This is a genomic window from Burkholderia sp. GbtcB21 (genome assembly GCF_019091065.1).
Lineage (GTDB): Bacteria > Pseudomonadota > Gammaproteobacteria > Burkholderiales > Burkholderiaceae > Burkholderia > Burkholderia pyrrocinia_C.
In genome coordinates this window covers 113635-227645 of record NZ_JAGXKA010000009.1, presented here as the reverse complement: position 1 = coordinate 227645, position 114011 = coordinate 113635, and the positions used below count along the sequence as shown (strand labels likewise).

Below are 114011 nucleotides of genomic sequence, written 5' to 3'. Positions count from 1 at the left end.
TGCCTCCGCGCGTCGTCGCGGCGCTCCCGGGCATCCTTCAGGCTGACAGCGGGGTAGGCACCGAGGGCCAGCAGCTTCTCCTTGGCGCCGAAACGGTACTTAAGCCGCCAGAGCTTACCCCCGCTCGGCGTGACATAGAGAAAGAGCCCGCCTCCGTCGAACAGCTTTTGCGGCTTGTCGCTGGGCTTGGCGTTCCGAATGAGTATGTCGGTAAGAGCCATTGGGGGTATCGCCCTCGGGCAGTAAGCGGATACCCCGAGAAGTACCCCAACCCACAGCCGGATTTGAGTGGATCATACCGGACATTATAGGCAATAAAAAAACCCCGCGAGCCTTACTGGCTGCGGGGTTTGCGGAGCTATCCGGATTTCTTCGTATGTATTCTTGGTGGAGCGGAGGAGGATCGAACTCCCGACCTTCGCATTGCGAACGCGACGCTCTCCCAGCTGAGCTACCGCCCCAACAGTCGACCATCATACACATGCATTTCCGCGCTTGGCAATAGGGGTTTCAGCACCCCTGAAGCGTCACTTTGACGGCGCGCCAGCCAGCACCCATTCGACCACCGAACGGACATCGGCGTCGCTCATGCGCGGGTGCGCGGGCATCGGAATCGCACCCCAGACGCCGGAACCGCCTTCCTTCACCTTCTTCTGCAGCTTCGCCACGGCCTGCGGATCGGACTTGTAGCGGGCGGCGATATCCTTGAACGACGGGCCGACCAGCTTGCGGTCGACCGCGTGGCAGCCCATGCATGCGTTGCCGCGCGCCACCTTCAGGCCGTCGCCGACGTCCGCATGCGCGGCGCCTAACGTACCGGCCACGAGCACCGCGGCCGCGGCGCCCTGCACCATCCACTGTTGCATCTGCTTCATCTGCACGATCTTCATTGCGGCGGGGCCTTCGGGTTGCCCGGGTGCACGTTCGACGAATTCGAGATCGGCGCGGGCGGCTGCAGCGGCGTGGACTGCACCGACGCGTCGGGCACCGCACCGACCGTCGCGGTGTCCGCCGGCGCGGCGGCAGCCTGCGTGCCGGATGCGCCGCTCGCGGGCGACGCGGCCTGCAGCGCCTGCGCGTCCTGCGGCTTGACGTACTGGAACACCTTCACGACCTTCTCGACGCCCGGCACCTGGCTCGCGGCTTCGGCGCCGCGATTGCCTTCGTCGACCGTCACGAGACCCATCAGGTACAGGTTGCCGCGCTCGCTGACGACCTTGTAGTAGTTCGCCGAAATGCCCTTCGTCGCGATCAGCTCGGACTTCACGCGCCCTTCGAGGTACGAGTCGTTCGCACGCGACGACAGCGACGCCGCCGGCTCGACCGACAGCTCGTTGACGATGCCGTTCACGTTGTTGATGCCGCGCACGATTTCCTCGGCACGCTGCTTCGACGCATTGTTCGGCACTTCGCCCGTCAGCAGCACGCGGCGGTTGAACACCGTCACGTTCACGTGCGACTGGTCGGGCAGCCCGTTGTTGATCTGCGAAAGCGCCTTGACCTGGATCTCGCGATCTTCCGTCTGCGCACCGAGCGTACGGCGATCGGTCGCGATCAGCGCGCCGCCGCCGGCCGCTGCACCCACGACCCCGAGCACACAACCCTGCAGCGACACGGCGAGGCCCGCCGTCAGCGCGGCGAGCAGCGTGGTTCTGACGAGCGTCTGTTTGACGCGGCTTTGATTCATCGACGGCTCTCCTTCGTTCAATCCTCACCCAGCAGCATCGCGTCGATGCCGTCGCACAGGCAGTGGATAGTCAGCAGATGGACTTCGTGGATGCGCGCCGCGCGGACGGCGGGCACACTGATCGGAATATCGGTGTCGGACAGCGCGGCCGCGACCGCGTGGCCGTTGCCGCCCGTCAGCGCGACGACAGTCATCTCGCGCTCGTGCGCTTCGTCGATGGCCGCCAGCACGCGCGGCGACGCGCCGGTCGGGTCGAGCACCAGCAGGATGTCGCCGGTCTGGCCGAGCACGCGCACCTGCTGCGCGAACAGTTGCCCGGCGGCCGCCGTGCCCGCGAGGCCGGCCTGCGACGCATCGGTGGCCAGCGCGATCGCGGGCAGGCCCGGACGCTCGCGCTCGAAGCCGCCGACGAGCGACACCGCGAGATAGTGTGCGGCGGCGGCCGACGGGCCGTCGCCGCACGCGACGATCTTGTTGCCGTTCGCCAGCGCGGCGAACATCGCGTCGACCGCGGCTGCGATCGGCAACGACAGCGCGTCGGCCGCTTCGGCATGAAGCGCGGCGCTGTCGCGAAATTGTTGCTGAATACGTTCGACTGACATCGATTCCTGGTGAACTGGGCGCGTGGCACGCATCGCGCGACATCGTGGGTGCGGCGAGTTTACCGTACTCCGGCACCCTCTCCAGCGGTCCGGCAAGAACTCTTTACATCTCGTCACAGCTCGCCGCTACGCATCGTCGGTACGAAATGCGTCGCGCAGCCATGCGAGCCGCCCGGCCTCGAACGCGACGACGTCGAAACGGCACGCGGCGCCGGCACCGTGCCGCGCCCAGAACTGGAGCGCCGCGGCGACCAGGCGCCGCCGCTTGCGCAAGCCGACGCTCGCGGCTGCGCCGCCATGCCGGATGCTGCGCCGCGCGCGCACTTCGACGAATACGAGCACGCCGTCGGGTTCGCGCATCACGAGATCGAGCTCGCCGCCGCGCATCGTCACGTTCGCCGCGATGCACACGAGGCCGCGGCGTTCGAGAAACTGCCGCGCCCGCTGTTCGAATGCCGCGCCGACCGGTTTAGATCGCGCCGCACCGGAAAAGTTGTCACCCGCGCGCGGCAAACCGCGCCCGCCATCCGGCCGCGCCGGCGCCGCGTGGCACAATGCCGTCCTTGTTCCGCTTGCGCCGCGATTGCGCGCATTGCCTGCCATGACTGCCCTCCTCGAACTCGCGCATACGCAGCACTACCCGAGCGCCGCGCTCTACGTGGTCGCCACGCCGATCGGCAACACCGCCGACATCACGCTGCGCGCGCTGCACGTGCTCGGCCTCGTCGACCGCATCGCGGCCGAAGACACCCGCAACACGGGCCAGCTGCTCGCCCGCTACGGGATCTCGAAGCCGCTCGTCGCCGTGCACGAGCACAACGAACGCGAAGCCGCGCAGCGCGTGATCGAACTGCTGCGCGCCGGCGAACGCGTGGCATACGTATCGGACGCCGGCACACCCGGCATCTCGGACCCCGGCGCGCGGCTCGTCGACGCAGTGCGCGAGGCCGGCTTCGCGGTGATCCCGCTGCCGGGCGCGAGCGCGGCCGTGACCGCGTTGAGCGTGGCCGGCGGCTGGGCCGGCGCGTTCACGTTCGCGGGCTTCCTGCCGCCGAAGGCCAGGCAGCGCGCGACCGCGTTGCAGGCGCTGGTGTCGCACCCGTACGCGCTGGTGTTCTACGAAGCACCGCACCGGATCGCCGAAACCGTCGCCGCGCTCGCCGACGCGTTCGGCCCCGCGCGCCGGCTGCTGATCGCGCGCGAACTCACCAAGCTACACGAGCAACTGTTCCAGGGCACCCTGGCCGAAGGACAGACCTGGCTCGCCGGCGATGCGAACCGGCAGCGCGGCGAATTCGTGCTGGTCGTCGAAGGTGCGCCGGCGACGAGCGGCGAAGCCGACGACACCGCGCACGACGCGCTGCTCAGGCTGCTGCTGGAAGAAGTGCCGGTGAAGAGCGCGGCCAAGCTCGCGGCCGCGCTGACGGGCGCGTCGCGCAACACGCTGTATGCGCGCGCGCTCGCGCTGAAGGAAGGCTGACGCGCGACGGCGCCGCGCGGAAACGACAAAGGGCTGCCGGAAGGCAGCCCTTTGTGCATGAGCGGACGATCCGCCGCGTTACTTCGCCGAGACCGACGCGAGCATTTCGTCGCGCGCGTCGCGCGCTTCCTGCGGCGACAACCCTTCGATCTTCACGCGGCCCGTGCCGGCGTGCACGAGGCCGATCACCTTGGCGGCCGCGTACGACAGGTCGAGCACACGGCCGCGCTTGAACGGCCCGCGATCGTTGACCTTCACGACGACCCACTTGCCGGTCGACGAATTCGTCACCTTGATGTACGACGACAGCGGCAGCGTGCGGTGCGCGGCGGTGAGCGCGTTCATGTTGAAACGCTCGCCGTTCGCGGTGCGGCGGCCGTGGAAATCCCGGCCGTACCAGGAGGCGCGCCCCGTCTGGCGGAAGTCGGACACATCCTTGCCGTCGATCGGCTCGGCGTCCGCCAGCGACGGCTTCTTCGCATCCTTGCTGTCGGCAGCCGGCATCGACGCCAGTGCGGAATCGAAATTCAGTTGCTGCTTGTCGTTGCCCGTCTTCGCGGCAGCGGCCGTCTTGTCGACCGCGTTCTTCTGGTTCGCGCTTCCGGTGGTCTGGCTGGGTGGCACCGCACAGCCCGTCAGCGCAAAAAATAATGCAATGGTCCCGAATCGACTCGGAAATCGTACGTTCATCGACGTGTCGCCTTCTGGTTCGGGCCGCTCCTTCACGACGCTGTTTCACAGCGCACATACGCGGCCCGGACGGCAAATGCGTGCACGCCCCGCTCGAATGCGAGCAGGCGGCTAGCATGGGCGCGGCTTTCGTCTATGCCGCAACCGTCCTGATTAGCTTTCACGTCTGGCGCAACCTGTCCCCAACAGCCTGACCAGACCCCACATGCCGCCATCGAACATGGCTTCACGTTCGCGCGCGTCGATACGACCAACGCACAGGAACGGCGGCACAGGCCTCATCCGGCGGCGCGGCAGCAGGGCCGCAGGCGGGCGCGCAGCACCCGGCCGGACAAGACGTGAGCACCGAATGCTCGGTGCTGGATACACCGCCGGACTCCCCGGCGGCTGATGCTTGACGGTGATTTCGACGCCTCTTTTAACGGGGCCGAAACACCAGCGAATTGCGTGAAATTCACGCGCAATGGGGCGCATTATACATAAATCAAAACGCCATCTCGAAAAGGCGCCCGGCCGGACCATTGATTCTCGCTATGGCGGTAACAATCGACATGCTCCGGGATTGCCCGTAGACGCGCGTCGCGCGGTGCGCCGCAAGGGCGGCAGGCAGCGCGCGCGACCGGTACAATCGCTCCTTTTAGCCGCCGGTATCTCCATGAAAGTCACGCTCATTCCGGTCACGCCGTTCCAGCAGAACTGCTCGCTGCTCGTCTGCGAGAAGACGGGCCGCGCCGCCGTCGTCGATCCGGGCGGCGATCTCGACCGGATCGAACAGGAAGTCGCGCGGCAGAACGTGCAGGTCGAAAAGGTGCTGCTCACGCATGGGCACATCGATCACTGCGCGGGCGCGAAGACGCTCGCGACGCACTACGGCGTGCCGATCGAGGGGCCGCAGGAAGAAGAGCGCTTCTGGATCGAGAAGCTGCCGACACAGAGCGAGCGTTTCGGTTTTCCGGCCGCCGAAGCCTTCGAGCCGGACCGCTGGCTGAACGACGGCGACACCGTGCGGTTCGGCGACGAAACGCTCGAGGTCTATCACTGCCCGGGCCACACGCCCGGCCACGTCGTGTTCTTCAGCCGCGCGCATCGCGTCGCGATCGTCGGCGACGTGCTGTTCGCGGGCTCGATCGGCCGTACCGATTTCCCGCGCGGCAATCATGAAGACCTTGTCCGTTCGATCAAGGAAAAACTGTGGCCGCTCGGCGACGACGTCACGTTCGTGCCGGGTCACGGCCCGGTGTCGACGTTCGGCGACGAGCGCCGCACGAACCCGTTCGTGTCCGACAAGGTGTTCGGATGAACCAGACCGCCATTCAGGAAATCTACGTCAGCACCGACGTCGAGGCCGACGGCCCGATTCCGGGCCCGCATTCGATGCTGAGCTTCGCATCGGCCGCCTATACCGAGGACAAGCAGCTGATCGCGACGTTCTCGGCGAACCTCGAGACGCTGCCGGGCGCACAGGCGCATCCGGTGCAGGAAGCATGGTGGAAGACGGAGCCCGAAGCGTGGGCCGCGTGCCGGCGCGACCTGCAGGCGCCCGAGGCGGCACTGGTCGCGTACGTCGACTGGGTCGAGGCGCTGCCCGGCAAGCCCGTGTTCGTCGCGATGCCGGCCGGTTTCGACTTCACGTTCATGTTCTGGTACATGATGCGCTTCGCAGGGCGCTGCCCGTTCTCGTGGTCGGCGCTCGACATCAAGACGCTCGCGTTCGCGATGACGGGCCTGCCGTACCGCAAGGCGATCAAGCCGCGCTTTCCGAAGCACTGGTTCGACGACCATCCGCATACGCACGTCGCGCTCGACGACGCGATCGAGCAAGGCGCGCTGTTCTGCAACATGCTCGCCGACCTGCGCCGGCAGCAGGCCGCGCTCGCGGGCCTCGCGGTGTCGGATACCGATCGGTCGGAAAACGCGGGGACGGGACAAAACCCCACGGATCCGCGAGCAAATTAGCGAATCTCGCTCAACAGCACCACGCCAGATTGCCTTTCCTTTCCCGGCCCTCTAACATTCAGCGTGTTGTAGCTGCCGCATGGAGGCGCAGGTGACGCTCGATTCCTTTTCGCAAAAAATCCTTCGCCTGTTGCAGCTCGACGCGCGCCGTTCCGTACAGGAAATCTCCGACCAGGTCGGGCTGTCGAGCACGCCGTGCTGGCGCCGCATCAAGGACATGGAACAGTCGGGCGTGATCCAGCGCTACACGGCGCTGCTCGATCGCGAGAAGCTCGGCCTGCACGTGTGCGCGCTCGCGCACGTGCACCTGACCCGCCACAACGAAGGCGGCGTCGAGCAGTTCGAGCGCGAGATCGCGACCTGCCCGGAAGTCACCGAGTGCTACAGCACGACCGGCGAAGCCGATTACATCCTCAAGATCGTCGCACCCGACATCAAGGCCTACGACGTGTTCCTGCACGAACGCATCTTCAAGATCCCGGCCGTGTCGCAGGTGCGCACGAGCGTCGTGCTGCGCGAGATCAAGTTCGACACGCAACTGCCGCTGTAACGCGCGGCCCCGCGCGGACGGCCCGCGCTCGCGGGCATCGCATCACGCCTGCGCGGGCATCATGCGCGTGAAGCCGATCCGGCGCGCGCCGAACTCGCGCTTGAGCGCGTCGGCGTCGAGCCGGCCGGCCAGCGCCGCATCGGTGTCGCCCGGATCGCTCGCGAGCGTCACGTCGATCTCGAGCCCCGTACTCAGGTAATGCAGGTTGATCGCCGCCGCGCGCAGCCCGCGCTGCGCGAGCGCGGCCTCGAGCCGTGCCGCGATCTCGCCGCGCGGCGGCAGCGCGAGCGCCGGACGGCGCGCCGCATCGTTCTCGGGGTCGACGTGGATCAGCGCATCGAGCACGCGCGGGTCGGTCAACACGCGTGCGCGCGCGGTCTCGGCGATGTAATGCCCTTCGGAGACGGAGATCTTCGGATCGACGAGGATATGCGCGTCGACGAGCGCGGCATCGCCCATCTTGCGCGTGCGCAGGTCGTGCACGTCGCGCACGCCGGGAGTCTCCACGAGCAGCGCACGGATTTCGGCCGTGTCGGTCGTGTCGAGCGCGCGGTCGGAAAGGTCCTGCAGCGCGTCATAGCCGAACGTCCAGCCCATGCGCGCAACCATGAAGCCGACGATAGCCGCCGCGATCGGGTCGAGCAGCCGCACGCCGGCCAGGCTGCCGACGATGCCGATCGCGACGACGAGCGACGACGCGGCGTCCGAACGCGCATGCCATGCGTTCGCGACGAGCATCGCCGAGCGCACGCGCCGCGCCTCGCGCAGCATGTAGCGAAACAGCGCTTCTTTCGACACGAGCACCGTCAGCGCGACGACCAGTGCGGAAAAATGCACGGCCGGGATGTTTTCGAGATTAACGAGGCGGTCGCCGGCGCGCCAGAGCATGCCGATTCCGACCGCAATCAGGATAGCGCCGAGAAACAGCGACGCGACCGTCTCGTAGCGGCTGTGCCCGTAATTGTGGTCGGCGTCCGGCGATGCGCCGCTATGCCGATTCGCAACCAGCACGACGAAATCCGAGATCAAATCGGAAATCGAATGCACACCGTCGGCAATCAACGCCTGCGAATGCGCAATCGTGCCGACGACGATCTGAAATGTCGCAAGCACGACATTCAGCACAATACTGACGAGCGTACTCTTGCGCGCAACTGCGTGCTTATCTGCGCTTTGCGCGTCGCCGGAAAACGTGGACATGAAATATGAGATATCGGTGTGCGATACGCAATTCTATCAAAAGCGCCCCGCGAGACTCGCCAATATCAACAAATTCCTCATTCAAATCAATCGCTTATGCGAACGTGTCGCATTTTCATTCACGCCGGATTATTACAGTTTCATGACAAACTTCCGCACACCGACGAGTGTCCGGAAACAAAAAAGCCGCGCTCCTGAACGGACACGCGGCTCTTTTGAGGCAGACGACTTAAACAGACGTTTAAATCGCAAACTGTTCGCGGTTCTTGCCGGCGATCCAGCGCGGCGGCTTGCCGCGGCCCGACCACGTCGCGCCCGTTTCCGGATCGCGGTATTTCGCGGCCACGCCTGCGCGCGGACGGCCAACCTTACCTGCCTTCGCGCGGTTGAGGCCGAGTTCGGCGAGCGAAAAGCCGTAGTCGGCAATTTTCTGCTTCACGTCATTCAGCACTTCAGCGTATTCACGCGACTTCGCTTCTTCGATTTGCTTCTCCAGCTTTTCCCGCTGGGCCAGCAGGTCCTTGTAAGAAGACATAGTTTCCCTTTCTATCTGACTAATGGCGCCGGTCTGCCGCCAGCTCACCATTCATGAAATATATGTGCCTCGGATTTTCGAAGGCAGAGATTAGCACAAAAAAGATTTGATAGAAGCGGGATTCATGAAAATCCCGAGGTCAATTGAAATTCGCACATGTCATTTTGACCGGATGCGGCCTTTTCTCAAATTTTTACGCTCCTCCACAGAGATTAGGACATTAGCGATCGTCTATTAAGGCTATCAACATACGCAATTACCCTGCATACTAAAAATCAAAGCTTTCATAGGACGAGAGGTTTGCGAAAATCGAATGGTGCGGCTTGCTGAACGGACAAACCGGTAACCCGCGGCGTCACGTCACATCCCGCGCGCATGCGATCAGCCGGTCGCGCAGCGCGCGGGCATCGGCCGGCGGCGCGTCGAATGGCGTGCGTACGCGGCGGCCGTCGCACCGCCAGTCGGCGCCGTGGCGATCGACGCCGAGCAACTCGAGCCCGTCGCGGCGCGCATCGCCGGCATCGTATGCGTCCCACAGTGCCTGTTCCTCGTCGAACCGAAGCGGCGGCAGCGCATCGAGATGCGTGCCGTCGACCCAGCCCATGCGCCCGAAGCCGCCGATATAGCGCAGCCGCTCGATATCGAGCGCCCAAAACGTGAAATCGCCGAGCGCGAGATAACGCGCGGCGTCCGGCTCGTAGCGCAGGTACCGCGCGGTGACGTGCGGATCGTCGCCGAGCGGCACGAAACGGCCGAGCAGCGTCGCGCGTTCGGCGTTCAGCACGTCGCCGTCGGGCGCGTCGACGACGAGGAAGCCCGCGCGCGGATCGGCAGCGAGATTGCGCGTGTGTTCGGCGAGGCCGCTCACGAGGATCACGGGCCGATGGCTTGCATCGGGCGCAAACGGGACGACCGTCGGATACGGGAAGCCCTGCGGATCGCGCGCATGGGTGGCGAGCGTGCCGAGCGCGCAGCGGTGCAGCAGATGCAGGGCGAAGGCGGGATCGATGTTCAAGAAGACTCCTGCGGTCGAAGGGCGGCGCTTCGGGCACGCCGCGTGCGCTTCGATGTTACCCGCGGGCGCCGCGCGCCGCGTATCGGCCGAACGGCCGATGCGGCGCCAGGCACCGGACGGACGGCGCGCTGCCGCGGCGTGACCGGATCGCCGGATCATCCACCGAACGGGCAGCGCCCGGCAGGATCGTAAGCGGTTCGATAGAATCGGACGATTCCGACGGACGCCGCGTGCGTCCTCGCATCCTTTGACGAGCCTTCCGTGTCCGAATCCGCCTCCCCCGAATCGTCGTCCCCGTTCGCCGCGCCGCCCGACGCGCATCGCGTGCTGCCGCTCCCGGCCCGCCAGCGTGCGCGCACGGCGTCGATGGCGCTGTTCTTCGTCGCCGGCATGATGTACGCGTCGTGGGGTGTGCACGTGCCGACCGTGCGCGACAAGTTCGCGCTGAGCCCCGGGCTGCTGTCGATCGCGCTGTTCGCGGTCGCCGGCGGCTCGATCGCCGCGATGCTGACCATCGCGCGCTGGATCGCGCGCGTCGGCTCGCGCACCGCGTGCCTCGCGGGCGGGCTCGTGATGTCCGCGTGCGCGGCGCTGATCCTCGTCGTGCCCGACTACTGGATGCTGCTCGGCGTGCTCGCGCTGTTCGGCTTCTCGATGGCGACGCTCGACGTCGCGATGAACGCCGAGGCCAGTGCGGTCGAGATCGCACTCGGCAAGCCGATCATGTCGTCGTTGCACGGCATGTTCAGCATCGGCGGGATGTCGGGCGCGGCGGCCGGCGGCGCGCTGCTGTCGGCCGGCATGGCGCCGGCCGTGCATCTCGCGCTTGCGGCGGCGGCAAGCGCCGCGGTGCTCGTGGCCGCGAGCCCGGCCGTGCTGCCGCATGTGCCGCACCACGAACACGCGCACGGCGGCGGCAACCGCTGGCGCTCGCCCGCGCTGTGGATGCTCGGCGGCATTGCGCTCGTCGCGCTGATCGCCGAAGGCGCGATGTACGACTGGGCGACGGTCTACATGCGCGACGTCGTCGCGGCGAGCCCCGCGCTCGCAAGCGCCGCGTACGCGGCGTTCTCGGGCGGGATGGCCATCGCGCGCTTCGCGGGCGACGCCGTGCGCGCCCGCTTCGGCGCGCCGCAGCTCGTGTTCGCGAGCGCGTCGCTCGCGTGCGCGGGGATGATCGGCGCGCTGCTGCTGCCCTATCCGGCCACCGTGCTGACCGGCTTCACGCTGATGGGCCTCGGCCTCGCGAACATGATGCCCGTGCTGTTCGCGGCCGCCGCGCGCGTGAAAGGCATCCACGCGGCCGAAGGGCTCGCGCATGTGGCCGGGCTTGCGTATTTCGGACTGCTGTTCGGCCCGGTCGTGATCGGCGCGGTCGCCCAGGCCGCGAACCTGACGATCGGCCTGTCGGTCGTCGCGCTGTGCGCGGCGCTCGTCGCGGCCGTCGCGCCGAAGGTGCTCGCGCACCTGAAGATCTGACGGCATCGCGCCCGTCGGCCAAAAAGAAAGCGCGCATGCGTTGCCGCATGCGCGCTTTCGCCCCTACTGTCGACCGCCTGTTGCGTTACATCTTCACTTCGTCGAGCAGCGACTTCTTGCCGCCCTTGTAGTTGTACAGCGAGATCACGCCGTGCTGCAGGTCGCCCTTCGAGTCGAAGGTCGTCGTGCCGATCACGCCCGTGTAGTTCGTCGCCGGCATCGCCGCGAGGATCTTCGCCGGGTCCGCCGAGTTCGCGCGCTTCATCGCGTCCGCGACGATGTACACGGCGTCATACGTGAACGGTGCGTAGATCTGGATCGGCTGGCCGAAGCGCTTCTCGTACTTCGCCTTGAACGCGCCGCCGCCCGGCATCTTCTCGAGCGAAGCACCGGCTTCCGAGCACACGACGTTGTCGGTCGCATCGCCGGCCAGGTCGGCCAGCTTTTCCGTGCACACGCCGTCGCCCGCGAGGATCTTCGCGCGCAGGCCGAGCTGCTTCGCCTGCTTCGCGAACGGGCCGCCGGTGGCGTCCATGCCGCCGTACATGATCGCGTCCGGGTTCTCACCCTTGATCTTGGTCAGAATCGCGCGGAAGTCGACCGCCTTGTCGTTCGTCGCGTCGTGCGACATCACCTTCAGGCCGAGCGCCTTCGCCTTCTTCTCGAACTCGTTCGCGAGACCCTGGCCGTATGCGGTCGAATCGTCGACCACCGCCACGCTCTTGATGCCCTTCGAGTGCGCGTAGTTCGCGAGTGCCGGGCCCTGCTGCGCATCGGTCGCCACCACGCGGTACGTGGTCTTGAAGCCTTGCTGCGTGTAGGCCGGGTTGGTCGCCGACGGCGAGATCTGCACGATGCCCGCATCGCTGTAGATCTTCGAGGCCGGGATCGACGTGCCCGAGTTCAGGTGGCCGATGACGGCGACGACCTTGTCGTCGACGAGCTTCTGCGCAACCTGCGTCGCCTGCCGCGGGTCGGCCGCGTCATCCTGCGGGTCGAGTTGCAGCGTGATTTTCTGGCCGCCGACCGTGAGACCCTTCGCGTTGATCTCCTCGACTGCGAGACGCGCACCGTTTTCGTTGTCCTTGCCCAGGTGGGCAATGCCGCCCGTCAAGGGCGCGACGTGGCCGATCTTGACGACTTGATCGGCGGCAGCGTTGCTTGCAGCTGCAACGCACAGCATCGCCGCTGCGGTGATCGGCAACAGCTTCTGCATTTTGATATTCATGTAAGTCTCCAGTTTCGGTCCCAAAAAACGCCATCGCCCGGTGCCCCGCTGCCATCCCTGTGTTTGCATTCACTGGACGATTCGCCGGTTGCATCCTTCATGCACTTGGCCTCAAGCACGTGAAAACAGCCGCTTTTAGCAACCGCCCGTCCGTACTTGCGCGCAAGTGTAGGTGATCAAATTAATTTGTGGGACTTTTTTGGGGTAGTGGTAACACTACCGATATGCGCACTTTGGAATGATGACTCGAATATCGCTACAAGCCGCGCCGAATAAGGGTTTCCGCTAGTTTCCGGCAGCTTGTCGAAAGGTGGTTTCAAGCGATTCCCGGGGCATTTCGATTCGGTATTTTGTGCCCGCGATCATTGAATGAAACGCGCGTGACAACACGCGCGTTTCGTCGCTCGATACGAACGGTTCGGGCGGTCGATGAAGCGACCCGTTCAGGCGGCCAATGCGCGCCATTCGGCGTCGAGCGCGGCGACGAGCTGCGACGTCGTCAACGCATCGCCGCGCCGCCGTGCGAGCGGCGCGCCCTGCCCGGCCCACAGCGACAGGTAGTCGCCGTCGTTCGCGCGCGCGGCGGCCTGGCGCAGCGGCTGCGTCAGCGCGTTCTGCACCGGGTACGGCGCGGCGTCGGCCACGCGCTCGCCGAGCCGCGCCATCAGCGTGTTGCGCAGCCCGCGCGCATGGCGGCCGGTGATCGCGCGCGTGACCTGCGTCGACGTATCCGCGCAAGCCAGCAGGCGTGCCTTCCAGTCCGCCGCGATCGCGCTTTCAGTGCAGGTCAGGAACGCGGTGCCGAGCTGCGCGCCCTGTGCGCCGAGCGCGAGCGCGGCCGCGATCCCGCGGCCGTCCATGATGCCGCCCGCTGCGAGCACGGGCAGGCCCGTCGCGTCGACGAGCTGCGGCACGAGCGCGAACGTGCCGATCAGCGCGTCTTCGGCAGCGCCGATGAACGTGCCGCGATGGCCGCCCGCCTCGGCGCCCTGCGCAGACAGCGCGTCGGCGCCGGCCGCCTGCCACGCGAGCCCTTCGGCCACGTGCGTCGCGGTGCCGATCACATAGGTGCCGGCGGCCTTCAGGCGCGCGACGTCGGCGGCGTCGAGCACGCCGAACGTGAAGCTCGCGACCGGCACGCGCAGCGACACGAGCGCATCGAGCTGCGCGCGGAAGTCGGGCGCGTAGCGCGCGGGCGCGGTGCCCGGCGGCAGCCCGAGCGTCGCGTTCAGCGGATCGATCGCCGCGAGTGCGCGCGCGACGGTCGCCGCATCGGGTGCGGCGTCCGGCAGCACGAACAGGTTGACCGCGAACGGGCGATGGGTCGCCGCGCGGATCGCCGCGACTTCGGTCGCGAGACGGTCGGGCTCGAACGCGCCGGCGCCGAGGCTGCCGAGCGCGCCGGCGTTCGATGCGGCGGCGACCATCGCGGCCGTGGTCGCGCCGACCATCGGCGCCTGCACGAGCGGCAGGCGCAGGCCGAAGCGTTCGGAAAAGGGGGTGGAATACGGACGGGCAGGCATGACGAATCCTTCGATGACGATGCGCGAAAGCGCTTTGTAAAAGCCGGTACATCGACTCTATCGAAGCGGCTCGTCGCCGAAAAATGAATAATCGAGATCGAAACGATCGCTGCGCGAGAAGCGGGCGCGCGCGGCAGGCGCACGCGTTGCGCGTGCCCTGCAACACCTGACGATTGGTGGCACACTAGGCCGCCCTATTCCACCCGGGGGGGGCGCTCGGCGCACCCCGTACGCCAGGAGTTCAAAACGTGACTGCCCAATGGATCGACATCCCGACCGGTAACGACAGCTTCGGCGGCTATCTCGCGCTGCCCAAGCGCGGCAAGGGCCCTGCCGTCATCATCATCCAGGAGATCTTCGGCGTGAACTCGCACATCCGCGCGGTCGCCGACCAGTACGCGGCCGACGGCTACGTCGCGCTCGCGCCGGACGTGTTCTGGCGCACGCAGCCGCGTGTCGAGCTGACCTACGAAGGCGCGGATCGCGACAAGGGCATCGAGCTGTTGAAAAAGACCGACGTCGGTCTCGCGGTCGCGGACATCGGCGCGGCGGCCGACGCGTTGCGTGCGCGCCCCGAAGTGGCCGGCAAGCTCGCCGCGATCGGCTACTGCTTCGGCGGCCAGCTCGCGTACCGCGCGGCCGCGGCCGGCAAGCTCGACGCGGCGGTTGCCTATTACGGCGGCGGCATCCAGAACGCGCTCGATCTGGCCGGCAAGGTCACGCAGCCGATCCTGTTCCACTACGCGGAAAACGACCACGGGATCCCGCTCGCGGCCGTCGATCAGGTCAAGGCCGCGTTCGCCGGCCGCGGCCACGCATCGTTCCACGTGTATCCGGGCGCCGAGCACGGCTTCAACTGCACGGACCGCGCGTCGTACAACCAGCGCGCGGCGGCGCTCGCGCACGGCCGCACGCTGACGTTCCTCGCCGAGCACCTGTAAAAACGCCCCGCCGCGGGCCCATCGCGCCGGGCCCGCGTTATTCTCCCTTCATCGCCACGAGTCACAACGGGGGTGACAGCGATGCACTCGGACTATCTCGCGCATGACGCAATCGGCCTCGCCTCGCTCGTACGCGACCGCAAGGCAAGCCCGCGCGAATTGCTCGATGCCGCGATCGGCCAGGCCGAAGCGGTCAACGGCGCGATCAACGCGATCGTGCTGCAGGACTACGAAGCCGCGCGCCAGCGCGCGGCCTCCGCGCCCGAACCCGGCGCCGACGCGCCGTTCGCGGGCGTTCCGTATCTCGTCAAGGATCTCGGTGCGGCGGTCGCCGGGCTGCCGCTGTCGATGGGTAGCCGGCACTACCGGTATTTCGTGCCCGGCGACGATTCGCCGGTGATCGCGCGCAGCCGCGCGGCCGGCCTCAACGTGTTCGGCAAGACCAACACGTCGGAGATCGGCCAGATGCCGTACACGGAACCCGAACTGTTCGGCGCGTGCCGCAACCCGTGGAATCTCGACCACACGCCCGGCGGCTCGAGCGGCGGCGCGGCGGCGGCCGTCGCGGCCGGCATCGTGCCGCTCGCGCATGCGTCCGACGGCGGCGGCTCGATCCGCATCCCGGCATCGTGCTGCGGGCTGTTCGGCCTGAAGCCGAGCCGCAACCCGATGCTCGTCGACCAGCCGTCGAACGGCGAGCTCGTCGTCCAGCATGCGGTCTCGCGCAGCGTGCGCGACAGCGCGCTGCTGCTCGACGTGACGACCGGCCAGACGCTGCCGCACGGCGCGCCCGGCACGTTCCTCGGCGAACTCGATACGCCGCCCGGCCCGCTGCGGATCGGCCTCGTCGTCGACCCGATGCTCGCGCCGGCGCTCGCCGACGACACGCGCGCGGCACTCGACGACGCAGCCGCGCTGCTCGAATCGCTCGGCCACCATGTCGAGCCGGCGACGCTGCACATCGACTACGCGCGCGCGGCCGAAACCTTTCTCACGCTGTGGGCGACGATCGCCGAGGAGATGGTGCTCGGCGCGCGCGCACTGACCGGCCGCGCGCCGCGCCGCGGCGAATTCGAAGCGGCGACGTGGGCGATGGCCGTGGTCGGCCGGCGCCTCGCGCGCACGCGCCTGCCGGACGTGCTCGAGTGGCAGCGCCAGCTCACCGTGCAGGTGGCCGGCCTCGTGTCGCGCTACGACGTGATCCTGTGCGCATCGCTCGCGGGGCCGCCGGTGAAGATCGGCGAACTGCAGCCGACGCCGTTCGAATCGGCGCAGATGAAGCTGCTCGCCGCGCTGCCGGTGAAGCCGCTGCTGAAGGAAATGCTCGCGAAGTCGTCGGAGAAGGCGTTCGCGTGGGCCGGCTGCACCGAGCTGTTCAACCTGACCGGCCAGCCGGCGATGTCGGTGCCGCTTTACTGGAACGCGCGCGGGCTGCCGATCGGCGTGCAGTTCGCCGCGCGCCATACCGACGACGCGCTGCTGCTCAGGCTCGCGCGGCAGCTCGAACAGGCACGGCCGTGGTTCGACCGCCGCCCGCCGCTGATGCAGGCGCAGCGCTGACGCAAGCATCGAAAAAAAGCCCCGCCGGCATAACAGGCGGGGCTTTTGCGCATGCAGAACGCGCGGCGGCGCTTACACCGCGAGCCGTTCGCAGATCGTCCGCGTCGCGGTCGCAGCGTTCAGCGTGTAGAAATGCAGCCCCGGCACGCCCGCGTCGATCAGGCGCCGGCACAGATCGGTGACGACGTCCGCGCCGAACGCGCGGATCGCTTCGCGATCGTCGCCGAAGCTCTCGAGCCGGCGCGCGATCCAGCGCGGCACTTCGGCGCCGCACATCTCGGAGAAGCGCATCAGCTGCGAGAAGTTCGTGATCGGCATGATGCCCGGCACGATCGGCACGTCCACGCCCAGCTTGCGCACATCGTCGACGAAGCGGAAATACGCGTCGGCGTTGAAGAAGTACTGCGTGATCGCGGAATTCGCGCCGGCTTTCACCTTGCGCGCGAAATTCTCGAGATCGGCCTTCGGCGAGCGCGATTGCGGGTGGTACTCGGGGTAGCCCGCGACCTCGATGTGGAACCAGTCGCCATGCTCGGCGCGGATGAAGCTGACGAGCTCGGACGCATAGCGCAGCTCGCCCACCGCGCCCATCCCCGACGGCAGGTCGCCGCGCAGCGCGACGATATGCCGGATGCCGTGCGAGCGGTACTGGTCGAGGATTGCGCGCAGGCTGTCGCGCGACGAGCCGATGCACGACAGGTGCGGCGCGGCCTCGAGGCCGTCCTTCTGCATGTCGAGCACGGTATCGAGCGTGCCCTGCTGCGTCGAGCCGCCGGCGCCGAACGTCACGGAGACGAATTTCGGCTTCAGCGGCAGCAGCTGCGCACGGGTTGCGCGCAGCTTTTCGACGCCGTCCGCCGTCTTCGGCGGGAAGAATTCAAACGAGAGTTCGATCGGTTTCATGATTCGAAAGGGGTCAGCCGATGTCGCGCTGGCCGAAGATCAGCGCGGACAGCAGCCAGGACACGATGCTGTACAGGATCGAACCGAAGAACGCGGACCAGAATCCCGACACCTCGAAGCCCTTCAGCAGCGACGACGCGAACCAGAAGCACAGCGCGTTCACGACGAGGATGAACACCCCGAGCGTGACGACCGTGACGGGCAGCGTCAGCAGGATCAGCACCGGGCGGATCACCGTGTTGATCAGGCCGAGCACGACCGCGACGATCAGCGCGGTGCCGAAGCTCTTGATGTGGATCGACGGCACGAGGTACGTGATGATCAGCAGCGCGAGCGCGTTGATGACCCAGGTGAGGATGACGCTCATGGAGTGCTCCGGTTCGGTTGTCGATCAGTGCGATCAGTGGCCGCCGCCGGCCGCCGCGCGCGCCCGAAGACGCAACGCAACGGCCGGCGATCCGGCGCCGTGCCGCCGCCGCACCGCGGGCCCCGCAGCGGGGCGCGCACGGCACGGCGGCGGCGGCCCATCAGTAGCGGTAGTGGTTCGGCTTGAACGGGCCGTCCTTCTGCACGCCGATGTACGAAGCCTGCTCGTCCGACAGCACGGACAGGTTCGCGCCGATGCGCGCGAGGTGCAGGCGCGCGACCTTTTCGTCGAGATGCTTCGGCAGCACGTACACCTTGTTCTCGTACTCGCCGCCGCGCACGAACAGCTCGATCTGCGCGAGCGTCTGGTTCGCGAACGAGTTCGACATCACGAACGACGGGTGGCCGGTCGCGCAGCCGAGGTTCACGAGGCGGCCTTCCGCCAGCAGGATCACGCGCTTGCCGTCCGGGAAGATGATGTGGTCGACCTGCGGCTTGATGTTTTCCCACTGGTACTGGCGGGTCGACGCGACGTCGATTTCCGAGTCGAAGTGGCCGATGTTGCAGACGATCGCGTTGTGGCGCATCGCCTTCATGTGATCGTGGTTGATCACGTGGTAGTTGCCGGTCGCCGTCACGAAGATGTCGGCCTTGTCGGCCGCGTATTCCATCGTCACGACGCGGTAGCCTTCCATCGCCGCCTGCAGCGCGCAGATCGGATCGATTTCGGTGACCCACACGGTCGCGCCCAAGCCGCGCAGCGACTGCGCGCAGCCCTTGCCCACGTCGCCGTAGCCGGCGACGACCGCGACCTTGCCCGCGATCATCACGTCGGTCGCGCGCTTGATGCCGTCGACGAGCGACTCACGGCAGCCGTACAGGTTGTCGAACTTCGACTTCGTGACCGAATCGTTCACGTTGAACGCCGGGAACGGCAGGCGGCCGTCCTTTTCCATCTGGTACAGGCGGTGCACGCCGGTCGTGGTTTCTTCGGTCACGCCCTTGATGTGCGCGAGGCGCTTCGAGTACCAGGTCGCGTCGATGTCGAGGTGCTTCGCGATCGACTTGTACAGCGCGACTTCTTCCTCGTTGGTCGGCTTCGCGATCACCGAACGGTCCTTCTCGGCCTTCGAGCCGAGGATCAGCAGCAGCGTTGCGTCGCCGCCGTCGTCCAGGATCATGTTCGCGAATTCGCCGTTCGGCCATTCGAAGATGCGGTGCGAGAACTCCCAGTATTCGTCGAGCGACTCGCCCTTGAACGCGAACACCGGCGTGCCGGCTTCGACGATCGCGGCCGCTGCGTGGTCCTGCGTCGAGAAGATGTTGCACGAGGCCCAGCGGACGTCCGCGCCGAGCGCCTTCAGCGTCTCGATCAGCACGCCGGTCTGGATCGTCATGTGCAGCGAACCGGCGATGCGCGCGCCCTTCAGCGGCTGCTGCGCCTTGTATTCGTCGCGGATCTGCACGAGGCCCGGCATTTCGGTCTCGGCGATGTTCAGTTCCTTGCGGCCCCAGCCGGCCAGCGCCATGTCGGCGACGACGTAATCCTTGGAAGCTTGCGAATCGATAATGGCGTTCATCACGCCCTCCTTTCTAAAAAAGTTCTAGATTGGTGACGTGAGCGCCGTTCAGGAAGCGGAGCCGGCGCGACGGTCGCGAAACGCGCGCCGCACGGCTGCTTGGTGAAGCCTTCCGAGCCTGGCGGACGCAGAGTGGTCCGTCGCAACGCTCCTCGGAAAACGGGAGGGATTGTAGCAAATCGGCGCGCAAAATGCGCAAGCGGCGCGAGCGATTCAAGCGCGCGGCGTCGGCGCGCGTTGCCGTCGAGAAAGGGTCAGGACTCCGCGCCGACCCACGCCTGTTCGCGCAGCCGCGCGCGCAGGCGCGCGACGGCCTGGCTGTGCAGCTGGCACACGCGCGATTCGCTCACTTCGAGCACCGCGCCGATCTCGCGCAGATTCAGACCCCGTTCGTAATACAGCGACATCAGCAGCTTCTCGCGTTCCGGCAGCCGCTCGATCGCCTCGACGAGCGCCTCGCGCAGGTGCTCGTCGAGCAGCGCCGACAGCGGATCGGCGTGATCGACGCGATAGCGGTCGAGGAACGGCTCGTCGTCGGCCGCACGGTCGAAATCCTCGTAGTAGATGAGCTGGCTGCCGTGCAGGTCCTGCAGCATCCCCTGGTATTCGTCGAGCGGCATGTTCAGGTGCAGCGCGATCTCGGTCTCGCTCGCCGAGCGGCCGAGATGCTGCTCGACCTGGTGCACCGCGTGCTCGACCTCGCGCGACGTCTTGCGCAGGCTGCGCGGCAGCCAGTCGTTGCTGCGCAGCTCGTCGAGCATCGCGCCGCGTATGCGCTGCGTCGCGTAGGTCTCGAACTGCGCGCCCTGGTCTTCCTTGTAGCGGCCGGCCGCGTCCATCAGGCCGATCATGCCGGCCTGGATCAGGTCGTCGAGGTCGACGCTCGCCGGCATCTTCGCGACGAGCTGCAGCCCGAGGCGACGCACGAGCGGCGCATATTGCGCGAGCACGTCAGCCTGGGACATCTTTCCTTGAGCGTTGTACATCATGGCTCTCTCCTTCCGGTAGCGCTCACGCGGCGTGTGCCGCGCCCGCTTCATACGACGGCTTGCCGCCCGCGTGAACGGCGCGGTCCGCACCCGAACGCGGGCGCATCGGCCAGTACAGCAGGTCGGCGGCAATCTGCCGGTAGTCGCGCGCGGCCGCCGCCGACGGGAACGCGTCGACCACCGCATGCGTCAGCTCGCGCGCATGCTCGACGAGCGGATCGGCGCTCACGCAGCCCGCGTCGGCAATCGACACCGTCAGGTAGCGGCTTGCGACGCCCGCGAGGTTGTCGAAGGCCGTCTTCGCATCCGCATGGCTGCCGACGTGATTGGTCAGCACGCGGAACTGCGCGAACGCGTGCGCGAAATGCAGCCGCTTCATGCACGCGTACGCCTCGGTGATCGCCTGCGCGGCGACCCGCGTGACGACCAGCACGTCGTGCGCTTCGCGTGCGAGCGCCGAGAACGAGCCGTCGGCGCCGAGCTGCGCGTCGACGAGGACGATGTCGGCCGGGCCGTCGATGAAGTCGCTCAGTTGCGTGTCGCTGTAGCCGGCGCGCGCGAGCCGCGCGGCCGCGCACAGGCCGAAGCCGGCGGCCACCCGCGTGCGCTCGCCGTCGCGCAGCCACGCGCCCGCGAGCGTCGCGCTGGCCGAATGCACGTCGGCGCGCTCGTCGACGACGAGCACGTCCTTGCCGAGCGACGCGAGCGCCGCCGCCAGGTTCACGGTGGTGGACGTGCAGCCGACACCCGCCGGCCCGCCCGTCACCGCGACGATGCGCGACGCGCGCCCGGCCAGCAGGCGCCGCAGCCCTTCGGCCTGGTCGATGATTCGTTTATCCAAATCGCACCTCGTGCAGCTCGGCGGTGGAACGTGCGGTCAGTGCGGAGAGCAGCGTCGGCATGTCTTCGTCTTGCGGCACGAAGGGCGAGCCGTCGCGCGGCACACAGAACGCGCTCTTCAGCAGGAACTTGGTCGATGCGACATACAGGTTCTCCGGCACCTTCTGGCCGGTCGACACGTAGTGAACCGGCAGCTTGTAGCGGATCACCGTGTCGAGCACGCCGCCGAGGTGGGTCGCCTCGTCGAGCTTCGTGAGGATGCAGCCGGCGAGATCCGGATGCTCGCCCGCGCTGCGGTACGCCTGCACGACTTCGTTGAGCGTGTCGCCGTGGCTCGTCGCGTTGAGCAGCAGCAGGCGCTGCACCGGTGCGTTCGCGCCGTGCAGCATCGCGATCTGGTCGGACACCGCGCGGTCGCGCTGGCTCATGCCGATCGTGTCGATCAGCACGATGTGCTTGTTGCGCAGTTCGGACAGCGCGAGCGCGAGATCGCCCGCATCCTTCACCGCGTGCACCGGCACGCCGAGAATCTTGCCGAAGATGCGCAGTTGCTCGTGGCCGCCGATCCGGTAGCTGTCGGTGGTCAGCAGCGCGACCTTGCTCGCGCCGAAGCGCATCACGCAGCGCGCGGCCAGCTTCGCGGTGGTGGTGGTCTTGCCGACGCCCGTCGGCCCCATCAGCGCGAACACGCCGCCGCGCTCCATCAGCGCGTCCTCGCTGTCGAGCACCGGCAGGTTCGCCGCGAGCACCGACTGCGCCCATTCGGCGGCCTGTTCGAAGGTCTGCGCGTCGTCGCCGGACGGCAGGTTGTCGACGAGCATCCGCACGAGCTGCGCGGACAGGCCGGCCGCGAACAGGTGCTTCGTCAGCGCGCCGTGCACGGCGCTGCGACGCTGGCGGTCGTGCCACATCAGGCTGTCGAACTGCTCTTCCATCATCCCGCGCAGTTCGCCGAGCTCGTGCATCACCGTGTCGTTGACGATTCGCTCGACGCGCGACTTCACCGCATCGGCCACCGCGGCGGCGGTGTCGGCGGACAGGCGCGTGCGCTCGGCCGCTTTCGCGGCGTTCGCGTCGGGCTTGCGCGGGGCGGCGGCCGGCATCCGGCGTTCGGCATCGCGCACGATGTCGCGTGCCCAGTCGGGTGACGGCGCGCTCGCGGCGCCCTGCGGCGCGGGTGCGCTCGCTTGCGGCGCAGCAGGCGTCGCCTGCGTGCGCGCGATCAGCGCATCGCGCTGCTGCGTCAGGCGCTTCGCGTGCTCGACGAGCCACGGCGCGGGTTCGGAAGCGGGGGCCGGCCATCCGGCGGCCGGCGTACCGGGGGCCGGCCATCCGGCGGCCGGTGCGGCGGTCGACGGCGTTGCCGCTGCGTCCGCATCGATCGTCGAAGGTTGCGCCGCCGTCTCGTCCGCGTCGTCCGTTTCGTTCGCTTCGGCACTTGCGCCGAACACCGACGAGAACACGTCCGGCAGCCCGCCATCGCCCGCCGCATACGGATTGACGCTCGGGCGCGCGAACGCGGCGCCCGGGCGCGACACGATGCCCGGCACCGCGGCGGCCGGCACGGAATCCGGCACGCGCGGCGCGGCGATGCGCGGCCGTGCGGCGGCCGGCGGCGTCACCGCGGCCAGGTCCGAATCGGCGAGTGCGACGATTTCGACGCTGCCGTCATCGAGCGTGCGGTTCGACAGCACGACCGCGTCGGCGCCGAGCGCCTCGCGCACGAGACGAAGCGCGTCGCGGCTCGTTGCGCCGGTGAATTTGCGAATGTTCAAGCGGAACCCCCGATGACGTTAACGACTTTGATCGTGCGTGTGTCCGGCACTTCGGCATACGACAGCACTTTCAATTGCGGCAGGCTGCGGCGCAGGAAACGCGCGAGCATCGCGCGCAGCGCGTGCTGCACCAGCAGCACCGGCGGCAGCCCGAGATTCTGTTGACGCAGCATCGCTTGCTGCGTGCCGGTCAGAAGGTTGTGCGCGAGGCCGGGTTCGAGGCCCGGATTCGCGCCGGTGGCGAGCGCCTGCGACAGCACGCGCTCCAGATTCGAGTCGAGGCCCATCACCTGCATCTCGCCCGCGCCCGGATACCACTGCTGCGTGATCGCGCGGCCGAGCGAGAGCCGCACCGCGGCGGTGATCTCGAACGCGTCGCCGCGGCCCGCATGTTCGGACACGGCCTCGAGGATCGTGCGCATGTCGCGGATCGGCACGCCTTCCTCGAGCAGGTTCTGCAGCACCTTCTGCAGCGTCGTCAGCGAGATCGTCTTCGGCACGAGGTCCTCGACGAGCGACGGCGCGTCCTTGCCGGTGCGCTCGACGAGCGCCTGCACTTCCTGGCGGCCGAGCAGCTCCGCCGCGTGCTGGACGACGAGATGGTTCAGGTGCGTCGCGACAACCGTGCTCGCGTCGACCACCGTGTAGCCGTACACCTGCGCCTGTTCGCGCAGCGCGACGTCGATCCACACGGCCGGCAGCCCGAACGCGGGATCCTGCGTCAGGGCGCCCGGCAGCGCGGCCGTCACCTGGCCGGGGTTGATCGCGAGCCACTGGCCCGGGAACACTTCGCCGATGCCGATCTCGACGCCCTTCAGCGCGATCCGGTATGCGTTCGGCCGCAGTTCGAGGTTGTCGCGGATATGGATCACCGGCGGCAGGAAGCCGATTTCCTGCGCGAATTTCTTGCGGATGCTCTTGATGCGCTTGAGCAGCTCGCCGTCGCTGTTCTTGTCGACCAGCGGGATCAGCCGGTAGCCGACTTCGAGGCCGAGCGGGTCGATCAGCTGCACGTCGTCCCAGGTCGCCTCGTGGCTGTCGGACGGCAGCACGGCGGGCGGCGCGATGTCGGTCACGTCGCCGGCCGCCTTGCGGGCCGCCGCGCGCTTCATCTGCGTGCGGGCCAGCCAGATCGCGCCGCCGCCGAGCGCGAGGAACGCGAAGTGCGGCATCCCCGGGATCAGCCCCATGATCACGATGATCACGCCGGTGATCGTCAGCACGCGCGGGTTGGTGAACAGCTGCCCGGTGATCTGCGTGCCGATGTCCTCGTCGGTCGCGACGCGCGACACGATCACGCCGGCCGCGGTCGAGATCACGAGCGACGGGATCTGCGCGACGAGGCCGTCGCCGATCGTCAGCAGCGTGTAGTTGGTGCCGGCCGCCGCAAAGCTCATGTCGTGCTGGACCATCCCGACGATCAGCCCGCCGATCACGTTGATCGCCATGATGATCAGGCCGGCGATCGCGTCGCCGCGCACGAACTTCGACGCGCCGTCCATCGACCCGTAGAACTCGGCTTCCTGCGACACGGCCAGGCGGCGCTTGCGCGCCTGTTCCTCGTTGATGAGGCCGGCGTTCAGGTCGGCGTCGATCGCCATCTGCTTGCCGGGCATCGCGTCGAGCGTGAAGCGCGCGGACACTTCGGCGATCCGCCCCGCGCCCTTCGTGATCACCATGAAGTTGATGATCATCAGGATCACGAACACGACGATGCCGACCGCGAAGTTGCCGCCGACGAGGAAGTGGCCGAACGCCTCGATCACCTGGCCGGCCGCGTCGGGGCCCGTGTGGCCCTCGAGCAGCACGACGCGCGTCGACGCGACGTTCAGCGACAGGCGCAACAGCGTCGAGAACAGCAGCACGCTCGGGAACGCCGCGAAGTCGAGCGGCTTCATCGTGTACATGCTGACGAGCAGCACCATCACCGACAGCGCGATGTTGAACGTGAACAGCAGATCCAGCAGCATCGGCGGCAGCGGCAGGATCATCATCCCCAGGATCATGCAGATGAGGACGGGGCCCGCGAGCGCGCGCAGGTTGGTGCCCGCGAACGGGTTCGTGCGCTTCGCGAACAGGCCGGTCGGGGTGCTCATGCTGCCTCCCGCCGGGCCGCCCCAAGGGAGGCAGCCGCCCCCTCGGGGGGCAGCGAACGAATGTGAGCGTGGGGGCTAATCATCACGTGGCTCCTTGCGTGCCGAGCGTGTCTTCGGCTTCCTCGCGTTCATCGTCGGCGGGCACCGACGTGCCCTTGTCGAGTTCGGCCGGCACGTCGAGATCGACCGGCACCGCGGGGAACGCGCCGCCTTCCGAACGGAAGCGCTTGAGCTGGTAGACCCACGCGAGCACTTCGGCGACGGCCGAGTACAGCGAGCCGGGAATCTCGCGTTCGATTTCGACGTTGTGATACAGCGCACGCGCGAGCGGCGGCGCCTCGAGCAGCGGCACGTTGTGCTCGGCCGCGAGTTCGCGGATGCGCGCGGCGACGAGGTTCACGCCCTTCGCGACGACCTTCGGTGCGCGCATCTCGCCGTCCGTGTATTGCAGCGCGACGGCGAAGTGCGTCGGGTTCGTGACGACCACGTCGGCCTTCGGCACGGCCGCCATCATCCGGCGGCGCGCGATCGCGCGCTGCTGCTGGCGGATCCGCCCCTTCACGTGCGGATCGCCTTCGTTCTCGCGATGCTCGCGCTTCACTTCTTCCTTCGTCATGCGCAACTTCTTGTTGTACTGCCAGATTTGGTAAGGCACATCGAGCGCGGCGACCACCAGCATCCCGGCGACCGTCGTGCCGCAGCACACGGCGACGAGATGCAGCGCGTCGGGCAGCGCCGCGCCGAGCGGCTGCGTCGCGAGGCCGAGCAGTTCGTCCTTGCTGCGCCAGATCGCGATGCCGCCGATCCCGCCGACGACCAGCGTCTTCGCGAGCGACATGCCGAGCTGGATCGGCCCCTGGATCGAGAAGATCCGGCCGAGGCCCGAGATCGGGTTCAGGCGGTCGAACTTCAGTTCGAAGGTTTTCTGCGAGATCAGCCAGCCGCCGAGCGCCATCGGCGCGAGCAGCGCCGCGACGCCGGTGAGCACGAGGATCGGCAGCAGCGCGGCAAAGCCTTCGAGGCTCGCGCTGCCGGCCGCCGACAGCATCCGGTTCGTGTCGAACGCGGTCGCGCGGTCGAACGTGAACGCGCCGCGCAGCATCGCCTGCAGATGCGCACCCGACGGGCCTGCGAGCAGCCATGCACCGTAGAACCCGGCCGCGAGCAGCGCGAACGAAGCCAGTTCGCGCGAACGCGCGACCTGCCCCTCCTCGCGCGCCTTCTCGCGGCGCCTGGGAGTGGCGGCTTCGGTCTTGTCGAGATCGCTCTCGTCTGCCACGGGGCCTCCAGTCGGGTACGGCGGAATGCCGCTTTCCAGTGACACCGATTATTCATGGAGGCGTCAAACGCCGATCGGTCGAGCAAAGCCGGGAAAGGGGGGTATTTCGGGGAATCGGGCGAGCCGGTGCGAACGAGGCTGGATGGGGACGGAGCGGCGCGCGACGGGGTGCGATGCGGCGGAAAAACGCGGCGATCGGCGCAACGGTGGAGCGAGGTTTCCGGCAAGGTTCCCGGACGGGACGGTGGCGGAGTGAAACGGGGAACGGTGAAGCGGAGAAAACGGGGAAGTCAGGCCCCGACGCGACGGCGTCGCGTCGGGGCAGGCGGCGCTCAGACCGCCGGGATCGGATCCGAGCCGAAGCGGTTCGGGCCTGCGGTGCCGCGCGAGCACATCCACACGAGCAGCAGGATGGGGCCGACGACCGGAATGAGCCCGAGCAGCAGGAACCAGCCCGAGCGGCCGGTATCGTGCAGGCGGCGCACGCTGACCGCGATGCCCGGAATGATCAGCGCCAGCGAAATCAGGAAGATCGCGCCCAGCAGCAGCAGCGCGATCAGGCCCGCGTCGCGGCCGATCGCGCCGATCACCTGCGCGGCGATCGAAAGAATGCAGCTCAGCAGCGCGAAATACCAGTATTCGGCACGACGCGCACGGCCTTCGAATTTCGCGTATTGATTGAGTACGGAACGAACAGCCTCGGAAAAATTCATTTTAATTACCCTCCTGTTTTATATTTACGACCCCGGAAACAACGCGGGAATTATATGTTCGAATTTCGACAGGCTCCATCTCTTTTCGCATGCCGGCCAAGCGAAACCCCGTCGCACCGGCTCTGGAACGGCTGTCATAGCGTAATGCGGCGCCGCCGGCTTGCATGCCGCGTCATTTTAATAGCCTTGAAGACCTGACAGAAACCACACCCTCGGATAATCCGGCGTTTGATTACAACCGAATGAATCCCGACGCGATCGATAATCGATCCAGGCGTGCGGCATTCGATTTACCGGCCGATCGGCATGACGCGAGCGCGCCGGTCGCGCCACCCTTCGCCATTCCCGATCCCGCTCGCATCGCATCGTGTTCCGTCATCCGCTCGCTCCGCTGCTGTCGCTCGCCTGCGCGCTCGCCGCCGGCTGCGCGGGCACGCCCGGTACGCCCGACCTGCCACCCGGTGCGCAGGCGCCGGGCGCGCCGCATCCCGGCACGATCGTCGTGCGCTATGCGTGGAACGGGTCGACGCAAACCTGGCGCGCACCGGATGTCGCCGCGAGCTTCGCGTTCCGCTGTTTCGACGCGCATGGCCAACCGGCGGAACGCGCTCGCGCGGCCTGGTGCGTGCCGGTCGTCGAGATCGAATCGGTGTCGGTCGATGCGGGCGGGCGCGCCGTCGCGCCGGCCGCCGCCGCGCGCATCGAAAGCACCGCATACGGGCCCGGCCGCCGCTTTCTCGACCATACGACGGCGGTAAGCGCCGGCCTCCGGCCTGGGCCCTAACCGGCCGCCGCCCGCTGCAGCGCGCCGAGATCGAGCTTCTTCATCGTCATCACCTGCGCCATCACACGCTCGGCGCGCGCCGGATCGCCCGTCATCAGTTCGGACATCTGCGCGGGCACGACCTGCCACGACACGCCGAAGCGGTCGCGCAACCAGCCGCACTGCTGCGCACGCTCGTCGCCGCCTTCGGACAGCCGCGCCCAGTAGCGGTCGATCTCGTCCTGGTCGCGGCAGTTGACGACGAACGACACGGCCGGCGTGATCTGGAACACGGGGCCGCCGTTCAGCGCGACGAACGCCTGCCCGTCGAGCTCGAACGCGACCGTCATCACCGTGCCCTCGGCCTGCCCGGACGCGTGCGCGCCGGCCTTGCCGTAGCGCGCGACGTGCACGATGCGCGCGTTGTCGAACACCGACACGTAGAAACCGGCGGCCGCCTCGGCGTCGCGGTCGAACCACAGGAACGGCGTGATGCGTTGTATGCGCGGGCTCATGACGCTGCCTCCTCGATGTCGTGCCGGCACCGGTGCCGGTCTTACATCGTAGGCGCTGCGCGCACACACGGCGGCGATCCGATCCGTAGTGCGCGCGCAACCTCCGGATAAAAAAAGGGGGCGATCGCTCGCCCCCTCTTTGCTGCCTGCGGCCGTGCCGCGTCAGAACGCGACGAAAGGCGCCGCGCCGCCGCTCGAGCGCTTGTCCATCCCGAAGTAGATCGTCTTGCCGTAGAAGTGCGGCATGCCGATGTCGAGCCATCCGGACGAACCGAACGGGCCCGCGATGTCGTTGAACGCGAACGTCGACGCGTTCGAGAACAGCGTATCCGCGTTCGCGACGGGCATCGACACGGTGCCGCTCGCGCTGTTCTGGCCGGTCAGCGTCGCCGTATAGGTGGTCGTCGAGGACGGGCAGTAGAACTGCGAGTTCCTCGAACAGACCGTCTGCGCCGAATCGTTGAAGAAATACGCGTTCGAACCGGTATCGAAGAAAGCCGTCACCGTGCTGCCGAGGAACGACGCGCTGACGTCGCCCGTCGTGGTCGACGTCATGACGGTCGACGCGCCGAGCCCGTTGTTGCCCTGCGTGCCGATCCCGAAGATCAGCAGGCCCGTCGCGCTGGCCTGCCCGCTGCTCGAGACGTTCGGCATCTGCACGATCACGCCGTTGTTGTCGTTCGCGAAATGATGAACCGGGTTGGCCACCTGCTGTGCGACCGGCACGAGCGCGACCGCACAGCTCGCATTGCCGTTCGGGCACGCGTAGTAGTTGTTGCTCGACGACGTCGACGTCGCGCAGGTCGTACCGCAGTCGACCGGCGCCGGCCCGATGCCGAGGATCCCGTTCGCGCCGAGCGCGCTCGCCGAGTTGGCCGACGCGCCGCCGTTCGTGCACGACGTCGGCACGCTCGTCGTGCCGAGGTCGCCGATGATCTGCACGGGCAGCGAGTTCGCCTGTTCGGTGCCGATCGACAGGTCGACCGTGCGCACCGAGCCCCACGTGTAGCTCGACACGAACTTGCCGCACTCGGCGACCGGCGCGCCGCCGCTCGTCACCTGCGGCAGGTTGCCGAGCACGCCCGACACCGCGCTGCCGACGAGCCGCAGCCCGTAGGACGCGGTATCGACGAGCACGTTCTTGACCACCTGGCAGTTCGACGTGCCCGGCACGCAGACCTTCACGTTGACGGTCGGGATGTTGATCACGTTCGCGACGCCGGTGCCGACGGTGATGACGGCCGTATTCGCGGTATTGCCGTCCGACACGCTCGAGCCGTTGCCGTTACTGCCGCCGTTGTTGCCGGAGCTGCCGCCGTCGTCGCCGCCGCCGCATGCCGTCACGAGCACGGCCGTCGCGGCCGCGAGGCCCAGCACGCCGAGCCAGCGCTTGAATGTACGAGGAATTCTCAAGATCGCTCTCCCGCTGTCACTGGATGTCGTTGCCGGCGAGGCCGGCAGGCAGTGCCGCCGGCAGCCACGCCTGGCCCGAGAAGGCGCCCATGTGGCCGCCCGTCCGGATCACGAGGCCGCTCGTGTCGACGGACACGGGCGCGCGCCAGCCGTGCGCCGCATGCGCCGCCTGGACGCCGGCGGTGTACTGCGGGAAATAGCTGCCGAGCAGCGACGCGAGATCCGGCATCGTCGGCCCGCGCCATGCGAGACCGAACACGCTGCCGGCGGCCGACGTGTATTCGTGAATGACGGTGCCCGACCCGAGCGTGATCTCGCGGACGGTATAGGCGGCCGTGCTCGTCTGCACGCCATCGGCCGAACGCATCGCGCGCTGCATCGCACGCACGGTTGCAGCCCGATCGTCCGCCGGCGGCGACATCGGCGCGCCGCCCAGTTCCGCGTGTGCGTGGACGGTCCACAGCACACCCATTGCAGCCGTCGCGTGTGCGACGGCCCAGCCCAAGCGTTTCAGCTTCACGTTCCCCCCCAAGGGACTGGCTTCGTTGCCGGCGGCACAGCCATCGTACCCGCGCCGCCGGTCAACATATGAAATCGTACGAATGACGCTCCATTACTGCTGACGCGTAGTATGCCTGCTGAGTGTGTCGAAGTGTCAATTCGACGCAGCCCGAACAGGGTGCGCGCGTGCACGGCGAGCGTGGGAAAACGTGGCGGGAACGGCATGACGCGCGCATCGGACGGCCCCGCGAAACGGAGCGCGCCGATGCACTGCAGCAAGCTCAGAAGCCCAGGCTCGCGAGCAGGTCGTCGACCTGTCCCTGGTCCTGGACCACGTCGGACTTGCCTTCCGGCGCGATCTGCGGGCCGTTCAGCAGCGACTCCGGGCTGCCGGTCGAGCTCATCTGCTCGGCCGCGAGCGCGGCCGCGGTGGCCGCGAACTGCTCGCGCCGCTCGGGCGCGATGTTCTCGACGAGCACGGTGAGGAGCTGCTGCTCGATCAGGTAGACCATGTCCATGATCTTCTTGATCACCTGCCCGGTCAGGTCCTGGAAATCCTGCGCGAGCATGATCTCGAGCAGCTGCGCGCTGGTCGCCGACGTCGACTCGGGCAGCGTGCGCAGGAACGTGCGCGTATCGTCCATCAGCTCGCGCACTTCCGCGTGCTCGATCGGCGCCGCGTACCACTGCGCCCAACGCGCGTCAAGCGCCTCAGCCTCGTTCTGGATGCGCTCCTGCATGGGCTTCGCGACCTCGATCGCGTTCAGCACGCGCACCGCGGCCTGCTCGGTCATCGTCGCGACGTAGCGCAGCCGGTCGCGCGCATCGGGCACGGCTTCCGCCGCGCGCTCGACATGCTTGTCGAGCCCGAGCTCGCGCATCGAATCGCGCAGCGCCCGCGTGACCTGGCCGATGCGCGCGAGAATGCGGTCGCTCGCGAAATCGGCGCCTTCGGGGTGGCTGTCGGCACTGAACCCCGCGCCGGCGAGCGCCGCATGGATCGGCTCGTTCACGTCAGCTCCCGGTCTTCGCCATCTTGTCGATGATCTTGTTCAGCTTCTCGTCGAGCGTCGCGGCCGTGAACGGTTTCACGACGTAGCCGCTCGCGCCCGCCTGCGCGGCCGCGATGATGTTCTCCTTCTTCGACTCGGCCGTGACCATCAGCACCGGCAGGTGCGTGAGCGTCGCGTCCGCGCGGATTTCCTTCAGCATCGCGAGGCCGTCGAGGTTCGGCATGTTCCAGTCCGAGATCACGAATTCGAAGCCGCCGCCGCGCAGCCGCGCGAGACCGGCCGCGCCGTCCTCCGCCTCGTCGACGTTCGTGTAGCCCAGTTCCTTGAGCAGGTTGCGGACGATCCGGCGCATCGTCGGGAAATCGTCCACCACCAGGATTTTCATGCTCTTGTCCATCGTCGTTCCTTTCCAGATTCGTTTCCGTCAGGACGCGTATCGTGGCACGCGCCCCGTGACATTCCATTCACACGCGCTGCACGCGGTCGCCCATCGTCGCCAGTCGCGCCATCACGCGGCGGCTCATGTCGGCGAGCGGCACAACCTCGTCCGCACCGCCGAGCGCGATCGCCTCGCGCGGCATCCCGAACACGATACAGCTCGCTTCATCCTGCGCGAACGTGTAAGCGCCCGCGCGTTTCATTTCCAGCAGGCCGGCCGCGCCGTCGCGGCCCATCCCGGTGAGGATCACGCCGATCGCGTTCTTGCCCGCATGCGTCGCCGCCGAGCGGAACAGCACGTCGACCGACGGGCGGTGACGGTTCACCGGCGGCTCGTCCGACAGCTGCGCGATGTAGTTCGCGCCGCTTCTCGCGAGCAGCAGGTGCGCATGGCCCGGCGCGATGTACGCGTGGCCCGGCAGCACGCGCTCGCCGTGCTCGGCTTCCTTCACCGCGATCCGGCACAGGCCGTTCAGCCGCTGCGCGAACGATTTCGTGAAGCCGGGCGGCATGTGCTGCGCGATCAGCACCGCCGGCGCATCCGGCGGCAGCGGCGTCAGCACTTCGCGGATCGCCTCGGTGCCGCCCGTCGACGCGCCGATGATGATCAGCTTCTCGGTACTGACGAGCGGGTTGTTGATCATCGGCGCGGCCGCCTGGCTGTCCGCCGTGCGCGCGGCGGCCTGCGGCTGCGGCGCCTGGCGCACGCGTGCGCGCGACGCCGCGCGGATCTTGTCGGCGAGCTTTTCCGCGTAGTCGAGCATCCCGTCGCGAATCCCGACGCGCGGCTTGGTGACGAAATCCACCGCGCCGAGCTCGAGCGCGCGCAGCGTGATCTCCGAGCCGCGCTCGGTCAGCGACGACACCATCACGACCGGCATCGGCCGCAGGCGCATCAGCTTCTCGAGGAAGTCGAGCCCGTCCATGCGCGGCATTTCGACGTCGAGCGTGAGCACGTCGGGGTTGTGCTGCTTGATGAGCTCGCGCGCGACGATCGGATCGGGTGCGGTCGCACACACCGCCATGTCGGGCTGGCTGTTGATGATCTCCGTCATCAGGCTGCGGATCAGCGCCGAATCGTCGACGCACAATACTTTGATCTTCTGCACTGCGGTCATGCCTCCTGCTTTTTCGATAGGTTCCCCGCGTACGCGCTTCCGGCGCCCGGGCTCCCGGCATATGGGTTCGCCGCCCGCACGCCGCCGGCACTGCCCGCGCCGGTACCGCCCGGGCTCGCGCTGCGCGCGCCGAACAGTTCGATGCGCGGGCGCGCCGGCTGCGGCGCGGCCGGCCGCTTCGCCGCGAACAGCTCGACGTGCGCGCGCGGCCGTGCGGCGCGCTCGGCCTCGCGCGCGAGCGCGGCTTCGCGCTCGGTGACGCCAGGCACCTGCAGCCGCAGCTTCTTCACCATCGCGCGCCCCGTGTGCGGCATGAACGCGACCTTGCGCGGGTGCACGCCCTGCAGGTCTTCCGCCGTGATGCGGATGCGCTCGAGCGCGAGGTAGCGGCGCACGAAATCCGCGTTGCGATCGCCGATGTTGATGGTCGTCATCCCGGCCAGCACGGCCGCGCCGCCGAATACCTTCGCCTCGATGCGCTCGCGGCGCCCGCCGGCCTTGATCAGCTCGTTGATCAGCACTTCCATCGCATACGCGCCGTAGCGCATCGATTCCGACGCGGCCGCGCCCGGATCGGTGCCGTCGTCGGGCAGCATGAAGTGGTTCATCCCGCCGATGCCCGCGTACGGGTCGTGCAGGCACGCGGCGACGCACGAGCCGAGCACGGTCATCAGCACCATGTCCTCGGACGTCGTGTAGAACTCGTTCGGCAACAGCTTCACGCCGGGACGGCCGAAGTGGTTGTCGAAATAGCGATTGGTCGCGATCGGCAGTGCGCTCATCCGCGATCTCCATAGGCGGGCGCGGCGTCCGCGGCCCGTGCGGGCACGCGCGACGGCATGGCGGCCGCCGCGGGCGCCTGCGCGCCACGCGGCCGCGCACCCTGCGCGGCGTCGCGCGTCAGTTCGTACACCGTCTGCCCGCGCAGGCGGAACGCCTGCGTGACGTACGTGAAGTTTTCCGAATGGCCGGCGAACAGCAGCCCGCCCGGCTTCACGAGCGGCTCGAAGCGCGACAGCACCTGCCCCTGCGTCGGCTTGTCGAAATAGATCATCACGTTGCGGCAGAAGATCGCGTCGAACGGCTTCGCGATCCCGTAGTCCGAATCGGTCAGGTTCAGCTGCTCGAAGCGGATCATCGCGCGCAGCTCGGGACGCACCTTCACGCGGCCGGCCTGCGCGCCCGTGCCCTTCAGGAAAAAGCGCTTCAGCCGCTCGGGCGACAGGTGCTTGACCTGGTCGTACGTATAGATGCCGGCTTCCGCCTTCGCGAGCACCTGCGTGTCGAGATCGGTCGCGAGGATCGACGCGCCGCGCGCCGCCGATTCGCCGAGCGCCTCGATCAGCGTGATCGCGATCGAGTACGGCTCCTCGCCGGTCGACGCCGCCGAGCACCATACCGACACGGGCGCCGGCCGCCCCTTCACGAACTCCGACAGGATCGGGAAGTGATGCGACTCGCGGAAGAACGCGGTCAGGTTGGTCGTCAGCGCGTTGGTGAACGCTTCCCACTCGAGCGGATCGTCTTCCTGCTCGAGCAGGTCGAGGTAGTCGCGGAACGTGTCGAGGCCGCGCGCGCGCAGCCGCCGCGCGAGACGGCTGTACGCCATGTCGCGCTTGTGCTCGGACAGCGAGATCCCCGCGCGTTGGTGGATCAGCGCGCGGATGCGGGCAAAATCCGCGCCGGTGAACGCGAAGTCGCGCCCCGGCTCGCCCGCGCGAGGCGAGGCATCCGGTGCATCGGGTCGAAACGGCGCGCGCGCGTTCGGCATGGCTTAGAAGGTCTCCCAGTCGTCGTCGGACGTGCCGGCCGCGGCCAGCGCCGGCTTCTCGCCGTTCAGCGCGGGGCGCACGAGCGCGGGCTTCGCGGCCGGCTTGTCCGCCGGGGCGGCGGCCGACTTCGCGAGACGCGGCCCGTAGCCGCCTGCAGCGGCGCCGCGGGACGCGGGTGCTTCCTTCTGCGTGCGCGCATCGGAGTCCGCCGCGCGCTTCGCTTGGCTTGCGCCCGCCGCCGACGTGGCCGCATGCGATGCCGGCGCGGCGCGCCGTGCCGGTTGTGCCGCAGCCTGCGGCGCCGGCAGCGCGGCGACCGGCGCCGCGTCGCGACGCGGCTCCGACGGCAGTGCCGGCACGCTCGCCGAACCATGCGCGCCCGGCCGCGCGACGCCGCGCGCCGGCGCGAGCACGATGCCGCCCGTCACGCGCCAGCCCGACACGATCGCCTTCATCTGGCGCGTCTGCTCCTCGAGCGACGCGGCCGCGGCCGCTGCCTGCTCGACGAGCGCCGCGTTCTGCTGCGTGACCGAATCCATCTGGCTGACTGCACGGTTGACCTGCTCGATGCCGGTCGACTGCTCTTCCGACGCGGCGCTGATCTCGCCCATGATGTCGGTCACGCGGCGCACGGCCTGCACGATCTCGTCCATCGTCGAGCCCGCGCGCGCGACGAGCGCCGACCCGCTGTCGACCTTCTCGGCCGAATCGCCGATCAGCTGCTTGATTTCCTTCGCGGCGCTCGCGCTGCGCTGCGCAAGCGAGCGCACCTCGCCCGCGACCACCGCGAAGCCGCGGCCCTGCTCGCCCGCACGCGCGGCTTCGACCGCCGCGTTCAGCGCGAGGATGTTGGTCTGGAACGCGATGCCTTCGATCGTGCCGATGATGTCGACGACCTTGCCCGAACTCGTCGCGATGTCCTGCATCGTCGACACGACCTGGCCGACCACCTCGCCGCCCTGCGTCGCGATGTCCGACGCGTTCACCGCGAGCTGGCTCGCCTGCCGCGCGTTCTCCGCGTTCTGCCGCACGGTGCCCGTCAGCTGCTCCATGCTCGATGCGGTTTCCTGCAGCGACGCGGCCTGCTCCTCGGTGCGCTGCGACAGGTCGATGTTGCCGGTCGCGATCTCGCGCGCGCCGACGTCGATCGATTCGGTGCCGCGATGCACGGACTGCACCATCGTCGTGACGGCGTCCTGCATCCGCTTGATGCCGCCGAACAGGCGGCCCATCTCGTTCGTGCTGGACACGTTCACCGGCTGCGTGAGATCGCCGCCGGCGATCCGCTCGAAGTGCGCGATCGCGTCCTCGAGCGGCTTCACGATCAGCCCGCGCATCGCGAAGCGGATCGCGATCACGACCACGAACGCGATCGCGATGCCGGCCGCGATCAGCGCGACCATCAGCGATATCTGCGACTGCGTCGCGGCCTGGCGCTCTTCCGCGCGCTTCTGCAGCGACGCGATCACGGCCGCCGCCGTCTGGTCGAACGCGACGAACAGCGGGCTGATCTTCGCGTCGGCAATCGCGTGGTACGCCGCCATGTCGCCCGCGCGCGCCGCGGCAAATTCGGGCTCGACGCCTTCCTTCACGATCGTCGTGTAGCGGGCGGTGAGCTCGTCGAGGAGCGCCTGCTCGACACCGAGCTTCGGCAGCGACTGGAACGCCTGCCAGTTCTGGTTCGACTTCGCATACAGCTCCTGCGCCCGGTCGAGCACCTTCGCCGCCTCGGCCGCATTGCCGGCTTCGGTCAGCGTACGGAAGCGGTCGAGCGCAACGCGTGAGCGCAGCAGGTGCGCGGCCGTGTCGTCCAGCGTGTGGATCGCCGGCAGGTCGACGTGCGCGATCTCATCGAGCGAACGACTCGCGTGATTGAGCGCGTAGAGGCCGAGCCCGCCGACCGCGGCGGCCAGGCACACGAGGATGAGTCCGACCGCCGTGAGCGTCGTGCGGATCGACCAGTTATGCAACATTGCAGATTCTCCCGAAATTCCTGCGCGCGCGGCGCGCTTACCCGCCGAGTGTCTCGATCAGCGCCATTTCACGGCTCGACATCAGCTTCTCGATGTCCATCAGGATCAGCATCCGGCCGTCGACCGTGCCGAGGCCCGTCAGGTACTCGGTCGTCAGCGTCGCGCCGAATTCCGGTGCCGGCATGATCTGGTCGGTCTGCAGCGTCAGCACGTCCGACACGCCGTCGACCACCATCCCGACCACGCGGTGCGCGACGTTCAGGATGATCACGACGGTCTGGTGGTCGTACTCGACGCGGCCGAGATGGAACTTGATCCGCATGTCGACGATCGGCACGATGATGCCGCGCAGGTTGATCACGCCCTTGATGAAGTCCGGCGCGTTCGCGATGCGCGTGACGCTGTCGTAGCCGCGGATTTCCTGCACCTTCAGGATGTCGATCCCGTATTCCTCGTCGCCGAGCGTGAACACGAGGAATTCCTGGCCCGTCGCGTCGCCTTGCGCCGCGTCGCGGCGGCCGGTTGTCGCATTGGCCGCGTTCGCCGCGGCCGGATGAATCATTTGGACTTCAGCAGACACGTTTGCCCCCAATCGGTTGAATGGCGAGAGTCAGAACATCGCGAGCTCGGCGCCGGCTCGGGCGCCGTGCGTCGCACGGGTTTCTCGGTTCAGCGCCGCGACGTCGACGATCAGCGCGACGCTGCCGTCGCCGAGGATGGTCGCCGCCGAGATGCCGTGCACCTTGCGATAATTGGTTTCGAGGTTCTTCACGACCACCTGCTGCTGGCCGACCAGTTCGTCGATCAGCATTGCGAAGCGGCGCCCCTCGGTTTGCATGATCGTGACGATCCCCTGCGTCGGGTCGGTGCGCGCGTCCTCGACCGAGAACACCTCGTGCAGTGCGACCAGCGGCAGGTATTCGCCGCGCACGCGCACCACGCGCTCGCCGTTGCCGACCGTGTAGATGTCGTCGATCGACGGCTGCAGCGACTCCATCACGAAGTTCAGCGGCAGGATGAAGATCTCGCTGCCGACCTTCACCGACATCCCGTCGAGGATCGCGAGCGTCAGCGGCAGCACGATCCGCGTGGTCGTACCGCGGCCGGCCTGCGACGTGATCTCGACGTGGCCGCCCATCGACTGGATGTTGCGCTTCACGACGTCCATCCCGACGCCGCGGCCCGACACGTCGGTCACCGTCTCGGCGGTCGAGAAGCCCGGCGCGAAGATCAACTGCCAGACTTCGTCGTCGCTGATGTTGTCGGACACCGGCATGCCCTGCTTCGCGGCCTTCGCGAGGATCCGTTCGCGGTTCAGGCCCGCGCCGTCGTCGCTGACCTCGATCACGATGTTGCCGCCGTGATGCGCGGCCGACAGCACGAGCTGGCCGACCGCGTCCTTGCCGGCGGCGACGCGCTTGTCGACGGTTTCGATCCCGTGGTCGAGGCTGTTGCGCACGAGGTGCGTGAGCGGGTCGATGATCCGTTCGATCAGGCTCTTGTCGAGCTCGGTCGCCTGGCCGAACGTGACGAGCTCGACCTGCTTGCCGAGCTTGCCGGCGAGGTCGCGCACGAGCCGCGGGAAGCGGCTGAACACGTAGTCCATCGGCATCATGCGGATCGACATCACGGCTTCCTGCAGGTCGCGCGCGTTGCGCTCGAGCTGCGCCATCCCGTTGAACAGACGGTCATGCAGCGCCGGATCGAACGCGCTCGCGGTCTCCGCGAGCATCGCCTGCGTGATCACGAGCTCGCCGACGAGGTTGATCAGCTGGTCGACCTTCTCGACGCCGACGCGGATCGAGCTGCCTTCGGCGCCCGATGCGGCCGCGGCGGCCGGGCGCGGGCGCTTGTCGTCGTGATGCGCGGCGGCCTGCGCCGCATGTTCGGCCTGCGGCCGTTGGGGTTGGTGCGGCGGTTGCGTTGCCGCGGCCGGCTCGACGGTTGCGGGAGCGGGAGCCGGCGCCGGTGCGGCCGGTTGCGGCGCGGATACCTCGACCCGCGCGGCGGGTTGCGCGGCGGCAGCCGGTTCGGCGGCCGGTGCAGCGGCGTCCTGCGCGGCAGCCGGTGCCGCCGGCGCGGCCGGCGCCGTGCCGTGCGCGATGCGGATCTGGCTTTCGTCGATCACGAAGCAGCACACCGCGACGATGTCGTCGGACGGCACGTCCGATTCGAGCCACAGCGTCAGGTCGGCGCCCGCTTCCTCGCGGCCGACGATCCGGCCGAGGTTGCCGAGTTCTTCGCTGAGCAGTTCCCGGTCCTTCGCGTCGACGCCCGCCAGCGTGATCTTCAGGTGCGGGCCGTCTTCGCCCGCGTCGGCCGCCGGATGCGCGGCCGCGACGGCCTGCTCGACCACATGATCGGGCGCGCGATCGCCGCCGCCGGCGGGCTCCGCGGTCGGTGCGGCCGGGGCAGCCGGTGCGGCAGCAGCGGCGACCGGCGCGGCAGGCGCGGCAGGCGCGGCCGTCGGCGCGCCCGCGCCGCTCTCGGCCTTCAGCCGTTCGAGCTTCGCGCAGATCGTCGCGGCGGCTGCCGCGTCCGGTTCGGCGCTCGCGCGGTAGTCGACGAGCTGGTCGGACAACACGTCCTTGGTCTCGAGGAACGCGTCGATCATCTCCTTGGTCAGCGTCAGCTCATGGTTGCGCGCGCGGTCGAGCAGCGATTCGAGGATGTGCGTCGTATCGGTCAGCGCGGAAAAGCCGAACGTCGCCGCGCCGCCCTTGATCGAATGCGCGGCGCGGAAGATCGCGGCCAGGTCTTCGGGGTCGGGCGAGTCGACGTCGAGGTTCAGCAGAAGCTGCTCCATCTGCGCGAGCAACTCGTCCGCTTCGTCGAAAAAGGTCTGGTAGAACTGCGTGATATCGAGAGTCATGCCCGGTCACCGGTTGGATTCGTCGCGTTCATTTCAGGAGGCAGCCGGCTCGGATAGCGTCGCGACCAGGTCGACCAGCACGACCGGATCGATCGGCTTCTCGATCCAGCCGGTCGCGCCCGCGTCGCGCGCGGCGTCCTTGAAGGCATCGCTGCCTTCGGTCGTCAGCACGAGGATCGGCGTGTTCGCATACGCGGTCAGCTTGCGCAGCGCGGCGATCACCTCGAGCCCGTTCTTGCGCGGCATGTTCTGGTCGGTCAGCACCAGGTCGTACGGCGCTGTCGCGGCCATGTCGAAGCCGGCTTCGCCGTCCGGCGCCACCGTCACGTCGTAGCCGGCCTGCGCAAGCGTTGCCTGCAGCAGCGCACGCATGGTCGCGGAGTCGTCGATGGCGAGAATGGTTCGGATCATGTCTGTCTCGGAATCTCGGGAACGTCAGGGTTTCGGCGCCGCGGCGGCGGCGCTCGCGACCGCCGGACGCGCGGCCGGCACCGGGCCGGCGAGCTGCTGCGCGAGCAGCTTCGAGCCCGCCGCGTCGGCCGACAGCGTCGTGGTCGTCGCGTCGTCGCGCATCAGCGCTTCTTCGGATTTGCGGTTCAGCACGATCACGCTGATCCGGCGGTTTTCCGGATCGAGCGGGTCGGCCTTGTTCAGGTTCTGCGTCGACGCGAGGCCGAGCACGCGCAGCACTTTCGCCTCGTCCATGCCGCCGGAAATCAACTCGCGGCGCGACGCGTTCGCACGGTCGGCCGACAGTTCCCAGTTGCTGTAGCCGCCCTCGCCGCCCGCGTACGGCACGGCGTCGGTGTGGCCCTGGACGATGATCCGGTTCGGCACGTCGTTCAGCGTCTTGCCGATTTCGCGCAGGATGTCGCGCATGTACGGCTCGACGTGGTCGCTCGACATCGCGAACATCGGCCGCTTCTGCGTATCGACGATCTCGATGCGCAGCCCCATCAGCGTCGAGTCGATGCGGATCTGCTGCTTGAACTGGCGCAGCGTCGGGTTGGCCTCGATCGCGGCCATCAGCTTGATCTGCAGGTCGTGCAGGCGCGCCTGCTCGAGCCGCTCGATCGCGCCCTGCGCCTGCGCTTGCGCATGCTCGTCGACCGGCTTCGCGACGCGCTCGGCGAGCGACGTCGTGCCGTCGGTGCGGCGCAGCGTGCCGGCGTCGGTGCTCGACAGGTCGCGGCCGCCGCCGTTGATGATGCTGGAGTCCTGCGAGTTGCGGTCGCCGCTGCCGAACAGCGCGGCCTTCAGCGGCGTATTGAAGTATTCGGCGATCCCCTTCAGCTGCACCGGCGTGACCGAGCTCAGCAGCCACATCAGCAGGAAGAACGCCATCATCGCGGTCATGAAGTCCGCGTACGCGAGCTTCCATGCGCCGCCGTGGTGGCCCTTCTTCGCCGGGGCCACCCGCTTGACGACGATTGCGCGATCCTTGCTCTTGCTCATTGGTCGCTCCGCGTCACTTCGCCTTCACGCGGCGCACGTGCTCTTCGAGCTCGGAAAACGACGGCCGCTCGGTCGAGAACAGCACCTTGCGGCCGAACTCGACCGCGATCGCCGGCGCATAGCCGTTCAGCGTCGCGAGGATCGTCACCTTGATGCACTGGAACATCTTGGTCGACTCGGCGACGCGCTGCTCCGCGAGGCTCGCGAGCGGCCCGATCAGCCCGTACGACAGCAGGATGCCGAGGAACGTGCCGACCAGCGCCTGCGCGATCATCGCGCCGAGCACCGCGGGCGGCTTGTCCGCGGACGCCATCGTGTGCACGACGCCCATCACGGCCGCGACGATGCCGAACGCCGGCATCGCGTCGCCGACGCGCATCAGCGCGTGCGCGGGGCCTTCGCCTTCCGAGTGGTGCGTCTCGATCTCCTCGTCCATCAGGCTCTCGATCTCGAACGCGTTCATGTTGCCGCCCACCATCAGGCGCAGGTAGTCGGTCAGGAATTCGACGATGTGGTGATCGGCGAGGATCTTCGGGTATTGCGTGAAGATCGGGCTCTTTTCCGGATCGTCGATGTCGGCCTCGAGCGTCAGCGTGCCTTCCTTGCGCGCCTTCGCGAGCAGCACGTACAGGAGCGCCATCAGCTCCATATAGACGTCCTTCGTGTATTTCGAGCCCTTGAAGAGCGTCGGCAGCACGCGCAGCGTGGCCATGATGGTCTTGCCACCGTTGCCGAGGATGAATGCGCCGACGCCGGCGCCCACGATCATCAGGATCTCGATGGGCTGGATCAGGGCGCCCAGATGCCCGCCTGCCAGCGCATAACCGCCGAAGACCGACAACAGCGTCACGAGTGTTCCCACGATAATCAGCACTGCCTGTCCCTCATGAAAGACCGGCGGGAAGATCGCCGTTAAACAGGTTTACGGCAGTCGGCAGGAAAACTTTCGCGGCCGCCCGGCGGCAGCCCGACGGTGTTTACCAGCAGTCGGCAGACGGTTCGCGCGGCCCGCGGCAGCCGCTCGCGCCCCGCCCGGCCCTGCCCGGCGCTCAGGCCGCGGCGGCGGCCAGTTCGGCGCGCGCGGCGGCGGCCTTGCGGGTCTTGCCCGCGCGCGACGGCGGCTGGCACAGGCCGCAGACGAAACCTTGATGCGGATCATGCGCATGCGCGACGAAGTGGCCGCCGCAGCGCGTGCACGGGGTCATCTGCAGCATCCCCGAATCGAAGAAGCGCACGAGCGTCCACGCGCGCGTGAGGCTCAGCGCGGCCTCGTCGCCGGACAGGTTCACGTGCTCCTGATAGAGCCGGTACGCTTTCACGATCGACTGGATCGGCTCGCAGCGGCCGTGGTCCTGCATGAACCGGTAGATGTTGTAGAACAGCGACGAGTGGATGTTCGGCTGCCACGTCATGAACCAGTCGGTCGAGAACGGCAGCATCCCCTTCGGCGGCGACACGCCCTTCAGTTCCTTGTACAGCTTGATCAGACGGTCCCGCGACAGGCTCGTCTCCGCCTCCAGCAACTGCAGCCTGGCGCCCAGTTCGATCAGTTCGATGGCGAGGGTGATTTCCTTCACCTCGATCACGACGCTTTTGCTTGCCATGGTGATAACTGTCCGCTTGACGTGGTTCGGATGGATGGCCAATACGCTGCCGGCCGGCGCGGCACGCCGGGACAAACGCAAGGCGGGATGGATCAGCGGACGCCTTCGACCTGCTGCCCGGCCATCAGGATGGCCGAGTGGGCATGCGCGACGACATCGCTGCGGCCCTTGTCGGCGAGCGACGACAGCAGCGCGTGATCGTCGAAGCGGAAGCGGCACAGCATCTGGTTCGACGCGGCGAGCTTCACGGTCTGTGCGAGCGTGAGGTTCGCGAGCACGTCGGCAAGTTCCTGGGAAATTCCCATGCGGAACATGCCCATCGCCTTGTCTTCCCGCAACAGGCGTTGCGCGAGGAGGAGGTACGACAGGTTGACCTCTTTGATCTCACTGAGCATTTCGCTGGTAGCGCTCATGATTCCCCCGTTAAAGAGCTTTGCTTTGGCCATTCGTGTTATGACAACGTTTGCTCGATCAGGGCGCACCCGGCGCTCAGTCGGCTCGTTTATATTCTTACAGGGCGAATTTTGGCCAAACGGCATTTATGTCGGTATCAGCGAAGTGGCGTATGCCGCGCAGGATTTGTCTGTAAACCGTGTAGGAATTTTTCCGACAAGGCGAATTGAAAGGAGGCAATCGGGAAAGCGGGTGACGGCGCGAATTCGGCCAAGATGGGCCCGATGGCCGCCGCGCAATGGCGGAAGGCTTGCCGGCAAGGCCGCCGACAATCGGATCGGTAAAAATTATAGTGGTTTTTCACGATGGCGCAACAATAGTTGATTCTGTCTCGATTTATGTTTTCCCGCCCTTTTTCTCGGGGTTTTTGCGTATTTCATCGTGTAACAAGCCTTAAGTGTTTGAAAAAACACTCGAACCCCTCAGGCCGATACCGATAATGGACTCCAATGGGCGGCGGCGCGAGCCGTGCCGGCCCGCCCCGCAGCTTGCCGTCCGGCGCCCCGCGCACCCCGCCCAGGGCCCGGCCACGTACCGCCAACAGCGTGCGTCGGCGAGTTCCGCAACCTTGTAGGGGATCCGCATCGGCGCCGCAGCGCCCACACGGATCGACATCGGAGAACATCCATGCGAATTGCCCAGATCGCGCCCCTTTACGAAGCCGTCCCGCCGAAACTCTACGGCGGCACCGAGCGTGTCGTGTCCTACCTCACCGAGGCGCTCGTCGAACTCGGGCACGACGTGACGCTGTTCGCCAGCGGCGACTCCGTCACGTCGGCCCGCCTCGAGGCGGCCTGGCCGCGCGCACTGCGGCTCGACCCGTCGATCCGCGATTCGATGGCGCCCCACATGCGGCTCCTTGAGCAGGTCGCCCGCGTCGCACATGAATTCGACGTGCTGCACTTCCACCTCGACTACCTGCCGTTCCCGCTGATGTCGCGCCTCGACACGCCGTACGTGACGACGCTGCACGGCCGCCTCGACCTGCCGGAGCTGCAGCCCGTGTTCGACTCGTTCCCGGACGCGCCGGTCGTGTCGATCTCGAACAACCAGCGCAAGCCGCTGCCGCAGGCCGCGTGGGCCGGCACCGTGTACCACGGGCTGCCCGACACGCTGCTCACGCCGCAGCCGGGCGTGAAGCCCGAATACCTCGCGTTCCTCGGCCGGATCTGTCCCGAAAAGCGCGTCGACACGGCGATCCGGATCGCCGCGCAAAGCGGGCTGCCGCTGAAGATCGCCGCGAAGGTCGACAAGGCCGACGCCGACTACTTCAAGGAAGTGATCGAGCCGCTGCTCGGCCAGGCACACGTCGAATTCATCGGCGAGATCAACGAAGCGCAGAAGCCCGCGTTCCTGTCCGGTGCGAAGGCGCTGCTGTTCCCGATCGACTGGCCGGAACCGTTCGGCCTGGTGATGATCGAGGCGATGGCTTGCGGTACGCCGGTCGTCGCGTTCAATCGCGGCTCGGTGCCGGAAGTGATCGAGGACGGCGTGACCGGCTTCATCGTCGAGGACGTGCAGGGCGCGGTCGGCGCCTTGCACCGGATCGACAGCCTGTCGCGCACCGCGATCCGCGAACGTTTCGACACGCGTTTCAGCTCGAAGGCCATGGCGCAGCGTTATGTCGAGACTTACGAATCGCTTTGCACGGCGACCAGGCAACCGGCATTGCGCCGGGTCGCAGGCGCCTGACGCGGAAATCCGCGCGGAAATATTCCGTAAAATCCGCGCCGAAATCGGCGCGCAAAACCGCAAAGCAAAAGAGCCGCATCGACGATGCGGCTCTTTCTTTTTGGCTTTCAGTCATTCGATCAGGAATCGATCGCGGTTTTTCCCGGCGATCCAATTCGGCGGCTTGCCGCGACCGCTCCAGGTCGCACCCGACTTCGGATCACGGTATTTCGGGGGCAGCGGCGCCTTCTTCGGCGGGCGGCCGCGCCGCGCCCGCTCCGCGAAGCCCAGGTCCTGGGCCGTCAGACCGTATTCGGCAATCATTCGCTGGACGTCGGCAATCACCGCCGCCACTTCCTGGCGGCGTACGTCGTCCGCCTGGGCCTGCAGATCGGCGATCTGCGCCTTGAGTTTCGCGTATTGAGACATTTTTTCGACTCCCTTTTCGATGATGCGGCCCCGGCGAATCCGACCGGGACACAAACATCCGTTACGCCATCCGCACTGCCGCCCTACCCTTCGAAATAAATACTGTCATCTTTAACCAATTCGGCTATATCGAGAATGCGGGCTTATTCTAATAAAAGGCATTCGTCAGCCATTCAAATTTAACAATCGTTGACCCTCCCGGACCCGATTCATTTCCTATAATCCAGACCAATTCCGGGCGACGGAATAAATCCGTCGTGTCGACCGGTTGTCTTCAATCCACTTGGACGAGGTCCTTACATGAATCTTTCTCAGCGTCTCGCTGCAGAGGTATTCGGCACGTTCTGGCTGGTGCTCGGCGGGTGCGGAAGCGCCGTGCTGGCCGCCGCCTTTCCGGGCCTCGGCATCGGCTTTGCCGGCGTCGCACTTGCCTTTGGCCTGACCGTGCTGACGATGGCATTCGCAATCGGCCACATTTCGGGTTGCCACCTGAATCCGGCGGTGAGCGTCGGCCTGACGGTTGCCGGGCGTTTCCCGGCACGCGATCTCGCGCCGTACATCGTCGCGCAGGTTGTCGGCGCGACGCTCGGCGCGTTCGTGCTGTACCTGATCGCGACCGGCAAGCCGGGCTTCGACGTCGTCGGCAGCGGCTTTGCGACGAACGGCTTCGGCGAGCGCTCGCCCGGCCACTACTCGCTGGCTGCGGCGTTCATCTGCGAAGTCGTGATGACGGGCTTCTTCCTGTTCGTGATCCTCGGCGCCACCGACAAGCGCGCGCCGGCCGGCTTCGCGCCGATCGCGATCGGCCTGTGCCTGACGCTGATTCACCTGATCTCGATTCCGGTCACCAACACGTCGGTGAACCCGGCGCGCTCGACCGGCCCGGCGCTGTTCGTCGGCGGCGACGCGATCGGCCAGCTCTGGCTGTTCTGGGTGGCACCGCTGATCGGCGCGGTACTCGCCGGGATCATCTACCCGCTGGTCGCGGGGCGCGACGACGCCGTCGACCTGCTGCCGGCATCGGCTCGCACAAGCGAATAAAACACTACGGGGTCACGCGAGCAGAACAGCGAGCCTCACGCTGTCGAAGAACATCGAGGCAGGCAATTTCGACGGGCGCCCCTGGCGCCCGTTTTTCATTGCCGCGCGGGAAGCACGCTCGGGTTGTTCGCTCAGGAAGCAGCGACGTTGTCCTCGAGCGAGAACAGCGTGCGCAGGTGGCGGGCGACGCCCGCATCGAAGTTGTTGCCGATTCGCGGGATGTGCGGCAGCCGCGCGACCAGGTCGGGATTTGCGTTGTTCATCATGAACGCGTGGCCGGCGGTTTCGAGCAGGTCGATGTCGTTCATGTTGTCGCCGAACGCGATGCAGTGACCGGTATCGACGCCGAGCCGCGCGAGCACCGTGCGCAGCGCGCGGCCCTTCGACACGTTCGCGGTCATCACTTCCAGACAGTCGGGCAGCGAGTACGTGACGTACAGCGCATCGCCGAACCGCACGCGCATCTGCTCGGCGACGAGCGCCAGATCGGCCGGTTCGCCGATATACAGCACCTTCGCGATATCCGCGCCGTCGTGCGCGGGCATGTCGATCACGTCGTACCGGAAGCCCGAATCCTGGTGGAATTCGAGCAGGTGCGGTGCATCGCGGTCGATCAGCCAGCCCTGGTCGGTGAACAGGTTGACGATCACGCGGCCATGCGTGCCGACGACGTCCGGCTGCACGAGGCCGCGGACGATCGCGGGATCGATGTCCTGCGCGTGGATCGTCGTGTCGTCCGGCGCATGCACGCGCGCACCGTTCGACGTGATCAGGTACGGCCGGATGCCGAGCACGTCGCGAATGCCCGCGACGTCCGCGTAATGGCGCCCGGTGGCGATCACGAACTGCAGGCCGTCGCGCTCGAGCCGGCGGACGGTATCGATCGTGTACGGATCGAGCTGGTGGTCGCTGTTCAGCAGGGTACCGTCGAGATCGGTGGCGATGACTTTGTACATGGGACGGAAGAATGGCGCTCAGGGCTCTGCGGAACGGCCATTCTAACGTCGCGCCCGGCTGCGCGCCGGACGGTTCCCGGTCAGGCGCCGCCTTCGGCGCCGCTGCGGCGCGCCGTCAACCCGCGTCAGACACGTTCAGCCACATTCAAGCACCTTCCGCCGCCCGCAGCGCCTGCAGCGCGAGCCGCAGCGCGCCGTGCGCCGAATCGTCGAGCGGCGCGCGCAGCCGCGCGGCGTGGCGCGCCGGCACGGCCGGCGCGAGCGCATCCGCGAGCCCGCCGCACAGCGCGACCGGCAGCGCCTGCTGCGGATCGAGCGCATCGATCATCTTGCCGATCTCTTCGCCGGCCTGCGCGATCAGCGCGCCCGCGACCGGGTGCGAGCGGTGCGCGAACACGACCGGCGCGAGCCGCGCGTAGATCGTCTGGTTCGCATCGCACGACCACTGGACGAGCGCGTCGCGATCCTGCGCGCCCGTTTCCGCGAGCAGCGCGTCGGCGAACGCGTCGCGCGGCACGCGGCCGTCGAGCGCCTGTTGCGCATATGCGAGCGCACGCACGCCGAGCCACGCGCCGCTCGCCTCGTCGCCGGACGGAAAGCCGAAGCCGCCCGCGATCCGGCATACGCCGCCCGCATCGAGCGCCGCCGCGATGCTGCCGGTGCCCAGCGCGACGATGAGCCCCGGCGCGCCGCCGTGCGCGCCGACGACGGTCGTATACGCGTCGCTCTCGATTGCGAGCGCGCCGAGCGGCGCCTGCGCGCGGAACGCGGCGAGCCATGCCGCATTGTTGACGCCTGCGAGCCCGCAGCCGAGCGCGCATTGCGGCCAGTCGAACGCAAAGCCGGCCTGCGTGAACGCATCCGCGCAGGCCGCGCCGATCGACGCCCACGCACGCTCGATGCCGAGACCGAGCCCCGACGGGCCGCCGCGCCCCTGCGCGAGCTCGCGCCCGTGCCGGTCGGCCAGCACCGCGCGCGTACCCGTGCCGCCGCCGTCGATGCCGATCGCAAAAAGTAATGTCGCCATGCCTTCATCCCGCTGATTCGAACAGGCGCCAAGCTTAACCGGATCGGTACCGCGCGCCCATCTGCCGTTCGGCCGGCTATCCCGCAAAAAGGGCTTCCGCTATGCTGGCGCGATCGAACCGACACTAAAAACGAGGCAGACGATGTCGCAGCGGTGCAACTGGGTGAAGACGGAAGCGGATGCTCACTATCACGATACCGAGTGGGGCGTGCCGTCGCACGACGATCGCCACCTGTTCGAAATGTTGATCCTGGAAGGCGCGCAGGCCGGGCTGTCGTGGTCGACGATCCTGAACAAGCGCGCGGGCTATCGCGAAGCGTTCGCCGATTTCGATGTCGACGCCGTCGCGCGCTTCACGCCGAAGCACATCGAGAAACTGCTGGAGAATCCCGCCATCGTGCGCAACCGCGCGAAGGTGCAATCTGCGGTGACCAACGCGCGCGCCGTGCAGCGCATCCGCGACGAGCACGGGTCGCTCGCCGCGTTCCTGTGGTCGTTCGTCGGCAACACGCCGGTCCAGAACGCATGGGAGTCGTATCGCGACGCGCCCGCGTCGACCGAGCAGTCCGACGCGCTCAGCAACGCGCTGAAGGCGTACGGCTGCAAGTTCGTCGGTTCGACGATCTGCTATGCGCTGATGCAGGCGACCGGCATGGTCAACGATCACGAGGCCGGCTGCCCGTGCCACGCGCAATGCGCGGCGCTCGGCGGCAAGCAGCCGGCACGCCGGCGCAAGGCGGGCTGACGGCCGCCAACCCAATCACCCTGAGTGAGCCTGCATCGGCTCCGCCCCGTCCAGTCACCGCGCGGCGCGTGACGACGCCGGCACGACCGACTGCGAGAGACAGATAGATCACCGGCACGCGCGGGTCGGCGGCCTCGCCGCCACGGCATCGGGACTTTCCCGGCCTCCAAAAGCGAAACGGCGGAGCGGCCTCTTTCGAGACACACTCCGCCGTTTCGCGGCAAACCGTAAGACGCTCTTAGTGGAGCTTCTTCGGCAGCATCTGGCTGCGCAGACGCTTGTGCAGGCGCTTGACGGCTGCTGCCTTCTTGCGCTTGCGGACTGCGGTCGGCTTTTCGTAAGACTGGCGTTCGCGCAGTTCAGCGATCAGGCCATTTTTTTCGATAGCGCGACGAAAGCGGCGAATCGCCACTTCGAACGGCTCGTTTTCTTTCAGAAGAATCGTCGTCATGTCGTTCCTAAATTGCTTAAACGGTCAAAAACGTAGCGGCCAAGCGCCACGCACCGGCCATCCGAGCGTCCCCACAACAGGCGAAACGAGCGGAAATACGGCCTCGGAGGCCGGAAAAGAGAGGCGGAAAGCACCGCGAGTACGCTTCACAACCGCGTGCAGCGCCGCGTTTGACTGCCAGCAGACATGCCGAAACCGGCAAAGGCGTGACAGAAATCTCAATTCAGCCCGCCATCATATCAGGGAATCACAGACAAAACCATCCTTTTGTCGATTCCGTGTGCACAGCCTTGCAACTCCGTCGCCAGGGCCGGTCTCTGCCCCCTGTTAACCGGGCATCTGACCCACCCCGTCCGAAATGACAAAGAACGATAAAAAATCGGGACGAATCTCAACGCACCCCTCAAGTTTTGTTTTGGCACGCCGAAATCCTGCTCTGAGGCGGCCAGCAATGAACGAGTGCTTCCGCCGACGCCAAAACGGCTTTCCAGGGCTTTCGGCTTAAACAGGAGATTTTTCCATGCTCGGAATCAATAGCAACATCAACTCGCTGGTTGCTCAGCAGAACCTCAACGGCTCGCAAGGCGCACTGTCGCAAGCCATCACGCGTCTGTCGTCGGGCAAGCGCATCAACAGCGCAGCCGACGACGCAGCCGGCCTCGCGATTTCGACGCGGATGCAAACGCAGATCAACGGCCTGAACCAGGGCGTGTCGAACGCGAACGACGGTGTGTCGATGATCCAAACGGCATCGAGCGCACTGTCGTCGCTGACGAACAGCCTGCAGCGTATCCGCCAGCTGGCCGTCCAGGCGTCGACGGGCACGATGTCCACGACCGACCAGGCAGCACTGCAACAGGAAGTTGCGCAACAGATCCAGGAAGTGAACCGTATCGCGTCGCAAACGACGTACAACGGCACGAACATTCTCGACGGCTCGGCAGGCATCGTGTCGTTCCAGGTCGGCGCGAACGTCGGCCAGACGATTTCGCTGGACCTGAGCCAAAGCATGTCGGCCGCGAAGATCGGCGGCGGCCTGGTGCAGAAGGGCCAGACCGTGGGTACGGTGACGAACCTGAGCCTCGACACCGCCGGCGTGTACACGTCGTCGGGCGCGGCGATCACCGCGATCAACGTGCTGTCCGACGGTAAGGGCGGCTACACGTTCACCGACCAGAACGGCGGCGCCATCGCGCAAACCGTTGCTGCATCGGTGTTCGGCGCCAGCGCAACGGCCGGCACGGGCACGGCAGTCGGCGCACTGTCGATCCAAGCGAGCGCAACCAGCTCGAGCATGTCGGCAGCAGCACTCACCGCCATCAACAACGCAGTCGCACAAATCAACGCCGTCAACACGCCGAAGACCGTGTCGAACCTCGACATCAGTACGGTCAGCGGAGCGAACGTCGCGATGGTATCGATCGACAACGCGCTGCAGACGGTTAACAACGTGCAGGCGGCACTCGGCGCGGCACAAAACCGTTTCACGGCAATCGCCACGTCGCAGCAGGCAGAATCGACCGACCTGTCGTCGGCACAGTCGCAGATCACCGACGCGAACTTCGCGCAGGAAACCGCGAACATGTCGAAGAACCAGGTGCTGCAGCAAGCAGGCATCTCGGTGCTCGCACAGGCGAACTCGCTGCCGCAGCAGGTCCTGAAGCTCCTGCAGTAATCGCGTAGCAACCCACGGCCGGGCCCCGCGTAACGCGCGGCCCGGCCGCAGTCACTTGGCGCGCGGGGCCCCGCTCCGCCGCCAGGTCTTCTTCCCGGATTTCACGGATCACCCGCCGCACGGAGCACTACGATGTCGACGATTAATCCCGCCGTCACCGCCGCCAACAACTCGGCCAACAGCGCGCTGCAGCAAGCTGCCCAATCGATCATCAGCGGTTCGACCGGCAACTCGTCGATGGACGTCAACTCGCTCGTGACGGCACTCGTCAACGCGAAGACCGCCGGCCAGGCCGCCGCGCTCAACGCGCAACAAAGCAGCGACAACACCCAGATTTCCGCGTACGGCGCGCTGTCCGCCGCGCTGAGCGCACTGCAGGCCAGCCTCACGACGCTGTCGAACGGCTCGCTGCAGAACACCTTCACCGCGACCGCGAGCGGCACCGGCCTCACCGCGACCGCGGGCGCCGGCGCGGTGGCCGGCAGCTATTCGGTCGGCGTCACGCAGATCGCGACGTCGCAGTCGCTGTCGTCGGCCGCATTCGGCGCGTCGACCGCGCTCGGCACCGGCACGATGACGCTGTCGCTCGGCAGCCAGTCGTTCACGGTCGACGTGAACAGCACCAACAACACGCTGTCCGGCATCGCCGCCGCGATCAACTCCGCGACCGGCAACCCGGGCATCGTCGCGTCGGTCGTCAACGGCAGCGACGGCGCTCACCTCGTGCTCAGCTCGACGCCGACCGGCGCAGCGAGCACGATCGGCGTCGCGCTCAGCAACGTCGCCGGCGACAAGGGGCTGTCCAGCCTCGGCGTCACGTCGACGGCCAGCACGACGGGCGGCCAGTCGACGATCACGTCCGCGAACGGCAGCGCCGCGTGGAAGCAGAGCACGGCCGCGCAGGACGCCGCGTTCACGATCAACGGCATCGCCGGCACCAGCGCGAGCAACACCGTGACGAGCGCGATCACCGGCGTCACGCTGAACCTGACCAGCGCGGCCGTCAGCGCCACGCAGCCGCAGACGCTGACGGTCGCCACCGACACGAAATCCCAGGCCACCGCGGTCAACAACTTCGTGTCGCTCTACAACACGCTCGTCACGACGATGAACTCGCTGTCGAGCTTCACGTCCGGCGCGTCGGCGCAAGGCCCGCTGCTCGGCGACTCGACGCTGAACACGATCAAGAACTCGCTCGCGTCGATCGTCGCGAGCGGCGTGAACGGCAACGGCTCGACGGTCAACCTCGCGTCGATCGGCGTCACGCTGCAGGCCGACGGCACGCTGCAGGTCGACAGCACGGCGCTCAACGGCGCGCTGCAGAACAATCCGACGGGCGTCGCGTCGCTGTTCAACTCGACGAACGGGATCGGCGAGCAGTTGACGACGAGCATCACGAACTACACGAAGACGAACGGGCTGATCGCCGCGCGCACGACCGCGCTCAGCAACGACCTGAAGAGCGTCGCGCAGCAGCAGACGACGCTGTCGAACTATGCGGCACAGCTGACGAGCCAGTACCAGGCGCAGTTCACCGCGCTCAACACGCTGATGGCGACGATGAACACCAACTCGCAATACCTGACCCAGCTGTTCGGCGGCGCGAACAGCGGCGGCGCGCTGGCGAACAACAAGAGCTGACCGCTAGCCGGACAGGAGAGCTCAGATGGAACAGACCGAACTGATTACGCAGATCGACGCGCTCACCGACGCGATCGAACACGCGGCCGCGATGGCCGACTGGATCGAGGCCGCGCGCCTCGTCGATGCGCGCGGTTCGCTCATCGCGCTGCTCTCGGCCGACCAGCCGCCCGTCGGCATCGCCGCGGTCCGCCGCATCCAGGCCAGCAACGATCGCATCTTCTCCGACGCGCAACGCGCGCAGCAGCAACTGACCGACGAATACCAGGCGGCGATGGGCCGCGTGCAGGCCGTCGGCCAGTACCAGAGCATCGCGAACCGTTAAGACGCGCCGCGCGGCGTGCCCGGCACACGCGCGCCGCCCACCCGACAACAAGAACTACACGCTGATGTGAGGGCGTGCTCGTTCGCCTCAGCGCCCGCCTCGTGCGGGCGTTTTTTTTTGATCCCGCCCGCCCGCCGCACCGCCCCGGCCTCGGCTGACCGGCCAATCGACCAAACTGACCGGGCTTTTCCCGTCACCTCGCGGCATCGGCGCGACGGCACGCTACCGATAATGGTATCGACCGACTTTCCGCAGATTTCATCATGTTCTCGACCGAACTGCCCGCCTCCGCCGCGCTTACGCCTGAACAGCAGCTTGCGCAGGACATTGCGCTCGTCTTGGACAACGCGCTCGAGCGCCAGCGCAGCGGCGCGTTCGACGACGCCCGGGCGCTGTACGAGGCCATCCTCGACGCGGTGCCCGCGCATGGCGATGCGCATTACAACCTCGCGGTGCTGATGGTCGATACGGGCCACCCGGCCGACGCGGTGCCGCATTTCGAAGCCGCCATCGGCGCGAGCCCGGACAACGGCTACTACTGGGTCAGCTACATTCATGCGCTGCATCGCAGCGGGCAAACGGCCGCCGCGTGGATCGCGGTCGAAATCGCGCAGCAGCGCGGCGTGCACGGCCCGGCGCTCGACGGGCTGATCGCGCAACTGGCGTCGCCCGAGGTCGTGATGGCGACCGCGGCGGTCGCGCCGAGCAGCATCGACGCGGCGATCGTCCTGGAAACCGGGGCCGGCCGCACCGCGCAGAGCGACGCCGGCAAGCCGGTTCGTCGTCCCAATCAGACGCTGCTGCAAAAGCACGCGGCGCTGTTCGACAAGAACAAGCACGCGGAAGCCACCGCGCTGGCGCGGCAACTGGTCGCCGACTACCCGGAAGACGGCGCATGCTGGCGTGCGCTGTCCGCGTCGCTGCACCGGGAAGGCCGCTTCGCGGAGATGATCGAGGCCGGCCTTCGCACGGTCGAATTGCTGCCGGGCGAAGTACTCGTGCGCATCCTGCTCGCCGATACGCTGCGGATGATGAACCGTCTCGCGGAAGCCGACGAGCAGTGCAAGCGCCTGTTCGAGCTTCAGCCCGATCACGCGGAGGCCATGCGGATTCGCGGCCTCGTGCTGTTCGCGCTGCGCCGCACGGATGAAGCGGTCGCGGCTTGCCGACGCGCGATCGAGCTGGCGCCCGGCGCCGCCGCGCCATACGGCACGCTCGGCTTCGTGCTGCTCGAACTCGGCGCGACGCAGGAAGCGATCGGCTGGCTCAAGCGCTCGGTAGAAATCAACCCGACCGACAGCGTCACCCACAGCAGCATGCTGTTCTGTATCGCGCACAGCAGCGACTTCGATCCGCAGACGCTCGTCGCGGCGCACCGCAAGTTCGGCGAGCGCTATGACAACCACAAGCGCAAGCGCGCCGTCGTGTTCTCGAACAAGCGCGATCCGGCGCGCCAGTTGCAGGTCGGCTTCGTGTCGGGCGACCTGTTCAGCCACGCGGTCGCCTCGTACGCGGTGCCCGTGATCGAGCATCTCGCGGCCGATCCCGGCATCGCGATGCACTTCTATCACAATCACTTCGAGGAAGATTACACGTCCGAGCGCTTCAAGGCCCACGCGACGACCTGGCGCAACGTCGCCGGCATGAGCGACACGGCCTTCCTCGAACGCGTGCGCAACGACCGCATCGACATCGTGATCGAGCTGTCGGGCCATACCGGCCGCAACCGGCTCGTTGCGCTCGCGCAGCGCGCGGCGCCGGTTCAGGCGTCGTGGATCGGCTATCCGGCCACGACCGGCCTCGCCGCAATGGACTACTACCTGACGGACCGCTTCGTCGCGCCGCACGGCGCATTCGACGACCAGTTCGTCGAGCAGCTCGTGCGGCTGCCCGCGATCGCGCCGTTCATGCCGCCGCCGAACTGCCCGCCCGTGAACGTGCTGCCGGCCTTGCACAACGGCTATACGACGTATGCCAGCTTCAACCGCCTGAACAAGCTCAGCCCGCACGTGATCGAGGTCTGGTCGCGCGTGCTGCACGCCGACCCGACCGCGCGCATGGCGCTCGGCGCGATCGGCAACGAAGGCGACAAGCAGACGCTGATCAAATGGTTCGCCGCCTGCGGTATCGACGCCAACCGCCTGACGTTCCACCGGCGCTCGAACATCCCCGTTTACATGCAGCAGCACCACGGCGTCGACCTCTGTCTCGACGCGTTCCCGTACACCGGCTCGACGACGACGCTCAATGCGCTGTGGATGGGCGTGCCGACCGTGACGCTCCCCGGCGTGACGATGGCCGGGCGCGGTAGCGCGGGCTGGCTCCAGCACGTCGGGCTCGACGCGTACATCGCGACGGACGAGGACGACTTCGTCGCGAGGGCGTTGGCGCTCAGCCGCGACACCACCGCGCTGCAGGCGCTTCGCGCCGGCCTGCGCGCGCGCTGCGGGGAATCCGCCGCGTTCCGGCCGGCCGTCGTCGCGGCCGGGCTGTCGTCGGCGCTACGCACGATGTGGACCCGCTGGTGCGCGGGAGAGCCCGTCACCGCCTTCGACACGCCGCTGTTCGACGACGTGGCGACCGCCCCGGCCCCGGCCGACGCCTGAACGCCGCGCGTTACCGAGAGAGACAATCATGACCGCCAGCCTGCCCGCATCGTCCGTCGCGCAACTGCCGCACGAACGCATCTACGTCACGCAACCGCACCTGCCGCCGCTCGATGAATTCCTCCCGTATCTCGAGAAGATCTGGGAGAGCCGCACGCTGACGAACGGCGGCCCGTTCCACCAGCAGTTCGAGCGCGCGCTCTGCGACTATCTCGGCGTGCCGTACCTGTCGCTGTTCGCGAACGGCACCCTCGCGCTCGTCACCGCGCTGCAGGCGCTGCGCATCACCGGCGAGGTGATCACGACGCCGTACTCGTTCGTCGCGACCGCCCATTCGCTGCTGTGGAACGGCATCAAGCCGGTATTCGTCGACGTCGCGCCCGGCACGCTCAATCTCGACCCCGCCCGCATCGAGGCGGCGATCACGCCGCAGACCACCGCGATCATGCCCGTGCATTGCTACGGCAATCCGTGCGACGTCGACGCGATCCAGAAGATCGCCGACAACTACAACCTGCGCGTGATCTACGACGCGGCGCATGCGTTCGGCGTGCGGAACGCCGACGGCAGCGTGCTCGCGCACGGCGACCTGTCGGTGCTGAGCTTTCACGCGACGAAGGTGTTCAACACGTTCGAGGGCGGCGCGATCATCTGTCCCGACGCGAAGACCAAACAGCGGATCGATCACCTGAAGAACTTCGGTTTCGTCGATGAAGTCACGGTCGTCGCGCCCGGCATCAACGGCAAGATGAGTGAGATCAACGCCGCGTTCGGGATGCTGCAGTTGCAGCATATCGACGGCGCACTCGCGCGCCGCCGCGAGATCGACGCGCTGTACCGCACGCTGCTCGCCGACGTGCGCGGCATCCGCTGCGTGCCGCTCGGCGGCCAGACCGTCGCGAACCACGCGTATTTCGCGATCCTCGTCGACGAAGACTATCCGCTCGACCGCGATGCGCTGTACCAGAAGCTGCGCGACTACGACGTGTACGCGCGCCGCTATTTCCATCCGCTGATTTCGGAATTTCCGATGTACCGCGGGCTGCCGTCCGCCAGCCGCGACAACCTGCCCGTCGCCACGGAGGCCGCGCGCAAGGTGTTGTGCCTGCCGATCTACCCGGCGCTCAGCGACGACATGGTCCGCCGCATCGTCGAGCTGATCGCGTTCTGACGCGCCGCGCCTACAGGTAACGGTCGCCCGCCGCACGCGCACGGATCCGGCGCGCCGGGTTGCCGTACGCCACCGTGTACGGCTCGACGTCGTGCAGGACGACCGCCCCCGCGCCCACGACGCTGTGCTCGCCGACCGCAATCCGGTGTCGCAGCATCGCGCCGAGGCCGATCGCCGCGCCGCAGCCGATCCGGCAGTTGCCGCCCGTGACGACGCCCGGCGCGAGGCTCGAGAAATCGTCCATCACGCCGTCGTGATCGAGCGACGCATTCGTATTGACGATGCATCCCGCGCCGATCGAGCAGCTCGGGTTGATCACCGCGCCGGCCATCACGACCGTGCCCGCACCGATCGTCGACGCCTTGCCGACGCGCGCGGCCGGATGCACCGCCGACACGCACGGCAAGCCCGGCACGAGCGCCGCGAGACCGGCCGTCACGTTCTCGCGGGCATGATTGTCGCCAATGGCGACCAGCAGCCCGGCGATCCCGTGCTGGTCGACCAGCCGCGGCACATCCCGCTCGGCGCCCAGCACCGCGTAGCCGAGCGTCTCTTCGCCGGCGGCACGGAACGAATCGATCAGCCCGGCGATCCGGTATCGGCCGGCCTGTTCGACGATGTCGATCACGACCTTCGCGTGACCGGACGAGCCGACGATGACGATGTTTTCCACGAGTACCTCGATTGATCTAGTAGGCAGGGGCAACAGGGTCGCGTTTCGCGCAGTATGCCGTGTCGCCGCGTCCATGCCGCGCGCGTCGGCATGTCAGACGCCGGACGCCATTTCGTCCGCCGTCGCGCGTGCGGCTGCACAATGCGCGGCAAACGCCACCCGCAGCCGCTCGGCCAGTTGAATCCAGCTTTCCCCGCGCCCGCGCCGGAACAGCCGCACCGTCCCCGGATACCACGGCGAATCGTCGCGGTCGTGCATCCAGCGCCAGTCCACGTCCTGATTCGGCAGCAGCACCCAGCATGGCTTGCCGAGCGATGCGGCCAGATGCGCGGTCGACGTGTCGACGCACACCACGAGATCGAGTTGCGCGACGATCGCGGCCGTATCGGCGAAATCGTCGATCTCCGAGCCCAGGTGCAGCAACGGCAGACCGCCCGGCGGGTGACGCGCATCGTCCTCGCCCTGCCCCTTCTGCAGGCTGACGAAGTTGACGCCCGGCACGCTCCACAGCGGCGTCAGCAGCGCCAGCGACGGCAGCGAACGGTGCGCGTCGTTGTGATGCTTCGGGTTGCCTTTCCATACGAGGCCCACACGCGGGCCGGCCGGCAGCGCATCGAGGCGCGCGGCCCAGCGGGCGACGCGCGCCGGATCGGGGACGAACCGCACCGGCGGCGGGATCGTGTCGAGCGTCGTGCCGGCGTGCATCGGCGCGCTCAACAGGCTCGTCCAGTAATCGAATTGCGTGGCCTGCGCGGCGGCCGCCTCGTGATCGAGCGCCGCGTCGACGCCGTCGACCGTCTCCATCAGCCGATGCAGCGCCGGCTGGCACGCGAAGACCACCCGCGCCGCCCGCCGCGCGCGAAATTGCGCGAAATAGCGGCTGAACTGCAGCATGTCGCCGAGGCCGTCCTCCTGCCACACGAGCAGCGTCTTGCCGGCCAGCGGCTCGCCTTGCCACTGCGCGCACCGCAGCACCTCGCGGGTCCGACGGTGCACGAAAGTCGGCTGTTCGTAGCGCGATTCGTAGCGGCGCCAGCCTTCGTCGAATCGTCCGCGGCTGAGCAGCAGCGTCGCGAGCCCGAAGCGCGCATCGTCGTAGTCCGCGCGCAGGTCGAGCGCGCGCCGGTATGCGCTTTCGGCTTCGTCGAGCTGGCCCGCATGCGCGAACGTCGTGCCGAGGTTGTAGTGCGCCTCGGCCATCTGCGGCGCGAGCGCCAGCGCGTCGGTGAACGCGACGGCCGCTTCGTCGTGGCGGCCCCGCGCGCGCAGGACGCAGCCGAGATTGTTGTGTGCCTGCGGCAGACCGGGCCGGCAGCGGATCGCGTCGCGATAGGCCGCTTCCGCTTCGGGCAGGCGATCGAGGTTCTGCAGCGCGACGGCGAGGTTGTAATGCGCCTCCGGATGATCCGGACACAGTGCAATGGCTTGCCGGCTGGCCGCCTCCGCTTCCGGCAACCGCTGCATGTCGACGAGGATCGCGCCGAGATTCACGTGCGCGAGCACGTGGTCGGCGCGGACGGCGATCGCGAGGCGGTACGCGAGCTCCGCTTCCGCCGGCCGGACGAGCACGCGCAGCAGGTTGCCGAGATCGGTCAGCACGTCGGGCGACCTCGGCTCGATCGACAGCGCCTGCCCGAACGCCTGTTCGGCCTCTTTGAGCCGGCCGAGCGCTTCGAGCACCTTGCCGAACCGGTGATGATGCGACGCGTGCAACGGCGTGACGCAGGCGAGCTGCCGGCGCAGCAGCGCTTCGGCTTCAGGCAGGCGGCCCTGCGACACCAGCAGCGCGCCGAGGCCGTCGTAGGGGGGCTCGAACGCCGGCATCGCGTCGATCGCGCGCCGCCACCAGGCTTCCGCGTCCGCCAGACGGTTCAGGCCCAGCGCGCTGACGGCCGCGACGTGCAGCGCCGCGACGGCCGGCGACGGCCGGTCGAGCAGCGGTGCGATACGCGACAGCGCGTCGGCAAACTCACCGTTCTGGCACAGGGCCGCGGCGTGTTGAACCGGTGCGGATTCGTCGAGAGCGGGCGTCATGTCATGCGGCGCTGCGCGGCGCGCATCGTCAACAGTCGGTCAGGCGGGCGCCGGTACGACGGCCGGCTGGCCGGACTCGTGCACCGCGCGGTCCTTGGCTTCCTGGAGCGCCGCGAGCGTGTCGAGCGCACGCCCTTCGTCGGCGGTGAGGTCGACCAGAAATGCGTCGTTGTGCTGCTTGACCCACTCGAGCGGCATATCCCACCACGCCAGCTGCAGTAGTCGTTCACGCACTTTCTCCGTGAAGCGGAAGCGCACCAGGCGGGCCGGCGAACCGGCATAGATTCCATACGCCTCGGAGCGGAAATTGGGCGGAACGACGGCCCGCGCGCCGATCACGCAGCCGTTCTCGATCTGGCTGCCGCCCAGGAACAGCGCTTCGTCGCCGATCCAGACGTCGTTGTGGATCACGGTATCCGCGTATTGCGGCATCGGCGGGTGAGCGAGGCCATTACCGTAGATGCCGAACATGTTGGTGGAAATCGTGCGCATCTCGTGCTGTCCGTTCAACAGGAAACTCAGGCGCAGCCCGCCGGCCACGTACTTGCCGATCACGAGCTTCTGATGGTCCAGGTCGTACTTGGCGATCGAGCCCACGCCGATCTGCGAACACCGGCCGATATGAAACGTACCGACTTGCGGCTCTTCATCGGCCCAGTTGCGGAAAAAATTGTTCGGAATCGCAGAGAAGGCGCCGTCCCGGTAGCCCAGCACGATGAAATGCTTCGCCCACGAATGGTCGGACAGCACGCCAATACAATCGTCGGAGGTCGTAACGTTCATACACGGTCGCGGATTGGCCGGCGCGGCAGCACAATGTCGCAGCCGCCCGGTGCGAAAGGGAAACCGACGCGACACGTCGGTCGCAGTCGTGGACGACGCAGTATAGAAAGCGCGCGGCGACAACCGATCATCAAAAAGAACGGCGTTCTGGCTTCTGTTCCGTCGATCGCACGAATGCCCGGGAATTCGCGACCGGGATGGCGCAGGCGTCGAACCGGGCTTGCACCCGGCATGGTCGACGCGCTCCCCGCTCTCGCTCAGCTCGACGAACACCCGCCGCAACTGCTCGAACTGCACGAGCTGGAACTGCAGGAACTCGACGAACTGCAGCTCGACGACGAGCCGCTGTCCGACGAATCGAACGACGTGCCGCCACCCGCTTTCGCCGCGGCGGCCGACGCTCCCTGCGATGCGGCCAGCACCGTGCCCGAATACGCCGACCACGCGGTGCCGGCCAGCGCGCCTGCGCCGAACAGCGCGGCGGTCCACAGCAACGGGTCGGGATCGTCGCGTTCCGCCTGGCCCGGGCGCGCCCCGTGCGTGTCCTTCGCTCCGCCCACCGGCTGCGGATTGTAAGCAGCCAGCGGATCGTGCGCTGCCCGGCGCTCGAGCAGCGCGGCGCGCCCGGCCGCCGTTGCGCCGCCCCGCCCGAATCCAGTCAGCCGGCGCGCGACGATCCGGTACGCGATCGCGAACACCGCCATGCAGATGACGAGCAGCAGCACGGGCCGCCCTCGGCTCAACCCGACGGCAAGCTTCGCGGCGCCGGTGCCGAGCACGAGCAGCACGATCGCCCGCGCGGCCACGCGCGACGCGCGCAACTCGCCGGGCGCCCACAACCAGCCCTGCGCACGCATCCCGTCGACGACCTCCTGCGCGTACTTCGCAAGCCGCTCGCGAAACACGCCGTAGCGGACGGTGCCGGATAGTTGCTCGTTGAGCCACGCGCAGTGGTCGTCGTAGCGGCCCGCGCGTTCCAGATCCGCGATCTTCACGTAGCCGCCTTGCCGAGGGACGGTCCACAGCTCCACCGCGCCCGCATGCGCGAGCGACATCGTCACGACCTGCGCGACCCGCGCTTCGCCGCCGGTGAGATAGGCGACTTCGTCGGCGCTCAGCCCGGACGACGCGTTGTGCGTGCGCCGACCCCAGCGACGGATGCGGAATTCGATGGCCTGGAGCGCGACGATCAGCAACAACGCGAGCATGCAGGCCGGCACGTAGAACGCGAGAAACTGCGGCCCGGTGTAGTTCAGCACGTCGAAGTCCTGCGCCGATGCGCAGGTCGCGGCGACGCTCGCGGCCGCCGCCGGCCACGCGAGTTTCGGCAGACGGTTGCGCCATGTGCGGCGCGGTGCCGCGGCGGTCATGGCCTCAGCCGGCTGCGTTGCCGCCTCTGTCTCCGCCTCTGCCTCAGCCAGTCGATCGATGGGACGCGGCCAGATCGATGCAGGCGGTTCGCAGCCGAACAGCCGGCGATAGCTGTCGAGCGTGTCGCGATAGCGCTGTGCGTATACGGCGGCCTCGTCGGGTGCGCCCGTGCCGGGCATGTGGTGCAGCCGCGCGCGGAGCACGTCGGCGCAAAAGACGTCCCAGTATTCGAGCGTGTACTGCAGATGGAAATGCCACGCAGCATCGACCTCGACCGACGGCGTGACCGGATGCCCGGCCGCCTGCGCGAGAAACGCGAAGCGCTTGTATTCGTCGATCACGGCCAGCGCGTGGTCGTGCGACCAGCCTTCGGCTTCGGCAAGGCGGCGGCTGTACGGCAGCGGCGCGTGCGGATCGTCGGGGGAATACGCGTCCAGACGCGCCAGCAACGCCCGCTGCGCATCGGTCAGCGCGCAGGCAGCGACTGCGGTCGAGGTAGACGAAATGGCAGCCATCGGAGTCGGCGCGATGCGCGGACGGCCGCCGCGATCAACGCTTGGAGTTGTCGTTGCGGGCGATTCTCGCACAATGGGAAGGCGGGGGAACAGCAGGGAAATGGTGCGGGAGATGGCGATGCCGTGCGGTGACGCTACGCCTGGACGACTTCAGGAAAACGGATCGGGAAATTCGACGCCTGGAATCAGGCTATTTGGCGCGCCCGGCTGGGATCGAACCAGCAACCCCTGCCTTCGGAGGGCAGTACTCTATCCATTGAGCTACGGGCGCGTGTGACAGTGAAACGACCCCAATATACAGGCCGCCCACAATTGGCAAGACGGCAAGGATACCCGGTTTCCCATGATGCGTCCACCTTGCCTGCCGAATCGCCGCCGGGCCGCGCTGCGTGCGGGTAAACACGCGCCATCGCGCCGCTCGCCGTGATGTAAACGTTCCGTCTATAATCGTCCGTGCTTCATTGGACTGCCATTTTGCCGTTGCACCGCGCTCACAATTCCTATTCATGGAGACGAGGCAAGCATGAGCGAAGCACCCCACGAATCTCCCGTCAAAACCCCCGGGCAGTTGGTTGCCGTCATCATCGCGTCGTTCGCGATCCCGATCGTCCTGATCATCCTGTTCGCCACCTATGCGAACCATGCGTTCCGTTCCGGCGCCGGCACGGACGCGCTGTCCGACGAGCAGGTCGCCGCACGTATCAAGCCGCTCGCGCAGGTCGACGTGAAGGACGCCAACGCGCCCCGCACGTACAAGACCGGCGAGGCAGTCTACAAGGCCGTCTGCGTGACCTGCCACGGCACGGGCGCCGCCGGCGCGCCGAAGTTCGGCAACAAGGACGACTGGGCGCCGCGCATCTCGCAAGGCTTCGACACGCTGCTCAAGACGGCCCTCGCTGGCAAGGGCGCGATGCCGCCGCGCGGCGGCACGAGCCCCGACGACGTCAGCGACTATGAAATCGCCCGTGCGATCGTCTACATGGCGAACAACGACGGCGCGAACTTCCCCGAACCGGCCGCGCCGGCCGCCAACGCGGCGCAGCCCGCCAGCGGCGCGGCAGGCGCGGCAGGCGCGTCGGGCGCGGCCGACGCCGCGAGCGCGCAGATCGCCGCGGCGCAGGCCGCGATGGCCGCGATCCCGAAGGCCGGCGAACAGCCCGCGGCCGCTCCGGCCAGCGCCGATGCGGCAACCGCCGGCAAGGCGCTGTACACGTCGACCTGCCAGGCCTGCCACGCGGCCGGCGTGCTCGGCGCGCCGAAGTTCGGCAGCAAGGAAGACTGGGCGCCGCGCCTGAAGGAATCGATGGATACGGTCTACAACTACGCGCTGCACGGCAAGGGTGCGATGCCACCGAAGGGCGGATCGACCGCGTCGGACGCCGACGTGAAGGCAGCCGTCGACTACATGGTCAACGCGTCGAAGTAACGCCGGCCCACCAGTAAAAAACCCCCGCGAAGCACACGCATCGCGGGGGTTTTGATTTGCCGGATCGCCGGATCGCCGGATCGCCAGATCGCCGGGCCGCCGTGTGCCCGACGGCGCCGCCGCATCACTTCTGCAGCAACGCCTTCAGGCTCGCGAGCCGATCCTTCGGCGACATCGGCGCTTCTTCCGGCGTGGGCGGCGGCGCTTCGTCGAGGCCCATCTCGGGGATGAAGCGCGACGGCTCGCACACGACCGTCTCGCGCGCCCGCTTGCGCTTCTTGCACCAGTTCAGGTGCAGGCTGCGCTGCGCGCGCGTGATCGCGACGTACATCAGCCGGCGCTCTTCCTCGATCCGCTCGCTGTCGATCGGGCCGTCGTCCTCGCTGCCGCCGCGGTGCGGCATGATGCCCTCCTCGACGCCGACCAGGAACACGTGCGGATACTCGAGCCCCTTCGACGCATGGACGGTCGACAGCCGCACGGCATCCGGATCCTCGTCCTTGCCCTCGAGCATCGACATCAGCGCGACGGTCTGGATCAGGCCGAGCAGGTTCTTGCCCGTATCGGCGAGCCCGTCCGCGTTGTGGAAGCCTTCCGCCTCGCCGTCGACGGCTTCCGTCTCGGGCTTCGTGCCCTTGCGCTTCAGCCATTCGAGGAATTCGAGGACGTTCTGCCATTTCGACTGCGCCTGGCGCTCGTCGAACGCGTCGTACAGGTACGCCTCGTAGTGGATCGCCTCCATCATGTCGTCGAGCACGACGGTCGCGGGCTCCTTGTCCGCGCGCTCGGTCAGGCGCTGGATGAAGTCGCAGAACATCCTGAGCGGCTCGACCTGGCGCGCGGACAGCCGCGCCTCGATGCCGCCCATGTACACGGCCTCGAACAGCGACACCTTCGCCTGCCCAGCGAACGAGCCGAGCGCCTCGAGCGTCGTGTTGCCGATCCCGCGGCGCGGCGTCGTGACCGCGCGGATGAACGCGGGATCGTCATCGGCGTTCGCGATCAGCCGCAGGTACGCGCACAGGTCCTTGATCTCGGCCTTGTCGAAGAACGACTGGCCGCCGGACAGCACGTACGGGATCCGCTCGCGCCGCAGCACCTGCTCGAAGATGCGCGCCTGGAAATTGCCGCGATACAGGATCGCGTAGTCGCGGAACTGCGCGCGCCGCTCGAACTTGTGCGCGGACAGCCGGAACACGACCGATTCGGCCTCGTGCTCCTCGTCGTTGCACGGCGTGACGGTGATCGAATCGCCCATCCCGTGCTCGGACCACAGCTTCTTCTCGAACAGCTTCGGGTTGTTCGCGATCACGTTGTTCGCGGCGGTCAGGATCCGCACCGTCGACCGGTAATTCTGCTCGAGCTTGACCAGGTGCAGCTTCGGGAAATCCTTGCCGAGCTGCGCGAGGTTCTCGAGCGTCGCGCCACGCCAGCCGTAGATCGCCTGGTCGTCGTCGCCGACCGCCGTGAACGCGGCGCGCGGGCCGGCGAGCAGCTTCAGCAGCTCGTACTGGCACGCGTTGGTGTCCTGGTACTCGTCGATCAGCAGGTAGCGCAGCTTGTTCTGCCAGCGGTCGCGCACCTGCTCGTTCTTCGCGAACAGCTCGGCGGGCAGGCGGATCAGGTCGTCGAAGTCGACCGCCTGGTACGCATGCAGCGTCGCGACGTAGTTGCGGTAGACCAGCGCGGCCTGGTGCTCGTCCTCGTTGGCCGCGATCGCCATCGCCTCGTCGGGCATGATCAGGCCGTTCTTCCACAGCGAGATGATGCTCTGGATCTTGCGGATCAGCCCCTTGTCGGTGGTGCCGAGCTGCTCCTGGATCATCCCGAAGCAGTCGTCCGAATCCATGATCGAGAACTGCGGCTTCAGGCCGACGTGCTCGGCCTCCTGGCGCAGGATCTGCACGCCGAGCGAATGGAACGTGCAGACGGTGAGCTGGTTGACGGGCACCTTGCGGCCTTCCTTGCCGGGCGTGGTGAGCGTCTTGCCCTCGAGCAGCTTCCCCACGCGCTCGCGCATTTCGGCGGCCGCCTTGTTCGTGAACGTGACGGCGGCGATGTGGCGCGGCTCGAAGCCTTTCGCTTCGATCAGGTGCGCGATCTTCTGCGTGATCACGCGGGTCTTGCCGCTGCCCGCGCCGGCGAGCACGAGACAGGGACCGTCGAGGTAGCGCACCGCTTCGTTCTGGGCGGAATTGAGGCCTGCGGACATGATGGCGGATGGTGTTGCGGTTGACGGCGGAACGCCGGGAGGATGCCGTGCGCGGCAGGCTGGCGAAGCAGGCGGACACGCGGGCAGGACGCGCATGTTAACACGTCGGCGGCGCGTATTTCGGGAGCGCCGCCGGACGGGGCCGCGCGGGCCAATCGGTCGGCCGCCCCCTGTCCGTCCGGCCAATCCGGCCCTGTTCGCGCACCGATCGGCCACAATACGCACACACCGGCGGCGCCCCGTGCCGGGCTCGCCTGAACCGCTTGAAACGTCTGAAACGCCACCGGATCGACACCATGGGATACCCGTTCGCTACCGCCGCCCTCGGCCCGCTGCTGTTCGCACAGGGGCGCTACGTGCGGCGCGTCACGCCGCGGCTGCCCGAGGCGGCCGGCCCGCGCGACGGCGTGGCCGGCGACGGCCCGCCGCTGCGCGTGCTGGTGGTCGGCGATTCGGCCGCCGCGGGCGTCGGCGTCGCGACGCAGCGCGACGCGCTGTCCGGGCAACTGGCGAGCGAACTGGCGGCCACGCACCGCGTGAGCTGGAAGCTGCTCGCACGCACGGGCCTGACCACGCAGGATCTCGTCGATTGGCTCGCCGCCGAGCCGGCCGAGCCGTTCGACGTGGCCGTGACTTCGCTCGGCGTCAACGACGTGACGAGCGGCGTGCCGCCGGCGCGCTGGCAGGCGGCGCAGGCCGAACTCGTCCGGACGCTCGCCGGGCGCTTCCGGGTCGGGCACGTGATCCTGTCGGCAGTACCGCCGATGGAACGCTTTCCGGCGCTGCCGCAGCCGCTCGCGTGGTATCTCGGGCTGCGCGCGAAACGGCTCAACGCGGCGCTCGCCGGCTGGGCCGCCGCGCAGCCGCATTGCACGTTCCTGCGGGTCGCGCTGCCGCTCGAGCGCCACCTGATGGCCGCGGACGGCTTCCACCCAGGCGAAGCCGCATGCGCCGTGTGGGCCGCGCAGGTCGCGGCCGCCGTGCGGCAGCGGGCGGCCGCATGACACGGCTCAGCGCCCGCGTGACGCGCCGTTTACCGCGAAGCCGGGCAGGCAGCCACGTGCGCACGGTGCGCGGTCTCGCGCAAATGCCGGCTTCCTTTGCGCATGCGCCGCGTCTCTCCGCGCATTTCGCCCAACGCGCCAGTACGAGCGGCGGCGCCATGCCAAAATAGCCGGTCGTCTTCGCGCCGCCTCGGCGCGCCATCCTTTAATTTCCTTCGCAGCCAGGAATTGCCATGTCGTCATTGCTCAGGATTGGTTTGATGGGTTTCGGTTTCGCCGGCGCGACGTTCCACGCGCCCGTGATCGCCACGAGCGGCCGCACTGAAGTCGCCGCGATCGCGACGGGCCAGCCCGATCGCGCACGGGCCGCGTATCCGGGCGCGCGCGTCGTCCCCGACCTCGACACGCTGCTCGGCCTCGACGACATCGAGTGCGTGGTGATCGCCACGCCGAACGACACGCACTTCGCGCTCGCACGCCAGGTGCTCGAAGCCGGCCGTCACGTGGTCGTCGACAAGCCCGTCACGCTCACCGCCGACGAAGCACTTGCGCTTGCGCGGCTCGCGAACGCGCGCAGCCGGCTGTTCGCGCCGTTCCACAACCGCCGCTGGGACGGCGATTTCCTGACCGTGCGCCGTGTCGTCGAATCGGGCGAGCTCGGCCGGCTCACCTACTTCGCGTCGCACTTCGACCGCTTCCGGCCGACGCCGCGCACGCGCTGGCGCGAGGAGCCCGCACGCGGCGGCGGCCTGCTGCTCGACCTCGGCCCGCACCTGATCGACCAGGCGCTCGCGCTGTTCGGCGTACCGGAAACGGTGAGCGCGACCGTCAAGACGCGCCGCGACAACGGCACGGCGCCCGATTTCGTGCACCTGCTGCTCGGTTATCCGGACAAGGACGTCGCGCTGCATGCGAGCGCGCTGGCGGCGATCGAGCCCGCGCGCTTCACGCTGCACGGCACGCGCGGCAGCTACCAGAAGTTCGGGCTCGACACGCAGGAAGACCAGCTCAAGGCCGGCCTCACCGCGGACGACGTCGAGTTCGGCGGCGGCAACCCGCCCGGCCTGTTGCGCGTGCTCGACGGCGAAATCGAAGTCGAGCGCCCGGTGCCGACGCTCGACGGCCAGTACGCGGAGTTCTACCGCGCGCTCGCCGCGTCGATCCGCGACGGCGCGCCGTTCCCCGTCACCGCGCAGGACGCCGTCGACGTGATGACGATCATCGAGCTCGCCGCGCAGAGCGAGCACGACGGCCGCCGGCTGCCGTTCGTGCGCCGCATGGTCTGACACCGCGCGCTGGCCGGTTGCAGCCGGCCGGCACGCGTGTACCGGGGCAACCGGAACATTCGGTTACAAATGCCGCGGGAACGAAAGTCAGCGGTACACGTGTCTGACGCGTTTCTCAAAAAAGTCGATCCGACACCAATCCGTCAGGAGAATGTTGATGCAACGGTTGATTCGCGCAGCAGTGTGCTGCGTGCTGGTTTCCTCGCTCGCGGCCTGTATCGTGCAGCCGCAGCAGCCGGTCCGTCAGGCGCCCCCGCCGCGGCCGAATCCGCAGGTCGTCGCGAACGAACGGGCGCAACAGATCCAGGGCCGGATCGACAACCTGCACCGCCGCATCGATGCGCGCGTGAACGGCGGCTACTATCCGCCGCCGTACGGCGCGCAGCTTCACCACCGCCTCGACGTGATCCGCCAGGAAGCGAACGACATGGCCGCGCAGCACAGCGGCGGCCTGTCCGGCGACGAGCAGCGCGTGCTGAACCAGGAACTCGACACGGCCGCGCGCGCGATCGGCGAGTAACGCGCCGGCGCCCGCCGGAGTGGAAAAAAGCGGCGGCACCGGTTGCCGCCGCTTGTCGTGAAGCGACATTTTTTTGCCCAAATTGACAAGGCCCACCCGCTCGCGTACAGTCGCCCGCACGCGTCGGGAGAGCGTGTGACCGCGTTGCTGCAACGCCGGTCGCGCCGCCGAAGGGGCACACCCGCAAACTCTCAGGCAAAAGGACCGACCGCGTCGGGGAATCCCGTCCGCGCATTGCGCGGGCCGCACTCCCCGCACTCTGGAGAGCGGCAGTAGCCCGCTGCGCACATGCTGCGCGGGCAAGCTGCCCACCGAAGGGGCGCGCGCTCGCCGGGCTTTGCCCGCGGCGCAATCTCTCAGGTATCGAGGACAGAGGGGCATGTACCTGATCGCTCGCAGCCCGTCGGCCGCGGTGGTCGGCACATGGCCGTTCTGATCCGCGCGCAAGCGCCTTGCCTGAGGCCTCGATGACTGCACTGAATCACACCCCGCTCAACGCCGCGCACCGCGCGCTCAATGCCCGCATGGTCGACTTCGGCGGCTGGGACATGCCCGTCAACTACGGCTCGCAGATCGAAGAACACGAAGCCGTGCGCACCGACGCCGGCATGTTCGACGTGTCGCACATGTGCGTCGTCGATTTCACCGGCAGCCGCGTGCGCGCGTTCTTCGAGCACGCGATCGCGAACAACGTCGGCAAGCTGAAGACGCCCGGCAAGGCGCTCTACTCGTGCCTGCTCAATCCGCAGGGTGGCGTCGTCGACGACCTGATCGTCTATTACTTCACCGAAGATTTCTTCCGCGTCGTCGTCAACGCCGGCACCGCCGAGAAAGACATCGCGTGGTTCAACACGCTCAACGAGCAAGGCGGCTACGGCCTCACGATCGCGCCGCGCCGCGATTTCGCAATCGTCGCCGTTCAGGGCCCGAACGCCCGCGAAAAGGTCTGGACGACGGTGCCCGCCGCGCGCGCCGCGACGAGCGAGCTGAAGCCGTTCAACGCCGCGCAGGTCGCCGGCACGCCATTCGGCGATCTCACCGTCGCGCGCACCGGCTATACCGGTGAAGACGGCTTCGAAGTGATCGTCCCGGCCGTGCACGTCGTAGCGCTGTGGAACGCACTGCAGCAAAACGGCGTGCGCCCGTGCGGGCTCGGCGCGCGCGACACGCTGCGCCTCGAGGCCGGCATGAACCTGTACGGCCAGGACATGGACGACACCGTGTCGCCGCTCGACGCGGGCCTCGCGTGGACGGTCGACCTCACCGCGCCGCGCGACTTCGTCGGCCGCGCCGCGCTCGAACGCGACGGCACGCGCGCCGCGTTCGTCGGCCTGATCCTGCAGAAGGAAAACGGCAAGGCGGGCGGCGTGCTGCGCGCACACCAGAAGGTCGTCACGCCGCACGGCGAAGGCGAGATCACGAGCGGCACGTTCTCGCCGTCGATGCAGGAATCGATCGCGTTCGCGCGCGTGCCGGCGGCCGTCCAGGTCGGCGACACGGTCCAGGTGCAAATTCGCGACAAGAATCTTCCCGCGCGCGTGGTAAAACTGCCGTTCGTGCGCAACGGCAAGGTCCTCGCTGCGTAACGGCCGGGGGGCCTCCTCCCGGGAAGCCGGGAGATGGCGCCCGGCGCAAACCACATCCGGCGCGCCCCGGCGGCGCGCCAGCAGAACGAATCACACCCTTTTATCCAGGAGCATCCGATGAGCAACGTCCCGGCCGATCTGAAATACACCGACGAACACGAGTGGATCCGCACCGAAGCAGACGGCACGCTGACGGTCGGCATCACCGATCACGCGCAGAGCACGCTCGGCGACATCGTCTTCCTCGAACTGCCCGAAGTCGGCAAGTCGGTGACCGCGGGCGACGCGGTCGGCGTCGTCGAATCGGTGAAGGCTGCATCCGACATCTACTCGCCGGTGTCCGGCGAGGTCGTCGCCGTCAATACGGAAGCGACCGACGCGCCGGAAGAAGTGAACAGCGATGCGTACGGCGTGTGGCTCTTCAAGATCAAGCTCGCGGCCGGCGCATCGACCGACAAGCTGATCGACGCTGCCGCCTACACCAAGCTGATCGACTAATTTCCTTACCCGAACCGCGCGGGGCCGGTCAGCCGCCCCGTCCCGCGCGGGACCAGAGTCACGCCATGAAGCTCGAACACCCGGACCGCCTGATGAACCGCACGCCCCTCTCGCTCGCCGCGCTCGAAACGCACGACGCGTTCGCCGAACGCCATATCGGCCCCGACGCCGCCAGCCAGCAGGCCATGCTCGATACGCTCGGCTTCGCGTCGCGCGCCGCCCTGATTGACGCCGTGATCCCGGCCTCGATCCGCCGCGCCGAAACGCTGCCGCTCGGCCCGTTCGCGCAGCCGAAGAGCGAGGCCGAAGCCCTCGCCGCGCTGCGGGTTCTCGCGGACAAGAACCAGGTGTTCCGCTCGTATATCGGCCAGGGTTACCACGACACGCACACGCCGGCGGTAATCCTGCGCAACGTGCTCGAAAACCCGGCGTGGTACACGGCCTACACGCCGTACCAGCCCGAAATTTCCCAGGGCCGCCTCGAGGCGCTCCTGAACTTCCAGCAGATGGTGACCGACCTCACGGGCCTCGCGATCTCGAACGCGTCGCTGCTCGATGAAGCGACCGCCGCGGCCGAAGCGATGACGCTGCTGCAGCGCACCGGCAAGCCGGCGTCGAACGTGTTCTACGTCGCCGACGATGTGCTGCCGCAGACGCTCGAAGTGATCCGCACGCGCGCGCTGCCGATCGGCATCGAGATCAAGACGGGCCCGGCCGCCGACGCGGCACAGGCGAACGCGTTCGGCGTGCTGCTGCAATACCCGGGCGTGAACGGCGACGTGCGCGACTACCGCACACTCACCGAAGCGATCCACGCGGCCGGCGGCCACGTGGTCGTCGCGGCCGACCTGCTCGCGCTCACCGTGCTGACGCCGCCCGGCGAATGGGGCGCGGACGTCGCGATCGGCAACACGCAGCGCTTCGGTGTGCCGATGGGCTTCGGCGGCCCGCACGCCGCGTATCTCGCGGTGCGCGATGAATTCAAGCGCCAGATGCCGGGCCGCCTCGTCGGCGTGACGGTCGACGCGCAGGGCAAGCCCGCGCTGCGCCTCGCGCTGCAAACCCGCGAACAGCACATCCGCCGCGAGAAGGCGACGTCGAACGTGTGTACCGCGCAGGCGCTGCTCGCGATCATGGCCAGCATGTACGCGGTCTACCACGGCCCGCACGGGCTGAAGACGATCGCGCTGCGCGTGAACCGCATCGCGGCGCTGTTCGCCGCCGGCGTGAAGCAGCTCGGCTTCGCGACCGTCAACGACACGTTCTTCGACACGCTGACGATCGACACCGGCGCGCGCACCGCGCAGGTTCACGAATTCGCGAAGGCGAAGCGCATCAACCTGCGCCGCGTGAGCGACACGCAAGTCGGCGTGTCGGTCGACGAAACGACGACGCGCGACGACCTCGCCGATCTCCTCACCGTGTTCGCGCAGGCCGCGGGCGGCACCGCGCCGGCCGTCGACGCGCTGGACGCAGGCCTCGCCGGCGTCGCCGCGCTGCCGGCCGGCCTCGAGCGCACGAGCGCGTACCTGACGCACCACGTGTTCAACCGCCACCATTCCGAAACCGAAATGCTGCGCTACCTGCGCAGCCTGTCGGACAAGGATCTCGCGCTCGACCGCTCGATGATCCCGCTCGGCTCGTGCACGATGAAGCTGAACGCGACGTCGGAAATGCTGCCCGTCACGTGGCCCGAGTTCGGCGGCATCCACCCGTTCGCGCCGGCCGACCAGACCGTCGGCTACCGCGAGATGATCGACCAGCTCGAGCAGATGCTCGTCGCGGCCACCGGCTACGCGGCCGTGTCGCTGCAGCCGAACGCTGGCTCGCAGGGCGAGTACGCGGGCCTGCTGATCATCCACGCGTACCACGCATCGCGCGGCGAAGCCCACCGCGACGTGTGCCTGATCCCGGCGTCCGCGCACGGCACGAACCCGGCATCCGCGCACATGGCCGGCATGAAGGTCGTGGTCGTCGCCTGCGACGCGCAGGGCAACGTCGACATCGCCGACCTGAAGGCGAAGGCCGAGCAGCACTCGAAGGACCTCGCGGCGATCATGATCACGTATCCGTCGACGCACGGCGTGTTCGAGCAGAACGTCCGCGAGATCTGCGAGATCGTGCATGCGCACGGCGGCCAGGTGTACGTCGACGGCGCGAACATGAACGCGATGGTCGGCCTGACCGCGCCGGGCCAGTTCGGCGGCGACGTGTCGCACCTGAACCTGCACAAGACCTTCTGCATCCCGCACGGCGGCGGCGGCCCGGGCGTCGGCCCGGTCGCGGTCGGCGCGCACCTCGCGAAGTTCCTGCCGAACCAGCGTTCGACCGGCTATGCGCGCGACGAAAACGGCATCGGCGCGGTGTCGGCCGCCCCGTACGGCTCGGCGTCGATCCTGCCGATCTCGTGGATGTACATCGCGATGATGGGCGCGAAGAACCTGACCGCCGCGACGGAAACCGCGATCCTCAACGCGAACTACATCGCGAAGCGCCTCGCGCCGCACTACCCGGTGCTGTACTCGGGCCCGGGCGGGCTGGTTGCGCACGAATGCATTCTCGACCTGCGTCCGATCAAGGATTCGAGCGGCATCAGCGTCGACGACGTCGCGAAGCGCCTGATGGACTACGGCTTCCACGCGCCGACGATGAGCTTCCCGGTGCCGGGCACGCTGATGGTCGAGCCGACCGAATCGGAATCGCAGGAAGAACTCGACCGCTTCATCGCCGCGATGATCGCGATCCGCGAGGAAATCCGCGCGGTCGAGGAAGGCCGCGCCGACCGCGAGGACAACCCGCTGCGTCACGCGCCGCACACGGCGGCCGTCGTCACCGCGAACGAATGGCCGCACGCGTACTCGCGCGAGCAGGCTGCGTACCCGGTCGCATCGCTCGGCACGAACAAGTACTGGCCGCCGGTCGGCCGCGCGGACAATGCGTACGGCGACCGCAACCTGTTCTGCTCGTGCGTGCCGATGTCGGAATACGCATAACGCGCGCCAGGCCCCGAGCCGTCCGATGGTGATCGCACCGCACGCAACTCCGTGTTGCGTGCGGTTTTTGCGTACGCCGCCGGAACCGGTGCGCGTTCGTCCGCCAATCCGGCTAACATCACACGCGATCCAGCCAATGAAGGAGTTCCGCATGGTGCGTCCGATGTTTCCGGGCCATGGTGCACTGCAGAGTCGGCCGCGCGTGCGTGCGCGCCGGTTCGTGCCGATGCTCGTCGCGTCGCTGTCGTTTGCCGCTGTCGGCCTCGGCGCGTCCGGCAACGCGCGCGCGGCGATGAATTTCTGCGCGGCGCCGGCACTGCAGGCGAGCGAGACGACCCAGGCCGAGCCGGGCGTGCAGGCGCTGATCCGCAGCGTCGACGCGCGCATCGGCGAGCAGCCGAAGGCGATGCCGCGCGTGCACACCGAGGGCACGCTGCCGCACGAAGGCATCTACGACCAGAGCGCCGCCGCGCTGAAGGACATGGACCTGATGCGCGACGCGGCGCTCGCGTGGCGCGTGACGAACGCGCCGCGCTACCTGCAGCTCGTCGACCGCTTCCTGTCCGCGTGGGTCGCGACCTACCAGCCGAGCTTCAACCCGATCGACGAGACGCGCTTCGAAAGCCTGATCATCGCGTACGACATGACCGCGAGCGCGCTGCCGGTGAAGACCCGCAACGCGACGGCCGCGTTCATCGCGAAGCTCGGCGCCGGCTATGTCGCGCAGATCGACGCGCAGAAGCGTCCGCTCACCGGCACCTGGCGCAACAACTGGCAGAGCCACCGGATCAAGCTGATCGCGCTGTCCGCGTTCACGCTCGGCGACCGCAGGATGATGAACGCCGCGCAGCGGCTGTTCGTCGAGCATCTCGCCGACAACATCGGCCCGGACGGCAAGACGTGGGACTTCGAGGAACGCGATGCGCTGCACTACGCGGTGTACGACCTGCAGCCGCTGGTGACGGCTGCGCTCGCCGCGCGCCGCTTCAACCGCAACTGGCTGCGCGAGCGCGGCGCGAACGGCGCGACGCTCGCGGCCGCGCTCGACTGGCTCGTGCCGTACGCGCTCGGCGAGAAAACCCACGAGGAATTCGTGAATTCGCCGGTGCCGTTCGACGCGAAGCGCCGCGAGGCCGGCCTGCCGGGCTACACGGGGCAGTGGGACCCGAAAAACGCCACCGAACTCTTTCATCTGGCCGCGCGGCTGGACGGGCGCTATGCCCGCGTCGCGCAGCAGCTTTCCCCGACGCCGCCCGCATGGCTCGCCGCGTGCCTGCCATTGCAGGCGCGCTAGCACTACTCTTATAAGCAAGGCAGGTATCGAAATGGCAGTCAGCGTGTTTGACCTCTTCAAGATCGGCATCGGTCCGTCCAGTTCGCATACGGTCGGACCGATGCGCGCGGCGCTGATGTTCGTCCAGGGCCTCGAGCGCGACGGGCAGCTCGATGCGACGGCCCACGTGAAGGTCGAGCTGTACGGCTCGCTCGGCGCCACCGGCAAGGGCCACGGCACCGACCGCGGCGTGATGCTCGGCCTGCTCGGCGACGCGCCCGACACCGTCGATCCCGACACGATCGACGCGCGGCTGGAAGACGTCCGCAAGTCGAAGAAGCTCGCGCTGCTCGGCACGCATCCGGTGCCGTTCGTGCTGAAGGAGAACATCGCGTTCTACCGCCAGGCGCTGCCCGAGCATCCGAACGGGATGAAGCTGCGCGCGTCCGACGCGAACGGCGCGGTGCTGGTCGAGCGCACGTACCTGTCGGTCGGCGGCGGTTTCGTCGTGACGGCCGGTGCGCCGAACACGAAGGTGCTGAGCGCGGCCGAGCAGATGACGCACCCGTTCCGCACCGGCGCGGAGCTGCTCGCGCTGACCGAGTCGACCGGCAAGTCGATCGCGCAGTTGATGTGGGAAAACGAGCGCGCGTGGCACACCGAGGAAGAGACGCGCGACGGGCTGCTGAAGATCTGGGCCGTGATGCAGTCGTGCGTGTCGCGCGGCTGCGGGATCGGCAACCCCGATGCCGACGGCAACCTGCCCGGCCCGTTCCAGGTCAAGCGCCGCGCGCCGCAGCTGTACCGCACGCTGACGGGAAGCCCGGAGCGCGCGCTGCAGGACCCGCTGTCGATGATCGACTGGATCAACCTGTACGCGATCGCGGTCAACGAGGAAAACGCGGCCGGCGGCCGGGTCGTCACCGCGCCGACCAACGGCGCGGCCGGCATCATCCCGGCCGTGCTGCACTACTACACGCGCTTCACGCCCGGCGCGAACGAGCAGGGCGTGATCGACTTCCTGCTGACGGCCGCCGCGATCGGCATTCTCTACAAGCTCAACGCGTCGATCTCGGGCGCGGAAGTCGGCTGCCAGGGCGAAGTGGGCGTCGCCTGCTCGATGGCGGCCGGCGCGCTTGCAGCGGTGCTCGGCGGCACGCCGCAGCAGGTCGAGAACGCGGCCGAGATCGGCATGGAGCACAACCTCGGCCTCACCTGCGACCCGGTCGGCGGGATGGTGCAGATCCCGTGCATCGAGCGCAACGCGATGGCATCGGTGAAGGCCGTCAACGCGGCGCGCATGGCGCTGCGCGGCGACGGCTCGCACTACGTGTCGCTCGACTCGGTGATCAAGACGATGCGCGAGACGGGCGCCGACATGAAGACGAAGTACAAGGAAACGTCGCGCGGCGGGCTGGCGGTGAATATCGTCGAGTGCTGATGCCAGGTCCGACGGTAACGCGAGGCGGATTGACGTCCCGCATTACCGCCGGACGTAGTCATGGACACGAATCGTTCAGCCAGTTTTCCAGTCGCAACCCCGGATAGCTCGCGAAGTCCCGCTCGTTGTTGGTCACGAGGACGACATCGAGCGACACAGCGTGGGCCGCGATCAGCTTGTCGAGATGATCCTTCTTCCGTTCGCGGGTCGCGTCGCGAACAGGACCGTACGCTTGCGCAGCCGCCACATCGAACGGCGCAACGGGAATATCCTCGATCAGCGCGGCAAGATTTAGACGCTCCCGGTCAGGATTCGCGCACACCGCGACACCGTACTCGAGCTCGGCATACGTGACCGCCGACATCACGACGTCCCCCGTGTAACACTGCGCAAACCGTCTTGCGACCTGCTCCGGCTGATTCCTCATCAGATAGATGCACATGTTGGTGTCGAGCATGTAGCGCGGCATCACAGACCCTCGCGCTCAGCCTGCTCCTGATCGCCGCGTCCTTCGGACATGAAATCCGGCCCGAATTTCGCAAACTTCTCGAGCACACGGGTCAGAGGCCGCCGCATAGGCCGAATACGGATTTCGTCACCCACCCGCTCGATTTCCAGCTCAATATCGCTACGCTCATAAGCAAGGTCTGCTGGAATCCGTACGGCCTGCGAGTTGCCGTTCCGAAATACCCTGGTGGTATGCATGTCGATCTCCGATCCGGATGTACGTCGGATGTACTTTAGATCGTTTCCTATATCATGTAAATCCATGTGTGTACATGACGATCCGTTCGGCAGCGGTATGCTCAATGGGCGGTGCCTCGATCCGTAAGCGAACACTGGCACTTCCATCTTTCCCCTCCCGTCATGATGTTCCTCCGGTGCTTGATGGCTTGATTCAGCCCCGCTCCGACACTTGGTGAATAGCGTCGAGCACCGAGCCCGGCGCGATGCATCACGGCCATTGCCGCCGCGCATGCAATACGCGGAGGATCTCCACGATGTTGTCGGCCGGCCGGATGCGATACACGAGCACGTAGTTCGGCGCGACCACCAGCTCGCGTGTGCCCGCCACGCGCCCTTGCCGATACAGTTCGGCGCACGCGGGCAACGCCGCGGCCCGCTCCTCCAATCGCTCGTCCAGTTCGAGCGCGGCCAGCGGGTCGTCCCGGCCGATGTAGTCCATGATCGCGGCGCGGTCCTCGCGCGCCTTCGGGTGCCAATGCAGCGCGAGGGTCAAGCAGCATTACCCCGCTTGCCCGCGATCCGTTGACGCAGCGCGGCACGGCGCGACGCAAACTCTGCGCTGACCTCGGCATCGGGAATCGACGGGCGCGGATCGTCCAGCGCCTGCTGCACCTGCTCGCGAAACCAGCGGTCGTGGACGGCCGCTTCATGGGCCGCTTTCAGCGCGGCCGCACGATCGGGCCGGGTCGCCCGGCCGGCTGCATCCGGGTCGAAATCCGACGCGTCCACATCGAACCGGCTGATGCCTATTTCGCGCAGAAACCCGACCAGCGTTTCAAAACGGCGGAACACGCGCACGTCGCCGCGCTTGGCCGACAGGAGCCGTTCGCTTGTGCCGCAACGGGCCGAAACGGCCCAGCCGTTGCCGCAGCCGATCACGCGCGCGGCGCGCACGGCGCCGGCCTCGACGAGCTGGACGAGCGTCTTTTGATCGATCGTTTCGGTTGCCATGATGGATTCTCGATACCGTTAGTCATTCCGGGAAATTTTACTATTGAATGGCCTCCCTTTTTATTGTTACTTGGGAGGTGCGGCATCGATGATCGAGACCCGCATTCGCCTCGACATCCGTAGCCTCACTCTTCCCTGTCGAGCGATCACGCACAAGTCACCCTTTCGGCCAACCGCAGCCGGCCAACACGGGCGACGCGCCGTCCGGATCACTCCGTGTTCCGACACTTTTCACGGCCCCGCCGACAGGCGTAAGCTGTACGTCCCGCTACCCAGGGAGACGGCAGCCCATGTCGCATTCCAAGGATCTCGAGCCGCGCGCCACCACCGGTGCGCGACTGCTCGTCGATGCGTTGCTCGCCAATCACGTCGAACGCGTGTTCTGCGTGCCGGGCGAGAGTTTCCTCGCCGTACTCGATGCGCTGGCGGACGACACCGCGCGCATCCAGACGGTCGTCTGCCGCCACGAGGCGGCCGCCGCGAACATGGCCGAGGCCGTCGGCAAGCTGACCGGCCGCCCCGGCATCGCGTTCGTCACGCGCGGGCCCGGCGCGACGCATGCGTCGATCGGCGTGCACACCGCGTTCCAGGATTCGACGCCGATGATCCTGTTCGTCGGCCAGTGCGCGCGCGAGCACCTCGACCGCGAAGCCTTCCAGGAAATCGACTACCGCCGGATGTTCGGCCAGATGGCGAAATGGGTCGCGCAGATCGACGACCCGCGCCGCATCCCCGAATACCTGAGCCACGCGTTCCACGTCGCGATGTCGGGCCGTCCGGGCCCGGTCGTGCTCGCGCTGCCGGAAGACGTGCTGTCCGAAGCGTGCGCGCCGCAGCCGGTCGTGCCGGCCGCGAAACGCGTCGCCGCCGCGCCGTCGGCCGCGCAGATCGACGAGCTGCGCGAGCGGCTCGCGCGCGCGGAACGGCCGCTCGCGATCGTCGGCGGCAGCGGCTGGACGCCCGACGCGTGCGCGAACCTGCGCACCTTCGTCGAGCGCTGGCAACTGCCGGTCGCGTGCGCGTTCCGCTATCAGGACACGATCGACAACGCGCACCCGAACTATGCGGGCGACGTCGGGCTCGGGATCAATCCGGCGCTCGCGAAGCGCATCCGCGACGCCGACCTGCTGCTCGTGATCGGGCCGCGCCTCGGCGAAGCGACGACCGGCGGCTACACGCTGCTCGACATCCCGAAGACCCGCCAGACGCTGATCCACGTGCACCAGGGCGCGGACGAGCTCGGCCGCGTGTATGCGGCCGACCTGCCGATCGTGTCGGGGATGCCCGAGATCGCCGCGCCGCTCGCCGCGCTCGAACCGCCCGATCACCCCGCGTGGGCCGGCACGGCCGCCGACGCGCATCGCGCGTACCGCGAATGGCATGCGCCGCTGCCGATGCCCGGCGACGTCCAGCTCGGCGACGTGATGGTGCAGTTGCGCGAGCGCCTGCCGCACGACGCGATCCTGACCAACGGCGCCGGCAACTATGCGATCTGGCTGCATCGCCACTTCGCGTACCGGCACTTCCGCTCGCAGCTCGCGCCGACGAGCGGCGCGATGGGCTACGGCATCCCGGCCGCGCTCGCCGCGAAATCGCTGTACCCGTCGCGGGCCGTCGTCGCGCTCGCGGGCGACGGCTGCTTCATGATGGCCGGCAACGAGCTTGCCACCGCGATGCAGTACGGACTGAACATCGTCGCGATCGTCGTCAACAACGGGCATTTCGGCACGATCCGCATGCATCAGGAGCGCAACTACCCGGGCCGAGTGCACGGCACGGGGCTCACGAATCCCGATTTCGCCGCGTATGCGCGCGCGTTCGGCGCGCATGGCGAGACGGTCGAGCGCACCGCCGATTTCGCGCCCGCGCTCGAGCGCGCACTGACCTGCGGGCTGCCTGCGCTGATCGAGATCCGCATCCCGCAGGACGCCAGCACGCCGGCCGCGACGCTAGAACAGATCCGCGAGCAGGGCCGCCGCGCGCGCGGCGGATGACGGTGGAAACGCGCACCGCGCCGTCCGGCGTCGCGCTGTCGCACGACGACGCGCTCGTGCTCCCCGGCACGCTGCTCGCGCCGGACGGCACGCTCGTCGCGCCGTACGACGTCGAGCACGGCAGCACCCGCGCAGTCGGCCACGTGCCTGCCGCGCCCGCGCTCGGCCTGCTGCATGCCGCGCATCGGCCATTCCGGCTCGACTACGACGCCGCGCGGCATGTGCACGTAATCAACGGGATGGGCGTCACGCTCGGCGATTCGGTGATCGGGCTGACCGCGCTCGCCGCACTGCGCGCGGCGCACGCGGGCCTGCGTTTCACGCTGTACCGGCCGGCCCGCACGCCGCGCTATGTCGACGCGCTGTATGCGCTCGCGGCCGACGTCGTCGCGCCGTCGCGCACGCTGCCGTGCCCCATCGAAGCGCTGCCCGCGGACGCACCGTGCATCGACGTCGGCAATCACCTGTACTGGCCCGCGTTCGCGCGGCTGCCGATGATCGATTTCTTCCTCGACGCGCTCGGCGCCGACCCGGCCGCCGTGCCGGCCGCCGCGAAGCGCAACCGCTGGCTCGCGCGGCTGCCGCTGCCCGCGCTGCCGGCCGCATGGCAGCGGCCGTACGTGCTGTTCTGTCCGAATGCGAGCACCGCGGTGCGCAGCGTGCCGCCCGCGCTGCGCGCGGCGTTCGTGGAACGGCTCGCGCAACGCTACGGGCTGCCGGTGGCCGGGTTCGGCCCCGTCGCGCATCCGGCCTACACCGACGTGAGCGGCGACGCGACCGATACCGCGCGCTTCATCGCATGGATCAAGGGCGCAAGCCTGCTGTTCGCGCCCGACACGGCCGCGCTGCATCTCGCCGACGGTTTCGACGTGCCGACGCTCGCGTGTTTCACGACGATCGGGCCGGCGCTGCGCGTGCGCGACTATCCGCATTGCGTGCCGGTCGCGCTCGACGTGCCGGCCGAATTGCGCGGGCTGCATCGCAGCGAGCGGCCGGACGATCTCGCGGCGGTCGAGGCCGCGTATCGCGCGATCGACTGGGATGCGCTCGCGTGGCCGGCGCCGCGCGAAGCGGCGGCGATCACCGGATAAGAAAACAGCACGCGGCAGCCAGCCACAAGGCCAAAGGCGCCGCCGCCGTCACCCCGCCGCGACCGTCGCCGCGCGATCGCGCAGCGTCTCCGACGGCCGCTTGCCGAACAGCCTTCGGTAATCGGTCGCGAACTGGCTGAGATGCCAGAAGCCCCACGCCTCCGCGACGTCCTGCACCGAGCCGGCCGCGCGCCCGCACAGATCGCGCCGCGCGCCGTTCAGCCGCAGCGTGCGCAGATAGGTCGCGGGCGCCATCCCGAGCACGTCCTGGAAACAGTACTGCAGCGTGCGCCGGCTCACGTGCAATTGCTCGCACAGTTCGGGCACGCCGACCGGGCGCGTGCGGTGCGCGAGCACGTAGTCGCGCGCCTGCTCGACGATCCAGCGGCGCGTCGACGGCGCGCGGCCGGCGCCGTCGTCGCCCGGTTGCGCGCACGCATCGAACAGTGCGGCCAGCACCTCGGCCTGCAGATCGTCGCGCTGCGCATCGGGCAGCGGGCCGGCCACGGCCACCGCGCCGTCGAGCCGGCGGCCGAGCAGCGCGCACAGGCGCGCGAGCCGCGCATCGCCGACCTGCATCACGCGCTGCGTGAACAGCCGCTCGTCGAGCGCGCGGCGTTCGACCTCCTCCGCATAGCGGCGCAGCACGTCGCCGCGCACGACGACGCCGTAGATCGAGAACTGCGCGGGCGTCAGCAGCTCGAATTCGACGTTGCCGGGCCGGAACGCGAGCGCGCCGGGCCCGATCCGGCATGCATCGACGCGTGCCGTACCGTCGCACACGAGCGGGATGCCGAACCAGTACGCATCGCCGCGCACCTCGCATGCCTGGCGCAGCAGGTGGCTCGTCGATTCTCGAAACAGCTTCATCGTGTCGAGCGGCAGCTCGGTCAGCGTGCCGACGAAGCGGCCGGCCGCGAGCTGGTCGTAGGTCTGCCGCCAGCCGATCAGGTTGCGCGCCTGCTCGTCCGCGTCGTGCGCGACGCTGACGACCGCCTGCCCGGCCAGCGCGTCGTCGCCCTGGGCGTTGCGACGCGTGTCTTCGGCCGTCGGTTCTTCGATACTCGCCACGTGTTGATCCATCGTGTTCTCCCTCACCTGCCCGGAACCGCATCTGTCAAGCAAGTCCCGTGCCGAACCGCGCGGCCCGGCGCACAACCCGTCATTTCACGCTACCCGGCCGGCTCGCGCGATACGGGCGCACCCGAAGGCGGCGTGCCGCGCACGCCGCCGGTGCGATCCGCGCCGCGACCGCGCATATTCGCCGCCGTCGCCACCGGCTACCGAATACCGGCTACCCGGCCGGTTTCAGCCGCACGACCCGCGTGCCGCAGTTGCCGTACGCCTGCGCGACCGCCAGCTCGACGATCGCGCTGCCGGCCGGCCAGGGCGCCGCGTCCGCTTCGGGCAAATCGGCACGCAGCGTCGCGCGGCCGTTGATCCGGTAGCGGATGCCGCGCACGAAATCGACGAACAGCAATCCGACCCCGCTGCCGCCGCACGCTGTCGCGTCGATCCGGCCATCGCCGTGTGCGGGCAACGCGAACCGCAGCGTCTTCGTGTCGATCACACGGACGACGGGCAGCAGGTCGCCGTTCGCGTCGCGCAGGCTCTGCACGATGTCGCATGTCACGGCTGCGCGTCCCCCGCATGCGGTGCCGACGAACATGAACGGCTGCGATTCGACGAACTGCCGCACGCCGATGCTTACGCGCGTCGTGACGGCGTCGCTCATCCGCTCGGCTTCGTCCGCCACGCCGAAGCGGTGCTGTGCGTCGAGTTCGCCCGCGTGGAATACGGGGTGGCGCGGAAAGGATCGGGGAAGGTCTGCCATGCCGGTTTTCGTTACACGCATCGGCGCACCGGGCCGCAGCGAACCCGCGGCGGCCGGTATCGTTTCCGGCGCTGGCCGCGACGGTGCGAGGCCTGCGCCGGGTGTCGGATGTCGAAGTCGAAAATGGCGAAGTGCCGGGTGACCGGATGGCAGGCAGTCAGCACATCGCACCCGCGTGTGCGCCGCTCGACGGTCGGGCGAACATCGCCCGGCCGTCGAACGTTCTACGCAGCCCGCGCATCACGCATGTCACCACCGAACACCGGCAACCGTACCGGCCGGCGCTGCTTTGCCGACCGGCCGGCCCCGGCGCTTCGCCACTGCGTTGACGATCGGGTCAGAAGAACCCGAGCGCCTCGGCCTGGTAGCTGACCAGCAGGCACTTCGTCTGCTGATAGTTCGACAACGCCATCTTGTGCGTCTCGCGACCGATCCCCGACTGCTTGTAGCCGCCGAACGCCGCGTGCGCCGGGTACAGGTGGTAGCAGTTGGTCCACACGCGGCCGGCCTCGATCTCGCGGCCCATCCGGTACGCACGCGTGCCGTCGCGCGTCCACACGCCCGCGCCGAGCCCGTAGAACGTGTCGTTCGCGAGTTCGATCGCTTCCTGCTCGTCCTTGAACGTCATCACCGACGCGACCGGCCCGAAGATCTCTTCCTGGAACACGCGCATCTTGTTGTTGCCGAGCAGCATCGTCGGCTTCACGTAGTAGCCCGTGCCGAGTTCGGCGGCCGGCGCCGTGCGTTCGCCGCCCGTCAGGCATTGCGCGCCTTCGCCGCGGCCGATGTCGATGTACGACAGGATCTTGTCGAGCTGCTGCTGCGACGCCTGCGCGCCGATCATCGTCTGCAGGTCGAGCGGGTGGCCGGACTTGATGCGCTCGACGCGCGCGACGGCCTTCTCGATGAAGCGTTCGTAGATCGATTCCTGGATCAGGATGCGCGACGGGCACGTACACACTTCGCCCTGGTTCAGCGCGAACATCGCGAGCCCTTCGAGCGTCTTGTCGAGGAACGCATCTTCCCGATCGAGCACGTCGGCGAAGAAGATGTTCGGGCTCTTGCCGCCCAGTTCGACCGTCGACGGGATCAGGTTGTCGGCGGCGGCGCGCAGGATGTGCTTGCCGACCGGCGTCGAGCCCGTGAACGCGATCTTCGCGATCCGCTTGCTGGTCGCGAGCGCTTCGCCCGCTTCCTTGCCGAAGCCGTTCACGATGTTGATCGTGCCGGCCGGGAACAGGTCGCCGATCAGTTCCATCAGCACCAGCACCGACGCGGGCGTCTGCTCGGCCGGCTTCATCACGACGCAGCAGCCGGCCGCGAGCGCCGGTGCGAGCTTCCACGCGGCCATCAGCAGCGGGAAGTTCCACGGGATGATCTGGCCGACGACGCCGAGCGGCTCGTGGAAGTGGTACGCGACGGTGTTGTCGTCGATTTCGGAGATGCCGCCTTCCTGCGCGCGGATGCAGCCCGCGAAGTAGCGGAAGTGGTCGACCGCGAGCGGCAGGTCGGCCGCCATCGTCTCGCGCAGCGGCTTGCCGTTGTCGATCGTCTCGGCCACGGCCAGCAGCTTCAGGTTCTTTTCCATCCGGTCGGCGGCGGCGAGCAGCAGGTTCGCGCGCTCGGCCACGGACGTCTTGCCCCACTTGCGGCGCGCGGCATGCGCGGCGTCCAGCGCCAGCTCGATATCGTCGGCGCCCGAGCGCGGAATGCGGCAGAACGGCTGGCCGTTGATCGGCGACACGTTCTCGAAATACTCGCCCTTCACCGGCGCCACCCACTTGCCGCCGATGTAGTTGTCGTACTGCTGACGATACGGGTATTCGACGTCGAGGCCCAGTTGTTTCAGGTCAAACGGGTTCATACATGTCTCCTGTTCATCGTGCTTGTGTAAGTACAGCGCCGGTTGGATCGCGCTGCATCGGTTTACGCAACATGCGTGCCAAACGGACGGGAGCGGAACGGAAGCACGACGACCACGGCCGGCCCGCGTGCGCGCCGTGCCGTGTTCACGCACGCAGCACGGCGGGTGTGCCGATTCGGAACACCGCGACTGCGCAGCGGCGTGGCCGGTGTTCGGATTTTTCACAGTGGCTGTGCCGGACCGTACAGGCATGCGGGCCGCGACGCGTGGCATGTCGCTTGCGTGCGAATCGCGCATCCCGTCCACACGCAGCGGCGTTCGCGCCGGCCGACACCATGAGCGACCCGGCCCCCCTGACCGACGACGCCGTCGCGTTCATCCGCGAGCAGGCGTTCCTGATCGTCGCGACCGCCGACGCGACGGGCGACAGCGACTGCTCGTACCGCGGCCGCCAGCCGCGCGCCGACGGCGCGTTCGAACCGCTCGTCGACATCCCCGACCGCCGCACGCTCGTGCTGCCCGACTTCGCAGGCAACAATCTGTTCAACACGATCGGCAACCTGCTCGTGAATCCGGCCGTCGCGCTGCTGTTCGTCGATTTCGTACGCCAGACGACCTGGCTCGTGCAGGGCCGCGCGACGATCGACGAGGATGCGGGAAGCCGCGCGCATCTGTGGCCCGACGCGCGGCGCTATGTGGTGATCGAGGTGGAGCACGCGCGGGCGCGCGTGGATGCGGCACTGCCGCCGCTGGTGCTGGCGTGATGTGATGCGATTGGCGGATCGTCAGCGTGCGAAGGCGGTGGTGTGCACTGCACGGGCGCTCCGGCGGCCATCGCCAAAGCACCCATGCGCGACGACGCGACGCTCAACGCGCAGATGCGGTGATACAGCACTGCACGGGCGCTCCGGCCGCCATCGCCAAAGCACCCATGCGTGACGACGCGACGCTCATCGCCCGTGCGTCTCCGCACAGGCCGGTTCGATCCGGCTGCGCGCGGGCGCGTCGGCAGGCGCATGCCCGTCCGCGTCGTCGTCCGCTTCAGCCGCCGGCCGCCCGCCGAGAAACACGAACACCACCACCGCGCACAGCACCGTGACGACGGCCAGCCCGGTCAGCAACCGGTCGAACGCATGCGTATAGCTCGCGAGCAGCGCCGCATGACCGACGCCCGGCAACGCAGCAGCCGCGCCCGCGAGATCGCCGGCCGCGAGCCGCGCAGCCGCACGCAGCGTCGCATCGGGCGTGCCGGCAGCACCAGCCGCCTGCCGCAGCCCCGTCTGAGCGAGCGCGGCCAGCACCGCGCCGACGATCGCGAGCGCGATCCCCTCGCCGGCCACGCGCGTCGTGCTGAAGATCCCCGTCGCCATCCCCGCGCGCTCCTTCGGCACGACGCTCACCGACAGCCCGTCCATCAGCCCCCACGGCATCCCGGCGCCGACGCCGATCGCAAGCATCGGCGCGATCGCCGCCGGCCCCGCGCCGCCGCGCAGCGCTTCACCCAGCCACATAAGCCCGCCGGCCGCGACCACCAGCCCGAGCGCCGAGATCACGCCGGCCGACAGCCAGCGCGTGAGCGTCGCCGCGATGAACGGCACGACGAGCATCGGCGCGGAGATCGCGAGCATCAGCCAGCCGGCGTCGATCTCGCTGAAGCCGTCGATGCCGATGAAGCGCAGCGGCAGCACGACGAGCAGCACGATGTAGCAGCAGCAGGTCGACACCGGCAGCACCTGCACGCCGACGAAGCGCGCGATGCGGAACAGCGACAGGTCGAGCATCGGCCGCGCGACGCGCGTCTCGATCGTCACGAACGCGCATGCGCCGAGCGCCGCGCCGGCCAGCAGCACGATCACGAGCACGCTGGTCCAGCCGCGCGCGGGCGCCTCGATCACGCCGAACGTGAATAGCGTCAGTGCGGCGGTGAACGCGGCCGTGCCGGGCCAGTCGAGCCCCGTCGCATGCGGGTCGCGCGACTCATGCATGCGCGGCAGCCCGAATGCGAGCGACAGCACGCCGGCCACCGCGCTCGTGACGAAGATCGCGCGCCAGCCGTAGTGCCCGATCAGGCCGCCGGCCAGCACGGGCCCGAACGCGAGCCCGATGCCGAAGGTCGTGCCGAGCAGGCTGAACGCGCGCGTGCGCGCCGCGCCGTCGAACTCCTGCGCGAGCGCGGCCGTGCCGCCCGCGAGCGCCGCGGCCGCCGCGAGCCCTTGCGCGGCGCGCAGCAGGTCGACCGCGAGCATCGACGGCGCGAACGCGAGCGCAACCGACATCAACGTGAAACCGCCGACGCCGATCGCGAACAGCCGCTTGCGGCCGAACTGGTCGGCCAGCGCGCCGGCCGCCATCAGGAAACTGCCGAACGCGAGCATGAACGCGTTGGTGATCCAGTTCATCGCGACCGTGCCGCCATGCAGGTCGCGGCCGATCGCCGGCGTCGCGACCGCGCCGCCCGAAAACGACAGCGGCAGCGCGACGGCGGCCATGCAGACGGCGGCCAGCACCCACGCGCGCCGGCGCGCCGAAACCGCCGATACGGCTGAAAACGGGTGATCCATCATCGCTCCTCGAAAAGCCGGCGCGGATGCGCCGCCAGAGCGACAGAAGATAAATCCGATTCAATCCGCGAAAAACCACGCGAAGTTCCACATATAACGGACTAGAATTCTGCAATTTACTCGGCCGCGCTCGTCGGCGCATGCACTTCGATTCGATGGAAAACCTGACCGGCATCGTCGCCTTCGTCCGCACTGCCGAAGCGCTGAGCTTCGTCGCGGCAGGCCGTGCGCTCGGCATCTCGGCGTCGGCGGTCGGCAAGACGATCGCGAAACTCGAGCAGTCGCTCGGCGTGCGCCTGTTCAACCGTACGACGCGGCGCGTCACGCTCACTGAAGAGGGGCGGCACTTCTACGAACGCTGCCAGCGGATCCTCGAGGATTTCCGCGATGCGGAAGCGACCGTGACGGCATCGGCGCAGCGCCCGCGCGGCAAGCTGCGCGTGAGCCTGCCGGTGATCGGCTACCGCTTCCTGCTGCCGGTGCTGCCCGAGTTCCGGCAGCGCTATCCGGACGTCGAGCTCGATCTCGATTTCAACGACCGGATGGTCGACGTCGTCGAAGGCGGCTTCGACGCTGTGATCCGCAGCGGCCCGCTGTCGGATTCGAGCCTGATGTCGCGGCGGCTCGGCCCGTTCGCATTCGTGCTGTGCGCGACGCCTGCGTATCTCGCGCGGGCCGGCACGCCGCACACGCCGCGCGATCTCGAAGCGCACGAATGCGTGCGCTATTGCTTCCCGACTACCGGCAAGCTGCAGGACTGGGCACTCGCGGCCGACGACGGCACGCCGCTGAAGCTGCGCACCGCGATGACCTGCAACAACATGGAAGCGCTGCGCGGCACCGTGCTCGCGGGGCTCGGCATCGGCTACATGCCCGATTTCCTCGCGCGCGACGCACTCGAACACGGCGCGCTCGTCACTGTGCTCGACGACTACCGGATCGCGCCGGGACAGTTCTCGATCGTATGGCCGTCGAGCCGGCAGTTGTCGCCGAAGCTGCGCGTGTTCGTCGATTTCCTGTGCGAGCGGCTGTTCAGGTAGCCGCGGCGCACGCAGTCGCGCAGCGCGCTGTCACGCCGCCCCGATCCGCTCCGCTTCCGCCTGCGGCAGCAGCGCGTCGCTGTCGTCCTTCAGCCCGACACCGGTCAGCCCGAGCCTGCGCGCATGCGTCATCAGGTAATGCAGCTTGTGCGCGGCGGCCGCGTGCGGCAGCCCTTCGGGCCGCACGTTCGAGATGCAGTTGCGCAGCGCGTCGTGGCAGCCGACCTTCGGCGCCCACGTCAGGTACACGCCGAGGCTGTCCGGCGAGCTGAGCCCCGGCCGTTCGCCGATCAGCATCGCAACCACCTTCGCGCGCAGCAGCTCGCCGATCTCGTCGCCGAGCGCGACGCGCGCCTGCTTCGCGACCACCACCGGGCCGATCCGCCAGCCGTCCGCATCGAGCCTTGGGCGCACGGCCTGCAGCAGCGGCAGCGCCTGCTTCGCGGCCGCGAACGCCGACAGCCCATCACCGACCACGAACACGACGTCGGGCGCATCGTCCAGCGCCGCGCCGTAACCGGCCAGCAGCCCGCGGCTGTCATCGGAAAGCTTGCGGCCGAGATCGGGCCGGCGCAGATAGTGGTCGCGGTCCGGAGCGGCGCTCTGCACGCCGAGCGTCGGCAACAGGCCGGCCGCCTCGATCTCGCGCCGCAGCGCGTCCGCGTCGAGCGGCTGGTGCACGGCGTCGCGCGCCTGCGCGTGCGACAGGTTGAAGGCCAGCAGCGGCGCGGTCGGCAGGCTGTTGCCCGCGCGGCCGAGCGCGATCCGCGCGTTCGTGAACGACTTCAGCTGGCCCCACGGATTTTTTTCGACGGCATCGCTCATGCTGGCAACCCCATCCAGTCGTTCGCGCCGGCCAGGAGCGGCACGTGGGCCGACGCGGCGCGCAGCGCGCCGTGCGCATCGGCGATCTCCATCGTCTCCAGCCACTCCTCGAACTCCGGCGCGCGGCGCAGGCCGAGCACCTCGCGCACGTAGAGCTGGTCGTGAAACGACGTGCTCTGATAGTTCAGCATCACGTCGTCCGCGCCCGGAATCCCCATGATGAAGTTGATGCCGGCCGCACCGAGCAGCGTCAGCAAGGTATCCATGTCGTCCTGGTCGGCTTCCGCGTGGTTCGTGTAGCAGATGTCGCAGCCCATCGGCACGCCGAGCAGCTTGCCGCAGAAGTGATCCTCGAGCCCCGCGCGGATGATCTGCTTGCCGTCGTACAGGTATTCGGGCCCGATGAAGCCGACCACCGTGTTCACGAGGAACGGCTCGAACTTGCGCGCTACCGCATACGCGCGCACTTCGCAGGTCTGCTGGTCGACGCCGTGATGCGCGTTCGCCGACAACGCACTGCCCTGGCCCGTCTCGAAGTACATGAGATTGTTGCCGACGGTGCCGCGCTTCAGCGACAACGCGGCCTCGCGCGCCTCGCCGAGCAGCGCGAGCGAGATCCCGAAGCTCGCGTTCGCCTTCTCGGTGCCCGCGATCGACTGGAACACGAGATCGACCGGCGCGCCCTTCTCGATCGCCGCGATCGTGTTGGTCACGTGCGTGAGCACGCACGACTGCGTCGGCACGCCGTAGCGTTCGCGGAACCCGTCGATCATCGCGAGCAGCTTCACGATCGCCGCGAGGCTGTCGGTCGCCGGGTTGATGCCGATCATCGCGTCGCCGCAGCCGTACATCAGCCCGTCGAGCATCGACGCGGCGATCCCCTTCACGTCGTCGGTCGGGTGGTTCGGCTGCAGCCGCACCGACATCCGGCCGGCGAGCCCGACCGTGTTGCGAAAGCGCGTGACCACGCGGCGCTTGCGCGCGGCCGCGATCAGGTCCTGGTTGCGCATCAGCTTCGACACGGCCGCGACCATCTCGGGCGTGAGGCCCGGCGCGATCCGTTCGAGCGCCGCACCGTCGGCCGCGGGCGACAGCAGCCAGTTGCGGAAATCGCCGACGGTGAGATGCGAGATTTCCGCGAACGCGGCAGCGTCGTGATCGTCGACGATCAGGCGCGTGACCTCGTCGTCTTCGTACGGGATCACCGCTTCGTTCAGGAACGCCTTCAGCGGCACGCCCGCGAGCGCGATCTTCGCGGCGACGCGCTCCTCCTCGCTTGCCGCCGCGACGCCGGCGAGCTGGTCGCCGGAACGCAGCGGGCTCGCCTTCGCGAGCAGCGTCTTCAGGTCCGCGAAGCGGTACGTGCGCGGACCGATCGTCTCCGTATAGGACATCGTGCGAGTCTCCTTCCTTGCCAAAAGCCGACGGCGCGCCCGTTCGACGGGGCGCGCCGGATGCCGTCAGGAACGGCCGTTTACCTTCGCCATGCTCACTCCTCCAGCAGCGCGTCGCCGGGCGCGCTCGCGCGCTGCGAACGGGTCGCGAGGAAGTACGCATAGCCCACCGCGAGGAAGCCGACGAACACCAGCGCGACCAGCCCGTTGAAGTACACCATCGTAGCGAGACAGACGAGCGCCGCAAGAATCGCGAATGCCGGGAAGATCGGGTACAGCGGTGCGCGGAACGGGCGCGCCATGTTCGGCTGCGAGCGGCGCAGCTTGAACAGCGACGCCATGCTCACGATATACATCACGATCGCGCCGAACACCGACATCGTCACGATGTTCGCGGTCAGCGTCTGCCCGCCGAACTGGATCAGCTCGTCGCTGTAGATCGCCGCGATGCCGACCACGCCGCCCGCGAGAATCGCGCGATGCGGGGTCTTGAAGCGCGGATGCACCTTCCCGAGCCACTCCGGCAGGTAGCCTTCGCGGGCCAGCGCGAAGATCTGGCGCGAATAGCCGAGGATGATCCCGTGGAACGATGCGACCAGACCGAACAGCCCCAGCCACACGAGCATGTGCATCCAGCCGCTGTTCGCGCCGACGATGTACTTCATCGCCTGCGGCAACGGGTCGTTGATGTTCGCGAGCTTGGTCCAGTCGCCCGCGCCGCCGGCGAACACCATCACGCCGATCGCGAGCGCGACGAGGGTCAGGATCCCGGCCACGTAGGCGATCGGAATCGAGCGCTTCGGGTTCTTCGCTTCCTCGGCGGCCATCGCGACGCCCTCGATCGCGAGGAAGAACCAGATCGCGAACGGGATCGCCGCGAACATCCCGTGGAAGGCGCCGACGCTGAAATGATCGGCGCCCGACCAGCCGCCCTTCATGAAGTTGCTCCACGCGAAGCCCGGCGACACGACGCCCATGAACACCAGCAGCTCGAAGATCGCGAGCAGCGTGACGACGAGCTCGAACGTCGCGGCAATCTGCACGCCGACGATATTCAGCGCCATGAACACGAGATACGCGCCCATCGCCGCGTGTTTCGGTTCGAGCCCCGGAAACTGCACGTGCAGGTATGCGCCGATCGCGAGCGCGATCGCGGGCGGCGCGAATACGAACTCGACGAGCGTCGCCGCACCGGCGAGATAACCGCCGGTCGGGCCGAATGCGCGGCGCGCATACGCGAACGGGCCGCCCGCGTGCGGGATCGACGTCGTCAGCTCGGTGAAGCTGAAAATGAAGGTCGTGTACATCGCCGCGACGAACAGCGCGGTGACGACGAAACCCAGCGTACCGGCGCTCGCCCAGCCGTAGCTCCAGCCGAAGTATTCGCCGGAAATCACGAGGCCGACCGCGATGCCCCACAGTTGCCAGGTCCCGAGCGTCTGCTGCAGCGCGGGCTGGCCGGACGACTTGGCGCCGGCGGCGGGCCGGCCATTCGACTCTGCTTTCATCGGACTTTCTCCTCAAATGCGCCGGGCCTGACGGCCTGCGCGACTGAGAATCGATGCTAGAGAGTCATTAAACGACGTGTTATCGAAATTCGGCAAAGATCGCGGCTGACATTTCGCTGACGGAAACGCCAACCGCGATCGTTGCGAGCGCCATCCGGCCGCACGAAGCGGCCGGGTCTCCCACACTTACTGGCCGCCGCTGCGCTGGTTGAACCAGCGGTCGAGCAGCTTGCCGGCCGCTTCGCGGCCGCCGAGGCCGAACGACAGCGCGACAGCCACCGCGATCGCGCCGAGCACCAGGCCGAACGCGAGCTGCACGATCTCGTTCGCGATGCCCATCGCGCGCAGCCCCATCGCGAACACGAGGCCGAGGATCGCGAATTGCGCGATGCGCGCGAACAGCACGCTGTGCTCGCGATCGGCCTGCTCGATCACGCGGCGCGCGAGGCCCGCGAGCCACACGCCGATCACGAGGATCACGCCGCCCATCAGCACATGGCCGCCGAATTCGATGAACAGCGTGACGACGTCGCGCACCTGCGAGAAGCCGAGCCGGTTCGCGGCTTCGACCGACGCGAACAGCATCGCGAAGAACACGATCAGCCGCGCGACCAGCACCGACGGCTGCAGGATCCCCGAGAACACGCGCTCGACGCCGAGCACGGCCGGCAGCCCGTCGGCGCCGGCGGCTTCCAGCAGCTTCTGCGCGAGCGACGCGACGAAGCGCGCGAAGTAGAACGTGACGAGCACGATCACGATCGCCGCGACGATGTCCGGCACCGCGCCGAGGAACTGGTTCAGCATGTTGGTCGCGGGGCCCGAGATCGCGTCGATCTTCAGCGCGTCGAGCGCGGAGATCAGCGTCGGCACGAACACGAACACGTAGACGATCGTGCCGATCAGGCTCGACACGCGCACCGGCGTCGGGCTGTCGAGACGCTGCGTGAGGCGGTCGGCGCCGGCGGCGACGAGCAGGTTCGTCACGAGGCCGCGCAGCACGCGCGCGACGACCCAGCCGACGAAGCCGATCACCGCGGCGGCGAACAGGTTCGGCACGATCGCGAGCAGCTTGTCGACCATCCCCTGCACCGGCGACAGCAGGCCCGACAGCGCGAACGACGCGAGGATCGCCGGCAAGAACATCAGGATCACGAGCCAGAACAGCACGTCGCCGAGATAGCCGCTCATCGGCTGCATGCCCGCACCTTCGGACAGCTTGTCGTCGATCTTGCTGGCCCTCAACGCGCGGTTCGCGAGGCTGCGCAGCAGCGACGCGATCAGCCACGCGATCAGCGTCAGCGCCGCGCCGCCGATCAGGTTCGGCAGGTAGTTGACGATATGCGTGACGAGCAGCGAGAACGGATTGGAAACCGCGTACAGGTTGAGCACGTTGAAGATGCCCACCGCGGTGACGAGCAGCACGAGCCAGAACAGGCCGCCGGCGATGATCCGCTCGACGTACGCGCCCTGGCCGGTGCTTTCGTTGATCCGCTGATCGACCTTCAGCGCGCTGAGCAAGCGCAGCGCGCCGGCCCGCGCCACCACCGCGATCAGCCAGCCGATCACCAGGATGCCGATCGCGCCGGCGATCTTCGGCAGATATCCGCCTAGCGTGGTCTGCAGCGACGTGATGAAGCTGGAAGCATCCATTTCTTGTTCTCCCGAAAACGTGGCGTTGCGATTGAACATCGACGAACTACCTGCGTACTTCGAATGGCGCGCGTTGCCGCTTGAGCAACTTACCCGAGAAAAATGACGCCTTCACCCGATTTCACCGTCTTTAACTTTAGTCATAGATCGCAGGGGGACAAGACCCCATTTCGGCAAATAAAAAGGGGCGGATTTGTCGACCGCTACGCATTTCCGCAAGATTTATCCATTCGGGCCGTGCTACCGTGCCTTCGGTTCTTGCCCGGACACGCCGATGACAGTCGAAACGAAAACCGAAAAGCCCGCATGGGTCCGCTATGCGGCCAGCGTGGCGCGCGTCCACGAATACATCCGCGCGCACCTCGACGGCCCGCTCGACCTGAACCGGCTCGCCGAGGTCGCGTGCCTGTCGCCGTATCACTGGCAGCGCGTCTACCGCGCGCTGTACGGCGAGTCGATCGTGCTGACGGTGCGGCGGATGCGGATCGTGCGTGCGTCCGAGGATCTCGTCTGCACGGCGCGGCCGCTCGACGAGATCGCGCGGCGCGCGGGCTACGGTTCGACGCACGCGTTTTCCCGGGCGTTTCGCGACGCATACGGCGTACTGCCCGCGCAGCACCGGCGCACGGGCGTTCACCGGCCCATCTATCCGCTACAAAGAGGAGAGGAAGACATGTTCAAGCATGAAGTCGAAATCCGGCGCCTGCCGGAACTGCGCGGCTACGCGGTGGCGCACACGGGCGCGTACCTGAAGGTCGGCGACGCGTTCGCGCGAATCGGCGCGTGGGCCGGGCAACACGGGCTGATCGGCCCGGGCGCGAAGATGATCGGGATTTTCTACGACGATCCGGACACGACGCCGGAAGCGCAACTGCGCGCGAAGGCCTGTTTCATGCCAGCCGACGGTGCGCCGGACGTCGAGCCCGTGCCGCCTGTCGAACGCGCGACGGTAGCAGGCGGCGAATATGCGGTGCTGCTGCATACGGGGCCGTATGCGGACCTGAAGACGGCCTACCAGTGGCTCTACGGCGACTGGCTGCGTCACTCGGGCCGCGAAGCCGCCGACGCGCCGCCGTTCGAGCTGTACCTCAATACGCCGATGGATGCGGCGCCGGCCGACCTGCGCACCGAGATTTACCTGCCGCTGCGCTGATCGAAGGGCCGGGACGCTTGGGCGAGCCGGCGCGCTGTTCCAGGGCGACGCCAGTTCCAGAGGCCATGCCGTCGGCGACGATTCTGACGCGGGCAACCAGGCCGGCGATTGCACGTTAGCCGGCCTGTGTCCCGCAGCCCGGGCAGAAGCGCGCGTCGGCGGCCAGCGCCGCGTGGCAGCGGCTGCAAGCCCTGCCGCGTTGCGCCGTACCGCACTGCGCGCAGAAGCGCGCATCGGCCGCGTTGAGCGCGCCGCAGCCCGCGCAGGCGAGCTGGCTCAGCGGCGCGTTGCCGCCCTGGCCGCCTTGACCATCGGTCGGTGCCTGCCAGCCCCAGCCGTGACGATCGCGGCCACGCGCATCGTGGCCGCCGTGCCCGTCCCGGCGCTGCCCGCCGTGATGCCCGCCACCGCCACCGCTGTTGCCGTGCCCGCCCAGGATCCGTTTCAGAAAACTCATCGCACGCTCCTCAACGCGTGGCCTGCGCGCCGCCGAACGCCCCGGAGGACGACAGCAGCCGCAAGCCGTTGGCGACGACGATCAGGCTCGCGCCCGCATCCGCGAATACCGCCATCCACATCGTGCCGAGCCCCGCGACCGTGAGGCCGAGGAACACGATCTTCACGCCGAGCGCGAAACCGATGTTCTGCACCAGCACGCGGTGCGTCGCGCGCGACAGCCGCACGAACGCGGGAATCTTGCGCAGGTCGTCGTCCATCAGCGCGACGTCGGCCGTCTCGATCGCCGTGTCGGTGCCCATCGCGCCCATCGCGAAACCGATGTCGGCGCGCGCGAGCGCCGGCGCGTCGTTGATCCCGTCGCCGACCATCCCGACCGCGCCCGCGCCGCCGGCCGACAGTTCCTCGACCGCCGCGAGCTTGTCCTCGGGCAACTGGTTGCCGCGCGCGTCGTCGATGCCGGCCTGCTGCGCGATGGCTTGCGCGGTGTGCGGGTTGTCGCCCGTCAGCATCGCGGTGCGGATGCCGAGCGCATGCAGGTCGGCGATCGCGTCGCGGCTCGTGTCCTTGATCGTGTCGGCCACCGCGAAGATGCCGAGCACGCGCGTGTCGTCGACCAGCACCACGACGCTCTTGCCCTGCCGCTCGAGCGCATCGAGCTTCGTTTCGAGGGCCGGCGAGCAGCGCTCGAGTTCCTCGACGAGCCGGTGGTTGCCGAGCCAGTAGCGCGCGCCGTCGATCGTGCCGCGCACGCCGCGCCCGACCAGTGCTTCGAAGTCCTGCACATCGGCGAACGCCGCCGTTCCGGCGTCGCGCGCCGCGGCCGCGATCGCCTGCGACACCGGGTGATCCGAGCGCGCGGCGAGGCTCGCGCCGAGGTGCCGGATACGCTCGGCATCGACGTCGGCCGCATGCGCGTCGAAGTCGGTCTGCACCGGCTTGCCGTGCGTGATCGTGCCGGTCTTGTCGAGCGCGAGCCACGCGAGCTTGCGTCCTTCTTCCAGATAGACGCCGCCCTTCACGAGAATCCCGCGCCGCGCCGCGGCCGCGAGCCCCGACACGATCGTCACCGGCGTCGAGATCACCAGTGCGCACGGGCATGCGATCACGAGCAGCACCAGCGCGCGGTAGATCCAGTCGTGCCACGCGCCGCCCATCACGAGCGGCGGCACCACCGCGACCAGCAGCGCGACCGCGAACACGATCGGCGTATAGACGCGCGCGAACTGGTCGACGAAGCGCTGCGTCGGCGCCTTCGCGCCCTGCGCCTCCTCGACCGCGTGGATGATCCGCGCGAGCGTCGAGTTGGCGGCGACGGCCGTCACGCGGTATTCGAACGAACCCGCTTCGTTGATCGTGCCTGCGTACACGGCATCGCCGGCCGTCTTTTCGACAGGCAGGCTCTCGCCGGTGATCGGCGCCTGGTTGACCGTCGAGCGGCCGGCAACGACTTCGCCGTCCAGCCCGATCCGCTCGCCCGGCTTCACGCGCACGACCGCGCCGAGCGCGACCTGCGCGGCCTCGATGGTGCGCCACGACCCGTCGGCATCCTGCACGGTCGCGGCGTCCGGCGCGAGCTGCATCAGGCCCTGGATCGCATTGCGCGCGCGGTCGAGCGACTTCGCCTCGATCAGCTCGGCGATCGTGAACAGCACCATCACCATCGCGGCTTCCGGCCACTGGCCGATCGCCATCGCGCCCGTCACCGCGATGCTCATCAGCGCGTTGATGTTCAGGTTGCCGTTGCGAATCGCGATCCAGCCCTTCTTGTACGTAGTGAGCCCGCACGCGAGCACCGCCGCGAGCGCGAGCGCCGCCGACAGCCACACGGGCAGGCCGGCCCAGGTCGCCCCCTCGGACGCGATCGCGGCAACGCCCGCCAGCGCCAGCGGCCACCAAGGCTTCGCGGGCGCGTCGGCGACGCGCGCCGCCGGCGCGCCGGCCGCTGCCGCCTCGGGCGTCATCCCAAGCGTGCGGATCGCGCTTTCGATCGCCGGTTGGGCGCCCGGCACGTGCTCGACGGTCAGCATCCGCTGCATCAGGTTGAATTCGAGCGCCGACACCTCGCTCATCCCGCCGAGCTTCTTGCGGATCAGCGTTTCCTCGGTCGGGCAGTCCATCTGCATGATCCGGAACGCGGAGCGCACGTGGCCCGATGCGGTCGCCTGCGCGACCGGCAGCGGTGCGAGCGTCAACGCGGCGGGGGCGCAGCAGTCGCCGGCGGCGTGGTCGTGGTCGTGGTCGTGGTCGTGACCGGCATGATCGTGCGCGGCGTGGCCGTGCGAGCACGCGGCACCGTGTACATGTGCGCCGCCGTGCGCATGATCGTGATCGTGGTCGTGGCCTGCATCGTCATGACCGGCATGGTCGTGCGAGCACTCGGCACCGTGCCGATGCGCGTCGCCGCGTGCAGGGTCGTGATCATGGTCATGGCCGCGCGATGCGGCGTCGCCGTGCGCGTGCTCGCCGGCCGCCGGCGCCGCGTTGGCAACGGTCGCCGCGTGCGTGTCGCGCGCGTCGGCGCAGCACGTGTCGGCGCCGCCGGCATGGCGGTGTCGTGGGTCGTGGGTACGCTGGGCGTCGGTCATGACAACCTCCTTTATGGCTTGACGGTGTAGAGTTAACACCCTGAAGCCACTACAAGGTCAACCCTTACACGGGAGAAAGGCATGAAGATTGGCGAACTGGCCAAAGCGGCCCGCTGCACGCCCGAGACGATCCGTTTCTACGAGAAAGAGGGGCTGATGCCGGACGCGGAGCGCACCGACGCGAACTACCGCAACTACACCGACGTGCACGTGGAACGGCTGCGCTTCATCCGCAACTGCCGCGCGCTCGACATGGCGCACGACGAGATTCGCGCACTGCTGCGGCTCACCGACACGCCGGCCGACCGCTGCGATTCGATCAATTCGCTGCTCGACGACCACATCGGACACGTCGACGCGCGCCTCGCGGAACTCACGCATCTGCGCGACCAGCTCACCGAATTGCGCCGCCAGTGTGTCGGCGAGCATTCGGTCGAGGATTGCGGAATCGTGCACGGTCTCGCGACGATGGAAACCGTCGCGCCGGCCGCGAAGCGCTCGCACCTCGGCTGAAACCCTTGTGAAATAAGATAGTCTGGCTGAGAATAGTTATGTTCTTACTAGATATAGCCTAACTATTCATGTCAACGAGCCGCCCGTCCCCGCTCGCACTGGCCGTCCTCGCGACGCTCACCGAAACGCCGATGCATCCGTACGGGATGCTGCAGCAACTGAAGGCCCGCGGGTACGACGAAGTCGTCAACGTGCGGCAGCGCACGAGCCTCTATCAGACGATCGACCGGCTGCTGCGCGACGGGCTGATCGCCGTGCACGACACCGAGCGCGACGGCGCCTTTCCCGAGCGCACGCTGTATGCGCTGACCGAGGCCGGGCACACGGCGGGCCAGGCGTGGCTGCATGCACTGCTCGCGGAGCCCGCGCGCGAATATCCGGTGTTCGGTGCCGGCCTCGCGTTCCTGCCGCTGCTCGATGCCGAAGATGCACGACACCAGCTCGAACTCCGGATTACCCGGCTCGACGCCGAGCGCGAGCGTCTGGAAGCGCTGCGCAACGCCGCGCAGGCCGACCAGGTGCCGCGCCTGTTCCTGCTGCAGAACGAACACGCGCTCGTGCTGCTCAATGCGGAGCTCGACTGGGCGCGCAGCGTCGTCGAACACCTGAAGATCGGCGCGCTGCGCTGGGTGGACGGCTGACAAGTAACGAAGGCTGACTCACGCCAGCAACGGGAATCGCCTCGGTCAAAGCACCTTGCCGGGATTCAGGATGCCGCGCGGGTCCAGCGCAGCCTTCAGGCACCGCATCAGCCCGATTTCAGCGTCGCTGCGCGTGTGCGCGAGATAAGGACGTTTGAGCACCCCGATCCCGTGCTCGGCCGACACCGAGCCACCCATGTCCCGCACCACCGCGTACACGCAGTGATCGAGCGCGTCGGCGTCCGCGTCGGTCATCCCGGCCAGCGACACGCCGATATGCACGTTGCCGTCGCCGACATGGCCGAAGAACAGGCACGTGAGCGCCGGCCAGCGCGAGCGCAGCGCCGCCTCGCAGCGTTCGGCGAACGCGCCGAGCTCGCCCGTCGGCAAACTCACGTCGAAGTTGACGAGTTGCGGCAGCGCATCGATCGCGAGGCCTTCGCGCAGCGTCCACAGGTCGCGCGCCTGCCGCTCCGACGTCGCGAGCACCGCATCGTCCACGAGCCCTGCGTCGATCCCCGCCGCGAGGCCGGTTTCCAGCACGTGATGCGCATCGCCGCCCGGCGCGCTCGTCGCGCACTCGATCAGCACCGCGAAACCGCCGTCACCTGCGAATGGCGCAGTGACGCCCGGCGTGTGGCGCGCGACGTAGTCATAGAACGCCGGCCACATCGCCTCGAAGCTGACGACCTCGGGCAGCGTGCGCACGCGGTTCCACAATCCGACCACCGCGTCGTAGTCGCGCACGCGGCAGAGTGCGGTGGCCGGCGCGGCGAGCAACGGATGCAGCCGCAGCACGGCGCGCGTGACGACGCCGAGCGTCCCCTCGCTGCCGATGAACAGCTGCTTCAGGTCGTAGCCCGCGTTGTTCTTCAGCATCCGGTTCATCGACGACACGACCGTGCCGTCCGCGAGCACGGCCTCGAGCCCGAGCACCTGCTCGCGCATCATCCCGTAGCGGATCGCGCGCGTGCCGCCCGCATTGGTCGCGAGCATGCCGCCGATCTGGCACGAGCCGCGCGCACCGAGATCGACGCCGAACGTGAAGCCCGCCGCTTCCGCGGCTTCCTGCACCATCTGCAGCGGCGTCCCGGCGCGCACGGTCATCGTGCCGGCCGCCGCGTCGAGCGCTTCGATGCCTGCGAAGCGTTCCATCGACAACACGACCTCGCCGCCGAGCGCGACCGCGCCGCGTGCGAGCCCCGTCAACCCGCCTTGCGGCACGACCGGCTGGCCGAGCCGCGTGCACAGCGCGAGCGTGCGCGACACGTCGTCGACGCTGCGCGGGCGCACCAGCGCACGCGGCCGCACGCCGGCCGGCTCGTTGTACGCGGTGAAGTAGCGCGGATCGATGTCGGCCGCGCGCGTGACGAGCGCGTCGCCCAGTTCGGCGACGAGCACGGCATCGAGCGCATCGTCCGACAGCGGCGCGCCGCCCTGTGCGCCGCCCGCGGCGGCCGGGGTCGGGTTCTGCATCGCGCGCGGCCCCGCTTACTTCGTCGAGATGTCGATATCGCCGAAATACTTCAGGCCGAGCGACTTCACCGTGCCGTCCGCCTTCAGCTTGTCGATCGCCGCGTCGAGCTTCGCCTTCAGCGCGTCGTCGCCCTTGCGCAGGCCGAATGCGATGCCGCTGCCGAGGATCCGGTCGTCATGCACGGGCTGGCCGACGAACGAGAAGCCCTTGCCGTCCGGGCGCGACAGGAAGCCGCGCTGGCCGGACGGCGCGAGCACCAGCGTCGCGTCGAGGCGGCCCGCCACGAGGTCCGCATACGCCTGGTTCTGGTCCTGGTACGCGACGACCGCGACGCCGGCCGGTTCCCAGTGCGCCTTCGCGAAGGTTTCCTGGATCGACGCCTGCAGCACGCCGACGCGCTTGCCCTTCAGCGATTCGGGCGTCGGCAGCAGGCCGCTGCCGGTGCGCGCGATCAGCTGGGTCGGCACGCGATAGATGATCGTCGTGAAGTCGATCGCCTGGCGCCGCTGCTCGGTCGCGTTCATCGCCGAGTTGATCGCGTCGAACTTGCGGCCCTTCAGCGCGGGAATCAGGCCGTCGAACGACGTCTCGACCCATTTGCACGACAGCTTCGCCGTCTGGCAGACGGCATTGCCGACGTCGATGTCGAAGCCCTGCAGGTCGCCGTTCGGCGCTTTCGATTCGAACGGCGGGTATTGCGCCTCGAGGCCGAAGCGCAGCGTCTGCGTATCGGCGAGCGCCGCGCCGGAGCCGATTGCGCACGCGAGTGCGAATGCGAGTTTCAGGGTTGCCGTGTGCTTCATCGTGATCTCCTGGGTCTGGTCGATGCGACGTCCTCGTCGCCGGTTTCCTTACTTACAGCGAACGCAGCCGCCGCGCGCCTTCGACCAGCGTCGCGTCGTCCTTCGAAAAACTGAGCCGGATCACGCCGGCGTCGGTGCCGTCGGTATAGAACGCCGACAGCGGAATCGTCGCGACGCGCGCGTCGCGGATCAGGCGCAGCACGAAATCGCTGTCGCTTTCGTCCGAGAAGTGCCGGAAGCGCGCGAGCATGAAGAACGAGCCTTCGCTCGGCAGCAGCTCGAAACGCGAATCGGCCAGCTCGCGCGCGAGCAGGTCGCGCTTGGCCTGATAGAACGCCGACAGGCCGAGATAGCTGTCCGGCCGCGCGAGGATCTCCGCGAACGCGACCTGCATCGGCGTGTCGGCCGCGAACACCATGAACTGGTGCACCTTGCGGATCTCGTCCATCAGCTCGGCGGGCGCCAGGCAATGACCGACCCGCCAGCCGGTCACGTGGAACGACTTGCCGAACGACGACACGATCACGCTGCGCTCGGCCAGCTCGCGGTGGCGCGCCACGCTCTGGTGCAGCGCGCCGTCGAATACGACGTGCTCGTAGACCTCGTCGGACAGGATCACGATGCCGGTGTCGCGCGTGAGCTGCGCGAGCCGCTCGAGATCGTCGGCGGAGAACACGGTCGCGGTCGGGTTGTGCGGCGTGTTCACGATGATCATCCGCGTGCGCGGCGTGATCGCCGCGGCCACCTCGTCCCAGTTCACGCGGAAATGCTCGGGTGACAGCTTGATCGCGACCGGCGTCGCGCCCTGCAGCCGCACGATCGGCGCATAGCTGTCGAACGACGGCTCGAAATAGATCACTTCGTCGCCCGGATGCACGAGCGCGCTGATCGCCGCGTACAGCCCTTCGCTCGCGCTCGCGATCACCGTGATCTCGGTCGCCGGGTCGTAGCGCGCGCCGTACAGCGCCTCGGTCTTTTCGGCGAGCCGTTCGCGCAGCGCCATCACGCCGGCCATCGGCGAGTATTGGTTGTGCCCGTCGCGCATCGCGCGCGCGACGCCTTCGACGAGCGCCGGATCGGGCGCGAAATTCGGCGCGCCCTGCGACAGGTTCAACGCATCGTGTTGCGCGGCAAGCTGGCCGATCACCGTGAAGATCGTCGTGCCGACGTCGGGCAGTTTCGAACGGGGCGCGGTGGCGCTTCGCATGACTCCTCCTTCTGATGTCCTTCGGGCTGGCCCGCGCGACACGCGCGGCCCTGCATCTGCCGCATGATTTAGCCCCAGCCAATATCGGCGGACAATCGAAAGTTCGTCATGGCGGCCATGCATTTTTCTCATGGCTCAAGGTATGAAGCACGCAGCGGCAAGGCCAGCCTGCCGGCCTGACATGCGAATCAGGCATTACCCGTAAGGGATGCTACGCGCCCGCCGCCGCCAGATACGCGAGCAGCACGGCCCGCAGCTCGCCGCGCAGCGAGGCGAAGTCGAGCGCGGGCCCGAGCGTCAGCAATGCCTGCGAGAGGCCGCCGTAGCAGACGGTATGCGCCATCCGTGCGAGCCCGTCGAGCCGCGCGGCCGGCGGCGGATCGGCCGCGTGCGCGAGCGCGTCGCGCCATAGTGCGACATATGCGTCGTAATGCCGGCGGTATGCGGCGAGCGGCGACACCTGCCGCTCCAGCGCGAAGAACGCGCTCCACAGCGCGGTGTCGGCGCCGATCGCGTCGACCTGCAGGTCGACGAGCGCCGCAGCGAGTTCGGCCCGCGGCGCGCCGCGCAGCCGCTGCGCCACATCGCGCAGCCGGTCGGCCATCGCCAGCACATACCGGTGGATGCAGAGCGCCGCGAGGCTCTGCTTGTCGCCGAAATACTCGTAGAAGGTGCCGATGCTGACGCCCGCGACGGCCGCGATCTCGCGAATCGTCGCCTTCGCGTAGCCGCGTTCGAGCAAAAGCTGAACGAACGCCTGCTGCAGCGCGTCGGAGCTCGCCTGCGCGCGCGACTGGCGCGGCCGGCGGCGCAACGCGGGCGCGGGTTGCGCCGCCGGCTGGCCGGGCGGCGCCGGAACCTGAACATGTCGCGGCGGCATATTTGCTACTCTGGAATTCAGCAGGGAATGCGTTTACCGGGAGCCGGAACCAGCGCCGCAGCGCCACCCGTGTTGCATGACGCCGGCCGCCCGCGAAGCATGAGACCGGAGACAACTTCGATGACCGAATCGACTCACGCCATCACGAACCAGTTCGACGAACTGGTCGACTATAACCTCTTCGCGACGGACGTCGCGCTGCGCGACGCGCTCGCCCGCGCCGGCGCCGACTGGGCCATGCCGCAGCTCGATGCGTACGGCGCGCGGCTCGGCAGCGCCGACACCGCGCAACTCGCCGACGAAGCGAACCAGCACCCGCCGGAGTTGAACGCGTTCGACCGGCGCGGCCGGCGCATCGACCGCGTCGATTTCCACCCGGCGTGGCACGCGCTGCTCGGCCAGTACCGCCACGAAGGCTTCGTGTCGCTCGCGTTCCGCGATACGCGCCGCGGCCGCTGGGCCGCGACCGCGGCCGGCTTCTACCTGCACGGCCAGATCGAGGCCGGCACGCTGTGCCCGGCGACGATGACGCAGGCCGCGATTCCCGTGCTGCAGAAGGAGCCCGCGCTGTGGAACCTGCTGCGCGACAAGCTCTACAGCGACGACTACGACCCGCGCGACGTGCCGGTCGCCGACAAGCGCTCGATCTGGTTCGGCATGGGGATGACCGAGAAACAGGGCGGCTCCGACGTGCGCGCGAACACGACGCTCGCCACGCCCGTCGGCGCGGGCGGGCGCGGCGGCGAATACCTGCTGCGCGGCCACAAGTGGTTCTTCTCCGCGCCGATGTGCGATGCGCACCTCGTCGTCGCGCACACCGAAGGCGGCAGCCCGTCGTGCTTCTACGTGCCGCGCTGGCGGCCGGACGGCACGAAGAACGCGGTCGAGATCCAGCGGCTGAAGAACAAGGTCGGCAACCGCAGCAACTCGAGCAGCGAGATCGAGCTGAACGACGCGTGGGGCATCATGCTCGGCGACGAAGGCCGCGGCATCCCGACCATCATCGAAATGGCCACCTATACGCGGCTGAACTGCGTGCTCGGCAGCGCGGCGATGCTGCGCCAGGGCGTCGTGCAGGCGATCGCGTACACACGCCAGCGCCACGCGTTCGGCCGCGCGCTCGCCGAACAACCGCTGATGCGCACCGTGCTCGCCGATCTCGCGCTCGAAAGCGAAGCGGCGCTCGTACTCGCGATGCGTCTTGCCGACGCGTTCGAGCGCGACGACTCGCCGCGCGAACGCGCGTGGAAGCGCATCGTCACGCCCGCTGCGAAATTCTGGGTCTGCAAGCGCGCGGTCGAGCTGACCGGCGAGGTGATGGAAGTGTTCGGCGGCAACGGCTACGTCGACGACGGCCCGATCGCGCGGCTGTTCCGCGAGGCACCCGTCAACTCGATCTGGGAAGGCTCGGGCAACGTGATGTGCCTCGACGTGCTGCGCGCGGTGTCGCGCGAGCCCGACGCAGCCGCCGCGCTGTTCGCCGAACTCGCCGACCTCGGTGCGGGCGAACCGCGCATCCGCGCGGCGCTCGACGCGCTGCGCGCGATGCTTGCCGCGCCGGCCGACACGCTCGAGGCATCGGGCCGCGTGTTCGCGCAGCGGCTCGCGATCGTCGCGCAGGCGTGCCTGCTGCGCCGTGATGCGCCTGCGGCCGTCGCCGACGCGTTCGTCGCGACGCGGCTCGCGGCGCCCGACTGGGGCCGCATCGCGGGCGGCTTCGATCCGCACGCGATCGACGTCGCCGCGCTGCTGCAGCGCGCGTACCCGGCCTGACGCCGGTTCGTTCGCCTGAGTCCGCCTTCGATCGCCCCGCCCGGAGCCCTGATGAACCTCGTCGCCGCCCTCGACCGCGCCGCCCGCGCGACGCCCGACAAGCCGTTCCTCGTCAGCGAATCCGCGACGATCACCTATGCCGCCGCGCGCGAGCACTCGCACCGCGCAGCGGCCGTGCTGAGCGCGCTCGGCATCGCGGCCGGCGATCGCGTCGCCGCGATGTGCTTCAACACGCCGGCCTTCGTCGACCTGATGTTCGGCGTGTGGCGGCTCGGCGCGACGTTCGTGCCGGTCAACCACAAGCTGCAGGCGCCGGAAGTCGACTACGTGCTCGAACACAGCCGCAGCAAGGCGCTGCTGTTCGACGTGGCGCTCGCGCCGGTGGTCGAACGCATCGTTCATCCGGCGCGGCGGCTCGTGACCGAAGGCGAGCTCGACGGCGTGCCGTGCTTCGACACGATGTGCGCGACGATGGACGGCGTCGCGGGCATCGAACCGGCCGACGGCGATGTCGCGCAGATCCTCTACACGTCCGGCACGACCGGCCGCCCGAAAGGCTGCGTGCACAGCCACCGCACCGTGACGCTTGCGGCGATGTCGGCGGCGCTCGCGATCGGCATCGGCCGCAACGAGCGCACGCTGATGGCGATGCCGATCTGGCATTCGTCGCCGCTCAACAACTGGTTCGGCGGCACGCTGGTCGCGGGCGGCACCGTCGTGCTGCTGCGCGAATACCATCCGCTGCGGTTCCTGCAGGCCGTCGAGCGCGAGCGCGTGACGCTGTATTTCGGCGCGCCGGTGTCGTACACGCTGCCGCTCGACACGATCGACGGCTTCGCGGCGTTCGACCTGTCGAGCGTGCGCGCGTGGCTGTACGGCGGCGGCCCGATCGGCGCCGCGCAGGCCGAACGGCTCGCGCGCGCGTATCGCAGCGACGCGTTCTTCCACGTGTACGGGATGACGGAAACGGGGCCGGCCGGCACGACGCTGTATCCGGACGAGCAGATCGCGAAGGCCGGTTCGATCGGCCGCCACGGCGGCCCGGGCGTCGACCTGCGCGTCGTGCGGATGGACGGCATCGACGCGCAGCCGGGCGAGACCGGCGAGATCTGGCTGAAGGCAGACAGCATGATGCTCGGTTATCTCGACGACGCGGCCGCGACGCGCGCCGCGTTCGCACCGGGCGGCTGGTATCGCACCGGCGACGTCGCGCGAATCGATCAGGATGGCTACCTGTTCATCGTCGACCGGCTGAAGGACATGATCGTGACCGGCGGCGAGAACGTCTATTCGAAGGAAGTGGAGGACGTGCTCGGCGCGCATCCGGACATCGCCGAGGCGGCCGTCGTCGGCGTCCCGCATCCGGACTGGGGCGAGACGGTCGTTGCGCACGTCGTGATGCGTGCGGGCGCGGCGCCCGACGCGGACGCGCTGCGCGCGTTCTGCGGCGAGCGGCTCGCCGCGTACAAGATCCCGCGCGAGTTCGCGTTCGCGCAGGCGCTGCCGCGCACGCCGACCGGCAAGCTGCAGAAATTCCTGCTGCGCGTGCGCAAGGAGTAGCGTCCGCTCACGCCGATAAAAAAAGCCACCAGGCCCGACGGCCCGGTGGCTTTTTCGCATGATCGGCCGGGCAGCGACCTTCGCCGCCGCCCGCGATTCACAGGCTGCTTACTTGCCGCCGATGCTCTTCAGCGGCTTCCACTCGCCCTTCTCGACCTTGTACATCGTGATGCCGCCGTTCTTCAGGTCGCCCTTCGCGTCATACGCGACGTGCGTCGACGTGACACCCGCCATGTCGCTCTTCGCGAGCACCGGCAGGTACTTCGCCGGATCGGTCGAATCGGCCTTCTTCATCGCGTTGAGCATCGCCATCGCGCCGTCGTAGGCGTACGGCGAGTAGGTCTGCACTTCTTCGCCGAAGCGCTTCTTGTACTTGTCGGCGTAGGCCTTGCCGCCAGGCATCTCTTCGAGCGGGAGGCCCGCCAGCGAAGCGATCGTGCCTTCCGACGCGTTGCCCGCGATCTTCAGGAACGTCGGCGTCTTCACCATTTCGCCGCTCATCAGCGGTGCCGCGATGCCGAGCGCCTTCATCTGCTTGACCATCGGCGCTGCCTGCGAATCCGCGCCGCCGTAGTAGACGAGGTCCGGCTTCGCCGCCTTCAGCTTGGTCAGGATCGCCTTGAAGTCGACTGCCTTGTCGTTCGTGAACTCGCGGTCGACGATCGTCGCACCGCCGGCCTTCGCGGCCTTCTCGAACTGGTCGGCGAGACCCTGGCCGTAGGCCGTGCGGTCGTCGACGATCGCGATCTTCTTCATGCCGAGATCCTTCGACGCGAACGCGCCCGCCACCGAGCCCTGCTGCGTGTCGGACGTCATCATGCGGAAGGTCGTCTTGTAGCCTTGCTGCGTGTATTCCGGCGCCGTCGCCATCGCGATTTCCGGAATGCCCGCGTTCGCGTAGATGCGCGAAGCCGGGATCGTCGTGCCCGAGTTGAAGTGGCCGAGCATGCCCTTGATGCCGTCGTCGACGAGCTTCTGCGCGACCGTCGTGCCCGTGCGCGGGTCAGCCTGGTCGTCCTGCGTGCTGAGCACGAACTTCACCGGCTTGCCGCCGATCTTCGGGTTCGTCGCGTTGAAGTCTTCCAGCGCGAGCACGATCCCGTTCTGCATATCCTTGCCGTAGTGCGCCTGCGCGCCCGTCATCGGCCCTGCGTAACCGATCTTCACGTCATCCGCATGGGCCGTCCCCGCCAGCGACATGACCGCGACGAACGTCGCGCCTGCCACCTTTTTCATCGTGTGTTGCATAGCATCTCCTTGGTACCAGGGTAAGTGAAGCGGCTTCGGGATCGCCTTGCCGCTTCTTTGTTTGATCCGAACGGCAAGGATGATCAGCCGATCGTCATCAAATTCGCATTGCCGCCCGCCGCGGCCGTATTCACGCTGACCGAGCGCTCGGTCAGCAGCCGCTCCAGCGCGTAGTCTTCCGCGTCGCCGTTCTCGAACGCGCCCACCGACACGCCCTGCACCGACACGATCGGGCCCGGCCGCTGCGCGACGTCCTTCACGAGCGTCTGCAGTTCGTCGCTGTCGCCTTCGAACAGCACCGCGTCGAACGCCGCGTCGGCCTGCTTGCGCACGGCCGCGTGCGGCTTCAGCGACGCCGGCAGCGCGGCGACGAGCGCCTCGCCGGCCGCGCCGGCGAACAACGCGCGGTTGCCCGTCGCCAGCACCGCCGCGAACTGCGCGCGCGCGCCGCCCGGCGTCGCCGCGACACACAGCACCGTGCCGCGCGGGCCGAGTGTATACGTGTTTCGTTCGCCCGTCGGGCCGGTCAGCACCGCGGTCGCGCCGGCCGGCACCTGCGCGAGATAACCGTCGCAACGCGCGGCCAGCGCCGGTTCGCGCTGCTCGATCAGCCAGTCGCGCAGCGTCGTGAGCGCCGCCGCCGGGTTGCCGCGCGCATCGCCTTCGACCGCGCCGTCCGCAATCAGCGTCTGCGCGAGCGAGCGCGGCAGGCCCGACGGACGCGTCGCGAGCAGGCGCTGCAGGTACAGCGCGCCGCCGGCCTTCGGGCCCGTGCCCGACAGCCCTTCGCCGCCGAACGGCTGCACGCCGACCACCGCGCCGATCACGTTGCGGTTCACGTAGATGTTGCCGACGTGCGCGTTCGAGATCACGTGCGCGATCGTCTCGTCGATCCGCGTGTGGATGCCGAGCGTCAGGCCGTAACCGGTCGCGCGGATCTGCTCGAGCAGCTTGTCGAGCTGGTTGCGGCGGTAGCGCACGACGTGCAGCACGGGGCCGAACACTTCACGCTTGAGCTCGTCGATGCTGCCGATCTCGATCAGCGTCGGCGGCACGAACGTGCCGTGCGCGCACGCATCGGGCGCCGGCAACTGCGTGACCGCGTGGCCCTTGTCCTTCATCGCCGCGACGTGCGTATCGATCGTCTGCTTCGCTTCGCCGTCGATCACCGGGCCGACGTCCGTCGACAGCCGGTCGGGGTTGCCGAGCGCGAGCTCGTGCATCGCGCCCTTGAGCATCGTCAGCGTGCGGTCCGCGACATCGTCCTGCAGACATAGAACGCGCAGCGCCGAACACCGTTGACCGGCCGAGTCGAACGACGACTGCATCACGTCCGCGACGACCTGCTCCGCGAGTGCCGACGAATCGACGATCATCGCGTTCTGGCCGCCCGTTTCCGCGATCAGCGGAATCGGCTTGCCGTCCGGATCGAGGCGCGCGGCGAGCGTCTTGTTGATCAGGCGCGCGACTTCGGTCGAACCCGTGAACATCACCGCACGCGTGCGCGGATCGGCGACCAGCGCCGCGCCGACGGTCTCGCCGTCGCCCGGCAGCAGTTGCACCGCGCCGGCCGGCACGCCGGCCTCGCGCAGCAGGCGCACGGCTTGCGCAGCAATCAGCGGCGTCTGTTCGGCCGGCTTCGCGAGCACCGTGTTGCCTGCTGCGAGCGCCGCCGCCACCTGGCCCATGAAGATCGCGAGCGGGAAGTTCCACGGGCTGATGCAGACCACGGGGCCGAGCGGGCGGTGCGTGTCGTTCGAGAATTCGTCGCGGATCTGCGCGGCGTAGTAGCGCAGGAAGTCGACCGCTTCGCGGATCTCGGCGATCGCGTTCGGCAGCGACTTGCCGGCTTCGCGCACGATCAGGCCCATCAGCGTATGCATCTGCGCTTCGAGCAGGTCGGCGGCACGCACCAGGCAATCGGCACGCGCGTCGACCGGCGTCGCCTGCCAGATCGGCGCGGCGGCCACCGCGTGCGCGAGCGCCGCGCTCACGTGTTCGGCCGTCGCTTCGCTGACCGTGCCGACCGTATCGCGCTGGTCGGCCGGGTTGCGCACGTCGCGGGCCGGCGCGTCGGCGAGCGCGTCGTCGGCGAGCATCGGCGCCGCGCGCCACGGGAAATGCGCGCTCGCGAGCAGCGCGGACGACAGCGACGCGAGACGGTGTTCGTTCGACAGGTCGAGGCCCATCGAGTTGGGACGCTCGTCGCCGTACAGGTTGCGCGGCAGCGGAATCTTCGCGTGCGGCGCGCCGAGCGGCACGACCTTCATCGCTTCATCGACCGGATCGGCGACCAGCTCCTTCACCGACACGGTTTTATCCGCGATGCGGTTCACGAACGACGTGTTCGCGCCGTTCTCGAGCAGGCGGCGCACCAGGTACGCGAGCAGCGTCTCGTGCGTGCCGACCGGCGCGTACACGCGGCACGGGCGGTTCAGCTTGTCGCGGCCCGTGACTTCCTCGTACAGCGGCTCGCCCATCCCGTGCAGGCACTGGAATTCGTACTGGCCCGGGTAGTAGTTCTGGCCCGCGAGCTGGTAGATCGCAGCCAGCGTGTATGCGTTGTGCGTCGCGAACTGCGGGTAGACGGCGTCGGGCGCCGCGAGCAGCTTCTTCGCGCACGCGAGGTACGACACGTCGGTGTAGATCTTGCGCGTATAGACCGGATAGCCTTCGAGGCCGTCGACCTGCGCACGCTTGATCTCGCTATCCCAGTACGCGCCCTTCACGAGGCGGATCATCAGGCGGTGACGGCTGCGGCGCGCGAGATCGATCAGGTAGTCGATCACGAACGGGCAGCGCTTCTGGTAGCCCTGCACGACGAAGCCGATGCCGTTCCAGCCCGCGAGATCCGGATCGAAGCACAGCGCCTCGAGCAGGTCGAGCGACAGTTCGAGGCGGTCGGCTTCTTCCGCGTCGATGTTCAGGCCGATGTCGTAGCGGCGCGCGAGCAGCGCGAGCGCGCGCACGCGCGGCAGCAGCTCGCTCATCGTGCGGTCCTGCTGCGAGCGCGAGTAGCGCGCGTGCAGCGCCGACAGCTTGATCGAGATGCCCGGGCCTTCGTAGATGCCGCGGCCGCCGGCCGCCTTGCCGATTGCGTGGATCGCCTGCTCGTACGATGCGTAGTAGCGCTGCGCGTCCTCTTCGGTCGTCGCCGCTTCGCCGAGCATGTCGTACGAGTAGCGGAAGCCGCGCGCTTCGTACTTGCGGCTGTTGGCCAGCGCTTCGGAGATCGTTTCGCCGGTGACGAACTGCTCGCCCATCAGGCGCATCGCCATGTCGACGCCCTTGCGGATCAGCGGCTCGCCGCCGCGGCCGATCAGGCGCGTGAGCGCCGACGACAGGCCCGCTTCGCTGTTGGTCGTCACGAGCTTGCCGGTGATCATCAGCCCCCAGGTCGCCGCGTTGACGAACAGCGACGGCGCGTGGCCGACGTGCGAGCGCCAGTCGCCCTTGCTGATCTTGTCGCGGATCAGCGCATCGCGCGTCGCGCGATCGGGAATGCGCAGCAGCGCTTCGGCGAGGCACATCAGCGCGACGCCTTCCTGGCTCGACAGCGAGAACTCGTGGATCAGCCCTTCGACACCGCCGCCCGAACTCTTCTCGCGCAGCGCCTCGACGAGCTTCGTCGCCAGCGCCTGCGCGTCCGCCTGCAGGTTCGCGGGCAGGCGCGCCTGCCCGAGCAGGAACGGCACGCATTCCGGCTCGGGGCGGCGGTACGCGGCCGTGATCGCCGCGCGCAGCACCGACTGCGGCTGCACGTTCTGCGCGAACTCGAGGAACGGATGCGGCGAGTTGTCGTCGTCGCCGTCCGCAGCCTGACCGTCGGCGAGCTCCGTGACACCGCTGTGGCCCGACAGCTCGGGCGGCAGCTGGCCGTGCTCGATCCGCTCGAGATACGCGAAGATCGCCTGCTTGATCAGCCAGTGGGGAGTGCGCTCCAGACGCGCGGCGGCGTCCTTGAGGCGCGAGCGGAGAATGTCGTCGACTTTGACGCCGAGAGTCGTGCTTGCCATGGTGGGTTCGTGCGCCGGTGCGAGCCCGGCAATGTGGTGTGAGAGGATGCGCGAAATCCTACGGCACGCAATAAAAAGGTGCAACCAAATTGAGAGATGGGTTGCACCCTTGAGTTAGTCAATATAATCAGCCACTTAGAAGGTTGCAACCTAGGAGTTGCCCGCGGTCCGGGGATCGGTGTTTTCCCTGATCGAGCCGATTCGACATGCGTGTGCAACCTCCGGCGCGCACGGCGGCGGACGAAAACGGGTTGCACTGGGTGTGGCGGCGAGTGTGCCGCCTGGTATGAGCGCGCGACGAGAGACGGTTCGGAGGGGGCCCGGCGGCCCGGGCTTCAACGCGGCGGCGCACCGCGCGACGGCTGCGCGGGCGCCGCTCAGATATCCAGCGGATCGACTTCGACGCTCCACCGCAGCACGCCCTTCAGCGCACGCAGCTCCGGCTGCCATGCGCGCAGCGCATGCTGCAGCGCCGCCCGCGACGCACTTTCGAGCAGCAACTGCGCGCGGTGGACGTTCGCGACCTTGACGATCGTCATCGGCACCGCGTCGTACACGGTCACGCGATCGGCGCCCGGCAGCCCCGGCAACGCGGCCGCGGCCTGCAGCAGGAACGCGAGCGCCGCGTCGAGCGTGCGCCCTTCGGCGCGCAACAGCGCCTGGTAGACGAACGGCGGCAGGTGCGCGTCGCGGCGCTCGCCGAGCGTCGAATTCGCGAAGCCGACGTAATCCTGCCGCCCGAGCGCGTGGTACAGCGCGTGACGCGGGTAGCGCGTCTGCACCATCACCTCGCCCGGCAGCCCGGCGCGGCCCGCGCGGCCGCTCACCTGCATCAGCTGCGCGAACAGCCGTTCGCTCGCACGGAAGTCGTGCGAGAACAGCGCGGTGTCGGCGTTGAGCACGCCGACGAGCGACACGCGCTGGAAGTCGTGCCCCTTCGCGATCATCTGCGTGCCGACGAGGATGTCGACCTCGCCCGCGTGCACGTCGGAAAAGAGCGCCTGCGCGCTGCCCTTGCGGCGCGTGCTGTCCGCGTCGATCCGCAGCACGCGCGCGCCCGGCACGGCCTCGGCGAGCGCCTCCTCGATGCGCTGCGTGCCGCGCCCGAGCGGCGCGATGTCGACGTTGCCGCACTCGGGGCACGACCGCGGAATGCGCGCCTCCCAGCCGCAATGATGGCAGCGCAGCGCATGCTCGGGCTTGTGCAGCACGACGTACGCGCTGCAGCGCGGGCAGCCCGCGACCCAGCCGCATGCGTCGCACGCGAGTTGCGGCGCGTAGCCGCGCCGGTTCAGGAACACGAGGCTTTGCTCGCCGCGCTCGAGCCGCGCCTTCAGCGCCGCGACGAGCGGCCCCGACAGCCCGCCCATCGACGCGCGCCCGCGCCGCCGCTCCTCCTCGAGATCGATCAGCCGCACGGTCGGCAGCGTCGCGTCGGCCACCGCGCGGCGCGACAGCGTGAGCCGCGTGTAGCGGCCCTGCTCGGCCTGCCACCAGGTTTCGAGCGACGGCGTCGCCGAGCCGAGCACGACCGTGATGCCGAGCTGCTTCGCGCGCCACACGGCGAGATCGCGCGCCGAGTAGCGCAGCCCTTCCTGCTGCTTGTACGCGGGCTCGTGCTCCTCGTCGACGACGATCAACGCGAGCGTCGGCATCGATGCGAGCACCGCGAGGCGCGTGCCGAGCACGATCCGCGCGCGGCCCGTGTGCGCGGCAAGCCAGTTGCGCGCGCGCTCGCCCTCGGCGAGCCCGCTGTGCAGCGTGACGATCGCGTCGTCGGCGAGCGCACCCGCGAAGCGCGCGCGAAACGCGGCCTCGAACTGCGGCGTCAGGTTGATTTCAGGGACGAGCACGAGCGCCTGCGCGTCCGGCCGCGCGTCGAGCAGCGACGCGAGCGCATGCAGATAGACCTCGGTCTTGCCGCTGCCCGTCACGCCGTGCAGCAGGAACGGCGCGAAACCCTGCGCAGCGCGGATCGCGTCGAGCGCCTCGGCCTGCTGGTCGGTG

The 114011-nt window shown here is 68.3% G+C and carries 100 protein-coding genes, 2 tRNA genes and 3 riboswitches (2 of these 105 only partly in view); of the genes, 34 read left to right on the top strand and 68 right to left on the bottom strand.

All coding sequences use genetic code 11. The features are described 5' to 3' along the window. The 6 genes from KVT39_RS21505 to KVT39_RS21480 form a co-directional block, all read right to left on the bottom strand. Positions 1-221, bottom strand: partial view of an integrase arm-type DNA-binding domain-containing protein gene (locus tag KVT39_RS21505; RefSeq protein WP_124608584.1) — the start only. It extends 994 nt beyond the left edge of the window; 221 of the gene's 1215 nt are visible here — the first part of the coding sequence; its start codon is at positions 219-221; the stop codon falls past the left edge of the window. A gap of 164 nt (positions 222-385) precedes the next feature. Continuing rightward, positions 386-461, bottom strand: a tRNA-Ala gene (locus KVT39_RS21500). Positions 462-527: 66 nt separating this feature from the next. Further along, the gene (locus KVT39_RS21495) at positions 528-890 is read right to left on the bottom strand and encodes a c-type cytochrome (RefSeq protein WP_034183931.1); all 363 of its coding nucleotides are present in this window, start codon (positions 888-890) and stop codon (positions 528-530) included. Beyond that, entirely contained in the window at positions 887-1687 is an 801-nt protein-coding gene (locus KVT39_RS21490) for a BON domain-containing protein (RefSeq protein ID WP_034183993.1), read from the bottom strand. The genes KVT39_RS21495 and KVT39_RS21490 overlap by 4 nt, the downstream gene beginning before the upstream one ends. Positions 1688-1704: 17 nt before the next feature. Further along, entirely contained in the window at positions 1705-2289 is a 585-nt protein-coding gene (locus KVT39_RS21485; RefSeq protein WP_034183930.1) for an SIS domain-containing protein, read from the bottom strand. A gap of 126 nt (positions 2290-2415) precedes the next feature. Next, complete coding sequence (locus KVT39_RS21480; RefSeq protein WP_207921139.1) at positions 2416-2844, bottom strand: YraN family protein; 429 nt, start codon at positions 2842-2844, stop codon at positions 2416-2418. A gap of 46 nt (positions 2845-2890) precedes the next feature. Between KVT39_RS21480 and rsmI the strand changes: the two genes are divergently transcribed. Continuing rightward, positions 2891-3769: a 16S rRNA (cytidine(1402)-2'-O)-methyltransferase gene (gene rsmI, locus KVT39_RS21475; protein WP_034183928.1), complete on the top strand. Its 879-nt coding sequence runs from the start codon at positions 2891-2893 to the stop codon at positions 3767-3769. Between the two features lie 78 nt (positions 3770-3847). Here the strand turns inward: rsmI and KVT39_RS21470 are convergent, their stop codons facing one another. Then, positions 3848-4459, bottom strand: coding sequence for a septal ring lytic transglycosylase RlpA family protein (locus tag KVT39_RS21470; RefSeq protein WP_034183992.1), 612 nt, complete (start codon positions 4457-4459; stop codon positions 3848-3850). Positions 4460-5114: 655 nt separating this feature from the next. Here KVT39_RS21470 and KVT39_RS21465 point away from each other — a divergent pair. The 3 genes from KVT39_RS21465 to KVT39_RS21455 all read left to right on the top strand — a co-directional run bounded on the left by KVT39_RS21465 (position 5115) and on the right by KVT39_RS21455 (position 6965). Then, a complete protein-coding gene (locus tag KVT39_RS21465) occupies positions 5115-5759 on the top strand; it encodes an MBL fold metallo-hydrolase (RefSeq protein WP_034183927.1) in 645 nt (214 codons plus the stop codon). Next, the gene (locus tag KVT39_RS21460; protein ID WP_034183926.1) at positions 5756-6415 is read left to right on the top strand and encodes an exonuclease; all 660 of its coding nucleotides are present in this window, start codon (positions 5756-5758) and stop codon (positions 6413-6415) included. Before KVT39_RS21465 ends, KVT39_RS21460 begins: the two co-directional genes overlap by 4 nt. Before the next feature lie 79 nt (positions 6416-6494). Continuing rightward, entirely contained in the window at positions 6495-6965 is a 471-nt protein-coding gene (locus tag KVT39_RS21455; protein ID WP_006477376.1) for an Lrp/AsnC family transcriptional regulator, read from the top strand. Positions 6966-7007: 42 nt separating this feature from the next. Here KVT39_RS21455 and KVT39_RS21450 read toward each other — a convergent pair whose 3' ends face one another. The 3 genes from KVT39_RS21450 to KVT39_RS21440 all read right to left on the bottom strand — a co-directional run bounded on the left by KVT39_RS21450 (position 7008) and on the right by KVT39_RS21440 (position 9715). Then, a complete protein-coding gene (locus KVT39_RS21450; protein ID WP_217590146.1) occupies positions 7008-8165 on the bottom strand; it encodes a cation diffusion facilitator family transporter in 1158 nt (385 codons plus the stop codon). A 241-nt stretch (positions 8166-8406) separates the two neighbouring features. Further along, positions 8407-8700, bottom strand: a complete 294-nt coding sequence (locus tag KVT39_RS21445) for an H-NS family nucleoid-associated regulatory protein (RefSeq protein ID WP_034183924.1) — start codon at positions 8698-8700, stop codon at positions 8407-8409. Positions 8701-9055: 355 nt separating this feature from the next. Then, positions 9056-9715: a HugZ family protein gene (locus KVT39_RS21440; protein ID WP_217590145.1), complete on the bottom strand. Its 660-nt coding sequence runs from the start codon at positions 9713-9715 to the stop codon at positions 9056-9058. Between the two features lie 261 nt (positions 9716-9976). On the opposite strand from KVT39_RS21440, the gene KVT39_RS21435 reads away from it, so the two are divergent. Next, positions 9977-11194 (top strand): MFS transporter, encoded by a 1218-nt coding sequence (locus KVT39_RS21435; protein WP_034183923.1) that lies wholly within the window; start codon positions 9977-9979, stop codon positions 11192-11194. A gap of 85 nt (positions 11195-11279) precedes the next feature. Here the strand turns inward: KVT39_RS21435 and KVT39_RS21430 are convergent, their stop codons facing one another. Together KVT39_RS21430 and KVT39_RS21425 are read right to left on the bottom strand one after the other, a co-directional pair. Next, entirely contained in the window at positions 11280-12422 is a 1143-nt protein-coding gene (locus tag KVT39_RS21430; protein ID WP_034183922.1) for a branched-chain amino acid ABC transporter substrate-binding protein, read from the bottom strand. A gap of 443 nt (positions 12423-12865) precedes the next feature. Further along, entirely contained in the window at positions 12866-13945 is a 1080-nt protein-coding gene (locus KVT39_RS21425; RefSeq protein ID WP_217590144.1) for a nitronate monooxygenase family protein, read from the bottom strand. 248 nt (positions 13946-14193) lie between these two features. On the opposite strand from KVT39_RS21425, the gene KVT39_RS21420 reads away from it, so the two are divergent. Both KVT39_RS21420 and KVT39_RS21415 read left to right on the top strand, forming a co-directional pair. Next, positions 14194-14886: a dienelactone hydrolase family protein gene (locus KVT39_RS21420; RefSeq protein ID WP_034183920.1), complete on the top strand. Its 693-nt coding sequence runs from the start codon at positions 14194-14196 to the stop codon at positions 14884-14886. A gap of 81 nt (positions 14887-14967) precedes the next feature. Next, complete coding sequence (locus KVT39_RS21415) at positions 14968-16446, top strand: amidase (RefSeq protein WP_217590172.1); 1479 nt, start codon at positions 14968-14970, stop codon at positions 16444-16446. Between the two features lie 72 nt (positions 16447-16518). Here KVT39_RS21415 and metF read toward each other — a convergent pair whose 3' ends face one another. The 9 genes from metF to KVT39_RS21370 all read right to left on the bottom strand — a co-directional run bounded on the left by metF (position 16519) and on the right by KVT39_RS21370 (position 26987). Next, positions 16519-17349, bottom strand: coding sequence for a methylenetetrahydrofolate reductase [NAD(P)H] (metF, locus tag KVT39_RS21410; protein ID WP_034183918.1), 831 nt, complete (start codon positions 17347-17349; stop codon positions 16519-16521). A gap of 13 nt (positions 17350-17362) precedes the next feature. Further along, positions 17363-17716, bottom strand: coding sequence for a phage holin family protein (locus tag KVT39_RS21405; protein WP_034183917.1), 354 nt, complete (start codon positions 17714-17716; stop codon positions 17363-17365). Between the two features lie 160 nt (positions 17717-17876). After that, a complete protein-coding gene (gene ahcY, locus KVT39_RS21400; protein ID WP_034183916.1) occupies positions 17877-19295 on the bottom strand; it encodes an adenosylhomocysteinase in 1419 nt (472 codons plus the stop codon). Between the two features lie 32 nt (positions 19296-19327). Next, positions 19328-19455, bottom strand: a riboswitch (S-adenosyl-L-homocysteine riboswitch). 94 nt (positions 19456-19549) lie between these two features. After that, positions 19550-20284, bottom strand: a complete 735-nt coding sequence (locus tag KVT39_RS21395) for an RNA polymerase sigma factor FliA (RefSeq protein WP_034183990.1) — start codon at positions 20282-20284, stop codon at positions 19550-19552. 22 nt (positions 20285-20306) lie between these two features. Next, positions 20307-21125, bottom strand: a complete 819-nt coding sequence (locus tag KVT39_RS21390; RefSeq protein WP_034183915.1) for a flagellar biosynthesis protein FlhG — start codon at positions 21123-21125, stop codon at positions 20307-20309. Continuing rightward, complete coding sequence (gene flhF, locus KVT39_RS21385) at positions 21118-22899, bottom strand: flagellar biosynthesis protein FlhF (protein WP_217590143.1); 1782 nt, start codon at positions 22897-22899, stop codon at positions 21118-21120. Before flhF ends, KVT39_RS21390 begins: the two co-directional genes overlap by 8 nt. Next, a complete protein-coding gene (gene flhA / locus KVT39_RS21380) occupies positions 22896-24995 on the bottom strand; it encodes a flagellar biosynthesis protein FlhA (protein ID WP_217590142.1) in 2100 nt (699 codons plus the stop codon). The genes flhF and flhA overlap by 4 nt, the downstream gene beginning before the upstream one ends. 82 nt (positions 24996-25077) lie before the next feature. Then, positions 25078-26274 carry a flagellar biosynthesis protein FlhB gene (flhB, locus tag KVT39_RS21375; RefSeq protein WP_034183912.1) on the bottom strand — a complete coding sequence of 399 codons (1197 nt, stop codon included), beginning with the start codon at positions 26272-26274 and terminating at the stop codon, positions 25078-25080. A 332-nt stretch (positions 26275-26606) separates the two neighbouring features. Continuing rightward, a complete protein-coding gene (locus KVT39_RS21370; protein ID WP_034183911.1) occupies positions 26607-26987 on the bottom strand; it encodes a DUF805 domain-containing protein in 381 nt (126 codons plus the stop codon). Positions 26988-27354: 367 nt separating this feature from the next. On the opposite strand from KVT39_RS21370, the gene KVT39_RS21365 reads away from it, so the two are divergent. After that, complete coding sequence (locus KVT39_RS21365; RefSeq protein ID WP_105392348.1) at positions 27355-27771, top strand: hypothetical protein; 417 nt, start codon at positions 27355-27357, stop codon at positions 27769-27771. On the opposite strand, the gene KVT39_RS21360 is transcribed toward KVT39_RS21365, so the two are convergent. The 16 genes from KVT39_RS21360 to flhD form a co-directional block, all read right to left on the bottom strand. After that, complete coding sequence (locus tag KVT39_RS21360; protein WP_217590141.1) at positions 27768-28265, bottom strand: VOC family protein; 498 nt, start codon at positions 28263-28265, stop codon at positions 27768-27770. The two genes, KVT39_RS21365 and KVT39_RS21360, sit on opposite strands and share 4 nt — an antisense overlap. A gap of 162 nt (positions 28266-28427) precedes the next feature. Further along, positions 28428-29678 (bottom strand): DUF3443 domain-containing protein, encoded by a 1251-nt coding sequence (locus tag KVT39_RS21355; protein ID WP_217590140.1) that lies wholly within the window; start codon positions 29676-29678, stop codon positions 28428-28430. Positions 29679-29694: 16 nt separating this feature from the next. Further along, positions 29695-30198: a DUF2844 domain-containing protein gene (locus KVT39_RS21350; RefSeq protein ID WP_034183907.1), complete on the bottom strand. Its 504-nt coding sequence runs from the start codon at positions 30196-30198 to the stop codon at positions 29695-29697. A 262-nt stretch (positions 30199-30460) separates the two neighbouring features. Beyond that, positions 30461-31192 carry a protein phosphatase CheZ gene (cheZ, locus tag KVT39_RS21345; RefSeq protein WP_034183906.1) on the bottom strand — a complete coding sequence of 244 codons (732 nt, stop codon included), beginning with the start codon at positions 31190-31192 and terminating at the stop codon, positions 30461-30463. A 1-nt stretch (position 31193) separates the two neighbouring features. Further along, positions 31194-31589, bottom strand: a complete 396-nt coding sequence (gene cheY, locus KVT39_RS21340) for a chemotaxis response regulator CheY (protein ID WP_034183905.1) — start codon at positions 31587-31589, stop codon at positions 31194-31196. 67 nt (positions 31590-31656) lie between these two features. Further along, complete coding sequence (locus KVT39_RS21335) at positions 31657-32748, bottom strand: chemotaxis response regulator protein-glutamate methylesterase (protein WP_034183904.1); 1092 nt, start codon at positions 32746-32748, stop codon at positions 31657-31659. Further along, on the bottom strand, positions 32745-33530 hold the full coding sequence (gene cheD, locus KVT39_RS21330; protein WP_034183903.1) for a chemoreceptor glutamine deamidase CheD: 786 nt from the start codon (positions 33528-33530) through the stop codon (positions 32745-32747). The genes KVT39_RS21335 and cheD overlap by 4 nt, the downstream gene beginning before the upstream one ends. Next, positions 33527-34519, bottom strand: a complete 993-nt coding sequence (locus KVT39_RS21325; protein ID WP_217590139.1) for a CheR family methyltransferase — start codon at positions 34517-34519, stop codon at positions 33527-33529. The genes cheD and KVT39_RS21325 overlap by 4 nt, the downstream gene beginning before the upstream one ends. A 3-nt stretch (positions 34520-34522) precedes the next feature. Further along, positions 34523-36493 carry a methyl-accepting chemotaxis protein gene (locus tag KVT39_RS21320; RefSeq protein WP_217590138.1) on the bottom strand — a complete coding sequence of 657 codons (1971 nt, stop codon included), beginning with the start codon at positions 36491-36493 and terminating at the stop codon, positions 34523-34525. Positions 36494-36530: 37 nt separating this feature from the next. After that, entirely contained in the window at positions 36531-37055 is a 525-nt protein-coding gene (cheW, locus tag KVT39_RS21315; RefSeq protein WP_034183900.1) for a chemotaxis protein CheW, read from the bottom strand. Between the two features lie 48 nt (positions 37056-37103). Further along, on the bottom strand, positions 37104-39365 hold the full coding sequence (gene cheA, locus KVT39_RS21310; RefSeq protein ID WP_217590137.1) for a chemotaxis protein CheA: 2262 nt from the start codon (positions 39363-39365) through the stop codon (positions 37104-37106). A gap of 33 nt (positions 39366-39398) precedes the next feature. Beyond that, positions 39399-39776 (bottom strand): response regulator, encoded by a 378-nt coding sequence (locus tag KVT39_RS21305; RefSeq protein WP_034183898.1) that lies wholly within the window; start codon positions 39774-39776, stop codon positions 39399-39401. 24 nt (positions 39777-39800) lie between these two features. Then, the gene (gene motB / locus KVT39_RS21300; RefSeq protein WP_034183897.1) at positions 39801-40820 is read right to left on the bottom strand and encodes a flagellar motor protein MotB; all 1020 of its coding nucleotides are present in this window, start codon (positions 40818-40820) and stop codon (positions 39801-39803) included. Between the two features lie 13 nt (positions 40821-40833). Then, entirely contained in the window at positions 40834-41694 is an 861-nt protein-coding gene (motA, locus tag KVT39_RS21295) for a flagellar motor stator protein MotA (protein WP_034183896.1), read from the bottom strand. A 175-nt stretch (positions 41695-41869) separates the two neighbouring features. Then, a complete protein-coding gene (gene flhC / locus KVT39_RS21290) occupies positions 41870-42424 on the bottom strand; it encodes a flagellar transcriptional regulator FlhC (RefSeq protein WP_011350591.1) in 555 nt (184 codons plus the stop codon). Between the two features lie 92 nt (positions 42425-42516). Further along, positions 42517-42837, bottom strand: a complete 321-nt coding sequence (gene flhD, locus KVT39_RS21285) for a flagellar transcriptional regulator FlhD (protein ID WP_011350590.1) — start codon at positions 42835-42837, stop codon at positions 42517-42519. 667 nt (positions 42838-43504) lie between these two features. Here flhD and KVT39_RS21280 point away from each other — a divergent pair. Beyond that, complete coding sequence (locus tag KVT39_RS21280) at positions 43505-44569, top strand: glycosyltransferase family 4 protein (protein WP_034183895.1); 1065 nt, start codon at positions 43505-43507, stop codon at positions 44567-44569. 111 nt (positions 44570-44680) lie between these two features. Here the strand turns inward: KVT39_RS21280 and KVT39_RS21275 are convergent, their stop codons facing one another. After that, complete coding sequence (locus KVT39_RS21275; RefSeq protein ID WP_034183894.1) at positions 44681-44977, bottom strand: H-NS histone family protein; 297 nt, start codon at positions 44975-44977, stop codon at positions 44681-44683. Between the two features lie 300 nt (positions 44978-45277). On the opposite strand from KVT39_RS21275, the gene aqpZ reads away from it, so the two are divergent. Further along, on the top strand, positions 45278-46018 hold the full coding sequence (aqpZ, locus tag KVT39_RS21270; RefSeq protein WP_034183893.1) for an aquaporin Z: 741 nt from the start codon (positions 45278-45280) through the stop codon (positions 46016-46018). A gap of 131 nt (positions 46019-46149) precedes the next feature. Here the strand turns inward: aqpZ and KVT39_RS21265 are convergent, their stop codons facing one another. Continuing rightward, complete coding sequence (locus KVT39_RS21265) at positions 46150-46974, bottom strand: Cof-type HAD-IIB family hydrolase (RefSeq protein WP_131948762.1); 825 nt, start codon at positions 46972-46974, stop codon at positions 46150-46152. Positions 46975-47119: 145 nt separating this feature from the next. Further along, positions 47120-48001, bottom strand: a complete 882-nt coding sequence (locus KVT39_RS21260; RefSeq protein ID WP_034183891.1) for a BadF/BadG/BcrA/BcrD ATPase family protein — start codon at positions 47999-48001, stop codon at positions 47120-47122. A gap of 142 nt (positions 48002-48143) precedes the next feature. Between KVT39_RS21260 and KVT39_RS21255 the strand changes: the two genes are divergently transcribed. Continuing rightward, entirely contained in the window at positions 48144-48746 is a 603-nt protein-coding gene (locus KVT39_RS21255) for a DNA-3-methyladenine glycosylase I (protein WP_034183890.1), read from the top strand. A 238-nt stretch (positions 48747-48984) separates the two neighbouring features. On the opposite strand, the gene rpsU is transcribed toward KVT39_RS21255, so the two are convergent. Further along, positions 48985-49197, bottom strand: a complete 213-nt coding sequence (rpsU, locus tag KVT39_RS21250; protein WP_006401410.1) for a 30S ribosomal protein S21 — start codon at positions 49195-49197, stop codon at positions 48985-48987. A gap of 520 nt (positions 49198-49717) precedes the next feature. Here rpsU and KVT39_RS21245 point away from each other — a divergent pair. The 5 genes from KVT39_RS21245 (at position 49718) to KVT39_RS21225 (ending at position 56615) form a co-directional block, all read left to right on the top strand. Further along, entirely contained in the window at positions 49718-50872 is a 1155-nt protein-coding gene (locus KVT39_RS21245; protein ID WP_126359145.1) for a flagellin, read from the top strand. Between the two features lie 132 nt (positions 50873-51004). Further along, the gene (gene fliD / locus KVT39_RS21240) at positions 51005-52513 is read left to right on the top strand and encodes a flagellar filament capping protein FliD (RefSeq protein WP_217590136.1); all 1509 of its coding nucleotides are present in this window, start codon (positions 51005-51007) and stop codon (positions 52511-52513) included. Positions 52514-52538: 25 nt separating this feature from the next. After that, a complete protein-coding gene (locus tag KVT39_RS21235) occupies positions 52539-52838 on the top strand; it encodes a flagellar protein FliT (protein WP_217590135.1) in 300 nt (99 codons plus the stop codon). 263 nt (positions 52839-53101) lie between these two features. Continuing rightward, a complete protein-coding gene (locus KVT39_RS21230; RefSeq protein ID WP_217590134.1) occupies positions 53102-55444 on the top strand; it encodes a tetratricopeptide repeat protein in 2343 nt (780 codons plus the stop codon). A 28-nt stretch (positions 55445-55472) separates the two neighbouring features. Continuing rightward, the gene (locus KVT39_RS21225; protein WP_217590133.1) at positions 55473-56615 is read left to right on the top strand and encodes a DegT/DnrJ/EryC1/StrS aminotransferase family protein; all 1143 of its coding nucleotides are present in this window, start codon (positions 55473-55475) and stop codon (positions 56613-56615) included. Positions 56616-56625: 10 nt separating this feature from the next. Here KVT39_RS21225 and KVT39_RS21220 read toward each other — a convergent pair whose 3' ends face one another. The 5 genes from KVT39_RS21220 to KVT39_RS21200 all read right to left on the bottom strand — a co-directional run bounded on the left by KVT39_RS21220 (position 56626) and on the right by KVT39_RS21200 (position 62262). Continuing rightward, positions 56626-57288 (bottom strand): acetyltransferase, encoded by a 663-nt coding sequence (locus KVT39_RS21220; RefSeq protein ID WP_217590132.1) that lies wholly within the window; start codon positions 57286-57288, stop codon positions 56626-56628. Positions 57289-57381: 93 nt separating this feature from the next. Next, positions 57382-59322 (bottom strand): tetratricopeptide repeat protein, encoded by a 1941-nt coding sequence (locus KVT39_RS21215; protein WP_217590131.1) that lies wholly within the window; start codon positions 59320-59322, stop codon positions 57382-57384. Between the two features lie 39 nt (positions 59323-59361). Next, positions 59362-60105, bottom strand: a complete 744-nt coding sequence (locus tag KVT39_RS21210) for an acetyltransferase (protein ID WP_217590171.1) — start codon at positions 60103-60105, stop codon at positions 59362-59364. A 257-nt stretch (positions 60106-60362) separates the two neighbouring features. Beyond that, a complete protein-coding gene (locus KVT39_RS21205; protein ID WP_217590130.1) occupies positions 60363-61991 on the bottom strand; it encodes a TIGR04222 domain-containing membrane protein in 1629 nt (542 codons plus the stop codon). A 195-nt stretch (positions 61992-62186) separates the two neighbouring features. Next, a tRNA-Arg gene (locus tag KVT39_RS21200) sits at positions 62187-62262 on the bottom strand. A gap of 252 nt (positions 62263-62514) precedes the next feature. Here KVT39_RS21200 and KVT39_RS21195 point away from each other — a divergent pair. After that, positions 62515-63417: a cytochrome c5 family protein gene (locus KVT39_RS21195; RefSeq protein ID WP_217590129.1), complete on the top strand. Its 903-nt coding sequence runs from the start codon at positions 62515-62517 to the stop codon at positions 63415-63417. Between the two features lie 124 nt (positions 63418-63541). On the opposite strand, the gene KVT39_RS21190 is transcribed toward KVT39_RS21195, so the two are convergent. Further along, positions 63542-65629 carry a UvrD-helicase domain-containing protein gene (locus tag KVT39_RS21190; RefSeq protein ID WP_105390403.1) on the bottom strand — a complete coding sequence of 696 codons (2088 nt, stop codon included), beginning with the start codon at positions 65627-65629 and terminating at the stop codon, positions 63542-63544. A gap of 296 nt (positions 65630-65925) precedes the next feature. Between KVT39_RS21190 and KVT39_RS21185 the strand changes: the two genes are divergently transcribed. From KVT39_RS21185 to KVT39_RS21150, 8 genes are all read left to right on the top strand, one after another. Next, positions 65926-66633 (top strand): SGNH/GDSL hydrolase family protein, encoded by a 708-nt coding sequence (locus KVT39_RS21185; protein WP_217590128.1) that lies wholly within the window; start codon positions 65926-65928, stop codon positions 66631-66633. Positions 66634-66866: 233 nt separating this feature from the next. Further along, a complete protein-coding gene (locus KVT39_RS21180) occupies positions 66867-67919 on the top strand; it encodes an oxidoreductase (RefSeq protein ID WP_217590127.1) in 1053 nt (350 codons plus the stop codon). A 157-nt stretch (positions 67920-68076) separates the two neighbouring features. Beyond that, positions 68077-68439 carry a hypothetical protein gene (locus KVT39_RS21175; RefSeq protein WP_034183988.1) on the top strand — a complete coding sequence of 121 codons (363 nt, stop codon included), beginning with the start codon at positions 68077-68079 and terminating at the stop codon, positions 68437-68439. Between the two features lie 114 nt (positions 68440-68553). Then, positions 68554-68657, top strand: a riboswitch (glycine riboswitch). Positions 68658-68688: 31 nt separating this feature from the next. Further along, a riboswitch (glycine riboswitch) is annotated at positions 68689-68822 on the top strand. Positions 68823-68906: 84 nt separating this feature from the next. Next, positions 68907-70025, top strand: a complete 1119-nt coding sequence (gene gcvT, locus KVT39_RS21170) for a glycine cleavage system aminomethyltransferase GcvT (protein ID WP_175748237.1) — start codon at positions 68907-68909, stop codon at positions 70023-70025. 117 nt (positions 70026-70142) lie between these two features. Beyond that, complete coding sequence (gene gcvH, locus KVT39_RS21165; protein WP_217590126.1) at positions 70143-70523, top strand: glycine cleavage system protein GcvH; 381 nt, start codon at positions 70143-70145, stop codon at positions 70521-70523. Between the two features lie 65 nt (positions 70524-70588). Beyond that, on the top strand, positions 70589-73516 hold the full coding sequence (gene gcvP, locus KVT39_RS21160) for an aminomethyl-transferring glycine dehydrogenase (protein ID WP_217590125.1): 2928 nt from the start codon (positions 70589-70591) through the stop codon (positions 73514-73516). 151 nt (positions 73517-73667) lie between these two features. Next, a complete protein-coding gene (locus KVT39_RS21155) occupies positions 73668-74810 on the top strand; it encodes an alginate lyase family protein (RefSeq protein ID WP_217590124.1) in 1143 nt (380 codons plus the stop codon). Positions 74811-74841: 31 nt separating this feature from the next. Next, on the top strand, positions 74842-76230 hold the full coding sequence (locus KVT39_RS21150) for an L-serine ammonia-lyase (RefSeq protein WP_217590123.1): 1389 nt from the start codon (positions 74842-74844) through the stop codon (positions 76228-76230). A gap of 58 nt (positions 76231-76288) precedes the next feature. On the opposite strand, the gene KVT39_RS21145 is transcribed toward KVT39_RS21150, so the two are convergent. The 4 genes from KVT39_RS21145 to KVT39_RS21130 form a co-directional block, all read right to left on the bottom strand. Further along, positions 76289-76699 carry a type II toxin-antitoxin system VapC family toxin gene (locus tag KVT39_RS21145; RefSeq protein WP_217590122.1) on the bottom strand — a complete coding sequence of 137 codons (411 nt, stop codon included), beginning with the start codon at positions 76697-76699 and terminating at the stop codon, positions 76289-76291. Then, positions 76699-76935, bottom strand: a complete 237-nt coding sequence (gene vapB, locus KVT39_RS21140) for a type II toxin-antitoxin system VapB family antitoxin (protein ID WP_034183867.1) — start codon at positions 76933-76935, stop codon at positions 76699-76701. Before vapB ends, KVT39_RS21145 begins: the two co-directional genes overlap by 1 nt. Positions 76936-77185: 250 nt before the next feature. Next, positions 77186-77470, bottom strand: coding sequence for a type II toxin-antitoxin system RelE/ParE family toxin (locus tag KVT39_RS21135; RefSeq protein ID WP_175748245.1), 285 nt, complete (start codon positions 77468-77470; stop codon positions 77186-77188). After that, positions 77467-77928, bottom strand: a complete 462-nt coding sequence (locus KVT39_RS21130) for a hypothetical protein (RefSeq protein WP_034183865.1) — start codon at positions 77926-77928, stop codon at positions 77467-77469. The genes KVT39_RS21135 and KVT39_RS21130 overlap by 4 nt, the downstream gene beginning before the upstream one ends. Before the next feature lie 290 nt (positions 77929-78218). Between KVT39_RS21130 and KVT39_RS21125 the strand changes: the two genes are divergently transcribed. After that, positions 78219-79922, top strand: coding sequence for a thiamine pyrophosphate-binding protein (locus tag KVT39_RS21125; protein ID WP_105390393.1), 1704 nt, complete (start codon positions 78219-78221; stop codon positions 79920-79922). Next, positions 79919-81013 (top strand): ADP-heptose--LPS heptosyltransferase, encoded by a 1095-nt coding sequence (locus KVT39_RS21120; protein ID WP_034183986.1) that lies wholly within the window; start codon positions 79919-79921, stop codon positions 81011-81013. The genes KVT39_RS21125 and KVT39_RS21120 overlap by 4 nt, the downstream gene beginning before the upstream one ends. A 48-nt stretch (positions 81014-81061) precedes the next feature. Here KVT39_RS21120 and KVT39_RS21115 read toward each other — a convergent pair whose 3' ends face one another. From KVT39_RS21115 to KVT39_RS21105, 3 genes are all read right to left on the bottom strand, one after another. After that, positions 81062-82096 carry a helix-turn-helix domain-containing protein gene (locus tag KVT39_RS21115; RefSeq protein WP_034183863.1) on the bottom strand — a complete coding sequence of 345 codons (1035 nt, stop codon included), beginning with the start codon at positions 82094-82096 and terminating at the stop codon, positions 81062-81064. Positions 82097-82307: 211 nt separating this feature from the next. Beyond that, positions 82308-82847 carry a hypothetical protein gene (locus KVT39_RS21110; protein ID WP_217590121.1) on the bottom strand — a complete coding sequence of 180 codons (540 nt, stop codon included), beginning with the start codon at positions 82845-82847 and terminating at the stop codon, positions 82308-82310. 337 nt (positions 82848-83184) lie between these two features. Beyond that, a complete protein-coding gene (locus KVT39_RS21105; RefSeq protein ID WP_034183862.1) occupies positions 83185-84711 on the bottom strand; it encodes an aldehyde dehydrogenase family protein in 1527 nt (508 codons plus the stop codon). A gap of 335 nt (positions 84712-85046) precedes the next feature. Here KVT39_RS21105 and KVT39_RS21100 point away from each other — a divergent pair, with 335 nt between their 5' ends. Then, positions 85047-85475: a pyridoxamine 5'-phosphate oxidase family protein gene (locus tag KVT39_RS21100; protein WP_217590120.1), complete on the top strand. Its 429-nt coding sequence runs from the start codon at positions 85047-85049 to the stop codon at positions 85473-85475. Between the two features lie 186 nt (positions 85476-85661). On the opposite strand, the gene KVT39_RS21095 is transcribed toward KVT39_RS21100, so the two are convergent. Continuing rightward, positions 85662-87272 carry an MFS transporter gene (locus KVT39_RS21095; protein WP_217590119.1) on the bottom strand — a complete coding sequence of 537 codons (1611 nt, stop codon included), beginning with the start codon at positions 87270-87272 and terminating at the stop codon, positions 85662-85664. 155 nt (positions 87273-87427) lie between these two features. Here KVT39_RS21095 and KVT39_RS21090 point away from each other — a divergent pair, with 155 nt between their 5' ends. After that, positions 87428-88312: a LysR family transcriptional regulator gene (locus KVT39_RS21090; RefSeq protein ID WP_105390430.1), complete on the top strand. Its 885-nt coding sequence runs from the start codon at positions 87428-87430 to the stop codon at positions 88310-88312. A gap of 30 nt (positions 88313-88342) precedes the next feature. Here the strand turns inward: KVT39_RS21090 and eutC are convergent, their stop codons facing one another. From eutC to KVT39_RS21070, 4 genes are all read right to left on the bottom strand, one after another. Next, the gene (gene eutC / locus KVT39_RS21085) at positions 88343-89137 is read right to left on the bottom strand and encodes an ethanolamine ammonia-lyase subunit EutC (RefSeq protein ID WP_105390389.1); all 795 of its coding nucleotides are present in this window, start codon (positions 89135-89137) and stop codon (positions 88343-88345) included. Next, positions 89134-90531 carry an ethanolamine ammonia-lyase subunit EutB gene (locus KVT39_RS21080; protein WP_217590118.1) on the bottom strand — a complete coding sequence of 466 codons (1398 nt, stop codon included), beginning with the start codon at positions 90529-90531 and terminating at the stop codon, positions 89134-89136. Before KVT39_RS21080 ends, eutC begins: the two co-directional genes overlap by 4 nt. Before the next feature lie 95 nt (positions 90532-90626). Then, positions 90627-92039 (bottom strand): ethanolamine permease, encoded by a 1413-nt coding sequence (gene eat / locus KVT39_RS21075; protein ID WP_034183857.1) that lies wholly within the window; start codon positions 92037-92039, stop codon positions 90627-90629. A gap of 186 nt (positions 92040-92225) precedes the next feature. Beyond that, the gene (locus KVT39_RS21070) at positions 92226-93689 is read right to left on the bottom strand and encodes a mechanosensitive ion channel (protein ID WP_217590117.1); all 1464 of its coding nucleotides are present in this window, start codon (positions 93687-93689) and stop codon (positions 92226-92228) included. A 274-nt stretch (positions 93690-93963) separates the two neighbouring features. On the opposite strand from KVT39_RS21070, the gene KVT39_RS21065 reads away from it, so the two are divergent. Continuing rightward, positions 93964-94842: a GyrI-like domain-containing protein gene (locus tag KVT39_RS21065; RefSeq protein WP_217590116.1), complete on the top strand. Its 879-nt coding sequence runs from the start codon at positions 93964-93966 to the stop codon at positions 94840-94842. A 115-nt stretch (positions 94843-94957) separates the two neighbouring features. Here the strand turns inward: KVT39_RS21065 and KVT39_RS21060 are convergent, their stop codons facing one another. Continuing rightward, entirely contained in the window at positions 94958-95299 is a 342-nt protein-coding gene (locus tag KVT39_RS21060) for a zinc ribbon domain-containing protein (protein WP_217590115.1), read from the bottom strand. A gap of 10 nt (positions 95300-95309) precedes the next feature. Then, entirely contained in the window at positions 95310-97886 is a 2577-nt protein-coding gene (locus KVT39_RS21055; protein WP_217590114.1) for a heavy metal translocating P-type ATPase, read from the bottom strand. Between the two features lie 81 nt (positions 97887-97967). Here KVT39_RS21055 and cadR point away from each other — a divergent pair, with 81 nt between their 5' ends. Further along, complete coding sequence (gene cadR / locus KVT39_RS21050) at positions 97968-98399, top strand: Cd(II)/Pb(II)-responsive transcriptional regulator (protein ID WP_034183852.1); 432 nt, start codon at positions 97968-97970, stop codon at positions 98397-98399. A gap of 68 nt (positions 98400-98467) precedes the next feature. After that, positions 98468-99040, top strand: a complete 573-nt coding sequence (locus tag KVT39_RS21045; RefSeq protein WP_034183851.1) for a PadR family transcriptional regulator — start codon at positions 98468-98470, stop codon at positions 99038-99040. 45 nt (positions 99041-99085) lie between these two features. Here KVT39_RS21045 and KVT39_RS21040 read toward each other — a convergent pair whose 3' ends face one another. The 4 genes from KVT39_RS21040 to KVT39_RS21025 all read right to left on the bottom strand — a co-directional run bounded on the left by KVT39_RS21040 (position 99086) and on the right by KVT39_RS21025 (position 103407). Continuing rightward, positions 99086-100516, bottom strand: a complete 1431-nt coding sequence (locus tag KVT39_RS21040; protein WP_217590113.1) for an FAD-binding oxidoreductase — start codon at positions 100514-100516, stop codon at positions 99086-99088. 15 nt (positions 100517-100531) lie between these two features. Continuing rightward, on the bottom strand, positions 100532-101320 hold the full coding sequence (locus KVT39_RS21035; protein ID WP_034183849.1) for an ABC transporter substrate-binding protein: 789 nt from the start codon (positions 101318-101320) through the stop codon (positions 100532-100534). A gap of 52 nt (positions 101321-101372) precedes the next feature. Further along, positions 101373-102527 (bottom strand): pyridoxal phosphate-dependent aminotransferase, encoded by a 1155-nt coding sequence (locus KVT39_RS21030; RefSeq protein WP_152860568.1) that lies wholly within the window; start codon positions 102525-102527, stop codon positions 101373-101375. Positions 102528-102738: 211 nt separating this feature from the next. Further along, positions 102739-103407 carry a TetR/AcrR family transcriptional regulator gene (locus KVT39_RS21025; protein ID WP_217590112.1) on the bottom strand — a complete coding sequence of 223 codons (669 nt, stop codon included), beginning with the start codon at positions 103405-103407 and terminating at the stop codon, positions 102739-102741. A 120-nt stretch (positions 103408-103527) separates the two neighbouring features. Between KVT39_RS21025 and KVT39_RS21020 the strand changes: the two genes are divergently transcribed. Next, positions 103528-105180 carry an acyl-CoA dehydrogenase family protein gene (locus KVT39_RS21020; protein WP_034183846.1) on the top strand — a complete coding sequence of 551 codons (1653 nt, stop codon included), beginning with the start codon at positions 103528-103530 and terminating at the stop codon, positions 105178-105180. Positions 105181-105231: 51 nt separating this feature from the next. Next, on the top strand, positions 105232-106740 hold the full coding sequence (locus KVT39_RS21015) for a class I adenylate-forming enzyme family protein (RefSeq protein WP_217590111.1): 1509 nt from the start codon (positions 105232-105234) through the stop codon (positions 106738-106740). A gap of 108 nt (positions 106741-106848) precedes the next feature. On the opposite strand, the gene KVT39_RS21010 is transcribed toward KVT39_RS21015, so the two are convergent. The 3 genes from KVT39_RS21010 to KVT39_RS21000 all read right to left on the bottom strand — a co-directional run. Beyond that, on the bottom strand, positions 106849-107988 hold the full coding sequence (locus tag KVT39_RS21010; protein WP_034183844.1) for a branched-chain amino acid ABC transporter substrate-binding protein: 1140 nt from the start codon (positions 107986-107988) through the stop codon (positions 106849-106851). Positions 107989-108071: 83 nt separating this feature from the next. Next, positions 108072-112004 carry a trifunctional transcriptional regulator/proline dehydrogenase/L-glutamate gamma-semialdehyde dehydrogenase gene (gene putA / locus KVT39_RS21005; protein ID WP_217590110.1) on the bottom strand — a complete coding sequence of 1311 codons (3933 nt, stop codon included), beginning with the start codon at positions 112002-112004 and terminating at the stop codon, positions 108072-108074. 377 nt (positions 112005-112381) lie between these two features. Next, positions 112382-114011, bottom strand: the 3' portion of a protein-coding gene (locus tag KVT39_RS21000) for a primosomal protein N' (RefSeq protein ID WP_217590109.1). 632 nt of this gene lie beyond the right edge of the window; 1630 of the gene's 2262 nt are visible here — the last part of the coding sequence; the start codon falls outside the window, past its right edge — the gene reads right to left on this strand; the stop codon is at positions 112382-112384.

Bases quoted from the DNA above. Each gene is read 5' to 3' on its own strand.
- KVT39_RS21495 (WP_034183931.1), bottom strand. From the start codon at position 890: ATGAAGATCGTGCAGATGAAGCAGATGCAACAGTGGATGGTGCAGGGC.
- KVT39_RS21490 (WP_034183993.1), bottom strand. From the start codon at position 1,687: ATGAATCAAAGCCGCGTCAAACAGACGCTCGTCAGAACCACGCTGCTC.
- KVT39_RS21485 (WP_034183930.1), bottom strand. From the start codon at position 2,289: ATGTCAGTCGAACGTATTCAGCAACAATTTCGCGACAGCGCCGCGCTT.
- rsmI (WP_034183928.1), top strand. From the start codon at position 2,891: ATGACTGCCCTCCTCGAACTCGCGCATACGCAGCACTACCCGAGCGCC.
- KVT39_RS21470 (WP_034183992.1), bottom strand. From the start codon at position 4,459: ATGAACGTACGATTTCCGAGTCGATTCGGGACCATTGCATTATTTTTT.
- KVT39_RS21465 (WP_034183927.1), top strand. From the start codon at position 5,115: ATGAAAGTCACGCTCATTCCGGTCACGCCGTTCCAGCAGAACTGCTCG.
- KVT39_RS21460 (WP_034183926.1), top strand. From the start codon at position 5,756: ATGAACCAGACCGCCATTCAGGAAATCTACGTCAGCACCGACGTCGAG.
- KVT39_RS21455 (WP_006477376.1), top strand. From the start codon at position 6,495: ATGGAGGCGCAGGTGACGCTCGATTCCTTTTCGCAAAAAATCCTTCGC.
- KVT39_RS21450 (WP_217590146.1), bottom strand. From the start codon at position 8,165: ATGTCCACGTTTTCCGGCGACGCGCAAAGCGCAGATAAGCACGCAGTT.
- KVT39_RS21445 (WP_034183924.1), bottom strand. From the start codon at position 8,700: ATGTCTTCTTACAAGGACCTGCTGGCCCAGCGGGAAAAGCTGGAGAAG.
- KVT39_RS21430 (WP_034183922.1), bottom strand. From the start codon at position 12,422: ATGAATATCAAAATGCAGAAGCTGTTGCCGATCACCGCAGCGGCGATG.
- KVT39_RS21425 (WP_217590144.1), bottom strand. From the start codon at position 13,945: ATGCCTGCCCGTCCGTATTCCACCCCCTTTTCCGAACGCTTCGGCCTG.
- KVT39_RS21415 (WP_217590172.1), top strand. From the start codon at position 14,968: ATGCACTCGGACTATCTCGCGCATGACGCAATCGGCCTCGCCTCGCTC.
- metF (WP_034183918.1), bottom strand. From the start codon at position 17,349: ATGAAACCGATCGAACTCTCGTTTGAATTCTTCCCGCCGAAGACGGCG.
- KVT39_RS21405 (WP_034183917.1), bottom strand. From the start codon at position 17,716: ATGAGCGTCATCCTCACCTGGGTCATCAACGCGCTCGCGCTGCTGATC.
- ahcY (WP_034183916.1), bottom strand. From the start codon at position 19,295: ATGAACGCCATTATCGATTCGCAAGCTTCCAAGGATTACGTCGTCGCC.
- KVT39_RS21395 (WP_034183990.1), bottom strand. From the start codon at position 20,284: ATGATGTACAACGCTCAAGGAAAGATGTCCCAGGCTGACGTGCTCGCG.
- flhA (WP_217590142.1), bottom strand. From the start codon at position 24,995: ATGAGCACCCCGACCGGCCTGTTCGCGAAGCGCACGAACCCGTTCGCG.
- KVT39_RS21370 (WP_034183911.1), bottom strand. From the start codon at position 26,987: ATGAATTTTTCCGAGGCTGTTCGTTCCGTACTCAATCAATACGCGAAA.
- KVT39_RS21360 (WP_217590141.1), bottom strand. From the start codon at position 28,265: ATGAGCCCGCGCATACAACGCATCACGCCGTTCCTGTGGTTCGACCGC.
- cheY (WP_034183905.1), bottom strand. From the start codon at position 31,589: ATGGACAAGAGCATGAAAATCCTGGTGGTGGACGATTTCCCGACGATG.
- KVT39_RS21335 (WP_034183904.1), bottom strand. From the start codon at position 32,748: ATGACCGCAGTGCAGAAGATCAAAGTATTGTGCGTCGACGATTCGGCG.
- cheD (WP_034183903.1), bottom strand. From the start codon at position 33,530: ATGAGCGCACTGCCGATCGCGACCAATCGCTATTTCGACAACCACTTC.
- KVT39_RS21325 (WP_217590139.1), bottom strand. From the start codon at position 34,519: ATGCCGAACGCGCGCGCGCCGTTTCGACCCGATGCACCGGATGCCTCG.
- KVT39_RS21320 (WP_217590138.1), bottom strand. From the start codon at position 36,493: ATGTTGCATAACTGGTCGATCCGCACGACGCTCACGGCGGTCGGACTC.
- cheW (WP_034183900.1), bottom strand. From the start codon at position 37,055: ATGATTCATCCGGCCGCGGCGAACGCGGCCAATGCGACAACCGGCCGC.
- cheA (WP_217590137.1), bottom strand. From the start codon at position 39,365: ATGACTCTCGATATCACGCAGTTCTACCAGACCTTTTTCGACGAAGCG.
- KVT39_RS21305 (WP_034183898.1), bottom strand. From the start codon at position 39,776: ATGATCCGAACCATTCTCGCCATCGACGACTCCGCGACCATGCGTGCG.
- motB (WP_034183897.1), bottom strand. From the start codon at position 40,820: ATGAGCAAGAGCAAGGATCGCGCAATCGTCGTCAAGCGGGTGGCCCCG.
- flhC (WP_011350591.1), bottom strand. From the start codon at position 42,424: ATGGCAAGCAAAAGCGTCGTGATCGAGGTGAAGGAAATCACCCTCGCC.
- flhD (WP_011350590.1), bottom strand. From the start codon at position 42,837: ATGAGCGCTACCAGCGAAATGCTCAGTGAGATCAAAGAGGTCAACCTG.
- KVT39_RS21280 (WP_034183895.1), top strand. From the start codon at position 43,505: ATGCGAATTGCCCAGATCGCGCCCCTTTACGAAGCCGTCCCGCCGAAA.
- KVT39_RS21275 (WP_034183894.1), bottom strand. From the start codon at position 44,977: ATGTCTCAATACGCGAAACTCAAGGCGCAGATCGCCGATCTGCAGGCC.
- aqpZ (WP_034183893.1), top strand. From the start codon at position 45,278: ATGAATCTTTCTCAGCGTCTCGCTGCAGAGGTATTCGGCACGTTCTGG.
- KVT39_RS21265 (WP_131948762.1), bottom strand. From the start codon at position 46,974: ATGTACAAAGTCATCGCCACCGATCTCGACGGTACCCTGCTGAACAGC.
- KVT39_RS21260 (WP_034183891.1), bottom strand. From the start codon at position 48,001: ATGGCGACATTACTTTTTGCGATCGGCATCGACGGCGGCGGCACGGGT.
- KVT39_RS21255 (WP_034183890.1), top strand. From the start codon at position 48,144: ATGTCGCAGCGGTGCAACTGGGTGAAGACGGAAGCGGATGCTCACTAT.
- rpsU (WP_006401410.1), bottom strand. From the start codon at position 49,197: ATGACGACGATTCTTCTGAAAGAAAACGAGCCGTTCGAAGTGGCGATT.
- KVT39_RS21245 (WP_126359145.1), top strand. From the start codon at position 49,718: ATGCTCGGAATCAATAGCAACATCAACTCGCTGGTTGCTCAGCAGAAC.
- fliD (WP_217590136.1), top strand. From the start codon at position 51,005: ATGTCGACGATTAATCCCGCCGTCACCGCCGCCAACAACTCGGCCAAC.
- KVT39_RS21235 (WP_217590135.1), top strand. From the start codon at position 52,539: ATGGAACAGACCGAACTGATTACGCAGATCGACGCGCTCACCGACGCG.
- KVT39_RS21230 (WP_217590134.1), top strand. From the start codon at position 53,102: ATGTTCTCGACCGAACTGCCCGCCTCCGCCGCGCTTACGCCTGAACAG.
- KVT39_RS21225 (WP_217590133.1), top strand. From the start codon at position 55,473: ATGACCGCCAGCCTGCCCGCATCGTCCGTCGCGCAACTGCCGCACGAA.
- KVT39_RS21215 (WP_217590131.1), bottom strand. From the start codon at position 59,322: ATGACGCCCGCTCTCGACGAATCCGCACCGGTTCAACACGCCGCGGCC.
- KVT39_RS21210 (WP_217590171.1), bottom strand. From the start codon at position 60,105: ATGAACGTTACGACCTCCGACGATTGTATTGGCGTGCTGTCCGACCAT.
- KVT39_RS21205 (WP_217590130.1), bottom strand. From the start codon at position 61,991: ATGGCTGCCATTTCGTCTACCTCGACCGCAGTCGCTGCCTGCGCGCTG.
- KVT39_RS21195 (WP_217590129.1), top strand. From the start codon at position 62,515: ATGAGCGAAGCACCCCACGAATCTCCCGTCAAAACCCCCGGGCAGTTG.
- KVT39_RS21190 (WP_105390403.1), bottom strand. From the start codon at position 65,629: ATGTCCGCAGGCCTCAATTCCGCCCAGAACGAAGCGGTGCGCTACCTC.
- KVT39_RS21185 (WP_217590128.1), top strand. From the start codon at position 65,926: ATGGGATACCCGTTCGCTACCGCCGCCCTCGGCCCGCTGCTGTTCGCA.
- KVT39_RS21180 (WP_217590127.1), top strand. From the start codon at position 66,867: ATGTCGTCATTGCTCAGGATTGGTTTGATGGGTTTCGGTTTCGCCGGC.
- KVT39_RS21175 (WP_034183988.1), top strand. From the start codon at position 68,077: ATGCAACGGTTGATTCGCGCAGCAGTGTGCTGCGTGCTGGTTTCCTCG.
- gcvT (WP_175748237.1), top strand. From the start codon at position 68,907: ATGACTGCACTGAATCACACCCCGCTCAACGCCGCGCACCGCGCGCTC.
- gcvH (WP_217590126.1), top strand. From the start codon at position 70,143: ATGAGCAACGTCCCGGCCGATCTGAAATACACCGACGAACACGAGTGG.
- gcvP (WP_217590125.1), top strand. From the start codon at position 70,589: ATGAAGCTCGAACACCCGGACCGCCTGATGAACCGCACGCCCCTCTCG.
- KVT39_RS21155 (WP_217590124.1), top strand. From the start codon at position 73,668: ATGGTGCGTCCGATGTTTCCGGGCCATGGTGCACTGCAGAGTCGGCCG.
- KVT39_RS21150 (WP_217590123.1), top strand. From the start codon at position 74,842: ATGGCAGTCAGCGTGTTTGACCTCTTCAAGATCGGCATCGGTCCGTCC.
- KVT39_RS21145 (WP_217590122.1), bottom strand. From the start codon at position 76,699: ATGCCGCGCTACATGCTCGACACCAACATGTGCATCTATCTGATGAGG.
- vapB (WP_034183867.1), bottom strand. From the start codon at position 76,935: ATGCATACCACCAGGGTATTTCGGAACGGCAACTCGCAGGCCGTACGG.
- KVT39_RS21130 (WP_034183865.1), bottom strand. From the start codon at position 77,928: ATGGCAACCGAAACGATCGATCAAAAGACGCTCGTCCAGCTCGTCGAG.
- KVT39_RS21125 (WP_105390393.1), top strand. From the start codon at position 78,219: ATGTCGCATTCCAAGGATCTCGAGCCGCGCGCCACCACCGGTGCGCGA.
- KVT39_RS21120 (WP_034183986.1), top strand. From the start codon at position 79,919: ATGACGGTGGAAACGCGCACCGCGCCGTCCGGCGTCGCGCTGTCGCAC.
- KVT39_RS21115 (WP_034183863.1), bottom strand. From the start codon at position 82,096: ATGGATCAACACGTGGCGAGTATCGAAGAACCGACGGCCGAAGACACG.
- KVT39_RS21110 (WP_217590121.1), bottom strand. From the start codon at position 82,847: ATGGCAGACCTTCCCCGATCCTTTCCGCGCCACCCCGTATTCCACGCG.
- KVT39_RS21105 (WP_034183862.1), bottom strand. From the start codon at position 84,711: ATGAACCCGTTTGACCTGAAACAACTGGGCCTCGACGTCGAATACCCG.
- KVT39_RS21100 (WP_217590120.1), top strand. From the start codon at position 85,047: ATGAGCGACCCGGCCCCCCTGACCGACGACGCCGTCGCGTTCATCCGC.
- KVT39_RS21095 (WP_217590119.1), bottom strand. From the start codon at position 87,272: ATGGATCACCCGTTTTCAGCCGTATCGGCGGTTTCGGCGCGCCGGCGC.
- KVT39_RS21090 (WP_105390430.1), top strand. From the start codon at position 87,428: ATGGAAAACCTGACCGGCATCGTCGCCTTCGTCCGCACTGCCGAAGCG.
- eutC (WP_105390389.1), bottom strand. From the start codon at position 89,137: ATGAGCGATGCCGTCGAAAAAAATCCGTGGGGCCAGCTGAAGTCGTTC.
- KVT39_RS21080 (WP_217590118.1), bottom strand. From the start codon at position 90,531: ATGTCCTATACGGAGACGATCGGTCCGCGCACGTACCGCTTCGCGGAC.
- eat (WP_034183857.1), bottom strand. From the start codon at position 92,039: ATGAAAGCAGAGTCGAATGGCCGGCCCGCCGCCGGCGCCAAGTCGTCC.
- KVT39_RS21070 (WP_217590117.1), bottom strand. From the start codon at position 93,689: ATGGATGCTTCCAGCTTCATCACGTCGCTGCAGACCACGCTAGGCGGA.
- KVT39_RS21065 (WP_217590116.1), top strand. From the start codon at position 93,964: ATGACAGTCGAAACGAAAACCGAAAAGCCCGCATGGGTCCGCTATGCG.
- KVT39_RS21060 (WP_217590115.1), bottom strand. From the start codon at position 95,299: ATGAGTTTTCTGAAACGGATCCTGGGCGGGCACGGCAACAGCGGTGGC.
- KVT39_RS21055 (WP_217590114.1), bottom strand. From the start codon at position 97,886: ATGACCGACGCCCAGCGTACCCACGACCCACGACACCGCCATGCCGGC.
- cadR (WP_034183852.1), top strand. From the start codon at position 97,968: ATGAAGATTGGCGAACTGGCCAAAGCGGCCCGCTGCACGCCCGAGACG.
- KVT39_RS21045 (WP_034183851.1), top strand. From the start codon at position 98,468: ATGTCAACGAGCCGCCCGTCCCCGCTCGCACTGGCCGTCCTCGCGACG.
- KVT39_RS21040 (WP_217590113.1), bottom strand. From the start codon at position 100,516: ATGCAGAACCCGACCCCGGCCGCCGCGGGCGGCGCACAGGGCGGCGCG.
- KVT39_RS21035 (WP_034183849.1), bottom strand. From the start codon at position 101,320: ATGAAGCACACGGCAACCCTGAAACTCGCATTCGCACTCGCGTGCGCA.
- KVT39_RS21030 (WP_152860568.1), bottom strand. From the start codon at position 102,527: ATGCGAAGCGCCACCGCGCCCCGTTCGAAACTGCCCGACGTCGGCACG.
- KVT39_RS21025 (WP_217590112.1), bottom strand. From the start codon at position 103,407: ATGCCGCCGCGACATGTTCAGGTTCCGGCGCCGCCCGGCCAGCCGGCG.
- KVT39_RS21020 (WP_034183846.1), top strand. From the start codon at position 103,528: ATGACCGAATCGACTCACGCCATCACGAACCAGTTCGACGAACTGGTC.
- KVT39_RS21015 (WP_217590111.1), top strand. From the start codon at position 105,232: ATGAACCTCGTCGCCGCCCTCGACCGCGCCGCCCGCGCGACGCCCGAC.
- KVT39_RS21010 (WP_034183844.1), bottom strand. From the start codon at position 107,988: ATGCAACACACGATGAAAAAGGTGGCAGGCGCGACGTTCGTCGCGGTC.
- putA (WP_217590110.1), bottom strand. From the start codon at position 112,004: ATGGCAAGCACGACTCTCGGCGTCAAAGTCGACGACATTCTCCGCTCG.